97 protein-coding genes, 2 tRNA genes and 1 pseudogene (1 of these 100 running past the window's edge) are annotated in these 115,110 nt (G+C 69.3%); 69 read left to right on the top strand and 31 right to left on the bottom strand.

The annotated features are described in order from the left end of the window. The first annotated feature begins 57 nt into the window (after nt 1–57). From ACIHEJ_RS24100 to ACIHEJ_RS24110, 3 genes are all read left to right on the top strand, one after another. Nucleotides 58–1,023, top strand: coding sequence for a zinc-binding dehydrogenase (locus tag ACIHEJ_RS24100; protein WP_400138592.1), 966 nt, complete (start codon nt 58–60; stop codon nt 1,021–1,023). Nucleotides 1,024–1,138: 115 nt separating this feature from the next. Further along, a complete protein-coding gene (locus ACIHEJ_RS24105) occupies nt 1,139–1,348 on the top strand; it encodes a helix-turn-helix domain-containing protein (protein WP_003997975.1) in 210 nt (69 codons plus the stop codon). Beyond that, nucleotides 1,348–1,914 carry a Clp protease N-terminal domain-containing protein gene (locus tag ACIHEJ_RS24110; protein WP_400138594.1) on the top strand — a complete coding sequence of 189 codons (567 nt, stop codon included), beginning with the start codon at nt 1,348–1,350 and terminating at the stop codon, nt 1,912–1,914. Before ACIHEJ_RS24105 ends, ACIHEJ_RS24110 begins: the two co-directional genes overlap by 1 nt. Before the next feature lie 130 nt (nt 1,915–2,044). On the opposite strand, the gene ACIHEJ_RS24115 is transcribed toward ACIHEJ_RS24110, so the two are convergent. Further along, nucleotides 2,045–3,067 carry a PadR family transcriptional regulator gene (locus ACIHEJ_RS24115; protein ID WP_400138596.1) on the bottom strand — a complete coding sequence of 341 codons (1,023 nt, stop codon included), beginning with the start codon at nt 3,065–3,067 and terminating at the stop codon, nt 2,045–2,047. A gap of 1 nt (nt 3,068) precedes the next feature. Continuing rightward, a complete protein-coding gene (locus tag ACIHEJ_RS24120; RefSeq protein WP_400138598.1) occupies nt 3,069–3,995 on the bottom strand; it encodes a DUF4097 family beta strand repeat-containing protein in 927 nt (308 codons plus the stop codon). Between the two features lie 308 nt (nt 3,996–4,303). Here ACIHEJ_RS24120 and ACIHEJ_RS24125 point away from each other — a divergent pair, with 308 nt between their 5' ends. Beyond that, the gene (locus tag ACIHEJ_RS24125) at nt 4,304–4,483 is read left to right on the top strand and encodes a DUF6104 family protein (RefSeq protein ID WP_003992906.1); all 180 of its coding nucleotides are present in this window, start codon (nt 4,304–4,306) and stop codon (nt 4,481–4,483) included. A 75-nt stretch (nt 4,484–4,558) separates the two neighbouring features. On the opposite strand, the gene ACIHEJ_RS24130 is transcribed toward ACIHEJ_RS24125, so the two are convergent. The 4 genes from ACIHEJ_RS24130 to ACIHEJ_RS24145 all read right to left on the bottom strand — a co-directional run bounded on the left by ACIHEJ_RS24130 (nt 4,559) and on the right by ACIHEJ_RS24145 (nt 11,341). Further along, nucleotides 4,559–8,359 (bottom strand): multifunctional oxoglutarate decarboxylase/oxoglutarate dehydrogenase thiamine pyrophosphate-binding subunit/dihydrolipoyllysine-residue succinyltransferase subunit, encoded by a 3,801-nt coding sequence (locus ACIHEJ_RS24130; protein WP_400138600.1) that lies wholly within the window; start codon nt 8,357–8,359, stop codon nt 4,559–4,561. 302 nt (nt 8,360–8,661) lie between these two features. Beyond that, on the bottom strand, nt 8,662–9,813 hold the full coding sequence (locus ACIHEJ_RS24135) for a sensor histidine kinase (RefSeq protein ID WP_400138602.1): 1,152 nt from the start codon (nt 9,811–9,813) through the stop codon (nt 8,662–8,664). Then, complete coding sequence (locus ACIHEJ_RS24140) at nt 9,810–10,550, bottom strand: response regulator transcription factor (RefSeq protein WP_400138604.1); 741 nt, start codon at nt 10,548–10,550, stop codon at nt 9,810–9,812. Before ACIHEJ_RS24140 ends, ACIHEJ_RS24135 begins: the two co-directional genes overlap by 4 nt. 113 nt (nt 10,551–10,663) lie before the next feature. Continuing rightward, a complete protein-coding gene (locus ACIHEJ_RS24145; protein ID WP_400138606.1) occupies nt 10,664–11,341 on the bottom strand; it encodes a spermidine synthase in 678 nt (225 codons plus the stop codon). 241 nt (nt 11,342–11,582) lie between these two features. Between ACIHEJ_RS24145 and ACIHEJ_RS24150 the strand changes: the two genes are divergently transcribed. Continuing rightward, nucleotides 11,583–12,419, top strand: coding sequence for a rhomboid-like protein (locus ACIHEJ_RS24150; RefSeq protein WP_400138608.1), 837 nt, complete (start codon nt 11,583–11,585; stop codon nt 12,417–12,419). Here ACIHEJ_RS24150 and ACIHEJ_RS24155 read toward each other — a convergent pair. After that, nucleotides 12,406–12,831, bottom strand: a complete 426-nt coding sequence (locus tag ACIHEJ_RS24155; RefSeq protein WP_400138610.1) for a DUF4259 domain-containing protein — start codon at nt 12,829–12,831, stop codon at nt 12,406–12,408. The genes ACIHEJ_RS24150 and ACIHEJ_RS24155 overlap by 14 nt on opposite strands. A 197-nt stretch (nt 12,832–13,028) precedes the next feature. On the opposite strand from ACIHEJ_RS24155, the gene lon reads away from it, so the two are divergent. Continuing rightward, complete coding sequence (gene lon, locus ACIHEJ_RS24160; protein ID WP_400138612.1) at nt 13,029–15,449, top strand: endopeptidase La; 2,421 nt, start codon at nt 13,029–13,031, stop codon at nt 15,447–15,449. Between the two features lie 156 nt (nt 15,450–15,605). On the opposite strand, the gene ACIHEJ_RS24165 is transcribed toward lon, so the two are convergent. Both ACIHEJ_RS24165 and ACIHEJ_RS24170 read right to left on the bottom strand, forming a co-directional pair. Further along, nucleotides 15,606–17,969 (bottom strand): SpoIIE family protein phosphatase, encoded by a 2,364-nt coding sequence (locus ACIHEJ_RS24165; RefSeq protein WP_400138614.1) that lies wholly within the window; start codon nt 17,967–17,969, stop codon nt 15,606–15,608. 164 nt (nt 17,970–18,133) lie between these two features. Continuing rightward, nucleotides 18,134–18,958 carry a lysozyme gene (locus tag ACIHEJ_RS24170; protein WP_400138616.1) on the bottom strand — a complete coding sequence of 275 codons (825 nt, stop codon included), beginning with the start codon at nt 18,956–18,958 and terminating at the stop codon, nt 18,134–18,136. Nucleotides 18,959–19,209: 251 nt separating this feature from the next. On the opposite strand from ACIHEJ_RS24170, the gene ACIHEJ_RS24175 reads away from it, so the two are divergent. Next, nucleotides 19,210–19,701, top strand: a complete 492-nt coding sequence (locus tag ACIHEJ_RS24175; protein WP_400138618.1) for a MarR family winged helix-turn-helix transcriptional regulator — start codon at nt 19,210–19,212, stop codon at nt 19,699–19,701. 291 nt (nt 19,702–19,992) lie between these two features. Here the strand turns inward: ACIHEJ_RS24175 and ACIHEJ_RS24180 are convergent, their stop codons facing one another. Beyond that, nucleotides 19,993–20,781: a protein phosphatase 2C domain-containing protein gene (locus ACIHEJ_RS24180; protein ID WP_400138620.1), complete on the bottom strand. Its 789-nt coding sequence runs from the start codon at nt 20,779–20,781 to the stop codon at nt 19,993–19,995. Between the two features lie 385 nt (nt 20,782–21,166). On the opposite strand from ACIHEJ_RS24180, the gene ACIHEJ_RS24185 reads away from it, so the two are divergent. The 6 genes from ACIHEJ_RS24185 (at nt 21,167) to ACIHEJ_RS24210 (ending at nt 27,231) form a co-directional block, all read left to right on the top strand. Further along, nucleotides 21,167–24,061 (top strand): nitrate- and nitrite sensing domain-containing protein, encoded by a 2,895-nt coding sequence (locus tag ACIHEJ_RS24185; protein ID WP_400138622.1) that lies wholly within the window; start codon nt 21,167–21,169, stop codon nt 24,059–24,061. Beyond that, on the top strand, nt 24,058–24,561 hold the full coding sequence (locus tag ACIHEJ_RS24190; RefSeq protein ID WP_366013862.1) for a roadblock/LC7 domain-containing protein: 504 nt from the start codon (nt 24,058–24,060) through the stop codon (nt 24,559–24,561). Before ACIHEJ_RS24185 ends, ACIHEJ_RS24190 begins: the two co-directional genes overlap by 4 nt. Next, complete coding sequence (locus ACIHEJ_RS24195; RefSeq protein WP_400138625.1) at nt 24,558–24,965, top strand: DUF742 domain-containing protein; 408 nt, start codon at nt 24,558–24,560, stop codon at nt 24,963–24,965. The genes ACIHEJ_RS24190 and ACIHEJ_RS24195 overlap by 4 nt, the downstream gene beginning before the upstream one ends. Further along, nucleotides 24,946–25,557, top strand: coding sequence for a GTP-binding protein (locus ACIHEJ_RS24200; protein ID WP_400138627.1), 612 nt, complete (start codon nt 24,946–24,948; stop codon nt 25,555–25,557). Before ACIHEJ_RS24195 ends, ACIHEJ_RS24200 begins: the two co-directional genes overlap by 20 nt. A gap of 20 nt (nt 25,558–25,577) precedes the next feature. After that, a complete protein-coding gene (locus ACIHEJ_RS24205) occupies nt 25,578–26,831 on the top strand; it encodes a styrene monooxygenase/indole monooxygenase family protein (RefSeq protein ID WP_400138629.1) in 1,254 nt (417 codons plus the stop codon). 229 nt (nt 26,832–27,060) lie between these two features. Next, the gene (locus tag ACIHEJ_RS24210; protein WP_400138631.1) at nt 27,061–27,231 is read left to right on the top strand and encodes a hypothetical protein; all 171 of its coding nucleotides are present in this window, start codon (nt 27,061–27,063) and stop codon (nt 27,229–27,231) included. Nucleotides 27,232–27,325: 94 nt separating this feature from the next. Here ACIHEJ_RS24210 and ACIHEJ_RS24215 read toward each other — a convergent pair whose 3' ends face one another. The 4 genes from ACIHEJ_RS24215 to ACIHEJ_RS24230 form a co-directional block, all read right to left on the bottom strand. Then, nucleotides 27,326–28,363 carry an NlpC/P60 family protein gene (locus ACIHEJ_RS24215; RefSeq protein ID WP_400138633.1) on the bottom strand — a complete coding sequence of 346 codons (1,038 nt, stop codon included), beginning with the start codon at nt 28,361–28,363 and terminating at the stop codon, nt 27,326–27,328. Between the two features lie 112 nt (nt 28,364–28,475). Next, nucleotides 28,476–28,796: a hypothetical protein gene (locus ACIHEJ_RS24220; RefSeq protein WP_400138635.1), complete on the bottom strand. Its 321-nt coding sequence runs from the start codon at nt 28,794–28,796 to the stop codon at nt 28,476–28,478. Beyond that, nucleotides 28,789–29,439, bottom strand: a complete 651-nt coding sequence (locus ACIHEJ_RS24225) for a TetR/AcrR family transcriptional regulator (protein ID WP_400138637.1) — start codon at nt 29,437–29,439, stop codon at nt 28,789–28,791. Before ACIHEJ_RS24225 ends, ACIHEJ_RS24220 begins: the two co-directional genes overlap by 8 nt. A 111-nt stretch (nt 29,440–29,550) precedes the next feature. After that, entirely contained in the window at nt 29,551–30,489 is a 939-nt protein-coding gene (locus ACIHEJ_RS24230; protein WP_362118837.1) for a diiron oxygenase, read from the bottom strand. 123 nt (nt 30,490–30,612) lie between these two features. Between ACIHEJ_RS24230 and ACIHEJ_RS24235 the strand changes: the two genes are divergently transcribed. Continuing rightward, nucleotides 30,613–31,728 carry a ferritin-like domain-containing protein gene (locus ACIHEJ_RS24235; RefSeq protein WP_400138639.1) on the top strand — a complete coding sequence of 372 codons (1,116 nt, stop codon included), beginning with the start codon at nt 30,613–30,615 and terminating at the stop codon, nt 31,726–31,728. 86 nt (nt 31,729–31,814) lie between these two features. After that, nucleotides 31,815–32,654 (top strand): hypothetical protein, encoded by an 840-nt coding sequence (locus tag ACIHEJ_RS24240; protein ID WP_400138875.1) that lies wholly within the window; start codon nt 31,815–31,817, stop codon nt 32,652–32,654. Between the two features lie 71 nt (nt 32,655–32,725). Here the strand turns inward: ACIHEJ_RS24240 and ACIHEJ_RS24245 are convergent, their stop codons facing one another. The 5 genes from ACIHEJ_RS24245 to ACIHEJ_RS24265 form a co-directional block, all read right to left on the bottom strand. Continuing rightward, nucleotides 32,726–34,183 carry a penicillin-binding transpeptidase domain-containing protein gene (locus tag ACIHEJ_RS24245; protein ID WP_400138876.1) on the bottom strand — a complete coding sequence of 486 codons (1,458 nt, stop codon included), beginning with the start codon at nt 34,181–34,183 and terminating at the stop codon, nt 32,726–32,728. 35 nt (nt 34,184–34,218) lie between these two features. Then, nucleotides 34,219–35,580, bottom strand: a complete 1,362-nt coding sequence (locus ACIHEJ_RS24250) for an FtsW/RodA/SpoVE family cell cycle protein (RefSeq protein WP_400138641.1) — start codon at nt 35,578–35,580, stop codon at nt 34,219–34,221. A gap of 214 nt (nt 35,581–35,794) precedes the next feature. Next, on the bottom strand, nt 35,795–37,039 hold the full coding sequence (locus ACIHEJ_RS24255; RefSeq protein WP_400138642.1) for an ATP-binding protein: 1,245 nt from the start codon (nt 37,037–37,039) through the stop codon (nt 35,795–35,797). Beyond that, entirely contained in the window at nt 37,036–37,842 is an 807-nt protein-coding gene (locus tag ACIHEJ_RS24260; protein WP_400138644.1) for a hypothetical protein, read from the bottom strand. Before ACIHEJ_RS24260 ends, ACIHEJ_RS24255 begins: the two co-directional genes overlap by 4 nt. A gap of 65 nt (nt 37,843–37,907) precedes the next feature. Continuing rightward, the gene (locus ACIHEJ_RS24265; protein WP_400138646.1) at nt 37,908–38,417 is read right to left on the bottom strand and encodes a protein phosphatase; all 510 of its coding nucleotides are present in this window, start codon (nt 38,415–38,417) and stop codon (nt 37,908–37,910) included. Between the two features lie 100 nt (nt 38,418–38,517). On the opposite strand from ACIHEJ_RS24265, the gene ACIHEJ_RS24270 reads away from it, so the two are divergent. Then, entirely contained in the window at nt 38,518–39,321 is an 804-nt protein-coding gene (locus tag ACIHEJ_RS24270) for a nuclease-related domain-containing protein (protein ID WP_400138648.1), read from the top strand. A 23-nt stretch (nt 39,322–39,344) separates the two neighbouring features. Here the strand turns inward: ACIHEJ_RS24270 and ligD are convergent, their stop codons facing one another. After that, nucleotides 39,345–40,232: a non-homologous end-joining DNA ligase gene (gene ligD / locus ACIHEJ_RS24275; protein ID WP_400138650.1), complete on the bottom strand. Its 888-nt coding sequence runs from the start codon at nt 40,230–40,232 to the stop codon at nt 39,345–39,347. 72 nt (nt 40,233–40,304) lie between these two features. Here ligD and ACIHEJ_RS24280 point away from each other — a divergent pair, with 72 nt between their 5' ends. After that, complete coding sequence (locus ACIHEJ_RS24280) at nt 40,305–41,336, top strand: Ku protein (RefSeq protein ID WP_400138652.1); 1,032 nt, start codon at nt 40,305–40,307, stop codon at nt 41,334–41,336. 228 nt (nt 41,337–41,564) lie between these two features. On the opposite strand, the gene ACIHEJ_RS24285 is transcribed toward ACIHEJ_RS24280, so the two are convergent. The 3 genes from ACIHEJ_RS24285 to ACIHEJ_RS24295 all read right to left on the bottom strand — a co-directional run bounded on the left by ACIHEJ_RS24285 (nt 41,565) and on the right by ACIHEJ_RS24295 (nt 42,884). After that, nucleotides 41,565–41,861 (bottom strand): hypothetical protein, encoded by a 297-nt coding sequence (locus tag ACIHEJ_RS24285; RefSeq protein ID WP_400138654.1) that lies wholly within the window; start codon nt 41,859–41,861, stop codon nt 41,565–41,567. A gap of 4 nt (nt 41,862–41,865) precedes the next feature. Next, nucleotides 41,866–42,075 carry a hypothetical protein gene (locus ACIHEJ_RS24290; protein ID WP_400138656.1) on the bottom strand — a complete coding sequence of 70 codons (210 nt, stop codon included), beginning with the start codon at nt 42,073–42,075 and terminating at the stop codon, nt 41,866–41,868. 290 nt (nt 42,076–42,365) lie between these two features. Next, nucleotides 42,366–42,884 carry a hypothetical protein gene (locus tag ACIHEJ_RS24295; protein ID WP_400138658.1) on the bottom strand — a complete coding sequence of 173 codons (519 nt, stop codon included), beginning with the start codon at nt 42,882–42,884 and terminating at the stop codon, nt 42,366–42,368. Nucleotides 42,885–43,330: 446 nt separating this feature from the next. Here ACIHEJ_RS24295 and ACIHEJ_RS24300 point away from each other — a divergent pair. After that, a pseudogene (locus tag ACIHEJ_RS24300) lies at nt 43,331–43,477 on the top strand (site-specific integrase); the annotation flags it as partial. A gap of 154 nt (nt 43,478–43,631) precedes the next feature. Here ACIHEJ_RS24300 and ACIHEJ_RS24305 read toward each other — a convergent pair. Both ACIHEJ_RS24305 and ACIHEJ_RS24310 read right to left on the bottom strand, forming a co-directional pair. Further along, a complete protein-coding gene (locus tag ACIHEJ_RS24305; RefSeq protein ID WP_400138660.1) occupies nt 43,632–44,000 on the bottom strand; it encodes a GNAT family N-acetyltransferase in 369 nt (122 codons plus the stop codon). Nucleotides 44,001–44,402: 402 nt separating this feature from the next. Beyond that, nucleotides 44,403–44,480, bottom strand: a tRNA-Ser gene (locus tag ACIHEJ_RS24310). A 924-nt stretch (nt 44,481–45,404) separates the two neighbouring features. Here ACIHEJ_RS24310 and ACIHEJ_RS24315 point away from each other — a divergent pair. The 9 genes from ACIHEJ_RS24315 to ACIHEJ_RS24355 all read left to right on the top strand — a co-directional run bounded on the left by ACIHEJ_RS24315 (nt 45,405) and on the right by ACIHEJ_RS24355 (nt 67,026). Continuing rightward, on the top strand, nt 45,405–47,498 hold the full coding sequence (locus tag ACIHEJ_RS24315; protein ID WP_400138661.1) for a hypothetical protein: 2,094 nt from the start codon (nt 45,405–45,407) through the stop codon (nt 47,496–47,498). Then, entirely contained in the window at nt 47,498–48,448 is a 951-nt protein-coding gene (locus ACIHEJ_RS24320) for a hypothetical protein (protein WP_400138663.1), read from the top strand. The genes ACIHEJ_RS24315 and ACIHEJ_RS24320 overlap by 1 nt, the downstream gene beginning before the upstream one ends. Further along, entirely contained in the window at nt 48,441–54,023 is a 5,583-nt protein-coding gene (locus tag ACIHEJ_RS24325) for a DEAD/DEAH box helicase (RefSeq protein ID WP_400138665.1), read from the top strand. Before ACIHEJ_RS24320 ends, ACIHEJ_RS24325 begins: the two co-directional genes overlap by 8 nt. Nucleotides 54,024–54,088: 65 nt before the next feature. Beyond that, entirely contained in the window at nt 54,089–55,534 is a 1,446-nt protein-coding gene (locus ACIHEJ_RS24330; protein ID WP_400138667.1) for a PIN-like domain-containing protein, read from the top strand. Nucleotides 55,535–55,702: 168 nt separating this feature from the next. Further along, a complete protein-coding gene (locus ACIHEJ_RS24335) occupies nt 55,703–56,131 on the top strand; it encodes a hypothetical protein (RefSeq protein ID WP_400138669.1) in 429 nt (142 codons plus the stop codon). A 396-nt stretch (nt 56,132–56,527) separates the two neighbouring features. Continuing rightward, complete coding sequence (locus ACIHEJ_RS24340) at nt 56,528–59,818, top strand: helicase-related protein (protein WP_400138671.1); 3,291 nt, start codon at nt 56,528–56,530, stop codon at nt 59,816–59,818. Further along, nucleotides 59,815–62,517, top strand: coding sequence for a DUF1156 domain-containing protein (locus tag ACIHEJ_RS24345; RefSeq protein ID WP_400138673.1), 2,703 nt, complete (start codon nt 59,815–59,817; stop codon nt 62,515–62,517). Before ACIHEJ_RS24340 ends, ACIHEJ_RS24345 begins: the two co-directional genes overlap by 4 nt. Nucleotides 62,518–62,567: 50 nt before the next feature. Next, nucleotides 62,568–65,561 carry a DUF499 domain-containing protein gene (locus ACIHEJ_RS24350; protein ID WP_400138675.1) on the top strand — a complete coding sequence of 998 codons (2,994 nt, stop codon included), beginning with the start codon at nt 62,568–62,570 and terminating at the stop codon, nt 65,559–65,561. Nucleotides 65,562–66,246: 685 nt separating this feature from the next. Next, nucleotides 66,247–67,026, top strand: coding sequence for a hypothetical protein (locus ACIHEJ_RS24355; RefSeq protein ID WP_400138676.1), 780 nt, complete (start codon nt 66,247–66,249; stop codon nt 67,024–67,026). Between the two features lie 400 nt (nt 67,027–67,426). Here the strand turns inward: ACIHEJ_RS24355 and ACIHEJ_RS24360 are convergent, their stop codons facing one another. Beyond that, nucleotides 67,427–68,242 carry a hypothetical protein gene (locus tag ACIHEJ_RS24360; protein ID WP_400138678.1) on the bottom strand — a complete coding sequence of 272 codons (816 nt, stop codon included), beginning with the start codon at nt 68,240–68,242 and terminating at the stop codon, nt 67,427–67,429. A gap of 431 nt (nt 68,243–68,673) precedes the next feature. Next, nucleotides 68,674–69,729, bottom strand: a complete 1,056-nt coding sequence (locus ACIHEJ_RS24365; RefSeq protein WP_400138680.1) for a YaaC family protein — start codon at nt 69,727–69,729, stop codon at nt 68,674–68,676. Between the two features lie 236 nt (nt 69,730–69,965). Between ACIHEJ_RS24365 and ACIHEJ_RS24370 the strand changes: the two genes are divergently transcribed. Both ACIHEJ_RS24370 and ACIHEJ_RS24375 read left to right on the top strand, forming a co-directional pair. After that, nucleotides 69,966–70,526 carry a hypothetical protein gene (locus ACIHEJ_RS24370; RefSeq protein WP_400138682.1) on the top strand — a complete coding sequence of 187 codons (561 nt, stop codon included), beginning with the start codon at nt 69,966–69,968 and terminating at the stop codon, nt 70,524–70,526. A gap of 554 nt (nt 70,527–71,080) precedes the next feature. After that, complete coding sequence (locus ACIHEJ_RS24375; RefSeq protein WP_400138684.1) at nt 71,081–72,001, top strand: MBL fold metallo-hydrolase; 921 nt, start codon at nt 71,081–71,083, stop codon at nt 71,999–72,001. A gap of 107 nt (nt 72,002–72,108) precedes the next feature. On the opposite strand, the gene ACIHEJ_RS24380 is transcribed toward ACIHEJ_RS24375, so the two are convergent. Next, nucleotides 72,109–73,212 (bottom strand): DUF1152 domain-containing protein, encoded by a 1,104-nt coding sequence (locus ACIHEJ_RS24380; protein WP_400138686.1) that lies wholly within the window; start codon nt 73,210–73,212, stop codon nt 72,109–72,111. Nucleotides 73,213–73,292: 80 nt separating this feature from the next. On the opposite strand from ACIHEJ_RS24380, the gene ACIHEJ_RS24385 reads away from it, so the two are divergent. The 14 genes from ACIHEJ_RS24385 to ACIHEJ_RS24450 all read left to right on the top strand — a co-directional run bounded on the left by ACIHEJ_RS24385 (nt 73,293) and on the right by ACIHEJ_RS24450 (nt 83,087). Beyond that, nucleotides 73,293–74,033, top strand: a complete 741-nt coding sequence (locus tag ACIHEJ_RS24385; protein ID WP_400138688.1) for a GntR family transcriptional regulator — start codon at nt 73,293–73,295, stop codon at nt 74,031–74,033. Between the two features lie 277 nt (nt 74,034–74,310). Then, nucleotides 74,311–74,748 carry an ATP-binding protein gene (locus ACIHEJ_RS24390; RefSeq protein WP_400138690.1) on the top strand — a complete coding sequence of 146 codons (438 nt, stop codon included), beginning with the start codon at nt 74,311–74,313 and terminating at the stop codon, nt 74,746–74,748. 88 nt (nt 74,749–74,836) lie between these two features. Further along, nucleotides 74,837–75,565, top strand: coding sequence for a GntR family transcriptional regulator (locus ACIHEJ_RS24395; RefSeq protein ID WP_400138692.1), 729 nt, complete (start codon nt 74,837–74,839; stop codon nt 75,563–75,565). A 124-nt stretch (nt 75,566–75,689) separates the two neighbouring features. Next, a complete protein-coding gene (locus tag ACIHEJ_RS24400; protein WP_400138694.1) occupies nt 75,690–76,040 on the top strand; it encodes a hypothetical protein in 351 nt (116 codons plus the stop codon). A gap of 5 nt (nt 76,041–76,045) precedes the next feature. Then, nucleotides 76,046–77,356: an FtsK/SpoIIIE domain-containing protein gene (locus ACIHEJ_RS24405; RefSeq protein ID WP_400138696.1), complete on the top strand. Its 1,311-nt coding sequence runs from the start codon at nt 76,046–76,048 to the stop codon at nt 77,354–77,356. Between the two features lie 196 nt (nt 77,357–77,552). Further along, the gene (locus tag ACIHEJ_RS24410) at nt 77,553–78,170 is read left to right on the top strand and encodes a DUF2637 domain-containing protein (protein WP_400138698.1); all 618 of its coding nucleotides are present in this window, start codon (nt 77,553–77,555) and stop codon (nt 78,168–78,170) included. A 19-nt stretch (nt 78,171–78,189) separates the two neighbouring features. Further along, the gene (locus ACIHEJ_RS24415) at nt 78,190–78,381 is read left to right on the top strand and encodes a hypothetical protein (RefSeq protein WP_400138700.1); all 192 of its coding nucleotides are present in this window, start codon (nt 78,190–78,192) and stop codon (nt 78,379–78,381) included. Then, nucleotides 78,381–78,572 carry a mobile element transfer protein gene (locus ACIHEJ_RS24420; protein WP_366013900.1) on the top strand — a complete coding sequence of 64 codons (192 nt, stop codon included), beginning with the start codon at nt 78,381–78,383 and terminating at the stop codon, nt 78,570–78,572. The genes ACIHEJ_RS24415 and ACIHEJ_RS24420 overlap by 1 nt, the downstream gene beginning before the upstream one ends. A 9-nt stretch (nt 78,573–78,581) precedes the next feature. Continuing rightward, complete coding sequence (locus ACIHEJ_RS24425; protein WP_154823309.1) at nt 78,582–78,776, top strand: hypothetical protein; 195 nt, start codon at nt 78,582–78,584, stop codon at nt 78,774–78,776. A gap of 14 nt (nt 78,777–78,790) precedes the next feature. Continuing rightward, entirely contained in the window at nt 78,791–79,048 is a 258-nt protein-coding gene (locus tag ACIHEJ_RS24430) for a SpdD protein (RefSeq protein ID WP_398791996.1), read from the top strand. A gap of 133 nt (nt 79,049–79,181) precedes the next feature. Further along, nucleotides 79,182–80,501 carry a replication initiator gene (locus ACIHEJ_RS24435; RefSeq protein WP_400138702.1) on the top strand — a complete coding sequence of 440 codons (1,320 nt, stop codon included), beginning with the start codon at nt 79,182–79,184 and terminating at the stop codon, nt 80,499–80,501. Continuing rightward, nucleotides 80,477–80,671, top strand: a complete 195-nt coding sequence (locus ACIHEJ_RS24440; protein ID WP_398791992.1) for a helix-turn-helix transcriptional regulator — start codon at nt 80,477–80,479, stop codon at nt 80,669–80,671. The genes ACIHEJ_RS24435 and ACIHEJ_RS24440 overlap by 25 nt, the downstream gene beginning before the upstream one ends. Beyond that, nucleotides 80,668–82,041, top strand: coding sequence for a tyrosine-type recombinase/integrase (locus ACIHEJ_RS24445; protein WP_400138704.1), 1,374 nt, complete (start codon nt 80,668–80,670; stop codon nt 82,039–82,041). The genes ACIHEJ_RS24440 and ACIHEJ_RS24445 overlap by 4 nt, the downstream gene beginning before the upstream one ends. Nucleotides 82,042–82,232: 191 nt before the next feature. After that, nucleotides 82,233–83,087, top strand: coding sequence for a nuclease-related domain-containing protein (locus ACIHEJ_RS24450; RefSeq protein WP_400138706.1), 855 nt, complete (start codon nt 82,233–82,235; stop codon nt 83,085–83,087). A gap of 1,146 nt (nt 83,088–84,233) precedes the next feature. Here ACIHEJ_RS24450 and ACIHEJ_RS24455 read toward each other — a convergent pair. Beyond that, nucleotides 84,234–84,305, bottom strand: a tRNA-Arg gene (locus tag ACIHEJ_RS24455). A 118-nt stretch (nt 84,306–84,423) separates the two neighbouring features. Between ACIHEJ_RS24455 and ACIHEJ_RS24460 the strand changes: the two genes are divergently transcribed. From ACIHEJ_RS24460 to ACIHEJ_RS24585, 26 genes are all read left to right on the top strand, one after another. Beyond that, nucleotides 84,424–85,053, top strand: a complete 630-nt coding sequence (locus ACIHEJ_RS24460; protein WP_400138877.1) for a response regulator — start codon at nt 84,424–84,426, stop codon at nt 85,051–85,053. A 469-nt stretch (nt 85,054–85,522) separates the two neighbouring features. Beyond that, nucleotides 85,523–86,686: an ArgS-related anticodon-binding protein NrtL gene (gene nrtL / locus ACIHEJ_RS24465; RefSeq protein WP_400138708.1), complete on the top strand. Its 1,164-nt coding sequence runs from the start codon at nt 85,523–85,525 to the stop codon at nt 86,684–86,686. Nucleotides 86,687–86,739: 53 nt separating this feature from the next. After that, a complete protein-coding gene (gene lysA / locus ACIHEJ_RS24470; protein WP_400138710.1) occupies nt 86,740–88,131 on the top strand; it encodes a diaminopimelate decarboxylase in 1,392 nt (463 codons plus the stop codon). Nucleotides 88,132–88,285: 154 nt separating this feature from the next. Then, nucleotides 88,286–89,578 (top strand): homoserine dehydrogenase, encoded by a 1,293-nt coding sequence (locus ACIHEJ_RS24475; RefSeq protein WP_400138712.1) that lies wholly within the window; start codon nt 88,286–88,288, stop codon nt 89,576–89,578. A 6-nt stretch (nt 89,579–89,584) separates the two neighbouring features. After that, entirely contained in the window at nt 89,585–90,643 is a 1,059-nt protein-coding gene (thrC, locus tag ACIHEJ_RS24480) for a threonine synthase (protein WP_400138714.1), read from the top strand. A gap of 225 nt (nt 90,644–90,868) precedes the next feature. After that, nucleotides 90,869–91,786 carry a homoserine kinase gene (gene thrB / locus ACIHEJ_RS24485; protein WP_400138716.1) on the top strand — a complete coding sequence of 306 codons (918 nt, stop codon included), beginning with the start codon at nt 90,869–90,871 and terminating at the stop codon, nt 91,784–91,786. 404 nt (nt 91,787–92,190) lie between these two features. Next, nucleotides 92,191–94,206 (top strand): transcription termination factor Rho, encoded by a 2,016-nt coding sequence (rho, locus tag ACIHEJ_RS24490; protein WP_400138718.1) that lies wholly within the window; start codon nt 92,191–92,193, stop codon nt 94,204–94,206. 156 nt (nt 94,207–94,362) lie between these two features. Next, the gene (locus tag ACIHEJ_RS24495) at nt 94,363–96,123 is read left to right on the top strand and encodes a trypsin-like serine protease (RefSeq protein ID WP_400138878.1); all 1,761 of its coding nucleotides are present in this window, start codon (nt 94,363–94,365) and stop codon (nt 96,121–96,123) included. 199 nt (nt 96,124–96,322) lie between these two features. Continuing rightward, entirely contained in the window at nt 96,323–97,459 is a 1,137-nt protein-coding gene (locus ACIHEJ_RS24500; protein ID WP_400138720.1) for an LCP family protein, read from the top strand. Between the two features lie 138 nt (nt 97,460–97,597). Beyond that, entirely contained in the window at nt 97,598–97,819 is a 222-nt protein-coding gene (gene rpmE, locus ACIHEJ_RS24505) for a 50S ribosomal protein L31 (protein WP_030740744.1), read from the top strand. Nucleotides 97,820–97,927: 108 nt separating this feature from the next. Further along, the gene (prfA, locus tag ACIHEJ_RS24510; RefSeq protein ID WP_400138722.1) at nt 97,928–98,995 is read left to right on the top strand and encodes a peptide chain release factor 1; all 1,068 of its coding nucleotides are present in this window, start codon (nt 97,928–97,930) and stop codon (nt 98,993–98,995) included. 63 nt (nt 98,996–99,058) lie between these two features. Beyond that, on the top strand, nt 99,059–99,904 hold the full coding sequence (gene prmC / locus ACIHEJ_RS24515) for a peptide chain release factor N(5)-glutamine methyltransferase (protein WP_400138723.1): 846 nt from the start codon (nt 99,059–99,061) through the stop codon (nt 99,902–99,904). A 52-nt stretch (nt 99,905–99,956) separates the two neighbouring features. Further along, nucleotides 99,957–100,604 carry an L-threonylcarbamoyladenylate synthase gene (locus tag ACIHEJ_RS24520; RefSeq protein ID WP_366013921.1) on the top strand — a complete coding sequence of 216 codons (648 nt, stop codon included), beginning with the start codon at nt 99,957–99,959 and terminating at the stop codon, nt 100,602–100,604. Then, nucleotides 100,601–101,278, top strand: coding sequence for a protein-tyrosine-phosphatase (locus ACIHEJ_RS24525; RefSeq protein WP_400138726.1), 678 nt, complete (start codon nt 100,601–100,603; stop codon nt 101,276–101,278). The genes ACIHEJ_RS24520 and ACIHEJ_RS24525 overlap by 4 nt, the downstream gene beginning before the upstream one ends. A gap of 125 nt (nt 101,279–101,403) precedes the next feature. Then, complete coding sequence (gene glyA, locus ACIHEJ_RS24530; protein WP_400138728.1) at nt 101,404–102,642, top strand: serine hydroxymethyltransferase; 1,239 nt, start codon at nt 101,404–101,406, stop codon at nt 102,640–102,642. Between the two features lie 151 nt (nt 102,643–102,793). Continuing rightward, nucleotides 102,794–104,119 (top strand): MraY family glycosyltransferase, encoded by a 1,326-nt coding sequence (locus tag ACIHEJ_RS24535; protein ID WP_400138730.1) that lies wholly within the window; start codon nt 102,794–102,796, stop codon nt 104,117–104,119. A 301-nt stretch (nt 104,120–104,420) separates the two neighbouring features. Further along, nucleotides 104,421–104,858, top strand: coding sequence for a hypothetical protein (locus ACIHEJ_RS24540; protein ID WP_400138732.1), 438 nt, complete (start codon nt 104,421–104,423; stop codon nt 104,856–104,858). 273 nt (nt 104,859–105,131) lie between these two features. Then, a complete protein-coding gene (atpB, locus tag ACIHEJ_RS24545; RefSeq protein WP_400138734.1) occupies nt 105,132–105,902 on the top strand; it encodes a F0F1 ATP synthase subunit A in 771 nt (256 codons plus the stop codon). 76 nt (nt 105,903–105,978) lie between these two features. After that, on the top strand, nt 105,979–106,224 hold the full coding sequence (gene atpE / locus ACIHEJ_RS24550) for an ATP synthase F0 subunit C (RefSeq protein ID WP_400138736.1): 246 nt from the start codon (nt 105,979–105,981) through the stop codon (nt 106,222–106,224). Between the two features lie 39 nt (nt 106,225–106,263). Beyond that, complete coding sequence (locus ACIHEJ_RS24555) at nt 106,264–106,815, top strand: F0F1 ATP synthase subunit B (RefSeq protein ID WP_400138737.1); 552 nt, start codon at nt 106,264–106,266, stop codon at nt 106,813–106,815. Beyond that, nucleotides 106,812–107,627: a F0F1 ATP synthase subunit delta gene (locus ACIHEJ_RS24560; protein WP_400138739.1), complete on the top strand. Its 816-nt coding sequence runs from the start codon at nt 106,812–106,814 to the stop codon at nt 107,625–107,627. The genes ACIHEJ_RS24555 and ACIHEJ_RS24560 overlap by 4 nt, the downstream gene beginning before the upstream one ends. A gap of 133 nt (nt 107,628–107,760) precedes the next feature. Further along, nucleotides 107,761–109,353: a F0F1 ATP synthase subunit alpha gene (atpA, locus tag ACIHEJ_RS24565; protein WP_400138741.1), complete on the top strand. Its 1,593-nt coding sequence runs from the start codon at nt 107,761–107,763 to the stop codon at nt 109,351–109,353. A gap of 21 nt (nt 109,354–109,374) precedes the next feature. Then, nucleotides 109,375–110,292, top strand: coding sequence for a F0F1 ATP synthase subunit gamma (locus ACIHEJ_RS24570; RefSeq protein ID WP_400138743.1), 918 nt, complete (start codon nt 109,375–109,377; stop codon nt 110,290–110,292). After that, complete coding sequence (gene atpD / locus ACIHEJ_RS24575) at nt 110,292–111,728, top strand: F0F1 ATP synthase subunit beta (RefSeq protein WP_400138745.1); 1,437 nt, start codon at nt 110,292–110,294, stop codon at nt 111,726–111,728. The genes ACIHEJ_RS24570 and atpD overlap by 1 nt, the downstream gene beginning before the upstream one ends. 112 nt (nt 111,729–111,840) lie before the next feature. Next, nucleotides 111,841–112,215 (top strand): F0F1 ATP synthase subunit epsilon, encoded by a 375-nt coding sequence (locus tag ACIHEJ_RS24580; protein WP_361255905.1) that lies wholly within the window; start codon nt 111,841–111,843, stop codon nt 112,213–112,215. A 154-nt stretch (nt 112,216–112,369) separates the two neighbouring features. Further along, nucleotides 112,370–112,816 (top strand): DUF2550 domain-containing protein, encoded by a 447-nt coding sequence (locus tag ACIHEJ_RS24585; protein ID WP_400138748.1) that lies wholly within the window; start codon nt 112,370–112,372, stop codon nt 112,814–112,816. A 14-nt stretch (nt 112,817–112,830) separates the two neighbouring features. Here ACIHEJ_RS24585 and ACIHEJ_RS24590 read toward each other — a convergent pair whose 3' ends face one another. Both ACIHEJ_RS24590 and ACIHEJ_RS24595 read right to left on the bottom strand, forming a co-directional pair. Then, nucleotides 112,831–114,654, bottom strand: a complete 1,824-nt coding sequence (locus tag ACIHEJ_RS24590) for a glycosyl hydrolase family 18 protein (RefSeq protein WP_400138750.1) — start codon at nt 114,652–114,654, stop codon at nt 112,831–112,833. Between the two features lie 135 nt (nt 114,655–114,789). After that, nucleotides 114,790–115,110: the 3' end of a response regulator gene (locus ACIHEJ_RS24595; protein ID WP_400138752.1), read on the bottom strand. Its footprint extends 321 nt past the window's final position; the window shows 321 of its 642 coding nt (coding positions 322–642); its start codon lies beyond the right edge, outside the window; the stop codon is at nt 114,790–114,792.

Here is a 115,110-nt window from a genome sequence, read left to right on the forward strand (position 1 = left end):
ATGTGTCACAGACCCGCGCCGTTCCGTCGGCTGATCAGTGCACCTATCGTCGGCTGCATGTTCGCTGCCTACGCCGCCCGCATCGACCGTGACCAGCCGCTCAGCGGCCTCGAGTTGGGGGAGCGTCCGGCTCCCGAGGCCCGCCCCGGCTGGAGCACCGTCACCGTGCGCGCCGCCTCCCTCAACCATCACGACCTCTGGTCCCTGCGGGGCGTCGGCCTCCCGGAGGACCGGCTGCCGATGATCCTCGGCTGCGACGCCGCCGGGATCGACGAGGACGGCAACGAGGTCGTCCTGCACTCCGTCATCGGCCAGACCGGCCACGGTGTCGGACCGGACGAGCCGCGCTCCATCCTCACCGAGCGCTACCAGGGCACCTTCGCCGAGCAGGTCGCCGTGCCGACCTGGAACATCCTGCCCAAGCCCAAGGAGCTGTCCTTCGCCGAGGCCGCCTGCCTGCCCACGGCATGGCTGACGGCGTACCGGATGCTCTTCACCAACGCCGGGGTACGACCCGGGGACTCGGTCCTCGTGCAGGGCGCGGGCGGCGGGGTCGCCACGGCCGCGATCGTGCTCGGCAAGGCGGCAGGGCTCCGTGTCTTCGCCACCAGCCGGGACGAGGCCAAGCGCAAGCGGGCGCTGGAGCTGGGTGCCGTCGAGGCGGTGGAGCCGGGGGCCCGGCTGCCGCAGCGGGTGGACGCCGTGATCGAGACCGTCGGTGCCGCCACCTGGTCCCACTCGGTGAAGTCGCTGCGGCCCGGCGGGACCGTCGTCATCTCCGGCGCCACCAGCGGGGACCGGCCCTCGCACGCCGAGCTGACCCGGATCTTCTTCCTGGAGCTGAAGGTCGTCGGCTCGACCATGGGCACCAAGGACGAGCTGGAGGACCTGCTGTCCTTCTGCGCCGCGACCGGCGTACGGCCCGTCATCGACGAGGAGCTGCCGCTGGACCGGGCCCGCGAGGGCTTCGAACGGCTCGCGTCGGGCGAGCAGTTCGGGAAGATCGTGCTGACCAACTCCTGAGGTGATGTCAGGAATGGACCGCTGAGGGCGGGTCCGGTGACCGGACCCGCCTTTTTCCTGTCCGTGATGTCAATGAAGGTTGACACAAGAGAGTATGTCAACCTATGTTGACACCATGACGGAGGCAACCGATCTCGCCGAGCGTGCCGGCGATCGCGACCCGCGGGTGGGACTGCGGGCCGTCGCCGCACTGCGCAGGCTGCTGGAGCAGCTGGAGGCGGTACAGGTGCGCAGTGCGCGCAATCAGGGCTGGTCGTGGCAGGAGATCGCGGCGGAGCTCGGTGTCAGCAGGCAGGCCGTGCACAAGAAGTACGGGAGGCGTTGATGTTCGAGCGGTTCACGAAGGATGCCCGGGCCGTGGTCGAGGGGGCGTTCGCGCAGGCGGAAGGCGCGGGGGCGCAGGCCGTCGACGCCGAGCATCTGCTGCTCGCCCTCCTCGACCGCGAGGGCAGCCGCGCGTCCTTCGCGCTGGCGGCCCTGGGGCTCGGGGAGCGCCGGCAGGCGGTACGGCAGGCCCTGGGCGAGGCGCGCCGGCGTGCGGGGCTCACCCGGGCCGACGCGGACGCGCTGGCGGGGCTGGGGATCGACGTGTCCGAGATCGTGGCCCGGGTGGAGGAGGTGCACGGCGTCGGAGCGATGTCCGGCGACCGGAGCGACGGGCGGTGGTGGTCGGGGCGCCGGCCGCGCTTCAGCCGGGGTGCGAAGGACGTACTGGAGAGGTCCCTGCGCATCGCCCTGGCCCACCGCGACCGGCACATCGGCGACGAGCACCTGTTGCTGGCACTCACCGTCCTGCCCGGGGCCCCGGCCGAGACACTGGCCGACCACGGTGTGACACACGAGTCGCTGATCCGGGTGCTGTACGGCGGCGGCGAGGCGAAGGCGGGCTGAGGGCCGGCGCCTGCCCGCCGGCCTGTCGCCGTCCCGGCGTACGACGTCCTGGCGCCTTCCGCCCGGCCTTTCCGCCCGGCCTTTCCGCCCGGCCTTTCCGCCCGGCCTTTCCGCCCTGCCGCCTTCCGGCCTACCCCTGGTGCGTACGGAGCAGTGCGCCGATGCGGGCCGCCGCGGTCGACAGGTGGTGGCGGGCCTCCCGGAGCTGGTCCGGGGTGACTCCGCGGTCGCGGGCCGCGTCGCGGATGTCGTCGCGGAAGCGGTCCAGGAGGCGGTCCAGGTCGCGGGCCGGGTCGCCGGTGGGCTCCTCGTGGGACCAGGAGGGTTCGTACGCGGCCGGGAAGTCCTCCGGGGTGGAGGAGTACTGCGGTGCCGTCGGCTCCGCCGCGGGAGTGCGGCCGAAGGCCCAGTCCTTGCCGAACTCGCCGAACTCCTTGGCCATCTCGGTCAGACCCTCGCGGACGCCGGTCGGCCAGTCGCCGCGGGTGAAGTGGTCCTGGACGCGGTCCTGGACCCGCCGGGCGATGCGCTGCATCTCCTCCTGCGCCTGGGCCCGCGCCCGTGCCTGCGCCTCCTGGGCCTGCCGCCGGGCCCGCTGGGCCTCCTCGCGGGCCCGGCGGCTCTCGTCCTTGGCCCGCCGCGCCTGCTCCTTCCACTCCTGCTTGACCCGGCGCATCTCCTCCTTGGCGGCCTGCCAGGCCTCCTTGTCGCTCAGATCGCCGTACTCCCCAGCGCCCGGCGCACCCCGGCCGGTCTTCGCGCCCCGGCGGGCCTCGGAGGCGGCCGCACGCATCTCACGGCGCAGATCGCCGGCCGCGCCGCGCACGTCGGCCCTGATCTCGGCGGCCAGTTCCGCGACCGACTCCCGGATCTCCAGCTCCAGGTCGGCCAGCTCGCCGCTGCGGTCGGCCAGTTCGGCCCGGCCGGCCTCCGTGATGGCGTACACCTTGCGCCCGCCCTCGGTGGTGTGCGTCACCAGGCCCTCGGCCTCCAGCTTGGCCAGGCGGGGGTAGACCGTGCCCGCCGAGGGCGCGTACAGCCCCTGGAAGCGCTCCTCGAGGAGTCTGATCACCTCGTAGCCGTGACGCGGGGCCTCGTCGAGCAGCTTGAGCAGGTACAGGCGGAGGCGGCCGTGGGCGAAGACGGGAGGCATGTCAGAGCACCTTCTTGTCGGTCGTGCCGTCGGCCGGGGCGCTGGTGGCGTCGGAGCCCTTGCCGGAGACGGAATTGTCCCCCGAGGTGGTCTCCTGTCCGGTCGCCGGGTGCTCCTCGTCCTCCCGGGGCGGGCGGCGCAGCAGGGCGATCGAACCGGAGACCGTGGTGGCCCGGAGTCTGCCGGTGCCCGCGCCCAGACGGCCGGTGATCTTGTGGGCGCCCCACTGGCCGTGCACGCGCAGTCCGTCGAAGGCGTTGGAGATCGTGCCGCTCGCCGTGTTCGCCTCCACCTCGGCGTCCCCCGGGTGCGGCAGGCGGATGGCGATCTCGCCGGAGACGCTGGTGAGGCCGACCTCCGTGGGACCGTCCGGGTCCAGGTCGACGATCATGGAGCCGCTGACGGAGTCGGCGCGGACGGAGGGGCCGGAGCCGTCGACCACGGTCAGGTCGCCCGAGACCGAGTTGAACCGCAGGTCGCCCGTGACCGCCTGGGCCTCCACGTTTCCGGAGACTGTGTCCGCGCGGACCGGGCCCGAGATGCCGACCAGGGTGGTGTCGCCGGTCACTCCCTTGACCACGGCGGGGCCGCGGATGCCGGAGACGACCGCGGTGGCGCCGACCACGCCCACCTCCACGCGGGTGTCGGCGGGGACGGCCAGGGAGACGACGGCGCTGCGGCGCCAGCCCTTGCGGTCGAGCCACTTGAGGAAGCCCTTCCAGGGAAGGTCCTCGTAGGCGACGGTGAGGGTGCCGGACTCGTGGGTGATCACGAGGGGTGGACCCTCGATGTCGGAGATCTCCAGGCGGGGAGTGGGGTCGTCCGTACCCACCACGTTGACGGTGCCGTTGACGATGCGGACATGGAGGTCGTGCACGGGGGTGTCGAAGGTGAGCCTGCGGGGCTCGGTGACGGACCACTCGGACATCGGGGGCCTCCTCGGTGCGGGCGCGGCGGACACGCCATATCGCGTCCTGTCACAACACGATATATCGTGGCCGGGGTAAGTCAAGGTCCCTTGAGGGTGAAGGGCCGTTCTCGTCGACCTGTGCCGGCCCACCGTGCCGGTGCCTGGTGCCTGGTGCCTGGTGCCTGGGCTCTGGTGCCGGTGTCTGGAGCCGGTGCCGCGCGGGCAGGACGGAGCGCCCCGGTGCCGTGACCGCGGGGGCGGCGCGTTGCATAGGCTGGTGGGGAAGCCATCATCGGCCTGGATGCATACGCAGGAGACGCAACCCCATGTACTTCACCGACCGTGGTATCGAGGAGTTGGAGAAGCGGCGTGGCGAGGAAGAGGTCACCTTCGAGTGGCTTGCCGAGCAGCTGCGCACGTTCGTGGATCTGAATCCGGACTTCGAGGTGCCCGTCGAGCGGCTGGCCACCTGGCTCGCCCGCCTCGATGACGAGGACGACGAATGAGCAGGTAGGCGAAGGGCCCGGCACCGAGTGGGAACTCGGTGCCGGGCCCTTCGCGTCGGCGGGACCGCCGGAGGCCTACGCCTCGAACACCTCACGCACCAGCTGCTCCTGCTCGGCCTGGTGGCGCTTGGCCGAACCCACCGCCGGGGACGAGCCGTGCGGGCGCGAGATGCGCCGCAGCCGCTCGCCGGCCGGGATGTCCGCGCCGACCGCCAGGTCCAGGTGGTCGATCAGGTTGAGCGCGATGAACGGCCACGCACCCTGGTTCGCCGGCTCCTCCTGCGCCCACAGGTACTTCTCGGCGTTCGGGTACTTGTTGACCTCCGCCTGGACCTCCGCACCCGGCAGCGGGTACAGACGCTCGAGGCGGATGATCGCCGTGTCCGTGACACCGCGCTTCTGCCGCTCGGCCTCCAGGTCGTAGTAGACCTTGCCCGCGCAGAAGACGACCTTGCGGACGGCGGCCGGGTCGACCGTGCTGTCGCCGATGACCGGGCGGAACTCGCCCGTCGTGAACTCCTCCGCCTTCGAGGCCGCCGCCTTCAGGCGCAGCATCGACTTCGGGGTGAAGACGATCAGCGGCTTGTGGTGCGGGTTGTGCACCTGCCACCGCAGGAGGTGGAAGTAGTTCGACGGGAGCGTCGGCATCGCGACCGTCATGTTGTTCTGCGCGCACAGCTGGAGGAACCGCTCGGGACGCGCGGACGAGTGGTCCGGGCCCTGGCCCTCGTAGCCGTGCGGCAGCAGCAGGGTGACGCCGGAGGTCTGGCCCCACTTCTGCTCGGCCGAGGAGATGAACTCGTCGACGACCGTCTGCGCGCCGTTGACGAAGTCACCGAACTGCGCCTCCCACATCACGAGCGCGTCGGGGCGGGCCAGCGAGTAGCCGTACTCGAAGCCCATCGCCGCGTACTCGGAGAGCAGGGAGTTGTAGACGTTGAGCCGCGCCTGGTCCTCGGAGAGGTACTGCAGCGGGGTGTACTCCTCGCCGGTCTCCCGGTCGATCAGCACCGCGTGGCGCTGGCCGAAGGTGCCGCGCTGGGAGTCCTGGCCCGCGAGACGGACCGGGGTGCCCTCCAGCAGCAGCGAGCCGACGGCGAGGGTCTCGCCCATGCCCCAGTCGATCGTGCCGTCCTCGACCATCGCCGCACGGCGCTGCAGCTGCGGCTGCAGACGCGGGTGGACGGTGATGTGGTCCGGGACGTTGACCTGGGACTCGGCGATCCGCTTCACGACCTCGGCCGAGATCGCGGTCGGGACCGCGACCGGGAAGCCGTCCTGCGGGGCCTGGGCGTCACCGGCGGCCGGCTGCGAGGTGGCCTCGCGGACCTCGGTGAAGACCTTCTCCAGCTGGCCCTGGTAGTCCTGCAGGGCCTGCTCGGCCTCTTCCAGGGTGATGTCGCCGCGACCGATCAGGGACTCGGTGTAGAGCTTGCGCACCGAGCGCTTCTTGTCGATCAGGTCGTACATCAGCGGCTGGGTGAAGGCCGGGTTGTCCGACTCGTTGTGACCGCGGCGGCGGTAGCAGATGAGGTCGATCACCACGTCCTTGTTGAACGCCTGGCGGAACTCGAAGGCCAGTCGCGCGACGCGGACCACGGCCTCCGGGTCGTCGCCGTTCACGTGGAAGATCGGGGCCTCGATCATGCGGGCCACGTCCGTCGCGTACATCGACGAACGCGAGGACTCGGGGGCCGCCGTGAAGCCGACCTGGTTGTTGATGACGATGTGGACCGTGCCGCCGGTGCGGTAGCCGCGCAGCTGCGACATGTTCAGGGTCTCGGCCACCACGCCCTGGCCCGCGAAGGCCGCGTCGCCGTGGATCGCCACCGGCAGGACGGTGAAGTCCGTGCCGCCCTTGTTGATGATGTCCTGCTTGGCGCGCGAGACGCCCTCGAGGACCGGGTCGACGGCCTCCAGGTGGGAGGGGTTCGCGACCAGGGAGACCTTGATCTGCTCGCCGTCCAGGCCGGTGAAGGTGCCCTCGGCGCCCAGGTGGTACTTCACGTCGCCGGAGCCGTGCATCGACTTCGGGTCGAGGTTGCCCTCGAACTCGCGGAAGATCTGCGCGTACGACTTGCCGACGATGTTGGCGAGCACGTTCAGGCGGCCGCGGTGGGCCATGCCGATGACGACCTCGTCCAGGCGGGACTCGGCCGCGGAGTCGATCACCGCGTCGAGCAGCGGGATGACGGACTCGCCGCCCTCCAGCGAGAAGCGCTTCTGGCCGACGTACTTGGTCTGCAGGAAGGTCTCGAAGGCCTCCGCCGCGTTGAGGCGGCGCAGGATGCGCAGCTGCTCCTCGCGCTCCGGCTTGGAGTGGCCGCGCTCGACCCGGTCCTGGATCCACTTGCGCTGCTTGGGGTCCTGGATGTGCATGAACTCGATGCCGGTGGTGCGGCAGTACGAGTCGCGCAGCACGCCGAGGATGTCGCGCAGCTTCATCATCGACTTGCCGGCGAAGCCGCCGACGGCGAACTCGCGCTCCAGGTCCCACAGGGTGAGGCCGTGCTCGACGATGTCCAGGTCGGGGTGCTTGCGCTGGCGGTACTCCAGCGGGTCGGTGTCGGCCATGACGTGGCCGCGGACCCGGTAGGAGTGGATCAGCTCGAAGACGCGGGCGGCCTTGGTGACGTCGTCGTCGTGGCTGGCGTCGATGTCCTTGAGCCAGCGGACCGGCTCGTAGGGGATGCGCAGCGCCTCGAAGACGTCGTCGTAGAAGCCGCTCTCGCCCAGCAGCAGGTTCGCGACCTGGCGCAGGAACTCGCCGGAGGCGGCGCCCTGGATGACGCGGTGGTCGTAGGTCGACGTGAGCGTCATGACCTTCGAGACACCGAGCTTGTTCAGGGTGTCCTGGCTGGTGCCCTGGAACTCGGCCGGGTAGTCCATGGAGCCGACGCCCATGATCACGGACTGGCCGGGCATCAGACGCGGGACCGAGTGGACGGTGCCGAGGCCGCCGGGGTTGGTCAGGGAGACCGTGACACCGGTGAAGTCGTCCATCGTCAGCTTGCCCTCGCGGGCGCGGCGGACGATGTCCTCGTAGGCCTGCCAGAACTCGAAGAAGTTCAGCGTCTCGGCCTTCTTGATGGCGGCGACGACGAGCTGGCGGTCACCGTTCGGCTTGACCAGGTCGATGGCCAGGCCGAGGTTGACGTGCGCCGGCTTGATCAGGGTCGGCTTGCCGTCCTTCTCGCCGAAGGACCAGTTCATCGACGGCATGGCCTTGATGGCCTGCACCATCGCGTACCCGATGATGTGCGTGAAGGAGATCTTCCCGCCGCGGGCGCGCTTGAGGTGGTTGTTGATGACGATGCGGTTGTCGAACAGCAGCTTCACCGGGACGGCGCGGACCGAGGTGGCGGTCGGCAGCTCCAGCGAGGCGTTCATGTTCTTGGCGACGGCGGCGGCCGGGCCGCGCAGCGTGATCAGCTCGGGGCCCTCGGGGGCTTCCTTCGCGGGGGCGGCCTTCGCCGCCGGCTGAGCGGGCGCCTGTGCGGGTTGCGCCGGCTTGGCCGGGGTCGGGGCCGCGGCCTTCGCCGCGGGAGCGGGAGCCGGAGCGGGGGCCGCGGCGGGCTTCGGGGCCGCCGGGGCTGCGGGAGCCGGCGCGGGCGCGGCCTGGGCCTGAGGGGCCGGGGAGGTGGTCTCTGCGGCCCCCGCGGCCGCAGTACCCGCCGGAGCCGGGGTGGCAGGAGCTCCCGGCTTGTAATCGGCGAAGAAGTCCCACCAGGCACGGTCTACCGAATTCGGGTCCTGGAGGTACTGCTGATAGATCTCGTCGACGAGCCACTCGTTCGGACCGAACGCGGCAGCGGGGTTCTTCCCGGCTTGGTCGTCGGTCGAGATGCTCGAGTTACTGGGGGACTGTGGCGACACGGCGGCAACCGCCCTCTTCCGCTTCACAAGGTGATGGACAGCGGGAATAAAGGCTACGCCTCCAAGACCGGGAAGGTCAGGTCGGGCCCGTTCATCGTCGCGTAAGTCACATCAGAAATCTTGTTTCAGGGCTTGATATGGCGGGAAACAAGCGTGGTTCCGGATACGGGAGGGTGTGCCGACCGGGGCCCGTCGCACCCACGTGCGACGGGCGGCGCGGGCCTGCTGCTGATCACACGTGTCCAGCTGCGCGGAACGGCGCGGACGCTCGTGGATCTTGGGCTTCCGATTCGAACCCTACGTCAACCTGACGTGGAAGGCAGTCCCGGAAGAGTGACGATGATCCGGCAGCCCCGCTCGGATTCGGCCACACCGATCCGGCCGCCGTGCAGATCCACCGCCCACCGGGCGATCGCGAGCCCGAGCCCCGTACCGCCGTCGCTGCCCGGGCCGTGCGGCCGGGTCGCCGCGCCCCGGTTGAACCGCTCGAACACCCGGTGCCACTCCGAACGCGGGATGCCCGGGCCCTCGTCCAGGACCTCCAGCTCCAGCGACTCCGGCTGCGGCCCGCGGCGCGCCTTCACGGTCACCCGGCCGTGCGCCGGGCTGTGCTTGACCGCGTTGTCGATCAGGTTCGCGACGACCTGGTGGATCCGCTCCGGATCCGCGTGCGCGGTCAGCTCCGGCGGGGAGACGTCCAGGTGCAGATGGACGTCCGTACGGGTGTGGCTGCCGGAGCCGGAGGCGATGCCCGCGCGCGCGGAGGCGACCATGTTGGCCTCCTTCAGCACGCCCGACAGGTACGGCCACACCTCGAACCGGCGCATCTTCAGCGGTACGACGCCGTTGTCGAGCCGGGAGAGGTCCAGCAGGGTCTCCACCAGCCGGCCGAGCCGCTCGGTCTGCTTCAGGGCGGTCCGCATGGTCTCCGGGTCGGCCTCGGTGACCCCGTCGACGATGTTCTCCAGCACCGCGCGCAGCCCGGCGATGGGGGTGCGCAGCTCGTGCGAGACGTTCGCCACCAGCTCCTTGCGCTGGCTGTCCTGCGCCTCCAGCTCGTCCGCCATGACGTTGATCGTCTGGGCCAGATCGCCCAGCTCGTCCCGGCGGCTCTCACGGACCCGGCGCGTGTAGTCGCCCTGCGAGATGGACCGGGCCACCGTGTTCATCTCGTCCAGCGGCATGGTGAGCGAGTGCGCCACGAACTGCGTGATGAGCAGGGTGGCGATCATCGAGAAGACCGTGATGAAGCGCAGCTCCGTCTTGGTGTGCACCGCGACGATCGACAGTCCGGTGGTGATCAGCACCGCGATGACGACCAGCGCACCCAGCTTGGTCTTGATCGAGAACGGGCGTACGCCGCCCCAGGGGTCCCCCACGGAGGCCTTGAAGGCTCCGGAGTGTCCGGGGAGCCCGGGGCTCCTCCGTGCGGCCTGGCGCCCGTCACTGCTCATGGTGTCGGCGTCTCCAGCGCGTATCCGACGCCGTGCACCGTACGGATCCGCTCGGCGCCGATCTTCCGGCGCAGCGCCTTGATGTGGCTGTCGACCGTGCGGGTGCCGGAGGCGTCCGCCCAGTCCCACACCTCCGCCAGCAGCTGCTCCCGGGAGAGCACCGCGCGCGGGGTGTTCGCCAGGCACACCAGCAGGTCGAACTCGGTGGGCGTCAGGTGGACGTCCTCCGACTTCACCCGGACCCGGCGCTGTGCGTGGTCGATCTCCAGCTCGCCGAGCCGCAGGATGCCGGAGCGGGGCGTGGTCGCGGCGATGGCCGCCCGTTCCACCCGGCGCAGCAGCACGTGCACGCGTGCCGCCAGCTCCCGCATCGAGAACGGCTTGGTCATGTAGTCGTCCGCGCCGACCCCGAGTCCGACCAGCATGTCCGTCTCGTCGTCCCGTGCGGTCAGCATCAGCACCGGCACCGGCCGCTGGGCCTGCACGCGCCGGCAGACCTCCAGGCCGTCGAAGCCCGGCAGCATGATGTCGAGGATCAGCAGGTCGGGCTGCCAGGCCTCGGCCGTGTCGACGGCCGCCGGGCCGTCCGACGCGGTTTGCACGAGAAATCCCTCGGCGCGCAGCCGGGCCGCGATGGCGTCGACGATCGTGGGGTCGTCCTCGACGACCAGCACCCGGCGCTGTGCGCCCTGGGTGGTCGTCGCCGCGCCGCTCTGGGAGGTGTGTGTCTGCTCCATCGCCCGCCCCTGCTTGTTGCTTTCCGGAACCCGTGGGGTGATCCCATGTCTGCGATTGACGCTTGAATGATCCGCGTCAGAGGAGCACCCTACGGGGACTGACCGCGCTGTCGCTATCCAGGGCGGACGGCGAGGTGCACGGCGTCCGGAACGCCCCGGGCAACGGGCACCTCTTCGGTACGCACCTGCTGGAACCCGGCATTCCGCAAGCTTCCTTCAAATTCCGGAGACGGCGTCGCAGACCACACCGCCAGCACTCCGCCCGGTCTCAACACCCTTGCACAGGAGGCGAGTCCGGTGGGTGAGTAGAGGCTGTCGTTGTCCTCGGTGACGGTCCAGCCGGGACCGTTGTCGATGTCGAGACACAGGGCGTCGAACGTGTCCGATGTCTCATTGACGTACCGCACCAGGTCGGTCTGGACGATCTCGGTGCGGGCGTCGGCGAGGGCGTCCGCGGTCAGCTCCGCCAGCGGTCCGCGGCGGTGCCAGTCGACGACGGCGGGTTCCCGCTCCACGACGGTGATCCGGCCCCAGCGCGCGTCGGTCGCCGCGTGCGCCAGTGAGAACCCCACCCCCAGCCCGCCGATCAGCACCTTCGGATCCGGCCGCCCGTCCAGCGCGTCGTACGCGGCGTCGACCAGAAGCCGCTCGGAACGGCCGTCGGAGGTGTCCATCAGGAAGCAGCCGTTGGCGATGATCTGCAGCAGTGAACCGTGTCTGCGCAGCACCACTTCGCCGTACGGGCCGTCGCGCCGGTCCAGGACCACAGGAGAGTCGTACGCGGCAGTCATGCACCCATCCTGCTCGAACGGGGCTTGGCTTACACGGCAATTACCGCTGACGGGTCGCCGACGCGCCGATGGCCGGGGCGCGATGCACTCGTTCGTGGGACACCCGTGCGCCCGGCGGCGCCCACCCCTGACGCAGTCGCGACGTAGGAGGTTGCTGTGAAACCGCTCTCGCGTGGCGTCGGTCATAGACACGGGGCCCTCGAGGACGAAGGGTGGGGCGCGACGGAAGGAGCGCCTCACCGTGGAACGGACCGCGACGGGCCCCGCGACGGCCGCGTCCCCGCCCCTCGCGGGCACGCCCCTTCCCGACGGCGCCCCCGCCGTCCCGGCTCAGGAGCTCGCCGGCCTGCTGGACGGCATGCCGCGCCAGCGCGGCATCGAGGCCCCCGGGTCCGCACCGGTCCAGGCGCCTTCCGCCGCATCCCGCCCGTGGCTCCGACACCTCCTGCCGACACCCGCCGGCACCCCCTTCACCTTCGCCTACGCGGCCGTCCTGGCCGTCACCTCCCTGTTCGCGTCCCTGGCCGACCCCGGCCTGGTGCACAGCCTCCACCAGGCCTCCAGCACCGACGTGGCCCATCTGCTGCGCGCGCCGGCGCTGGTGCTGCCGGCGAGCGCGCTGTGGGTCGCGGGCGGGATCGTCTCGCCGTACGCCGTCGCGTTCGTGCTGGTGCTCACCGGACTGGAGCGGCGGACAGGCGGGGCACGGGCGGCTTGCGTGTTCCTGACCGGGCACGTCCTGGCCACGCTCGCCACCGAGGTCCCGGTGGGCCTCGCCGTCCTGTTCGGCCACCTCCCGGTCAGCTCGCTGCACCGCCTCGACTACGGCATCAGCTTCGGCGTGGCCGCCAGCACCGGCGCCCTGGCCGGACTCCTCGCCCCCTGGCTGCGCTGGCCCCTGCTCACGCTGGTCACCGGCATGCTCCTGGACGACCTGGCCGCCTTCCAGGACCCGATGACCAACTGGGGCCATCTGATCGCCCTGACGATCGGCGTCGCCTGCTGGCCCCTGGTCCGGCGCTGGCAGCGGACGGGTGCGGCGGCTCCCCGGGCGCGTGCGGCGGTCAGCGCAGGCTGAGCTGTTCCCCCGGCGGCCGGGGGAGAAGTGTCCGCCGCATCCGCTCCACGCCCGCGCGCCAGGAGGCGCCGTCGGACCCCGCCCACAGCTCCAGCAGCTCGGAGGGCTCGCTCATGACCCGGTCCAGTGCCTCCAGGGCCAGCGGGCGCAGGCCCGTGAGATCGGGCAGCGGCTGCTCGGGCCCGTAGGACGGCTCCGGCGGTTCGCCGCCCGGACACTGCGCGGCGACCAACGCGGCCGCCGCCACGGCCTCGTCGGCCTCCGGCGCCTCCAGATACCCCTCACCGGCGGCCACTCGGGCGAGCGTGCCGCGCACGATGCCCGCCCGCCCGGCCGGCGCGGCGTCGTCCAGGTCGTTGCACCAGTCCGCCGCCGTGTCGTTGTCGAAGGGGCCCGTCCCCCAGGTGCCCATGCGTCCTCCCCGTGCGGTCGGTCCACTCGCGTGCCCATCCACCGGCCATGCTGACAGCCCCCACTGACAACGCTCCTCACCTGCACGGACGTCAGTGCCGACCGATGATCGCTCACAGCGAACACGGCGCTGGGAACATTCGTCGATCGCCAAGCATTGAGTCGGCATAGCTCAAGTTGACTGCCTAAGGGGAGATCATGGCTGCTGAGTCCACGGCGTTCACGCTCGTCCTGCCCGTGCTGCCGCTCGACGACGAGGTCGTGCTGCCCGGCATGGTGGTCCCGCTGGACCTGAGCGACGCCGAGGTGCGGGCCGCGGTGGAGGCCGCCCAGGCCGCCGCCCGGTCGGCGCCCGGCAAGCCCAAGGTGCTGCTGGTGCCACGCGTCGACGGGACGTACGCCAAGACCGGCGTCCTGGGCACGGTCGAGCAGGTCGGCCGGCTGGCCGACGGCGACCCCGGGGCTCTGATCCGCGGCCGGAGCCGGGTCCGCATCGGCGCCGGCACCACCGGACCGGGCGCCGCGCTCTGGGTCGAGGGCGCCCGGATCGACGAGAGCGTGCCCGACCCGCTGCCGGGCCACGTCGCGGACCTCGTCAAGGAGTACAAGGCGCTCGCCACCACCTGGCTGAAGAAGCGGGGCGCCTGGCAGGTCGTGGACCGCGTCCAGGCCATCGACGGCGTCTCCGCGCTCGCCGACAACTCCGGCTACTCGCCGTTCCTCACCGTCGAGCAGAAGGTCGAACTGCTGGAGACCGCCGACCCGGTGGCCCGTCTGAAGCTCGCCACACAAGCGCTCCGCGACCACCTCGCCGAGCAGGAAGTGGCCGAGACCATCGCCAAGGACGTCCAGGAGGGCGTCGACAAGCAGCAGCGGGAGTTCCTGCTGCGGCGTCAGCTCGAAGCGGTCCGCAAGGAATTGCGCGAGCTGAACGGCGAGCAGGACGGCGAGGAGTCCGACGACTACCGCACCCGCGTGGAGGCCGCCGACCTGCCCGAGAAGGTCCGCGAGGCCGCGCTCAAGGAGGTCGACAAGCTGGAGCGGGCCTCCGACCAGTCGCCCGAGGGCTCCTGGATCCGCACCTGGCTGGACACGGTCCTGGAGATGCCGTGGAACGAGCGGACCGAGGACGCCTACGACATCCAGGGCGCCAAGGCCGTCCTCGACGCCGAGCACGCGGGCCTGGAGGACGTGAAGGAGCGCATCACCGAGTACCTGGCCGTGCGCAAGCGGCGCACCGACCGCGGCCTGGGCGTCATCGGCGGGCGGCGCGGCGGTGCCGTGCTCGCCCTGGTGGGCCCGCCCGGTGTCGGAAAGACCAGCCTGGGCGAGTCCGTCGCGCACGCCATGGGCCGTAGGTTCGTCCGGGTCGCCCTCGGCGGCGTCCGCGACGAGGCCGAGGTCCGCGGTCACCGCCGTACGTACGTCGGCGCGCTGCCCGGCCGGATCGTGCGCGCGATCAAGGAGGCCGGGTCCATGAACCCGGTCGTGCTCCTCGACGAGATCGACAAGGTGGGCTCCGACTTCCGCGGCGACCCGGCCGCGGCCCTGCTGGAGGTCCTCGACCCCGCCCAGAACCACACCTTCCGGGACCACTACCTGGAGGTCGAACTCGACCTCTCGGACGTGGTCTTCCTCGCCACCGCCAATGTCCTGGAAGCCATTCCGGAGGCGCTCGCCGACCGTATGGAGATCGTCCGCCTGGACGGCTACACCGAGGACGAGAAGGTCGTCATCGCCCGGGACCACCTGCTCCCGCGCCAGCTGGAGCGGGCCGGCCTGGACAAGGACGAGGTCACGATCGACGAGGGCGCGCTGCGCAGGCTCGCCGGCGAGTACACGCGCGAGGCGGGCGTGCGCACGCTGGAGCGGTCCCTCGCGCGGCTGCTGCGCAAGGTCGCGGCCCAGCACGAACTGGGCGAGCGGGAGCTGCCGTTCACCGTCACCGACGGCGACCTGCGCGGTCTGATCGGACGGCCGCACCACGTGCCCGAGTCCGCCCAGGACCCGGCCGAACGCCGTACGGCCGTACCCGGTGTCGCGACCGGCCTCGCGGTGACCGGGGCCGGCGGCGACGTCCTCTTCGTGGAGGCGTCCCTCGCCGACCCGGAGACCGGCGCGGCGGGCCTGAACCTGACCGGTCAGCTGGGCGACGTGATGAAGGAGTCGGCGCAGATCGCGCTGAGCTTCCTGCGCAGCCACGGCGCCGAACTGGAGCTGCCGGTCGCCGACCTGAAGGACCGGGGCGTGCACATCCACTTCCCGGCGGGCGCCGTCCCCAAGGACGGTCCGAGCGCGGGCATCACCATGACCACCGCGCTGGCCTCGCTGCTCTCCGGGCGGCTGGTCCGCACGGACGTGGCGATGACCGGAGAGGTCTCGCTGACCGGCCGGGTGCTGCCCATCGGCGGCGTGAAGCAGAAGCTGCTCGCCGCCCATCGCGCCGGGGTGACCACCGTGATCATCCCCAAGCGCAACGAGCCCGACCTGGACGACGTCCCGGCCGAGGTGCTGGACAAGCTCGACGTCCACACCGTGACCGACGTCCGCCAGGTCCTGGAGCTGGCGCTCGCGCCCGCCGCCGACGGCGTGACGCCGGAGGTTCCGGTCGCGGCGTGACGGACGCTGCCGGATGAGCGAGGGCCCGGGTTCCGTGAGGGAGACCCGGGCCCTCGCCATGGGTGGGCAACGGGACCGGTCGACGGGTCCGGGCGGCCGGGGAGGCCGTGGGGGAACCGGTGGCGGCCGGCTCCCCGCCGGTTTCCGGTGGCCGACTCACCCGCCGGTCCCGGCGACCGACTGCTCCGCCCACACCGTCTTGCCGATCCGGTCGTGCCGGGTGCCCCAGCGCTCGGCGAGCTGGGCCACCAGCAGCAGGCCCCGGCCGCCCTCGTCGAAGATCCGGGCGCGCCGCATGTGCGGGGTGCTGCCGCTGGCGTCGTAGACCTCGCAGATCAGGGTGCTGTCCTGGTGGATCAGCCGGAGCCGGATGGGCGGGCGGCCGTAGCGGATGGCGTTGGTGACCAGCTCGCTGACCATCAGCTCGGTGGTGAAGGCGGCCTCGTCCAGGCCCCAGGCGGTGAGCTGGTCGGCGGCGAGGTGGCGGGCGCGGGCGACCACGGTGGGCTCGTTCTCCAGCTCCCAGGCGGCGACCCGGTCCCGGTGCAGCACGCGGGTGCGGGCCACCAGCAGGGCGATGTCGTCGTCGGGGCGGTGGCTCAGCAGCTCGGTGAGCACGCGGTCGCACACGGAGTCGAGCGAGGTGGCGGGGTGGCCGAGCGCGGCGAACATCTTGTCCAGCGCCTCGTCGATGTCGTGCTCGCGGGCCTCGAACAGCCCGTCGGTGTACAGGGCGAGCAGACTGCCCTCGGGCAGTTCGGTCTCGACGGCCTCGAAGGGCAGTCCACCGAGGCCGAGCGGCGGGCCCGCGGGCACGTCGAGGAAGCGGACCGTCCCGTCCGGGGTGACCACGGCGGGCGGCGGATGCCCGGCCCGCGCCAGGGTGCAGTGCCGGGAGACCGGGTCGTAGACGGCGTAGAGGCAGGTGGTGCCGATGCCTCCGGCGGCCTCGGCGGACGGGTCGGCGCTGCCCTCGTCCGCGGCGAGCCGCAGGACCAGGTCGTCGAGGTGACTGAGGAGTTCGTCGGCCGGCAGGTCGACGTCGGCCAGGGTGCGCACCGCCGTGCGCAGCCGGCCCATGGTGGCCGAGGCGCGGAGGCCGTGCCCGACCACGTCCCCGACGACGAGGGCCACCCGGGCCCCGGACAGTGGGATCACGTCGAACCAGTCGCCGCCCACGCCGGCCCGGGTCGCGGCGGGCAGATAGCGGGTGGCCACCTCCAGGGCCGCCTGCTCGGGCAGCGTGTGCGGGAGCAGGCCCTGCTGCAGGGCCGTCGTGGTGGTGCGGGTACGGGTGGGGGCGCGGGCCTGGTCGATGCCGTCGGCGGCCTTGGCCGCGAACTCCTCGGCGAGCCGCAGGTCCTCCGGGCCGAACGGCTCCCGGCCGCGGTGCCGGCCGAAGAGGGCCACTCCGAGCGTGCCCCCCTGGGCGCGCAGCGGCACCGCGAGCAGCGAGCGTGTCTCGAAGGCGCGCAGCCAGGCGGCACACGGGTCGAGCTCCGTCCACGCGGAGATGCCCGGGTCCGCGGTGTCGTACAGCAGCGGGCGGCCCGCCGTCAGGCACAGGGCGGGCGGTGAGTCCGGCGGGCAGACGACCGCCTCGCCCACCGCGCTGCCGGGGACCGGTTCGGCGCTGTCCGGGACCGGGCGCAGGGCGGCCCGGCGCAGGACGAGCGGAGCCCGCTGCCGGCCGGACTCGGTGTCGGTCCGGGGCGAGTCGAGCAGGTCGACGGCCATGACGTCGGCGAGCCGGGGGACCGTGACCTCGCCGAGTTCCTGCGCGGCGCGTGCCTGGTCCGCGGCCGTGCCGACGGGCGAGCCGGCCTCGCCCGGCGGGCGAGGCCGGGCGGTGGTGTCCTGGGCGGGGCGCTGCGTGGACAGACAGACGGCCCGTACCCGGCCGTCGGCGTCCTTCAGCGGGGTGAGGACGGCGGTGCCGCCGAGGTCCGGGCCGAGGCGGGCCCGTACCTCCTGCGGCCGGCCGGCCTCCAGTGCCTGCCGCATCGACCGGTCGGTCTCCTCGCTCGCCGGTCCGGGCACGATGTGGACGACGCGCAGCCCGCGCATCGCCGCCTCGGGCAGGGCGAGGGCGTGTTCCATACGGCGGTTGGCGCGCACCAGACGCAGCTCGGCGTCGAAGATCGCCAGCGGGAAGGGGGACTGGAGGAAGGTCCACTCCTCCAGCGGCTCGCCGCGGGGCGGCTGGGCGCGGGCCGTCACGGCGCTCACCAGGAGCCAGTCCGCGGCCCCGGTCCGCGTGGTCCGGTGGTGGGCGATCACACCCAGCTCCAGGGACCGGCCGTCCCGGTGGCGCAGCGGGAGGGTGCCGTTCCAGCGCTGCCGGCCGGCCAGGATCCGGCGGACGGCCGCGGCGTCGGCGGCGAGCAGGGCGGCGGCGGGCCGTCCGACGACGGCGGAGGAGTCGTAGCCGAGCAGTCGCTGCGCGCCGTCGCTCCAGCCGGTGAGGATGCCCTGCTCATCGATGGTGGCCGTGGCCGTGTACGTGGACTGTCGCTCCATCGCCGCTCATCTCGCCCTTGCTCGGCAGGCTCTCCTGACCAGCATGATCCGGGGCGGCTATGAGCACCAGCGCAGGGCGGGGCCCGGCGGGAGCGCTGTGTCTGCGCCGGTGCGTGGGGCTGTGACCCCTGCCCGGCGGGGCAGGGGTCACAGGCGTGCGGCGGTCAGCCGTTGGCCAGCGCCTGTACGCGGTCCAGGGCGCCGTTGAACTTGTCGTGGTCCCCGACGGTCGGGCCGGAGGACGTGTACTGCCACATCGTGTAGTACGACCAGCCCGCCGGCAGGGTGCCCGGGTCGGAGGCGTACCGGGCGATCCACAGCGGGTTGTTCACGGCGAAGCCGCCGTAGTTGCCGGTGCACTGGGTCCACCAGCTGGTGGCCGTGTAGATCACGGGGTAGCGGCTGGTGAGCGACTTGTAGGTGGTGACGAAGTCGGCGATCCAGCTGACCATCTGGCTGGTGGTCTTGCCGTAGCAGGCGGCGCCGTAGGGGTTCCACTCGATGTCGAGCGCCCCCGGCAGGGTCTTGCCGTCCCTGGACCAGCCGCCGCCGTGGCTGACGAAGTAGCTCGCCTGGGTGGCGCCGCTGGTGGTGTCCGGGGTGGCGAAGTGGTACGCGCCGCGGATCATGCCCACGTTGTACGAGCCGTTGTACTGCTGGGCGAAGTACGGGTTCGTGTAGTACGTGCCTTCCGTGGCTTTGGTGTAGGCCCAGCGCACTCCGCTGGTCCACAGCGTCGACCAGGCGACGTTGCCCTGGTAGCCGGCGACGTCCACGCCCTCGGTCTGGGTGGCGTCACCGGTGCTGGGCGTGCCGTGCTGTCCGTCGTGGGCGAGGACGCCCATGCCCATGGAGGCGGAGCCGCGGCTGGGCGTGGTCGCGGCCTGGGCGGAGGTGAGCGGGAGCGTGAGGGAGAGCGCCGCGAGCAGGGCCGTGACGAGGACGGTGAGGGCGCGCGGGCGGATGGAACCGGGTCTGTGCACGGGCATGACGTGCCTCCGGAGAAGAGGTGGGGGGAACCGTGGGGGTGGCCGTGGGGTGACCGTGGGGCAGAACTGTCCCGACTGGCGTGGGCATGCCATTGATTGCCTGATAAAGAAGCTATGCACGTAGATGACGGCGTGGGAAGGGGGTCCGGACTCCGCCGTTGGTCTACGCCTGCGAAATACTGGCAGAGCTGCGGCAATGACGGACTTTGACGGAAACTTTCACGACCGCGAAACCGAGCAGGGGTGCTGACGTGCACGAGGACGGAAACGGCGACGCGCAGAGCGTCGTCGGGCAAGTGACGCCCAGTGGTGCAGACCAGGAATTCCTGGCGCTGGAGCGCGAGTTGACCGTGCTGCTGCGGCGTGCCCGCGCCAACCAGGGCGAGATGGCCCGCGAGGTCCATCCCGACCTGGAGTCCTCCGCGTACGGCCTGCTGATCAGGCTGGACGAGCTGGGCGGCCAGCGGGCCACGGAACTCGCCGCCTACATCGGCGTCGGCAAGGCCACCATGTCCCGCCAGCTGCGGGCCCTGGAGGAACTCGGCCTGATCACCCGCGAACCGGACCCGGCCGACGGCCGTGCCTGGCTCGTGACCCTCACCGACGAGGGCCGCCGGCGCGTCGGCACGGTCCGCGAGGCCCGCCGCGCCCGCTACGTCAGGCAACTCGCCCACTGGGACCGCACCGAGGTGGCGGAACTGGCCCGACTGCTCCATCAGCTCAACGGCGTCATGGAGAAGTGACCGGCCGCCGGCACGGCCACCCGGGGGCCGGCGGCTCGTCGGCGCGATCGTCACAGCTCGTCCGGGCCCGTGGGGCAGGGGCCCGCCGGTGTGACGGTCAGGGGTGCCGTGGGTCTCGTGGCGCAGTGGCCGTCGGCGGACCGTCACGGCTCGCGTGAGCCCGCCCGTGGGGGCACGGGCCCGCCGGCAGGACTGTCGCAGCTCCCGTGGGTCCCCTGGGCGCAGTGGCCCGTCGGCGCGATCGTCACGGCCCCCTCGGTCCCGAGACGCAGTGCCCCGCCCGCCCGACCCTCACAGCTCCACGTGGACCACCGTGGCGTCGTCGTGCGTCTTGCTCCGGCCCAGGAACGCCCGTGTCTCGCGGTCCGCCGTCTCCAGCTCCCGTACCCGGTCCACCAGCGACCGGGCGCCCTCCTTGGCGACGAGGTCGAACAGGGCCGTCCAGTCGCCCTCGCGGAACGTCTCCGTCCATCGGGCCGCCCCGTCCGTCAGCGCGGCCAGCGCGCGGACCTCCCGCCGGGGCAGGCTGCCGGTGACCGCGCGGGCCGCGACCGAGGGATCGGCGGCGGCGGTGAAGAAGCCGCCCTCCTTGTTGCGCAGGCGGGCGTCGATCAGAGCGTCGGTGGCCAGGGCGGAGCGGGGGAGCCGGGCGAGCCGGTCGTCGAGCACCGGGGTGACCGTGCCGTCCGGACCCCGCAGCAGCAGCGTCGAGTCGGAGAGCACCAGGTACTCGACCAGGTCGGCCGACCAGCGGGTCAGTGCCACGGTTGCCTGAGGGGTTCGCGGGTGAGAAAGGTCACAGGTCTCCGCGTGTGCCTCGGCAGTGCGCGCGAGGGCCCGCGAAAGAATCTCCGGGAGCGTCAGATCTCGGTAGGAAACGGTCAGTTCGGTCAGCGCGCCGCCGAGCCGGGCGGTGAACCAGGGGACGGAATGCAGACAGCCCGTCCCGTCGCGGGGTGGCGTCACCCCGTCCAGGACGATCACGCAACCTCCCTGTCCGGAGGCGGGTAGTCCGACACCGGCGAAGTCCTCGTTGGGGCGGGTCGCGTCGCCGGGTTCCGAAACGAGATCAGTTCGCATCCAGCCAGTCTGCACGAGGCCTTCACAGGCTCCGCCAAAGGCTGGCAACCGTCGGCGAACAACTACGACCTCGCAGGTCAGGCGCCTGGTTTGGGCGGGAATGGGGCGCTCCGGGAAGGCGTGGTGGCGAATACTGTCAAAGGCTGCCGCGCCGCGTCCAACCGGCCCGCCGCGGACGCGCCCCGCACACGCCACGGGAACTTGCCCGCCAACTCCCCTCCGATGTTCACTCCTTCGGGTGGCGGGTCAGGTGATGCACGACCCCTGCCCACCGGCGCTGGGAGGGTCGGGAACCGTACGAACCGGGTGCAGGCACCACTTGGCACCGAGATGACGGGGCGCCACCCGGGCCCTTGGGTAGACGAGTTCAGGAATGCGAGCACCGGTGCAGATGAAGCGGCCTCGGCGCACAGGCAGGCAGACGGCCCCCGCGGGGACCGACCCGCAGAACCCCGTGGGCACCGGCCGACCCACTCATGTGCGCACCCGGCTGATCGTGGCCGTCGCCGTGGTGGCCGCGGCCGTCGCCGGGGCCGGGGCGCCCTCCCTGCTCAGCGCCTCCCAGGACGTCAGTGACTCCCAGGATCTGGTGACGCTGGCCACCCGCACCGAGGACGCGCTTGCCCTCGCCCACTCGCTCGCCGACGAGCGTGACGAGGTCACCTCCTACATCGCGGCCGGCCGGGCCAAGTCCAAGGCGCCCGCCGAAGACCGCAGCGCCCGTGTCGACCGGCAGGTCGAGGACCTGCGCGCGAACACCGACACCCCGGCGAGCCTGCGTGCCGACCTCGACGGCATCGCCGCCGTCCGGCGCGCCGCCCTCACCGGCAAGTCCACGGCGCTCCAGGCCCACCAGGCCTACTCGGCCACCATCGCCGAGCTGCACCGGCTGGCCGAGCAGCTGGCCGACCGGATGCCGCCCAGGGCCGGTTCCGGCGCGCACGCGCTCGCCGAACTGGACTCCGCCGTGCAGCAGTCCGCCGCCGCCCGCGGCCTGCTGCTGGCCGCGCTGAACGTGCCGTCCACCACCCGGACGGTGATCAACCCCGTCACCGGCCTGCCCACCACGACCTCCACCACCGGCGAGGCGGACCGCAAACAGCGCGACGCGCTCACCGCGGCCGCCCAGCAGGCCCGGCTGCGCGCCGACTCGGCCCTCGCCGACTTCCGCGAGACGGCCCCGAAGGCGTCCGTGGACTCCTACGACTCGACGGTCACCGGTCCCGAGGTCAACTCGGCCGAGAAGTATCTGGCCACGCTCACCGACCAGCCGACGCTGGCCGACAGCGAGCTGACCACCAGCACCAAGAAGCTGGACGCGGCCCTGTCCGCCCGCGTCGACCTGATGCGCGGCGCGGAATCGGCCCTCTACGACCACCGCACCAAGGACCTCGCGGTGCTCCGGGACGACGACGTCACGGCCCTGGAGATCCGCATCGCCGTGCTCGGCGCGCTGATGCTGGTGGCCGTGGGCATCGCCACGGCCATGGCCCGCACCCTCACCCGCCCGCTGTCGGTGCTGCGCCGCGGCTCGGCCCGCCTGGCGCAGTCCGAGGACCCCGCGGGCCAGGAGCCGATCGCCTTCACCGGCCGCAACGACGAGTTCGCCCAGGTGGTCCGTTCGGTCAACGCCCTGCACGCGCACGCGGTGGGCCTGCACGAGCGCGTCGGCACCCTGGAGACCGACCGCAAGCACCTGGTCGGACAGCGGCAGAAGATGGCCGACGCCCGCGAGGCGCTGCGGGCCGAGCTGGCCGAGGCGGAAGCCCAGTTGGGTCGCCTGCGCACCAGCATCGGCGGCACGTTCGTCAACCTCGCCCTGCGCACGCTCGGCCTGGTCGAACGCCAGCTGGCGGTCATCGAGGGCCTGGAGGACCGCGAGCAGGACCCCGAGCGCCTCGCCACCCTCTTCAAGCTGGACCACTTCGCCACGGTCATGCGCCGGCACAGCGAGAACCTCCTGGTCCTCGCCGGCACCGAGCACGTCCAGCAGAGCCACGGCCCGGTCCCGCTGGTCGACGTGGTCCGCGCGGCGGTCAGCGAGATCGAGCGCTACGAGCGGGTCCGTATCGCCGCGCTCCCGCCGCACGCGCACGTCGCGGGCTTCGCCGCCGACGACCTCTCCCACCTGCTGGCCGAACTGATGGAGAACGCCACCGCGTTCTCCCCGCCGGACCTCCCGATCGAGGTCTCCGGCTGGCTCCTGGAGTCCGGCGAGGTCATGCTCTCGGTCCAGGACGAGGGCATCGGCATGGCGGCGGACCGCCTGGACCGGCTGAACTCCCGCCTGGCCGACTTCGACCCCGAGTCCCCCTACGAGCAGGAGGGCGAGGACGGCCTGGGACTCGGCCTGTACGTCGTCGCGCGCCTCGCCCAGCGGCACGGTGTCCGGGTGCAACTGCGCGAGCAGAAGCAGGGCGGCATCGCGGCGGTCGTGGTGCTGCCCGCGCCGCTCCTCGCCGAGGCTCCGCCGGCCGGGCTGCCTCCGCAGACCGCGTCCATGAGCGGCACCGGCACCTTCTCCCTCCCCGGCGCCGACGCCGAGGTCAACTCCAACGTCCTGTACGGCCGTGCCGCGGACCCCGACCCGCTGGTGGCGCTGGCGGAGAAGACGGCCCGGGCGGCGGAGGAGAAGACCGCCGGCGATCCGGCCGAACCGCAGCCGCTCGAGTCACAGCCGGCCGATCCGCAGCCGCTCGAGTCGCGGGCCGAGGACATGACGGATCACCGGCCGCACGGGCAGACCGACCCGAGCGCCGAACCCGCGGAGACGCACGCACGGGCGGAGCTCCCCGAACAGCGGACCGCCCAGGAGGAGCCGGCGCGCCCGAAGGCACCGGCGGAGACCCTCGCCGAGACCACGATGGAACTGCTGCTCCCCGACCTGTCCTCGGAGGGGGACCTCTCGTCGGAGGGGAATCCGGCGACGCACCCGGCGCAGCCGCACGTGCCCGTGGCCGCCGACCGCGCGGACGCCCCCCTGGGGCCACCCGCACCCGGCGACGAGAGCCGCACGGACGACCCGGCCGGGAACGGGACCGCCGCCGAGGACGAGGCCGAGGCGGTCACCAGCAAGGGCCTCCCCAAGCGCACACCGAAGATCACCGCACCTGCCCCGGCACCCCGCCGCCGCACCGCGAGCGTGGACGCCGACGCCCTGCGCCGCAGGCTCGGCGGCTTCCGCCAAGGAGCCCAGGCCGGCTACCGGGACGTAGAGGCGGAGATCGCCGCACACACCACTGAAGCCACGGGGGGCACAGCCGAGGAGGCAAGCAGTTGACCGCGCCCAGTACCTACGGACTGAGCAGTGAAGCCCGCAACCTGCACTGGCTGCTGACCAACCTGGTCGAGGAAGTGCCCGGCATCCAGTCCGTCGCCGTGGTCTCCTCCGACGGCCTGCTGCTGCTCTCGTCCGACCCGGGCCACACGGAGGAGGCCCGCCAGGCCCGGGGGGCCCAGCGCAGCGGGCCCCGCGGCTCCTCCGCCGACCTCGCCACCATCGTCTCCGGCATCGGCAGCCTCACCGTCGGCGCCGCCAAGCTGATGGACTCCGGCGGGGTCAAGCACACGATGGTCGCGATGGAGGAGGGCAGCCTGTTCGTGATGTCGATCAGCGACGGCTCGCTGCTCGGCGTGCATGGCTCCGCCGAGTGCGACATGAGCGTGGTGGCGTACCACATGGCCCTGTTCGTCGGCCGCGCCGGCCACGTCCTCACCCCCGAACTGCGCTCGGAGCTGAGGCAGTCACTGGAAGCCCAGTCGACCGGGAGCGCCCGATGAGCGGTACATCGAAACTTCCTGTGCGCGGCGGCGACCGCAAACCCGCGCGCGTCCGTCCCTACTCGCTCACCGGCGGCCGTACCCGCTTCGGACACGTCCTCCTCGTGGAGACGTTCGTCGCGGCTCTGGAAGCCCCCGAGGAGCGCAAGGAACTGACGAATGGTTCCCTCACCACCCGGGTCATGCCGGAAATGCGGGCCATCGTCGAACTGTGCCGCCGTATGCGCACGGTGGCCGAGATCGCCGCGCTGCTGAAGATGCCGCTCGGCGTGGTCCGCGTCCTCCTGAGCGACCTCGCGGACCAGGGAAAGATCCGTGTGTACGGCACCGGAACCGGTCACGGCACCGGCCGCCCGGACCGCGCTCTGCTGGAAAGGGTGCTGAGTGGACTCCGTCGTCTTTGAGGACACCGACGAGGACGTGAAGTCCTGGCAGACGGACCGCACCCGGGCCCCCATCGCCACGAAGATCGTGGTGGCCGGGGGCTTCGGCGTCGGCAAGACCACGCTGGTCACCTCCGTCTCGGAGATCACGCCCCTGCAGACCGAGGCGTTGATGACCGAGGCGAGCGAGGAGACCGACGACCTCACCGCCACGCCCGGCAAGCTCACCACGACCGTGGCCATGGACTTCGGCCGCATCACGCTCGACGACGACCTGGTGCTCTACCTGTTCGGCACGCCGGGCCAGCAGCGGTTCTGGTTCATGTGGGACGACCTGGTGCGCGGCGCGATCGGCGCCGTCGTGCTGGCCGACACCCGGCGGCTGAAGGACTGTTTCCCGGCGCTGGACTACTTCGAGAGCTGCGGACTGCCGTACGTGGTGGCCGTCAACCACTTCGACGGCAGTGAGCTGTTCGAGCCGGAGGACGTGCGGGAGGCGCTGACGATCCCCCCGCACGTGCCTGTCATGATCATGGACGCGCGGCGGCGGATCTCGGTGATCGAGACCCTCCTGGCCCTGGTGGGCCACGCGCTGGACGAAACCCCCGAGTAGTCCTGAGGAGCACCACCCGCATGCGGAAGATACTCGTCGTAGGAGCCGGCCAGTCCGGGCTCCAGCTCGCCCTCGGCCTGCAGTCGCACGGCTACGAGGTCACCCTCATGTCGAACCGGACCGCGGACGAGATCCGTTCCGGCCGGGTCATGTCGACGCAGTGCATGTTCGACACGGCACTGCAGTACGAACGCGATCTGCAGCTGAACTTCTGGGAGTCCCAGGCCCCGAAGATCGAGGGGCTCGGCGTGTCCGTGGCGGCCCCCGGCTCGCACGACCCGGGCCCCACCCAGCGGGCCATCGACTGGGTGGGCAAGCTCGACGGGTACGCCCAGTCCGTCGACCAGCGGGTGAAGATGGCCGGCTGGATGGAGACCTTCGCCCAGCGCGGCGGCCAGCTGGTCATCCACGGCGCGGCCGTCGGTGACCTCGACTACTTCTCCCGCGCCTACGACCTCGTCCTGGTCGCGGCCGGCAAGGGCGAGCTGGTGTCCATGTTCGCCCGCGACCCCGAGCGCTCCCCCTACAGCGAGCCGCAGCGCGCCCTCGCGGTGGCGTACGTGCACGGCCTCGGCCCGCGCCCGGAGCACCCGGAGTTCGATGCGGTCCGCTGCAACCTGGTCCCCGGCGTCGGCGAGCTGTTCATCATGCCGACGTTCACCACGTCCGGCCGCGCCGACATCCTGTTCTGGGAGGGCATACCCGGCGGCCCGCTCGACGTCTTCAACGGCGTCAAGGACCCGGCGGAGCACCTCTCCCTGACCCTGGAACTCATGGAGAAGTTCACTCCGTGGGAGTACGCGCGGGCCACCAAGGTCGAACTGACCGACGCCGGCGGCACGCTGGCCGGCCGGTACGCGCCGACCGTCCGCAACCCCATCGGCCGCCTCCCCTCCGGCGGCCTGGTGCTCGGCGTGGCCGATGTGGTCGTCGCCAACGACCCGATCACCGGCCAGGGCTCCAACTCCGCGTCCAAGTGCGCGGCCGCCTACCTCGCCTCGATCCTGGAACGCGGTGACAAGCCGTTCGACGAGGAGTGGATGCAGGCCACCTTCGACCGCTACTGGGCCACCGCCCAGCACGTCACCAAGTGGACGAACGCGATGCTGGCCCCGCCGCCGGAGCACATCCTGAACCTCATCGGCGCGGCGGGCCAGCTCCAGCCGGTGGCAAACCGTTTCGCCAACGCCTTCAACGACCCGGCGGACTTCGAGAACTTCTTCTACGAGCCGGAGAAGACATCCGCCTACCTGGCCTCGGTCGCCGGAGCCTGACGGGCTCCTGACGGCAATTCGACCATCGGTACCTGTCGTTGCCGGTGGTCACCCTCGGACGGCCCGGAGACGGCCCCGGAGACAGCCTCTCCGGGGCCGTCGGCGTTCCTGGTGTTCAGCCCCTCCACGCGACAGATGCACCCATGGATCCGTCGACGTCGCCTGAGAAAAACCCCCTGCCCTGCCCTTAACCGCCTTCGCATCGGAAGGTCCGAGAGGGGAGAGATCCATGAGTTTCGCCCAGCTTGCCTCCGGTGGCAACGGAACCATCTATGGCGTGCACCAGGACGGGCGTCTGCTCTTCTACCAGGACGAGCGCCATGACGGAAGCAATGCGCCTGACGGTTCCACCGGGTGGGCCGCCAATTCCGGGAAGCAGATCGGTCAGGGCTGGGCGTAGGCCTTGGCATGCAGCGTCCCGTCCGACGGCCCACGGCCCCGCACCGGTGTCCGGCTCGCAGGAACGGAGAAGGCGTCCGCCTGCCGTGCCTCGGTCACGGGGCCTGAGCGTCCGGGCGTACGGCTCCGAGGACCGGGAGGGACGCCAGCGGGGACACCGTGACGCGGCCTCCGGGGCGCGGTGCCTGGACGACCCTGCCCGCGCCCACGTACATCGCCACGTGCGTGGCCTCGGGGAAGTAGATCACCAGGTCGCCCGGGCGGAGCCCGTTCAGCGGGACCTTCTTCAGCCGGGCCCACTGCTCCTGGCTCGTCCGGGGGATCGGCGTGCCCGCGTGGGACCACGCCTGTGAGGTCAGGCCCGAGCAGTCGTAGGCGTTCGGGCCCTGGGCGCCCCACCGGTACGGCTTGCCGAGCTGGTCCAGGGCGTAGCGGACCGCCCGGGTGCCCGCGGGCGACGCGGGGCGGTTGTCGGAGAGGGGGCCGGCGGTGGTGAGCCTCTCCTGCGCCTCGGTGACGCCCTGCTGCTCCAGCCGGGCGATCGCGGCCAGCTGGTCCGGGGTGAGCGAGGCCAGCAGGCGCTCCACGTCGCCGAGTCTGCCCTGGACGTCGTCGCGCTGCCTGCGCTGCTGGTCGGCGAGGGTGAGCTGGGTGTCGAGGGCCTTGCGGGCCGCCCGGGCCAGGGTGTCCTGGCGCTTCTCCGCCGCGGTCAGCCGGTCCACCGTCCGGGCCCGCTCGCGCGCGAGTTCGCCGATGACGTGCCCCTCGTCCAGCGCGTGCTGCGGGTCGGGGGCGAGGAGCACACGGACGTAGGAGCCGAGTTCGGTGCTGCCCTGGTACTGCTGCCGGGCCAGCCGGCCGGCGTCGGTGCGGCCGGCCTGGAGGGCGAGGCGGGCGCGGGTCAGCTCGCCCTCCAGCCGGGACACCTCGGCGCGCTGCCGTTTGAGCTTCTCGGCCGTCGCGTTGTAGCTCTCGGCGGCCTGTTCGGTCTGCCGGTACAGCTGCTGAAGGTCAGTCAGCAGTTGGGAGACGGGCCGCTGGGGGTTCGGTGCGGCCACGCAGGGCACCGGTGCGAGGACGGTCTGGGCCGCCACCGCCGCCGTACAAGCCAGGCGCAGGAACGTTCCTGACACGACATCACCTCGGGTGCGGGGAGGACGGGCTGTTCGCCTCCTATCGCACCGCGATAATCGGATGTATCCGCGTGGGGCGCGCGCTCGGCGTGCGCGGTTCGGCGCAACGCTGTCACCCGTTCGCTTCGTCCGGCTTGCCGGACGGCGGGACGTCCGGCTTCGACCAGGGCCATCTGAGCCGTCCGCCGGACCGGTCGTCGGGGTCGTACCGGTACTTCCAGCCCCGGATCAGCCCGAGCCTCTTGCTGTACCCGCGGGGCACGCGGTGGTAGACGAGCACGGTGGGCGGCCCGCCGTCAGGGTCCGGCACGGGGATGCGGTACGTCTTCGGGGGGTGCCCGGTGGGGCCGCACAGGACGGGCAGTACACGGCCGTCCATGGGGCCGCCCTCGAAGGGGGTGTCCTGACTCTTCACGGCCTCAGTCTCAGCCATCCTCGGCGAGCGCGCCGACGAGCTCGGCCGTCTGCGGATCGCGGCCCGCGGTGACGGTGAGGACGGCCACGAACTGGTCCACCAGCCAGGCGCGCAGCTCCTCGACCGGGGGCTCCTTGCCCTCGTCGAGCCAGATCAGGGAGGCCGCCTCGACGGCCGTGATCCACATGCGGACGGTCATGCGCAGCCGGGGGCCGGGATCGGGGACACCGAGGTGGTGGTAGATGTGCTCCGCCGCCGCCCGGCGCACGCCGTCCACCGTCGCGGTCGTCCTGGACGTCTCGACCACGCTGCCGCCCTGCAGCAGCGCGCTGAAGCCGGTGTCGTGCTCGTCCACGAAGGTCAGATAGCGCTTCAGGGCGCGGGACAGGCGGGGCAGCAGCGGGCCCTCACGGGGCTCGTCGAAGCACTGCCGCAGCTCGTCGGCGGCCGACCTCAGCGCCGCCTCGTACAGCTGCTGCTTGCCGCCGGGGAAGTACCGGTACACCAGGGGCCGCGAGACTCCGGCGGCCTCCGCCACGTCGTCCAGGGACACGTCCTCCGGTGCGCGGTGGGCGAAAAGGGAGAGCGCGGCGTCGAGGAGCTGACGTCGTCGTTCCTCGACGCTCAGGCGACGGTAGGCGGGGGTGGCGGCCGGGGTCATGCCCGTCAGCCTAATCGCCGCGCTGCTTCGGGCAGGGCCGCGCGGCTCACTTCGAGGGGGCGCGACCGGCCACGACGAACGCGACCGGCCACGACGAACCCGCGGCCCGTCTCAGGCCAGCAGCCCCGACGACCTCCACAGCCGTCGGCCCACGCCCCGCAGGACGCCGATGTCGTCCAGGAAGTCCGTCAGCCGCCTCGCCCCCGTCTGCATGACCTCCCGCCGGTGTCCGCTCGCCTTCACCTGCGCCATGGCCTCCCGCTTGTCGAGCCCCACGTTCGTGTAGACCTCGGGGTTCACGAACGCGACCGAGAAGACCCGGGCGAACTCGCCGGAGGTGACCCGGGTGAACTCCTGGGACCACTTCGGCGCGGTGACCATCTGGCGGCGCAGTTCCTCGCGGGCGTACCGCACGTGCCGGGCCTCCTCGACCACGTGGATGCGCGTGACGCCCCGGATGAGGGGCTGCACCCGCTCGTCCGGGAAGGTCAGCCGCTGCATCCAGTCCAGCACCTCCTCGCCGAGAAGCGTGGCGGTGAAGGAGCCGGGGGTCGTGGAGATCGTCTTGAAGAGGCGGCCGAGGTTCTGGTGCGCCCTGCTCACCGGGTACCAGGGCGTCCCGCCGTGCGAGATCAGCCGCGCGAACATCTTCGAGTGCCGGCACTCGTCCTCGATCTCGGTGAGCGCGTAGCGGACGTGCGCGCTCGTCGCCGCCTTGTCGTAGATGTGCCGGACGAGCAGCTGCATCAGGATGATCTCGAACCAGATGCCGAGCGAGGCCAGCGCGGCCGCCTCGTGCTGGGAGAGCAGGATCCGCTGTTCCTCGCTCATCCGCTTCCACATCGGCGTGTCGTACAGCGACACCAGCTCCGGCGGCCAGAACCACTTGCCCTCCTCGAAGGGCGCGTCCCAGTCCAGCTCCTTGTCCGGGTCGAAGGAGTGCTTGGCGGAGGAGACCAGCAGCCGTTCGGCCACCTGCTCCCGGTCCTTGAGCAGGCCGAGCGCGTCGCGCAGACCGTCCAGCGCGTCCGCTTCCGTCAGGGTCGTCATGGCTCCCTCACCTCGTTACCCGGGGGTACGTCGTCCGCCTCTTATGAGACTGCTTGTCAGCAAGGTCGTCAATCCCTTGCGCATGACTTGTTGACTCCGCGTCTACGTGTGAGCCTGCGAGGTATGCCGACCCATGACCTGTACGCCACCACGCCGTCGAACTCCCCCTGGGAGGTGCCCGCGACCGGCGCCGCCCGGTTCAGCTGGGAGTACGACGACGGCCGCGACCGTCTCCTCGCCCTGTACCAGCGGGGCAAGGACAAGCAGTGGGACGGGCAGACCCGTATCGACTGGGACCTGGAGGTCGACCCGTACGACGCGCTCGGCACACCCGAGGAGGCGATGTCCCTGTACGGCACCAGGTACTGGGACAAGCTCACCGAGAAGGACAAGGGCGAGCTGCGCCGGCACTACGCCTCCTGGCAGTTCAGCCAGTTCCTGCACGGCGAGCAGGGCGCGATGATCTGCGCGGCGCGGATCGTGGAGTCGGTGCCCGACCTGGACGCCAAGTTCTACTCGGCGACCCAGACCATGGACGAGGCCCGCCACGCCGAGATCTACGGCCGCTTCCTGCACGAGAAGATCGGGCTCGTCTACCCGATCAACGACAACCTGCAGTCGCTCCTCGGGGACACCCTGCGCGACAGCCGCTGGGACATGCCGTACCTGGGCATGCAGGTGCTCATCGAAGGCCTGGCGCTGGCCGCCTTCGGGATGATCCGGGACACCACGAACAAGCCGCTGCCCAAGCAGATCCTCACCTACGTCATGCAGGACGAGGCCCGGCACGTGGCCTTCGGCCGGATGGCGCTGCGCGACTACTACAGGCAGCTCACCGATGCCGAACTGCGCGAGCGCGAGGAGTTCGTCATCGAGGGCTGCTATCTGATGCGCGACCGGCTGCGCGGGGTCGAGGTGCTGGAGAACTTCGGCATCCCCAAGGCCGAGGCGGAGGCGCTGAGCGAGCGGTCGGAGTTCCTCCAGCTGTTCCGCAAGCTGCTGTTCAGCCGGATCGTGCCCTGCGTCAAGGACATCGGTCTGTGGGGCAAGCGGCTGCAGCAGGCCTACGTCGACATGGGCGTCCTGGAGCTGGGCGACGCCAACCTGGACCTGCTGATGGCCCAGGACGAGGAACTGGCCGAGCAGTTGGACGCGGAGCGCTTCGCCACCGAGGAGCGGGAGCGGGTGGCCGAGGTGGAGGCGGCCATCGAGTCGGGGGCGGGGGAGGGGGAGAGCTGACGCGGGGCGGGCGCCGCCGGTACCGAACCGGTACCGGGTGCGGTGCCCTGCCTGTCACCCGCGTGCAGTAGCGTGCTGGCGTGTCCATGCCTCCGCCGCCGCAGCAGCCGCAGTCCCCCTACGGCCAGCAGCCCCCGCAGAACCCGTACGGCCAGCAGTCCCCGCAGCCGCAGGCCCCGTACGGCCAGCAGCCTCCGGGCCCCGGCCCCTACGGCTCCCCCTACCCGCAGCAGCAGCCGTACCCCCAGCAGCCGTACCCCGCCTGGGGTGCGCCGCCCATGGCCCCGCCGCCGAAGAAGCGGCGGGTCGGGCTGATCCTGGGGATCGTCGGCGGTGTCGTCGTGCTCCTCGTGGGCGGTCTGGTCGCGCTCGGCGCGATCGGGGCCGGCCTGGAGAGCGGCTTCCCCGAGGCGAAGAGCAAGCTCACCCTGCCCGAGACCCTGGTCGACGGGAAGTACCACCTCGCCAAGGACCTCTCCGACACCGAGGGCAAGAAGATCGAGAGCGAGGCCGACGGCGCCTGGGACGCCAAGGACACCCACGGCGTGGTCGGCAGCTACGACGTGGGCGGCGACGCGACCAAGGGCACCATGGTGGTGTCCGGCATGTACGGCCGGTTCAAGAACGCCGACGCGGCCCGCAGGAACATGATGAAGGGCGCCGCCGAGAGCGACGGCGCCAAGGTCGCCGTACCGGCGAAGGACTTCCACCTCGCTGTCACCGTCACCTGTGAGGTGGTCACCCAGGAGCAGATGGGCACGAAGATCACCCTGCCCATGTGCGCCTGGGCCGACGGCAACACGGGCGCCACCGTCGCCGTCGTGAACACGCCGCTGCTGTCGCAGAACCCGTCGGACGTCGACCTCGAGTCGCTCGCCCGGCAGACCGTCAAGGTGCGCTCCGAGGCGGTCAAGCCGATCGGCTGACCGCTGCCGTACCTCCGCGTACCGCTCGAACCTCCCCCGCCACCCCCAGGGCCGTGGGGGAGGCCCGTCCCTCACCGCTTGAGGACCGCCCGCATCACATCCCGGGCGATCGGTGCCGCGTCCCCGCCGCCGCTGATCTCGCCCCGGTTCGCCGCCGCGTCCTCCACCACCACCGCGACCGCCACCCCCGGCTCCAGCGCGTCCTCGGCCTGCCCCCAGGAGACGAACCAGGCGTACGGCACCCCGGTGTTGCCGATCCCGTGCTGGGCGGTGCCGGTCTTGCCGCCGACGATCGCGCCGGGGATGGCCGCCCGGGTGCCGGTGCCCCTGCGGACCACGTCGGTCATCAGCTCCCGCAACCGGTTCGCCGTCGCCGGGTTCATCACCTGCCGGACGGGATGCGTCCCGCTCCCGGCGACCGTCTCGCCGCCCCGCCGGGTGGTCTGCTCCACCAGGTACGGCGAGCGCAGCTGCCCGCCGTCGGCGACGGCCGCCGCGACCATCGCCATCTGCAGCGGGGTGGCCCGGGTGTTGTACTGACCGATCGAGGACAGCGCCAGCTGCGCCCGGTCCACGTGCGTGTCGAAGGTACTGGGCGCGACGGCGAACGGGACGCGCAGCCCGCTGTCGTTGAACCCGAACGCCCGGGCCGTGGCCCCCATGGCGTTCACCCCGACGTCCACACCCAGCTTGGCGAACACCGTGTTGCACGACCAGGTGAAGGCCGCCCGCAGCGAGGCGTCCGCGCAGCCGTCGCTCTCGTTGGTCAGCCGGGTGGTGGTGCCCGGCAGCCGGTAGGGGTCGGGGGAGTGCGTCCGCGCGTCCAGGTCCGTGATCACCCCCGAGTCCAGCGCCGCCGCCGCGGTGACCACCTTGAACGTCGACCCCGGCGGATAGGTCTGGCGCACCGCCCGGTTGAGCATCGGCTTCTCCGGGTCGTGGTTGAGCCGCGACCAGGCCGAGGCCACCGCCTCCCCGTTGCCGGACAGCACGGCCGGGTCGTACGACGGGCTCGACACCAGGGCCAGGATCCGGCCCGTGTCCGGCTCGATCGCCGCCACCGCGCCCTTGCGCCCGGCCAGCCCCCGGTACGCCGCCTCCTGCGCCCGCCGGTTCAGGGTGGTGACGACGTCCCCGCCCGGACTCGGCCGGCGTGTCACGTCGCTCCACAGCGCGAGCGGCGCCAGCAGCGGGTCGGTGCCGGAGAGCACCCCGTCCTCGGTGTGCTCCAGGAACGTGGTGCCGTACGTCTGCGAGGCGAAGCCGGTGACCGGGGCGTACAACGGGCCGTCGCGGTAGGCGCGTTCGTAGCGCAGCTGCTCTCCGGTGTCCACGGACCCGGTGACCGGCCGGCCGCCGACCAGGATGTTCCCGCGCGGCTGTGCGTAACGGGCGATCGTGGCACGCCGGTTGGCCGGGTTGTCGGAGTAGACGTGGGACTGCACGATCTGCACCCGGGTGGCGTTGACCAGCAGCGCCACGAGCAGCAGCACGCAGAACGCGCAGGCGTGCCGGATGTACCGGGTCATCGGCTGCCCGCCCTCGGGGAAACCGCCGTACTCGGTCACGGGGCCTCCTGCCCGTCGTAGTGCCGGCGCGCGGAGTGGCTCACCCGGATCAGCAGCGCCACGATCGCCCAGTTGGTGACCACCGAGGAGCCGCCCTGGGCGAGGAACGGCATCGCCATGCCGGTCAGCGGGATCAGCCCGGTGACCCCGCCCGCGATCACGAACACCTGCAGCGCCACGATCGAGGCGAGCCCCACCGCGAGCAGCCGCCCGAACGGCTCGCGCAGGGCGAGGCCCGCCCGGTAGCCGCGCTCCACCAGCAGCGCGTACAGCAGGAAGACCGCCCCGAGACCCGCCAGGCCCAGCTCCTCGCCGGCCGTGGCCAGGATGAAGTCGGACTTGGTGGCGAACCCGATCAGGGTGGAGTGCCCGAGCCCGAGCCCGGTGCCGAGGACCCCGCCGGCCGCGAAGGCGAACAGCGACTGGGACAGCTGGTTCGGCCCCAGCCCGGCCTCGATCGTGCCGAACGGATCCAGCCAGTCCTCGATCCGGCCGCCCACGTGCGGCTCGAACCGGCTGACGGCGAACGACCCCGCCACGGCCAGTAGCAGGCCCACCGCGATCCAGCCGGTGCGGCCGGTCGCCACGTACAGCAGCACCACGAACAGCCCGAAGAACAGCAGCGAGGTGCCGAGGTCGCGCTCCAGGACCAGCACGCCGACGCTCAGCAGCCAGATCGTCACGATCGGCCCGAGCACCCGCCCGGTCGGGAACCGCAGCCGCCACACCCGGCGGCCCGCGTACGCGAGCGCGTTGCGGTTGTCGGCGAGGTAGGCGGCGAAGAACACCGCGAGCAGCACCTTGGCGAACTCGCCCGGCTGGATGGAGAACCCGGAGACACGGACCCAGAGGCGCGCCCCGTTGACCGCCGGGAAGAGGATCGGCAGCGCGAGCAGTCCCAGCGCGGCGACCACGCAGACGTAGGAGTACCGCTGGAGCATCCGGTGGTCGCGCAGCAGCAGGACGACGACGATGAACAGGCCCACCCCGAGTGTGGACCACACCAGTTGGGCCGGGGCCGCCCGGTCGCCCGGGGTGTCCAGGTCCAGCCGGTAGATCAGCACCAGACCGAGCCCGTTGAGCAGTACCGCGATCGGCAGCGGCAGCGGGTCGGCGTACGGCGCCCGGATGCGGACCGCGAGATGCGCGCACAGGGCGAGCACCCCGAGCCCGGCGCCGTACACGGCGGCACCGGGCGGGACGGTGCCGGTCCGCGCCAGCCCCACCGCGCAGTACCCGTACACGGACAGCCCCACGGCCAGCACGATCAGGGAGAGTTCGATGCCACGGCGCCGGGGGAGTCGCACGGCGGGTGCGGGAGCCTTGGCCGCCGCCAGGGTGGTTCCGGGCTTCGTCATGCCCGGAACCTACCCAAATGGGGCGTCTTGTGCGCGATGCGCGGCGGTCGCGTCAGCACCGGCGCGGCGCCGGCCCGATGGTGGCGACAGGGGGCGCAGGGGCATGGGGGCCTCCGGGGACGGGCGGGCCTGGAAGGGGAGGGACCTGCCTGTTGGCCACACTAGGGGGCGTCGGTCGCGGGTGCGCTCTGTGCTGCTCCCTCGGGGGCGGGCACTACTCGGACACCGGCAACTGCAGCGTGGCCACCGCCCCGCCGTCCACCGCGTTCGCGAACGACAGCCGTGCGCCCAGCACCTCCGCCTGCCCGAGCGCGATGGTCAGCCCCAGCCCGTGCCCCTTGGCCCCGCCCTCGGTACGGAACCGCTGCGGGCCGTGCGCGACCAGGTACCCCGGATACCCCGCCCCGTGGTCCCGCACGGTCACCACGGGCCCGTCCACGGTCAGCACCACCGGCGGACCCCCGTGCTTGTGCGCATTGGCCACCAGATTCCCCAGCACCCGCTCCAGCCGCCGCCGGTCCGTCTCCACCCACGCGTCGGCGACGACCCGCACCTCCGTGTCCGTGCCCGACGCCCGCACCACCCGCCGGACCAGCGCCCCCAGCTCCTCGCTGTCCACCTCCAGCCGCTCCCGCCCGGTGTCCAGCCGGGAGATCTCCAGCAGGTCCTCGGTCAGCGTGCGCAGCGCCGCCACCCGGTCCCGCACCAGCTCCGTCGGCCGGCCCGCCGGCAGCAGCTCGGCCGCCGCGTGCAGCCCGGTCAGCGGGGTGCGCAGCTCGTGCGCCACGTCCGCGGTGAACCGCTGCTCGCTCAGCAGCTTGCTCTGCAGCGACGACGCCATGGTGTCCAGGGCGGCGGCCACCACGGCCACCTCGTCCTGCGGGCGCGTCGGATCCTTCGTACGGGGGTCGTCCACCCGCGCGTCCAGATCCCCGGCGGTGATCCGCCGGGCCACCCGCGCGGTGCCGTGCAGCCGCCGGGTCACCCGGGTCACGGCGAACACCCCGAGCAGCACCGTCACCCCGATGGCGACCCCCGAGGACCACAGGATCGAGTTGTCGAGCCCGGCGATCGTGCGGGACTGCTGCGAGTAGTCGACCTCCACGGCCAGCGCCCGGTGCCCGGCCGCCGGGCCGGCCGCCCACATGGTCGGGCGTCCCCGGTGCCTGGACACCATCGTGCCGCGCTGCCCGGCCGCCGCCAGCGACCGCAGCGGCGAGGGCAGCCCCTCGGGATCCACGCCGGCGCCCGGCAGCAGCGCGTCCCCGGCCTCGTACGCCTGCGTGGCGTCCGCCAGCCGGGACAGCGCGAGGTCGCGGGCCTGGCCGACGGTCTGGTTGGTCACCGAGACATGCACCAGGACACCGAGCAGCGCGGCCAGCGCACAGCACATCACCGTGATGAACGCGGCCGCCTTCACCGCGAGCGTCCCCGCCCACTGGGGCATCCCGAGCCTCATCCCACGCTCGCGGAGGGGGAGACGGAAGGAGACGGGGACCCGGACGGGCCCGGGGCCGGGGCGATGGAGGGGGAGGGCGACGCGGAGCCGGAGGGCTTCTTGCCGTGCCGGCCGCTTCCGGTGTGCAGGAACTCGTCGCGGGAGAACACCATCGCGCGCTGCTGCGGGTCCCACACCCAGGTCGTGCGGTACTCGTACCCCGAGATGTCCGCCGGCGAGCGCTCGATCAGCGCCCGGCCGGCCAGCTCGACCCCGATGATCGCGTCGTTGTCGGCCAGCACCTGCACCAGTTTGTGCTTCTCCACGGTGTAGACCCGCACCGCCGTCTGGTTGGTCGGATACAGCCGGAAGCCGAGCGTCATGTCGCTGCGGCCGTCGCCGGTGAGGTCCCGGTAGTACGGCTTCAGCAGCGGGCAGCGCGCACGGTCCCCGCCCGGCCGGCACTCCTTCAGCCGGTCCACCGTCGCGTGATAGGCACCCTTGGACCCGTAGTCGTCGGGATGCGCCGCGATCTCCGCCTCGACGACGTCCACCGGATCCACCCGCCGGATGTCGTCACCGGGGACCGGGATCCCCTTCACGGTCTCCCGCGCCGCCACGTCGTAGGGGAAGGCCGGGCTGGACGCCGGCCGGAGGTCGGGCCAGAGCTTGGCGGGGCTGACGGCGGTCGCGGTCGGACCGGCGCCCTGCAGCCCGCCCCGGTCCCCGCAGGCGGTCGCCGTCGCCGACAGCAGGGCGACGACCGCCACGGCGAGGGCGGCGCGCACGAGGCGGCGGGTGCGCACGGGGCGACGGGCTGGCACGGTGCTCCTGCGGAGGTCCGGAGAGGTCCTGTTCGTGCACCTGGCGGCGGGTGCTGGGAGAGAGGCTACTCGGCCAGCTCCTCCAGCAGCCGCACGGTGGACAGGCCCGCCCGCAGATACTCCACGAACAGCTCGTTGTGCAGCGCCCACGCCGATCGCCGGGCGCGAATCAGCCGGACCGCCTCCTCCACGCCGCGCCCCCGCTGCACGAGGGCCTGCGCGACGACCAGCCCCGCACGGTTGTACCCGCGGTCGCCGCGCACCAGCACCCGGCGGCCGGCGTCCAGCGCCTCGTTCACCGCGCGCGCCAGGCGCATCACCCCGGCGAGCTGCGTCCCGTCCAGCGGGCCGTCCGGGACCGGCCACACATGGTGCTCCACACCCGGATCGGGCCCGTGCCCGGGCCGCCGCACCAGTGACTGCACCAGATCGAACTCGTCGCGCACGACGACGAACCGCACCCGCCCCGAAGAACGCTCCCGGAACTCGTGCCCGCCCAGCCACAGACCGGACACGATCTCGCTCCACGGGCTCTCCGCAGCCGGTGCCTCGGGCTGCTCTGCGCGGTTCCGCAACGGCGCCTCCCCAACTCCCCCACACCCGGCCGTCATCCAAGGTAACCGGTCTTGCCCCAGGAGCACCCTGCCTGTTCCCATGGTCGAGGGGTGATGGCGCATGAGCGGACTGCGCGTGGTGCCGGCCTACCGGCACGGTCGGGAGCGGCTGTACGTCTGCCGACCGGACGGAAGCAATGTCGCCTGGTACGACCGAGAGACGGGCCGGGTCAACCTGCTCGGCGAGGACGTCAGGGACGAGATCCTCCAGGCCTTGAAACCCTTCCTGACCGGCCCCGTGACCGTGGGCCCACCCCCGGTCCCGACCCCCGCCGAACTGGCCCGGCTGACCCTCCACCCGGACGACGACCTCGCCCCCAACCGCCCCGGCGAGGCCCTGCTCGTCGCCCTCGACCGTGACCCCGGCCCCGCCCACCGGCTCCGTCCCGATCCGCGCCGGCGCGCCCTGACCGCCGAGCAGACCGTCGGCGCGGCCCTGGACGGCCTCGAGGGCGCGGGCTGGCACACCCTGCACTCGATCCCGCTCCCCGGCGGCGACCGCATCCACCACCTGCTGATCGGCCCCGGCGGCCTGTTCGCCGTACACGCCCTGTACGCCCGCAAGGCCAAGGTCGTGGTCGCCGACCCCATGGTCACCGTGGGCCGCCGCGACCCCGAGCGCCTGCTGCGCCGCCTGCGCGCCGACGCCGACCGCGCCTCCTACGCCCTCACCGCCGAGGTCCGTCCGGTCCTGGCCCTGGCCGGCCCGGCCGAGGTGACGGTGAGCCTCCAGCCCCGGGGGCTACGGATCCTGCGGGACACGGAGCTGGCGGGCCTGGCACGGCTGGGCGGGGTCCTGAAGCCGGCCGACGTGGAGGCGCTGCACGGGATGGCACGGGACCGGGGGACGTGGGGGAGGGTGTAGGCGGCCCCTTGCCAGGCGCTTCATCAGGGCAAGGGGGCGGCCGCCCCCGGATCCAGCAGCGGCGCCAGCAGATCACCGTGGTCCTGCAGCCGCGCCGCGATGTCCAGCGCCTCGAACGCCAGCTGCCCGGGGTCCCGGCAGTCCGCGACCTCCTCCCACGTCACCGGCGCGGACACCAGCGGTACCCGGCGGGCGCGCACCGTGTACGGCGTGGCCGTGGTCTTGCGGGCCGCGTTCTGGCTCCAGTCGACGAACACCTTCCCCGGCCGCAGGCTCTTCGTCATCCGGTGCACCACCAGCCGGGGCATGGCCCGCTCGGCCTCGACGGCGAGCGCCTTCGCGTACTCGCTCGTCCGCTCCGGGGAACTCCCGCGCACGGCCGCGAGCAGATGCAGCCCCTTCGACCCGGCCGTCTTCGGGTACGCCTCGATCCCGTCCGCCGCGAGCCGCTCGCGCAGCCACAGGGCGACCTGGCAGCAGTGGACGACGGTCGCGGGCGCGCCCGGGTCCAGGTCGAAGACCAGCCGGTCGGCCTCGTCCGGTGACTGCACCAGCCACTGATGGGTGTGGAACTCGGTGACGAGGTTCGCCGCCCAGACCAGACTCGGCAGATCCTGCACCACCACCATCCGGGCCGGGCTGTCCGCCGACGACCGCGGAACCCCGGCGGTCATGACCCACTCGGGCGTACCCGGCGGCACGTTCTTGGTGAAGAACAGCTGCCCGTCGGGGCCGTCCGGATAGCGCAGGAAGGACACGGCACGGTCGCGCAGATGCGGCAGCAGGGCGCCTGCGGTGGTCGCGTAGTAGTGCAGCAGCTCTCCCTTGGTGAAGCCGGTCTCCGGATACAGCACCTTCTCCAGGTTGCTGAGCGGGAGCCGCCGCCCCTCCACCTCTGTGATTGGCGTCATAGGATGACAATCCCAGAAAACCCGGCATATTCACTCGCCTAACACAGCAAACCGGAAGGAAGGGTGCGGCACGTGCGATCGATTTGGAACGGCGCCATCTCCTTCGGCCTCGTCAGCATCCCGATCAAGCTGGTGAACGCCACGGAGAGCCACGCGATCTCCTTCCGCCAGATCCACACCGAGGACAACGGGCGCATCCGCTACCGCAAGGTGTGCGAGCTGGAGGAACGCGAGGTCACCCAGGGAGAGATCGGCAAGGCGTACGAGGACGCGGACGGAACGATCATCCCGATCACCGACGAGGACCTCTCCCACCTGCCGATCCCGACGACCCGCACCATCGAGATCGTGGCCTTCGTACCGGCCGACCGCATCGACCCGCTCCAGATGGACGCGGCCTACTACCTGGCGGCGAGCGGAGCCCCCGCGGCCAAGCCGTACACCCTGCTCCGGGAGGCTCTCAAGCGCAGCAACAAGGTCGCCATCGCCAAGTACGCACTGCGCGGCCGGGAACGCCTCGGCATGCTGCGGGTGGTCGGCGACGCCATCGCCATGCACGGGCTGCTGTGGCCGGACGAGGTCCGAGCCCCCGAAGGTGTCGCCCCGGACACCTCCGTCACCATCCGCGACAAGGAACTCGACCTCGCGGACGCCCTGATGGACACCCTCGGCGAGGTGGACCTGGAGGACCTGCACGACGAGTACCGGGAGGCACTGGAGGAGGTCATCGCGGCCAAGGCCTCCGGCGAGGCACCACCGGCGGCCCCCGCCCCGGCGGCCGGCGGCAAGGTCCTGGACCTGATGGCGGCCCTGGAGAACAGCGTGCGGGCGGCGCGGGAATCCCGGGGGGAGCCGGCCGCTGAGGCCGAGGTGAGACCCCTCCCGCGCCGTGGAGCGGCCCCGAAGGAGACGGGCGCCAAGAAGTCGACGTCCACGGCGAAGAAGACGGCTGCCGCCAAGAAGACGACGACGGCCCGCAAGTCGACGTCCAAGACGGCGGAGGGCACGAAGAAGGCGACGGCTTCGGCCTCGACATCGACCTCGAAGCGCACGGCGAAGAAGACGGCGACGAAGAAGACGGCGTCACGCAAGCGGACGGCGTGAGGGCGAGCCGGGGGCAGGGGCAGGAGGTAGGGGGTAGGGGGTAGGGGGCAGGGCGGCAGAAAACGGTCGTCCAGACCACCACACAAAAGGGGTCTTCCCTTCTGGCCCCCTGCGGCGTAGGTTCCGTGTGCCCCGCGACGGCGCCTCCCGAGGCGCCGGCCCGCCCGTTCCGGAGCGGCGGGCCGCGCGGGGTCCAACCACCTGCTCGGCTGATCCCGGGCGATGCCGCTACGCCTGCGCAGCGGACGGAGAAGGCGGGGACTGCGGCTCGGCCTCACCCGCCCGGACAGGGTACAGACGGCGGACGGCTCCGACATCGGCTCGGTCCTTCGGCCTGCCGGCAGCGATCTTCCACCGCAGGATGTCGCCGAGCCGCATGAAAGGGACGCCCTCGATCACGTCGGCGTCATCGATCAACCGGTCCGTCGACCAGCCCTCGGTCCAACGATCCATGATCTCGATCGGGGCGGTGGGGTGGACGACGGTGACAGCCGCCGGCTCAGCCGACGGGCCGCTGCCGCACATGGGCTCAACTGGAGGAGGCGATGTCCTTCGTCCATCCGATCGAGAGTCCCCATTTTCCACTCGTCCTGGTCGTGACCGATACGGCGACGTTCTTGTGGATGTGCCTGAGGCCGACTTCGTTCAGCTGCCCGGGATCGCCGTTCGCGCAGACGACGGTGTAGCTCACGATCGAGCCGACGTTGACGTCGATGGTTCCGGAACCTGAACAGATCACCCCGACTTCCAGGGTGCCCTGGTGGATCTGGGGGATCGTGGGGAACGTGTGCGGTCCGGTCCTTCCACCTGCTCGGACGAACTCCTTCTCCGCCTCGGGGAGCTGAGGCGGAGTGCGAGGGTCCGCGGTCGCCGAAGGACTGGCCGTCGGTGTGCCGGGCGTAGCTGTCCTGGCCGGTGGTGTGCTGGGAGTTGCCCGGTGCCCGTCCGACGTCGTGTCGGTGCACCCGGTCAGCGCGAGTACGGCCACGGCGCTGACCATCCCCAGTCGTTTCACCGGGATGGCTGTGTTCAGCTGTCCCACGTGTACCACCCCACATGCAGGGGGCCGTAGCCGGTCACCTTGTTCTTCGTCAGGTAGCAGGTGTGATGCTGCCAGTAGGCAGTGCCGGTGAACTTCCTGCGCCACACGCCGTACTGGGCGTGCACGGTCCTGTGCGGAGGAACGTCCCTCACGTGCACCGTGTTGCCGAGCTTGGCCGTCATCGACATCGATATCGAGGCACCGAACTTCATATTCACTTCGGTCACCACGTCACTGATCTTCGTGGTGATTTCACCGGAGTAGGAGACGCCGACAGTCCCGGAGACCTCGGCGGTGAAGTCCATGTCCTCCTTCTCACGACTGCCGTTGTAGTTCGACTGACTCGGGCCGATTCCCTTGTGGTACTGGCCTCCCAGGGAAGCGGGCTTGAACCACTTGCTCTCGTCGCAGTCGCCTGCTGCGGGGCATTTCTGACCCGGCTTGCAGTCACCGCCAGGGAGGTCGGGTTCGACATCGAGCGCCGGGTCTGTCGGGGCGTCGGTCAAAGACTCCTCCGGAGTGGCCGGCGGAGCGGTGTGGAGCAGGCCGTCACTGGCGTCATCGCCGTCCTGAGGTGCCGCAACGGTAGTGGTCGGCGCGGGCGACGGGTCTGCTGCCAGGGCCGGGGTCGCAACCCCCAGAACCACCGCACTCGCGAAAACCACCGAACCTGCAAGTGGGCGCACTTATCCCCCAGTTGTGCAAAGAAACGTTCGGTTTGGTCGAGTACGGAGCTTAGGGATCAGTGGGTATGCCGTGGGCAAAGTTGAGCGGATGTTGAGGTGAGCATGCCGGGCGCGCAGTGCGGGTGCTCAGTGCGGTGGCTCAGTGGCTGCCGACTGGTAGTGCCGCCACCGGGGCCATCGGCAGGTGACTGCAGCCCTTGGTGGGGGAGTGCGTCGGATGTGTGCCGCGAGCACCGATGAGTAACGAGAGGGCGGGAGCCAATGTGCTCAACTCCGGGGTGGATCCGACCGAGGTAGCCGAACGCGCGGGCAACAGTGTTGAGGTGCTGCTGAGCCGCTACGCCAAGTGCATTGATGGACGGCAGGAAATCGCCAACCGCAAGATCGAAGAGCTGCTGCGCGAATACGAGTGACGAGGCACATAGCCATTAGCCCCTGGTCCGCGAGCTGGCCGGGGGCTTCGTCGTGTCCCGGTCGCAGGGCGTCGGTCACTGGCAGACTTCCGAAGCCCACCAAATTCCTAGTCAGGTGACCACCGGAAAACTGTCTGCGGTTTCCTGTATGAGTTCACTCGGCGGGGAAGACGAGACGCAGAACGATCTCGCCGTCGTCGATCTCCCCGGTGGGCTCGAATCCGAACTTCTGGTAGAAGGGCCACGGTTCGCCATCGCCGGGATCGTAGCTGGTCAGTAGCTCGGTGGCCCCGTCAGCACGAACCAGGGCGGCGATCTGCGTGAGAGTCTCTCGGCCGATCCCTCGCCTCTGGTGCCGCTTGTCGACGAGGAGGCGCCAGATGAAGTGCCGCCCTTCGTAAGGACCAGCCGGCGGCTTCCACGACAGCATCACGAAGCCGACTGGCTCGTCGCCGATGTACACCCCGCGGTACCAGGGATTGGCCTCCGGGTGCTGTGCCGCCTGCTTGAGCGACTTGGACACGGAGGCGACGAACCGCTTCTGGTCGCGTCGGACGCGGAGGGCACGAACGGCATCCCGGTTGTCGTCGGTGATCTCGCGCAGGTGTACGCCTGGAGACCTCATGCCACACCCCTTCCTGCATGCGTCGGCTGTACCGTCCGGACCGACGTGAAGAGTCGTCCCTGGGTGGCAGCCAGCCGCAGCGTATTCGGCGCCGCGGAGCTGGAGCGGGACCGGCACGCCGGGCGGCGTCCGTTCCAAAATAGCCCCTGTGACCTGGGCAGACGGGCTCAGTTCCTGTCCACGAATAGTCCACAGACCCCGGCATACGGCCGCTTCGAGTGGCATACGCCTGCACATGCGCGAAGGCCCCGTCCTCAGCGTTCTCACTGGTGGCGGGGTCTTTAGGCACCTTCTTCGAGGTGCCCCCGGCAGGATTCGAACCTGCGCACACGGCTCCGGAGGCCGTTGCAGGCTCCGGCGTTCACGCAGGTCACGGGCCTTTGGATGATGGATGGCGCAAGCTCCGTCCACAAGTAGTCCATGGGCAGTCTGTAAGTACCCAGCGGAGCGAGAAGGGTTGCCGGGGTCAGTAGCACGGAGCGCGCTTCCACTGCAGCTCTTGCCGACCTGCGGTGTCTGCTGGGTCTGAGCGTCCAGCAGGGCAGCGCACTCGCATCGGCGAGTACGTCCCGGCCGTGCTGGCTGCGCCAGCGGCTGTGTGCACCGGGCGGACTGGCAAGCAGAAGCACGCGTTCCCAGAGTTGGCACGCGGCCTGCAGGGAGCACGGAATGATGCGCGGCCGACTCTCTTGCCTGCCAGGCAATATCACGATTTCAGCACGCGTGTCATTTCGTGTAGGAACCATGGATATTCTGCGTCCGGAGCCGGTTCCTTAGCGCTCCGTGCCCGTTGGGGCTGAGGGGAGGCTGTTGTGGGGATCCTCTGGCGTCATGCCAGTCGGCTGATAGGCAGTCAGTCGACGTCGGAAGCCCTCTTTTCGCACCGCGCGGCGGGGGTGTTACTGCACCTCGACCGTAGTTGCCGGAACGTACGCGTCAGGAGCCTCTGGTCAGTGCTGCCTTCGGTGCGTACCACGCTTCTGACCTAGGCCAGCTAAGGCAGGCTGCTACGGAGATGAACGCCCATGCTCTGTCTGGCAGTTCGACTGCCGCATGGGGGTACCGCCTGGATGCGGGAAAGGGCCTCCGGCGGGGCAAGGCGGGCAGGGACCCACGAGGCAGGGGTGACGAACAGGCGCATATGCCTGTCACGTGGGGAGCTTCCTGAGTAGCGTGGTTGGGCTGGACGGATGGCAGGGGCATCCGCCGTGGCGGAGTGGGCCGGGGTATCGGGGTGTGAGCGCGCGTGTCCGCAGCCGTAGATGGGCACGCGGCTTTGGGTGGGGAAGCTGGAAAGGTTAGATGACGTCTGAGTACAAGCAGTGGCACGAGGTGCTCTCTGCAGAGTTCTTCGGTGCGGGCAATGCGCTGCGGAGCACCGTCCTGTACGTCGACGCCGAGGTCGAACGGGAGCTGGCCGAGCGCATAGGAACGGGCCTCGCCCAGGCTGTCGCCGGTGAACTCAACTGGAGCGAGCCGGACAGACCACTGTTCAGCCGCATTCAGCGCGAGTGCGAGATATGGGAGCAGCACGGGAGTGCCGTCCCGCCGCCGAGCCTGCCGGTGCTGGCCCTGTCCGTGCTGGCGGCTACCCGCATGGCGTCCTCTGACGGCATGCTGAAGTCCAACTTCTACGGGCGGTGGATCCAGCTGTTCGGCGAGCGGCCCTCCAGCTCCCGGGCGAACAAGCTCGAGCATGCCTTCCAGGACGTCGCAGTGATGTGGGAGGAGCTCGACACCTGGCTTGAGGAGACGGGTGGCCTTTACGGCACCAGCACGGTCAGCACCGACGAGCACTACTGGAAGATCGGCTTCCCCATCTCACAGGCGCTGGTGCGCGGCTCGGACCGGCAGGTCCTCACCCGGTTCTTCGCCGCCACCCGCTTGCGGCCACACAACCCTGACGAGGTCTCCGGCCGCGAGCTGCTGCGGCGCCTGCGCGTGTGGACGGCAGGCCGAGACCGGCGCCTGTCACCCCGCCTTATGGAGGAGCTCGCCAGCGCCCCGGACACGGGCGAAACCCTGATCGCCAGCCTGGTCAAGAGGCTCGCCGATGACTGGGACGGCACCCTCCACGAGCCGGAGCGCGAGCACCGGCGCCGCGCCATGGGGCTGAGGCTCGTAGTCGCGGACCGAGGCAGGCGCCTGGAATGGCTCGCCGAGGCCTGCGATGGGATCGAGGAGACCCGCGTCGCTGTGCCAGGCGGACGTACGTTCACGCTGCACAAGGCGTACGGGGACGTCTACGAGGGGCTGGAGTCGCTGCATCCCTCCTGGCAGCAACTGGGAGACGGCCTGCACCTCGAGGGCGACGACCTGGTCCTTGAGTGGGCGCCGCAGGAGGTGGTGCTACTGCGGTTGCACCCGCATCTGGGCGAGTGGGTGAGTACTGAGTACTTCGAGCCCGGCGAGCAGCACTGGATCCTGGCCGCTGACTCGGCGGTCCGCGCAGTGCGCTCCATGGTCGATGCCCTCGGCGGCCGCACCGTCCGCGAAGCGTCGGCGCCGGTGCCGGGGTGGAAGCTGATCAAGGGCGTGCGCGCCGTCAACGGACTGGCCTTCGCCCGCACCCTCGACCGGGGCGGAGACCATGCGCACGTCCTTGAGCCCCAGATCCGGCACCGCGCTGCGCTGTCGGGTGGCCTGCGCATCGCACCCGAGTACCGGGTGGGTGCCGGAGTAGCGGGCCATTTCCTCCGCGGCGGTGCTCCCGATCTTCTGCTGCCGGCCAGCGACTCTCCCGACGGCCGGGTAGAAGTCGTCCTCGACGGCCGCACCGAGAAGCTGCGCGCCGACCCGCGGGTGCCTTTCCCCCTCTGCATGATCCCCCTCGAAGAGGGAGAGCACCGTGTGGGTACGGCGCACAGCAGCCAGGTCTTCACACTGCACGACGGGCTGCACGAGGGACTGCCACCCGGCACCGGGACACTCGGGTACCTCTGCGACGGCACCGCCCGGCCCGAGCTGAGCGACGCAGCAGGCTCCGAAACCGCCATCTGCGGTGCAAAGGCGCCACGTAGTATCCGCCCCCCGCGGACTGAACTGCTGCGCTCCACCGTCCTGGAAGCCGTGCTGCTCGATCCTCACGGCGGAGTGCGCCGGGCCAAGCAGCAGTCGGTCCCCGCTTGGATGGCCTCCCGCCTGCCCCCACAGGCGCTCGGCCCCTGCCTTGAGATTGAAGTACCGGGCGGCTACGTCTGGCTGGTCTACCGGACAGCGTCCCGCTGGTCGGTCAGGGCGCTGGCAGAGGCAGAAGACATACCCGCGCCCGCTCCGGCGCCTGACGACTACGCCTGGGCGTACGCCGTCCTCAGCGCCGCCCAGCGCCTGCAGGACCCCGCCTGGCTCGACTACGTGGCAGCAGCGGCAGAAATCAGCGGAAGGCGGGAAGCCTGATGACCGATACAGGAGGCCTGCTGCTGCGATGGTTGAGCGAACAGGGCGCCGGCAGCCTGTCCGACCTCAAGCAGGGGATGTGGTGGCTGGCATCCAAGCACTGTCCGGACATCGAACCGGGAGCCCCGGGCCGCTGGCTGCGCGACGCCGTCTCCCTGGCCTACATGGACATTGACTGGCGCAACCGACGCTGGTGCGCAGCCCCGCCGGTCCTGACCCGCTTGCCCCAGGCGCGGGGGCTGGCGGTACTTACCGGGGGCCGGACGGCTGCGTTTGACGCGCGCGTAGCGCAGGCCGGGCAGGACGGCTTGCTGGAGCTGTTCCGGGTGCCCAGCGCCCGCCCGCCCAGGGACATCCCTTTGCCCCCCTCCCTCATCGTCCAGTTCGACGACGAAGCAGGGCTCGTAGGCTGGGCGGCCGAGCTCGGCGTGTCGTACACACCGTGCTTCGCGCTCCAAGGAGCTGCGCTGCTTCCGCCCTTGAGTCCTGGAGCGCCCACCTCCGCACCGGAGTTCGGCAAACCGCTGGAGCAGTACGACCTCGAACGCGGTGGATATCGGCTTGTCCCGCGGCCCCAGGGCGAAGGCCTGTACCGGCTCAAGCGGCGCGACAGCAAGCGCGTATGTCAGGTCCAGCGCGACGGCCAGTGGTACGAAACCGGCCACGAACAGGGCGTCTACCTGGCGCTGGAGAACCAGAGCCGGGCAGCGGACGTGCTGCGCTGGCTGCCCGAGAAGGACTGCGGGCGCGAGCGGTTCGGGACCCTCTTCGTCGACTGGGGATATCCCCTGCCCGACCTGCACCGGCGCGTCGCGGTGATGTGCTGCGGCCTCGCGCCCCGCATCAACACCCAAGCCGAGAACCTTGCCTACGACAACGTGCCCCACGCCATAGCCATCAAGATCGCACAATCGCTCGGACAGCACCTGGGGGAGAACGACGATGAGTGATACCGCTGCGCAGCAGCCCGGCCGCACCACCCGGGACGTGGACATCCTCGGTTCGTTCGAGCACTTGAAGGATGCGCTCTTCCGCTACTACAATACGCCGTTCGGGCTCGCTGACGAGCACCTCGTGCGCGAGCGCCAGGACCTTTTCGATGAAAACGGCGGAGCCTGGCGGCGCCCTCTGCTGGAGGTCCGCCCGCGCTACGTCCAGATGGATGCGGGCATTGCGGAGTCCGTGAAGGCAGCAGGAGCCCACCCCGACCTCGCGGAACTGGCGCAGCTCGGGCTGCTGCAGGACGTCCCCTCCCTGTACGAGCACCAGCACCGGGCCTTGGCCGCCGCTGTGAGGGACGGGCGCGACGTCGTGGTTACGGCCGGCACGGGCTCGGGCAAGACGGAGTCGTTCATGCTGCCCATCCTGGCCGACCTCGTCCGCGAGTCCGCCGCCTGGCCGACCGCCTCGCTGCCGTCGAACCGCTGGTGGGCCTCTCCCGACGGCGTCTACCAGCCGCAGCGGGCAAGCGAGGTCGGTCGCCACGCAGCGGTACGCGCCTTGGTCCTCTACCCCATGAACGCCCTCGTCGACGACCAGATGATGCGCCTGCGCAGGGCGCTGGACAGCGACGACGTTAGGGCGTGGCTTGCCCGGTCGCGCCCCGGCCACCGCTTCTACTTCGGCCGTTACACCGGGGCAACCCCCGTTCCAGGCGAGATCGGCTCGTCGGCCGGCGTCAAGACGCTGCGCAAGGAGTTCGCCGCCACCGAGGAGCGCTCCCGCCAGGCGCAGAAGGCACCCGGCGACGGTCGCTACTTCATTCCACGGCTGGACGGCGCGGAGATGCGCTGCCGTTGGGACATGATTCAGGCTCCGCCCGACATCATGATCACGAACTACAGCATGCTCAACGTCATGCTGATGCGCTCGCGCGAGTCGCAGATCTTTGACAAGACGCGCCGCTGGCTGCAGGAGGTGCCCGACGCCCGCTTTACCCTGGTTGTCGACGAGCTCCACATGTACCGCGGCACCGCAGGCACAGAGATCGCCTACCTCCTGCGCAACCTGCGCCACCGCCTCGGCCTGGACCGCAGGCCCGACAAGTTCCGCATCCTGGCCGCGTCCGCCTCCCTCGAAGCGCCGCGCGACCTGGACTTCCTGCAGGAGTTCTTCGGCGTCGACCGCAACCGGTTCGAGGTCCTCGGCGGCCAGCTCGTGCTGCCGACGCACACCCGCACCGACATCTCCCAGCACGCCGACGCCTACGCCGCCCTAGGCGATCCCGAACCCGCCCAGGCTGACCAGCTCCTGGCAGACACCGGTGCCGGTGACGCGCTGGTCAACGCACTTCGCGACGGCGACCGGCTCATCGCCGACTTCGATACAGCCGTCGCCGCCCGCCTCTTTCCTGCCTCCGGCACCCCCATACAGGAGAAGGCGCTGCGCGGAGTCCTCACCGCGCTGCGTCGCTCAGCCGACCCCCAGGCCCCCAAGCTGCGCGGACACCTCTTCTTCCGCAACATCCCTGGCGTCTGGGCCTGCTCAGACCCGCAGTGCCCCGACGCCCCGCGTCCGGAAGGCATGGAGAGGACCGTCGGCAAGCTGTATTCGCGACCCACGCCGCGCTGCAGCTGCGACGCACGCGTCCTTGAACTCCTCTACTGCCAGAACTGCGGAGATGTATTCCTCGGCGGCTACGCGCCGACATCGGCCTTCCGTAACGCCGCCAAGGGGCTCCCCTTCGAAGCCGGCCTGCTCGCGGACCTGCCTGACCTCGACTCACTGCCTGACGCTGCAGCCCTCGGGCCGAGCGCGGCCAACTACATCGTCTACTGGCCGCGCAAGGAAGACCCGGCGCTGGAGAAGCTGGAGTGGGACGCCAACTCGGACAAGGGCACGCTGAGCGCCGACTTCGAGTTCAAGCGCAGCCAGTACGACCCGCGCACCGGCATCCTCCGCAACCAGCGCGACCACACCGGCTGGTCCTTCCACACCAGCGTGCCGCAGCCGAAGAAGGGACGGCCCCGACTCAAGGCGGAAGACCTCCCCGCGGCTCCGACCCAGTGCCCCAACTGCGGCGACGACTGGGAACTCAAGCAGGTCGGCAGCGAGCGCCTCAGCCTGAGCGACCCGCGCCGCATGCGCACACCAGTCAGGTCTATGCGCACCGGTTTTGAGAAGGTCAACCAGGTGCTGACCACCGGGATCCTCTCTCTGCTGCCGAACCGGCAGGCGGTGGTCTTTTCCGACAGTAGGCAGGACGCGGCGAAGCTGTCCGCGGGCCTGGGGCTGCGCCACTACCAGGACCTTCTGCGCCTGCTGCTCGCTGAAGAGGTCGAAGGTCAGGGCGATCCGGTCACTGACCTCGCAGCCGTATCGGGCTTCTACCGCAAGTCCCCCGACCACCCTGTGGACAAGGAGACAGCCAAGGCCGCACGCTCCCGGCTGCGCGCCCGCGACCCGGAGACCTTCGACACCTGGGAAACGCTCCAGAAGCCCCAGGTATCCGACCTTGACAGTCTCGACGACGACCTCCCCGACCCGGAAGAAGAGGCCGCGCTCTACAGCCGCCTCAGCCGCGTGCCCAGCCTCGACAGTCACGGCGCCGCCGTCGCCGAACGCCTGGTCCAGTGCGGTATCAACCCCGGCGGCCCGAAGGCGTCCCTGCGGCAGACCAGCTACCAGAAAGGCGCCCAGCCGCAGCCCTGGACCTCGCTGTATCGGTGGCCCGAGCCCCCCGGCGGCAAGGTGCGCGATGAATCCAGCTTGGCCCTGAGCGAACGGCAGGAGCAGCTGCGCCAGGACATCCGCGAAGCCCTCACCAGCGAGCTGCTCAACGGGCTGTTCGGCAGCGCCGGACGTGACTTCGAGTCCCTGGGCCTGGGCTGGCTCACCCTCGCCACCGACCAAGCAGCACTCGAAGCCGAGCGGGTCTCCGACGCCGCACTGGCCCGGGCCAGCCTGCGGGTCCTCGGCCACATGCGCCGTTTCGCAGGTCTGCGCAGCCCGGCTGACGAACCGCCCAAGAAGCTGCGGGACTTCTGGGCCAGCGCAGCCGACCACCTGGGGCAGGACCCGGACGACCTCCGCAAGACCGTCGAGCGGATCTGGGGGGAGGCAGTCAAGAAGTACGTCATCCAGCCCGAGCACGTCGCCCTGCGCCACGGCCGAGCCGTGTCCTGGACCTGCTCCGTCTGCCGCCGCCGACACCTCCACCCCGGCATCGGAATCTGTACGAAGTGCCGGCGGCCCCTTCCCGCCGCGCCCAAGCCCTTCGACGGCACAGACGCCGACTACTACGCTTGGATGGCGCGCAGGCAGTTCGGCAATTTCCGCCTCAACGCCGCTGAACTCACCGGTCAGACCGACCGCCTGGACGCCCAGGCCCGCCAGGCCCGCTTCCAGGGGATCTTCCTCGACGGCAAGGAGCACGAGCTCCCTGACACCCTCGATGTCCTCTCCGTCACCACCACTATGGAAGCAGGAGTCGACATCGGCCCGCTGTCTGCGGTCCTAATGGCGAACATGCCGCCAACTCGGTTCAACTACCAGCAGCGCGTCGGACGGGCAGGACGGCGCACCTCGCCGGTCGCGCTCGCGCTCACTGTGTGCCGCGGCCGCAGCCACGATGAGCACTACTTCCAAGACCCCCAGCGCATCACCAACGACCCGACCCCGCCGCCGTACCTGTCCACCGACATGAAGGACATCTACCAGCGGGTCCTCACTGCCGAGGTGCTGCGCAGGGCCTTCGGCGCGGTGCAGGGCGCGGCTGGGGACGACGCAGGGCCGGACCCCACCCGCAACGTCCACGGCCAGTTCGGCCGCACCGCGGACTGGCCCGCCGTCAGCGAAGCGATCAGCGTATGGATCAAGTCCCACGACGCCGAGGTCCGCAGCCTCTCCGAAGCCCTTGCTGACCGCACTCGCAGCAATTGGCCCCCGGCGCAGGCGGCGGCCTGGGTAGCCCAGGAGCTCGTCACCCGCGTCACCCAGATCGCCGACCAGACCCACGGCCACCACGAACTCAGCCAGCGGCTGGCGGAGGCCGGCCTGCTGCCGATGTTCGGATTCCCCACCTCAGCCCGCTACCTGTACACCAAGCGCCCCTCCGACTCCTACCCCTGGCCGCCGAGCGGAGTGGTCGACCGGTCGCTGGACATCGCGATCTCGCAGTTCGCCCCCGGCGCCGAGACAGTCAAGGACGGACAGGTCCATACGGCGGTCGGAGCCGTCGCGTTCGAGCCGACCGGACGATTCCCCCGAGCCGTGGACGAGCCGCTGGGGCAGCCCGTCCTCATCGGAATCTGCCGCGCCTGCGGTCACCTCGCCAAGGACGTGCAGGAGCTGCCGGAACAGGAGGACGCCCCGCCGCAGCCTTGCCGCGCCTGCGGAACGGCCGACGGCTCCTACCGTGAGATCGGACTGCGCGAACCGGCCGGCTTCTACTCCGGCGGCAAGGCCCGCGACTTCGACGGCAACTTCGCATGGAGGGCTAGGTCCCTCGCGCCCCGCACCGCCGCAGACCTTGAGTACGGCGCACCGCAGAAGATCGCGGCGCCGGGCATGGTGGTCCACGCCGGCAAGGGCGAGCGGTACGCGGTCAACGACAACGGCGGCCGACTGTTCCACTTCGCGAAAGTAAGCCCGACCGCGCGTTGGTCCGGCGCCTACCTGGAGACCGGGGCGGCTGAGCTGTTCCCCTGGCTGGCGAAGGACATCGCTCCCGACGGGGAACCGCTTGCCACCGCCATCGGCGCTACCCAGCACACGGACCTGTTCCTGCTCGGTCCCCAGGCAGGCGAGATCCCGGCGCTTGGCCTGCGCCTGAATCTCACCTCCGTGCCGCAGAGTACCGGCTTCCCCGACGACCGCTCAGGCAGGCGGGCGGCCTGGTACTCGCTGGCGGCCCTGCTGCGCACGGCTGCGGGCTCGCTCCTGCAGGTGCAGCCCAACGAGATCGCATCTGGCATCCACGGTGCAGGCTCCGGGAGCAGCAAGGCGCGCACCTTTGCCTTCCTTTCCGACACCCTGGACAACGGCGCCGGCTACTGCACGCACCTTGCCGAACGGGAGGTCTTCGAGCAGCTCATGGCGACTGCCAACAGGATGCTGGCCGACTTCGCGGATGGCGCGCACGGCCGCGACTGCCGCGGCTCGTGCTACCAGTGTCTGCGTGACTACACGAACATGGCGTACCACAGCCTCCTGGACTGGCGGCTGGCCGGTGAGCTCCTAGGCATCCTCCAAGGCGCGGGCGCCGCCAGCAGCCAGCGGGGCCGCCGGGCTGTGGGACTGTTGCGGAACTGGGCGTCCGACTTCCCGCCCGGTGATGCCGTGTTCGTGGACGACCTGGGGGGCACCGGTCCTGCTGTCCTCTTCGAGGAGCGGGTCTGGGTTGCTGCCAAGGGCCCGTTTGAGGCGGCCGACGCCACGTTGTCATCCCCCCGCATCAGCACCGTACGCGACGCCGCCGCAGCCGACAGCGGAGGCGTTCCCGACGTGGTTTTCGTTGACGATTTCCTCCTCGACAAAGCCCCGGCGCGGGTGTCAGCCATGCTCGCCGACTTCGACGGCGTGTAGAGGCCTGCATACACGTCCGTCGACTGGCAGTTGCTTGTGTCAAGGTGATCGACTAAGGGAGGGGCATGACTGAGCCGGCGGGGAATATGGGCGAACCGGTGTTGTTGCAGCGGTTCGCGGCCTGGCTCCAGCCCGGGCCGTCGGCTGAGGACGCGGAGCGTAGCGTTTTCTTCAAAGACGGCGTCATTGTGCTGGACACGAATGTTCTGCTGAGCCTGTACGAGTACACCGAAACTTCTAGAGAAGAGGTCCTGTCGGCGCTGGAGCAGACCGCAGGACGGCTATGGATGCCCTACCAGGTCGGACTTGAGTTCGTCCGCGGTCGTCGCAGCACACTGGAGTCCCGCAAAAGGGCCCTCACCAGCGCGGCCACAGAGGTCAACAAGAAGCTCATGGCGGCCCGCAAAGCGATTGTCGAGGCTAAGGACGTCGTGTGCGCCCAGCTCGATAAGTACGCCCGAGCCCAGCAGGAGATAGCGGGGCTGGACGCCCTGGTCGCGGATGCCGACGTCGATGCCCACTTGGACGTGTACCGGCACGAGTTCAAATGCCACTTGGACATGCTCAAAGCCGATCATGGCTTAGCCCTGAACTCCTCCGACGCGGAAGACCCCATCCTTCCGCGGATTGCGAAGCTTTACGGGGAAGGCGTCGGCGAGCAGCCGGACGATGATGTGCTGCGTAAGCGTCTGGAGGAAGCGACGGCTTTCAGGTTCCCGAACAAGATTCCGCCCGGATTCTCCGACTCCGACAAGGATACGCCGCTGAAGTCCGCTGGCGACTTCCTCCTCTGGGAGGAGCTGATCGAGCATGTCCGACAACTGCCGCCCAGCGGGCGCTGCGTACTGTTCGTGTCGAATGACACTAAGGAGGACTGGTATGAGCAGCGCTCAGGCGCGAGCAGCTCCCGTCCGTGGCCAAGCCTTGTCGACGAGCTGAGGCGAAGGGCTCAGGCAGACCTGAGGATCGAGACGCCACCGCACTTCTTTGGCGGGATCAGGGAGTTTTTCGACGCAAAGCTCGCCGCGGACACGTACGCGGAGATCGAGCGTGTGTCAGAGGCATTCGAGGTTAAGGTGCCGGACACACCGCTGGTGATCACGGAGGAAACAGCGCAACTCCTGGACCCCCCGGAGGGGCTGGCTCTTGATGCGCTCAATTCAGTGGGACTCGCCTCGTCGACCCTGCGTGAGTCTGTGGAGTCGGCGTCGCCGGCCCGCCGGTTGTTCCAGTGGTGGCTGATCGGTGTGACAGCTCAGCTCGGGCGCCGGGCTGTGGGAGAAACGGAGCCGTCAGTAGCCATTGCTGCGGCCGCGAGAAGCAGCGAGCCGCCCTCCAGCGGCTGGGTCTCCGGTATCGCCCTTTCACCAGGCGAGTGGCTTCACCGGGACTCGTCGTGGATCGCACCATGGTTCATGGACCTGCTGGGATCCGTCCCTCCGACTGACCGCGCTGTCCTGCGCCGACTGGCAGCGCAGCAGGCGGAGAGCAACAGGCGCTCCAGCAGCTGACGTCCATCACTGCCACAACTAGCCTTGCCGAAGCATATGTTGGCCGGAAGGAACTGCATGCAGAAGGTTTTCCTAACCTCAGGCTCGGTGATCAGATGATCAATACGCTATGACAATCTCGGTAGCCAAGCTTCCGGCTATCGTCATCGATGGGTCGAAGGGGGAAAAGTGATTGATCACAAGGATTTCATGCATGGTGCGGCGCTTGTCGCGATCGCCGACTCGGAGATGTTCACAGCACTCAATCGCGCGAGCGTGAAGTACGGCCACTACGTGGTGAACCATGATCGTCACTTGTTCATAAAGTACAACGACGGCAAGGGGCCTGGAGACTACTTCTTCACGTTCTCAGGAGAAGACAAGAAGAGAATCATTTCCGAAGCGGCGCCCCTAGTTTTCGCGGTTCTTGTATGCGGGAACGAGGTGGTCACGGGAATCACCCGGGAGGAGCTGTCACAACTCATCACACTTACCGCTAGTGCCGCTTCTACCGTCAAGGTCTCGGCCCAGCAGGGCAGGCAACTCAGAATCTCGGGGCCCGACGGTTCGTTGCCGTTGATCTCTCGCCGTTCGTTCCCAACACGCATTCTCAAATAGTGCCAGACGACTCCGGAGGGCGCTTCGATCCCGGATTAAGTGTCTGGTCAGCGCTTCCTGCGAGATTGGACGAGCAGGGCTCGTCCACGGATGGTCCACGCTCGCTTGCTCGGCGCACCGCCACGACAGCGGGTTCCCTGGGGCGGGAACGCGCAATGGAGTCCCCACCCCCGTAGGGGTCGGGCACTAGGCGCGCCTCACCTCAAGCTTTGCTGCACACCATTATCCCGGGCAGCATCCCGCCGTGACGTGAGGACACCAGTCCCTCGGCGGGGCTGACATGTGGCGGTCGCGTGTAGTAGTTGTACTGCCACTTTGTCGATCAGTTAGATGGCGTCCGGTTGGGGGACCGTGAGCCTTGGGGGGGCTAGGGGTGTCACGTCCGCGCACGGTGGGATGGCTGATGGGCATGCCGTTCGGCTGGATGACAACCAGCTGTTGGAGGCGCGTATGAACATGCCGCCTCAGGAAGAGGGCGCTTTCGAACGCGGTCAGCGAGTGAGAGTCCACGCAGAAGGGGTTCCCGAGTTCGCCACGATTCGGTTCGCCCTGCCAGGAGACCGACCGGGTACGTGGGATCTCATCCTTGTCGATGATGAAGACCGTCGGCACGAAGTGAACCTGGTGGTTGGGGACACCGAGACCGTACGACCGCTGGTGAGCGATGGGCGAGCTAACTCCGCCCGAGTGCTGGCAGCCATGTGGACGCAGTGGATGCATGCCGCCGCCACCAACGCCGAGTCCAGCGCGATGGCAGCTACACCCCTGAAGCCGTACGCGCATCAGACCACGGCCGTTTACGGTGCGATGCTGCCGCAACCCTTGCTGCGGTTTCTGCTGGCTGACGAGCCCGGCACCGGCAAGACGATCATGGCGGGACTGTATGTCCGGGAGATGCAGCGTCTGGGTCTGGTCAAGCGTGCCATCATCGTGTGCCCGGCCAATCTGGCCACGAAGTGGGTGGACGACTTTGAGCGGCTGCTGGGCGGGGGGCTGCGGCAGCTGACTTCGGCCACGGTGCGCGAGAACGCGCTGAACTCCCACGATCTGTGGGTGGTGTCTTTGGAGTTAGCCGCGGTCAACCCGGCTGTGCAGGACGCCATACGCCCGGACAGGGCTGGCTGGGATCTGGTGGTCTTCGACGAAGCTCACCGGTTAACCCCGACGGCGGCCGGGTTCCATCAGGTCGGCCGACTGCTGGCCATGAACACTCCGCGGGCCCTACTGATGACAGCGACCCCGCACCGTGGCAAAGAGTGGCTTTTCCGGCACCTGCTGCATCTGGTCGACCCGGCGATCTACCCCGACCCGGGTGACGACCCCAGTGTGGAGCTCCGTGCGCTGCGCCCAGGACCGATCCACTTCCTCCGGCGCATGAAGGAAGACCTCGTCGACTTCGACGGCCGGACTCGCTTGTTCAAGGGCCGGACCGCCCACAACCACAGTGTCCCGCTGTCGCAGACCGAGTACGGCTTTTACCAGGCTGCCTTGGAGATGGTCGATCGGTACTTCCCGCCGACCGCGCAGCCGCTCGCCCGCATGGTGTACGGCAAGCGAGCCGCCTCGAGCCTGTACGCGCTCGCCGAGACGCTGCGCCGCCGCCATGAGCACATGGGTGCCATGAGTGAGGCCGAGGCCGCTCTGATCGCAGAGAGGGAAGGCCAGGGCGACGAGACGGAGGTTGACGAGGCCAGGGTCATCCATACGGGCTCGGCCTCCACCAGGGCCGAGCGCGCGGCGATCCGCAGCCTTGTGGACCAACTCGATGCCACAGTCGGCGACGCCTCCTGGAGGCCGTCGAAGTGGCAACGACTCATCGAGGACTGCCTTGCCCGGCACGGGATCCTGCCCGGCAATGGTGAGCAGGCCGTCGTGTTCACCGAGTACGCGGACTCCGCCGAGTGGATCGCCCGGCGGCTCGAGGCGGAGGGATTCACCGCCAGGCTCTACTCGGGGCGGCAGAGCAAGGCGGAACGCGACACGGTGCGCCGGGCGTTTATGCGCGGCGAGTTCCAGGTCATCATCACCACCGACGCCGGCAATGAAGGCATCGACCTGCAGGCCGCGCACGTGCTGGTCAACTACGACATTCCATGGTCCCTTGTGCGCCTGGAGCAGCGGATGGGGCGCATCCACCGCGTCGGTCAGCTGCGTGACGTTCACCTCTACAACCTGGTTGCCACGGATACGCGTGAGGGCGGGACACTGCTGCGGCTGCTGGACAACTTCGTCACGGCAGCGAATGAGTTGCGCGGCCAGATGTTCGACAGCCTGTCGGCCGTCGCAGAGCTCACGGGCGTGGATTACGACAAGTGGCTGTCCGATCTGTATGGCAACGATGAGGTGAGGAAGCAGCAGGCGCTCGACGCGGCCAGGGCCGTGAAGGCGCAGGAGCTCAGCCGGGCGGCCCGCCAGGTTCGGGACAACGAGCGCCGTCTGGCCAGCCAGGTGGACGCCGTGGCGGCGTTGACGCTGCTGCAGCGCGATTTGTTCGCGCGGATCAACCCGGCGATCGTCGAGGCGTACCTCGACCGGTTGGCGGATGCCCGTGTGCTGCAGTCGGCGCCGACCGCGGCCGGCGCCGGATTCCGGCGTCTGTCCCTTGAGGGCGGGGCTGTCTTCCCGGCCACGCTCAGCGCCTCCTGTGAGGTGCACATCGCCACTAGCGGGGACGCCCTGCGGGAGGCATCCGAGATCATCGATGTCGGCGACACGATCACGCTGGGTCCCGGCGAGCCGGGCTTCGCCGACCTGATCGCCATGGCGGAGCAGGCCCTGGCGGAGGACCTGTATCAGTCTGGCGCTGCGGCCGACCCCACCAGCCTGACTCCGTACGACCTTTACGCGTACAAGGCGACCATGACCGAGAGTGACGGGAAGCGTGCCAGCATATGGGCGACCCTGATCAAGGTTGACGACAGCGGCAGCGCCCGCCCGGTGCGGTGGGAGACCCTGGCCAACCTCGTCCCGACCGAGCAGCCAGGCACCGCACCCCATCCCGCTCGGGAGGGCCGCGCTCTTGACATGGCCCGTGAGGTGGCAGGCGTCACGGTCGGGGAGCACCGGAAGGTGCGTTCGGACTGGTTCGCCCAGGCTCGCCGGGATCTGACTAATCTGCCTCTCAGTCTGACGGAGGACATCGACGACCGGTCCACCCGCATCGAACTGCGGCGCCGGCTGCAGGCCCAGACCGCCCGGCGGTTGGATGAGCTGGAGAAGCTCGCCGATGTGCATCTGACCGCCCCGGCGCTGATCGGCCGGATCCGTGTGCTCGCCGCCGCGGACGCCGGCATCCAAGCAGAGATGGATGCCGAGGTGGTCTCCATGCGGCACGTCCAGCAGCTCCTCAAAGACGACGGATGGATTGTCGAGGACGTCCACACCGAGGGGCGGGGCTACGACCTGGAAGCCCGCCGCAACAGCCAAGTCCGCCACATCGAGGTCAAGGGCGTCCTCGGCAGCGCGGCCAGCGACGGCATCCAGATGACCGGCAATGAAGTGCTGATCGCGACCCAGCACCGCAAGGAGTACTGGCTCTACGTCATCGACCAGTGCGCCGATGGCACGGGCCGCTTCTTCGGCGCCTATGAGGACCCGGCCCTCCTCTTCGCCAACGACATGACGGGGCACGCGATATTCCGCGTTCCCGGCAGTAGCCTCAAGAACGCACCGGGGAGCAACGCATGAGCAGAATGATCGAACGATGGTTTCCCAGTGCCGAGGTGTCGGCTAACAGCGACAAGGGCTGGGGCTCGGGGAATAGCGAGATATCCCTGTTCATGTGGTTCGCCAAGCGGCCCACCGCTCAAGCTAAGGCGGCCACGATCTGCTCGCTGTTGCCGTGGCCCGAGGATGTCGCGGAGCAGAATCGGCTACAGGACCTCGTCCGCGACGCCATGACCGGGCGCTATGCGGCTTGGTCCGATCTGCACGACGAGATCGCCAAGGCCAATCCCGGCGGCGCGGCCACGCTCGACCCTTTCTCAGGGCGGGGCATGATCCCGCTGGAATCGGCGCGTCTGGGGGTTCAAGCGTCCGCTGTCGACTACAGCCCAGTGGCGGTGCTGGCCAGCCATCTGCTCACCTCGGCTCCGTTCGTGGACTGGAGCGAGGAGCCTGAGCTTCCGTTCGGGGAGACCGGCCAATTCCTGGCCTCCCGCACGGACCGGCTGCTCTGCGACCTCGAGGTCCTGTTCGCGGAGATCCAGGCGCGGCATGCGGCCGCGATGGGTGACTTCTACCCGCGGCACGGCGGCGAGCTGCCGTGGGGGTATCTCTGGGCGGTCGAGATCCCCTGCCAGGAGTGCGGTTCGCGGTTCCCGCTCATCGGCTCCTTCGAGTTGATGCCGGCGCGCGGCAGTAGGGAGGCGGTGTCGTTCCGCATCGACGCGGACCGGTCCTCGGGGGCGTGGGAGCCAATCGTGACGCCGGGGAAGGCGACCCGGGCGCCGACGCTGACCAACGCCGTGGTGAACGGCAAGAAGGTCGCGGGTAAGAGCGCGATCTGCGTGTTCTGCAGCCACGTCCATCCGCTGGCTGTGCACCGCAGGCTGCTGCAGGAGGGGCAGGGCCGCGACACCTTGGTCCTGGCCGCCGACATCGATTCCAAGAGCCGGAAGACGTTTCGTCAGCCCACGGCTGAGGAACGGCAAGCCGTGGTAGCCGCTGGCCGGACGCTGCAAGCCGAGCCGGCGTTCAGTCCCTTCCTGCCAGCGGTGCCGGACGAGGGCATCGCACCGGGCAACAACAACATCATCGGGCCGAGCATCTACGGGGCGAAGACCTACGGGGACTTCATGGTCGACCGCCAGACCCTCTCGTACGTGCGGCTGGCGCGTGTCATCAACGAGGTCGGTGATGAGCTCACCGCAGCGGGGCTGTCACGCGAGTATGTACGGACCCTGACCGGGTACGCGACCGCTGTCGTGGTGAAGAAGCTGCGGCGCTCGACGCGCGGTGCTCGGTTCCAGACTTCGGGCGGAGCCCGTGTTGGGGATCTGTTCGTCAACGAGGGGTCGATCACGTTCTCCCCCGACTTCTTCGAGGCCGGCATCGGTGACGGGCCCGGGACGTGGAGGTCGATCTCGGACAATGTGCTGGGCGCGTGTCGTAACCTGTTCTCCGATTTGCGTGGCGCGCCGGCGTCCGTGCAGCGGGGCACTGCCACGGATCTGCCTTACCCTCCCAAGGCATTCACCGCGGTCGTCACCGACCCGCCGTACGACCAGATGATCGCCTACGCGGACGCCTCCGATCTTTTCTACGCGTGGCTCAAGCGATGCCTGCACAACACCTGGCCCGAGCTGGTGATCACAGCAGACCCGCACGGCTGCCAGGACAAGAACAAGGAGATTATCGTCAAGCGGGTGCGCGGCGAAGCCCCGGACGAGCATCGCACTCGTGAGCACTACGACGCCCTCATCGCCGAGGCGTTTGCGCAGATGCGGCAGGCCGTCCGGGACGACGGCGTGGTCACCATCGTCTTTGGCCACGGCGAGCCGGAAGTATGGCAGCGGCTGCTGCAGGCGATCGAACGCGCCGGACTGGTCATGACCGGCTCGTGGCCGGCTAACACCGAGCCTGGCGGGCAGCAGGGCAAAGCCAACATCGAGACCACGCTCACCATGGCATGCCGACCCGCTCCCGCCGACAGGCCGTCGGGGCGCAAGGGCGCTGTCGAAGCTGAGATCAAGGCGGAGATCAAGCGTCGCTACCCCGATTGGGAGCGCTGGGGACTGGCACCAGCGGACATGCTGATGGCCGCAGCTGGGCCGGCCATGGAGGTCGTAGGCCGTTACAGCGAGGTCCTCGACGCCAAGGGCGAACCTGTTGACATTTACACGTTCCTTCCCCTGGCCCGAGCCGCCGTCCAGGAAGCCATGGCTGTCGAAATCAATCACCAGCCGCTGGAAACCTTCGACGCCCGCACCCGGTTCGCGCTGTGGTGGGCCCGGCTCTACAGCCGTCAAGTCCAGGCGAAGTCCGAACTGCGGTGGCAGGCCCTCGCCTCGTCGCTCGATCTGACCTCGGTACGCGACCTGGTGGGCGACGACGAGAAGGGTGTCCGCTTCATCACGTCACGCGAGTACACGAGCAAGATCGACGGGAACTCAGCTGTCATTGATGTCGCCCTGGCGCTCGCAGCTGTTTCGGATGGTGGCCTGGACGCCATGGGCCAAGTGCTTGCGGCCTCGGAACTGGTGGCCGACGACACCTACCTCTGGTCAGCAATCCAGTACCTCGCGGACCGGCTCCCCAGCAATGACCCGGACTCCATCGCGTTCGCTCGTGTCCTGCGCGCGCGGACCGGAATCGTCAGCGCCGCCGAAGCAGTCACCAACACCCGCCACCAGCAGGAGCAAGACAACCAACTGCGGCTGATCTGATGCCGAGCACCTCACCGGACCCCATAGCCCCACAGCCCAGGAGAGCAGTAGTGACAACGAGCGTGACGCCGTGGTGGAAGGCGCTGCGGATCCGCCAGGAAATCCTCAACGCCTCCGGCCAGATCGACGACGTGCAGATGTCGCTGTTTCGGACGGTCCACGGCACCGGCACGAACCGGCCGCCGTATGCCGACCCCACCTACTACGGAGACATCACCCACCCCACCGAGCGACTGACCGATCTCCTCACCGAGATAGCCATCCGTATCGGAGGCGGTGACGACTATCTCAAGGCCCGTGCTGTCACCCGGCTCTACCAGGGCATGGGCGGTGGCAAGTCACACGCCTGCATCGGCGCCTTCCACCTGGCAGCGCATCCCGAGGCCCTGCTGGCCACGGAACTCGGCCACAAGGTAGCCGAGCGGGCGCGCGCGAAAATGGGACGCGGCCTCCCCCACGACCTCAGCCGACCGCACGTGGTCGTCCTGCCGTGCGACAACATGACTGCTGGCGCCGGGGTGGAGGAGCTCGACGGCCCCGCGGTGAACCTCTACGAGCGGTTCCTGTGGCGCTTGTTCTCCAAGGACTACGCGCTCTACCAGCGCTATCGTCCGTACTGGAGCGACAAACACAAAATCGGTGAGGCCATCCGGGCGGTGAATCGGCCGGTCCTGATCATCATTGATGAAGTACTCGACTACATCGGCAACGGACTCGGCGGCACGAACAAACCGGAGCTGGCAGCCCAGGACATGGGCTTCCTGCGGGCGCTTCTCGACGTCGTCAACGATGTCCCCCACGTGGCCATGCTCGTCGTGATGATCGCCTCCGACGCGGACAAGACTGCCCTGTCGGCGGCAGCCAAGGAACGCCGCGACGACCTCAATAGCCAACTCGAGCGCAACGGACTGCCAGCCACGGTCAGCGAGGTCGGTGACTTTGCCGATATCCTCAGGCGACGGTTGTTCGATTCCGAGCCCGTCGCCGAGATCCTGGCCGCGACGGCCGCCCTCTATGAGCCTGTTCTTGACGACAGTGGCTGGAGCAAGCACGTCTGGGACCCCATCAGTGCCAGCTGGCGGCGTCGCTGGCAGGCCGAGGTCGCCACCTGCTATCCGTTCCACCCCATGCTCATGAGCCTGGCGAAGGAGGAGTGGAGCAAGGTCACCGGATTCCAGCGCGTCCGGTCGACCATACGGATCTTCGCCGCCACGGTGTACGCCCTGCAGCAGCGTGGCAAGGCAGGCGACTGGGTGCCGGCGCTCATCGGCCCCGGAGACCTTCCCCTCTCGGACAGTGCTGTCAGGGAAGCCCTCCTGGGCAGCGGCCTGGTAGAGGACGATCGCACCATCGCGAACTACCGGAGCCTGGCGGAAATGGAGGTCGTCAACCAGGACAGCTCGTCAGGGACGGCCCGCCAGCAGGACCTTGAGCGGCCGCCTGCCCCGTGGCTTCAGGCCAATCCGCGCGCGGCTGAACGCGCGGGCACCTTCATCTTCCTCGCCAGCATTGTCGGCACGCTGCGTCCCGGGCGCGGTCGCGGCGCCAGCGCGCCCGAGGTCAAGGCCGCCACCAGCGTCCCTGACACCAACTACACGATCACCGACGCCGACAGTGTCGTCGAGGAACTGGTCAACCCGGCAGGCGGCATGACCGCTCTGGATATCGTCCGCGGGCAGGGCAATAACAAGCCGGCCCGCTACTTCCTGTCCACCCGGCTCAGCCACCGGATGATCGTCAGCAGCCTTCGCCGGACCATCACCGAAGACGAGCGGGACCACGTCATCGCCGAGTTCGCACAGGAGCTGGCCAGGACTGGAGCCAGCGGCAGCCCGTTCCGCGAAGTGAAGTTCGTCCCAGCCGACCCCGAACGCATCGCGACCGACGTCCTGGCCACAAGTGGTCTCGATACCGCGTACACCAGCCGGCTCATCGTCCTCGACCCGGCGCAGTTCAGCCTGCGCAACGGCATGGAGAAACCCACGATCGACGCCCTGACCGTTGCGATGGGACTCGGGCAGGGAGCCCAGCAGCTTCCCGTGCAGTGGGCCAGCAGCGCGGTCTACGCCGTTGTCAACACCCAGCGCCGCAGCCTGGTCCGCGGGCTAGCGGTGGAGTACCTGGCCAGGCAGAAGGCGCTGGATGCCCCCGAGATAAAGAACGACAATGAGCTCAAATTGATCGGGACCAAGGAATTCACCACCGCGCGGGATCAGCTGGAGAAAGCTCTCAAGCGTGCCTACCAGCACGTCGTCTTCCTGGCGCAGCCCGACCCGGACGGCGATAGGTATCTCGACGAGTTCACCGGAGAAGACGACAACTTCACCGCCCTAAACGGCACCGCTGTCTGGAAGGCTCTTGCCGCCCGCGACAAGGTTTTCGACGTCGGAGAGTTCACTCAGAGGGCTTTGCTGTACAACCTTCGTGATCAAGACTACGGAAAGACGCTTTCCGACATCCGGGCCGCGTTCTACAGCGCACCGCGCCTCCCCTTGCTCTACGGCGGAGATCGAGACCTTCAGCAGGTCATATACGACGCCGTGAGCGAGGGCCTAGTGAGCGTCGTTGACGGCGCAGGCACGGAAGTCGCAATGACGGCCCCAGGCCAAGTAAACCTTGCCAGCGCTAGTCTGAGGTTGGCGAAACCCCAACCTCAGACCTGCGCCAAGTGCGGCGAGGGGAGTCACTCAGACGAGTGCGCGAACATCACATTCACCGACGACGCCTCCACGATGGAGAGGCCCGTCCCTGCCCCACGCAGCGACTCAAAGCCCAATGCAACGGGTCCGAGTTTTTCGGGTGACGAGACGTCTCCCGCAGCGGAGCAGCAGGTCGCTTTCTCGTTTACCGCCAACTTGTTGGCCAGCAGTCACGGTGCTGACGGCTTCGCCGCGCTATTCAAGGCCTTTTATATGGCCCTAGACGAAAGGCAGGTCACTTACCTGCAAGGCACATTCCAAGTTGTGATGCAACCTGAGGCAGCCGAAAACGTTCGAGTGCGACTCGAGGAGTTGGGGATCGCTGGATCATTTAAGAAGCTCTAACACCGGCTGACGGAACGCCACGACGTCACTTCGCCGCTTTCGCCTCGCACATACCTGCGCGGGTGTGCGGGGGCGGAACCCTTTACCACCGCAGCCGCACCAACGGAGGTTAGTCCTACCTTCAGTACGAGGACTGAGGTCTTCCGTCTACCTCGACGGCGGGGGACAGCAAGGTCATGACCAGCATCGATGGTGGCGGATTGGCAGCGCGGGCAGTTGTGCAGATCGGACTGCCAGGCCCGGTACACCAAGTGGCTCTTGTAGTACGGCAGCCCCTTAGCGCCGCATCCGCACAGCGGACGGGCCACGGTCCGCTGGTAACACCGCTTTAGGAGAGAGGCGGGGGAGCGGGGCCGCTGACCTGCAGCTTGATACATGGTCAGCTTGCCGAGAACTCGACCGTGAGACACGCTCGTTCACCGTGGCTGCCCCCTGCATCTGGCACGGCAGTGGCACGAACCTCAGCCGACGACAGTCAGCCACGATGGCGGGTGCGCCGACCGATCACGCACAGGTGTGCCTCGGGGCACTCCCACTGGTCTCAGCCACGCTACGGGCTTGTACCGTCGACCAGAGCAACCCGCGTTGGCGAGCCCGTGACGATGGCCGGCCTCGCACGGCTCAAGGGTGGTCCTGTCGCAGCCGGACATTTTTCCCGAAGCTACTTCCTCGACAGGAAGATCTGATGGAGGATAGTCGTATGATTGAAATTATTAAAACCCTGATCGATGCCTTAGTTAACGGCTTTCCTGGCATTAGGGGAATGCGTGAGGACAAGCGCCGACGGCAGTTGGGCGTCGAGTTATTTCTGCTCTGCGCGCAGATAAACCAACTGATGGTCACTGCCGAGGACATCATTCAACACCTGGAGAATTATGCGGCTTCCATAGACCGCTACGCGAATGATGGAACTGAAGGCGGAGGTCCAGAATATCCCAGGCGAGTAAGGCATCTGGTTGAGCGGCAACGGGACGATCTCCTCTATGTCCGTCTCCTCCTGGACAGTAGATCTGCCGTGGTGCAGATCATTGAACCCGAGGCGTACAACCGACTAGTTCCCTTGCTTGGAGTTAAGCAAGGTGCTCTCGACACGTTGTTCACAATCATGTATGTGGGTGATCTACCACTCGGCCCTTCCCAAGCGGAGATTGATGCATGGGCATCCAGAATCCCGCCTCTCCGAGAGGGGCAGGCGCGGAGAGTATCGCAAAACCTCTGGGCTGTGGATAGGCTCCTACGGGAAGCTGAACACCGGTGGCGGGAGAATGCGCTACCTCATGATTCCTGGGGGCGAGATGTGCATGCAATCGTGGTGCGGTACCTTGATGAGCGGCAACCGCGTAGGCAACTGGAAGAAATCCGATCCTCCTTGTCTGTTTTGCGTTCAACCCTTCTAGAAAACTTCACTATTGCTGATGTGCTTGTCGAAGTTGGGGAAAGGAGGCGCGGAATTAGCAGGCTGTGACCTGTCGCAGTGGTCCACTGAACTTGCGGTTGGCGGAGTCTCGATGGGCGAGTCAAGACTTGTCTTCTTGCCCTGGGTCTTGTCGGGGATCTTGGGGAGCTGGGTCTTTGCTGGTGAGGGGCGGTGGGCCCGTGCGCTTAGTGGCCGTCGTTGGTCGTCTTTGGCCACTGTCGATCGGCCTCAGACGGCCCAGGGACGGCCCAGCTCCGCCGCGCACGGCTGACGGCCGGCACCTTAGATGAGACGCCTCTGGACCTTAGCCAACGAAAGTCAGCCACGACGGTCGGTGCGCTGATCGATCAGGCAAGCGTGTGCCTCGCTGCGCCCCGACCAGCCTCAGTCATGCTGACTTTGCACACGACAGACCACGGGATATTCGCCGCCCGTGGCCTGGTGCTGCTCAACGGGCGGAGTCGCCAGGCTCGATCTCCTTGGCCTGCTCGGGAAGCAACCGGTTGACCATAATCTCGGGCTGAGCCTCCATGCCCAGCGCCTTCAAAGCGGCTGCTGAGTTGAGGCGATCCTTTGCCTCCGAGTCTCTGACACGGTCGATGAACGTCGTGGCCACTTCAAGCTTGTGATCAATGTCGATCTTGCTTTCGTTGTCCTCGGCCGCCTTGGTGAGATTAGCCATCGTGCGCTTCGAGTGCAGCGCCAGCGCGCCGCCGCCGACCGTGATCAGCGCGCCGGTCAGGCTCGTGACGAGCGGCAGGTAGCTGATATCCGGGTTCCCGGCATGGACCAGTGCCAAGACCGCACCGGCCAGGATCACCAGCGCGCCGCCCGTCATGAACCACACGCTCAACCGGAACGTCCACTCGGCCTGCTTCAGCGTGTGGTTCAGGAAGTCGAAGTGGAACTTCTGCCGCTGCGCCGCAAGACTGGATTCCTTTTTAAGGCCCTCAGGATTGAGGCGATTCATGGTGATATGGCCGACGTCACCCGTGATCACTACTGATCCAGATGCGGCAGCAGATGCGTTTACGGCCACTGACCGTGCCTCGCCCTCCCTCGCTCGGCGCCAGGCAACCGCGTCAGGGTTGGTGTCGTGCCATCTCCGGCAAACGTTCCACCTGTTTCCCGTAGACCTCGCGTCGTCGTACGTCACGATCGCGTAGACCCAATCGCTGCAGTTCTCGCTGCCTTCGGTGTGCACACTGCACTTGAGGCTCGTGTCCAAGGGCACAGTCTGGATGTCCGTGATGGTGGACGTCATGTGTTGAGGTTACGCCGCAACGAGGTTCAGGCTGAACAGGATTGGAACCAGAGCGGTGCGTCCGGAAAGAGGTGCGGGCGCCCCCATCGTGTGCTGGCCCATTGTCTACGCCGCCCGAGCAGTGACCAGCGAATCGCTGCGCTAGGTAGGGCGGCCTACACCACCGTGCTTGGGTAAGCGCGGCGTTCACCCGGCGCCCGAGCTCGGCCTTGAGTTCCTCCACCCCACCGCAGCGCCCATCTGCCGCGCATCCAGGGCTTTAGGCGATGACCTCTTTGTCCCGAAGTAACTGGGGTGGGGGTGCTGCCTTGGGCTGCTGCGTCTCTCACCTGCGCCGATGGTCCGCAGGCGTCCGCACTTGTCCGTCGCCGTCCGTCGGCGTTGTCACGCAGTTGGACACTCAGCGTGGGCCACTATCCGGGGGCTCGGAACTAGGCCGTCACCTCGTCGATCGCGGCGAGGATCAACTCAGGCACCGCGGCAAGGGCGCTGTCCAAGAGGTACTCGATCGCTACAGCATCCTTGCTGCGGTTCACGTCGATCTGTGCAGTCCATTGGCCTGGTTGGTAACGAGCAAGCATCGATAGCGCGTAGAGCACCGCCCACCAGGCCAACAGAGGGTGGAGCACGCGGTCGTCACCGCCGAATCGCGCGTGGATCACTCGGGTGGAGTCTGAGAGGCTGCGCCCCTTCCATGGCGCGATGTCCTCGAACCTACGCTTGGCGATCTCCTCTCCGCCTACCACGTCCCACACCAGGCGGCAGCCGATAGTGCCTTGCATCGGATCCCAGCTATCCGGCCTGCTGTCAGGGATGGCGCCAATCGACCGGAAGCGGTACCCCGCCAACGACGGATAGTCGGCGAGCCACTCACGTACGGCCTGCTCACGGTCCTGCGGGCTCGCGTGGTCTTGAAGGTTTCCAGGCAAGCCGGACACCATCGCCTGCAAGGTGTTCGCATCTACCTGATGCGTCTCTCTAATGACTGAGAGTTGCGGACGCGTTGTCGATTGCAACGGCCAGAGACTCACTTCCAAGATCGACGCCCACACGTCCGCCAGACGGGCTTCTTCAGGCAGTGATCGTGATCCGAGCATCGCGGCAATTTGAGTGAACGACTGCGTTCCCGCTGCGCCTTTGTCTTTGACGGTGACCGAGCCTAGGTCTGACTGGTCCATCTGGGCGGCGACGATTCCGTGGCCGTTCAGACGGCATTTGTCGGCGGGGACGGGTGCACACGCTGCGATGGCCCTTCCGGCCTGGCTCAGACCGTAGAAGAGTACGAGGGGCCTGGAAGCCGGCCCAACCGAGGCAGCTGCGGTGAAGAGTTGCTCCGACTGCTCCAGTGCTGCGCTGAACAGCTTCTGGCGCGGGCCTTTACCCGCATACCCTGGCGGCTCTGGACGGAGCTCTCGTAGGGCCCTCCATACTGCTGCTGTCGCGGGATACGTCTGATCACGGTACGTGGGGTACGGCCTGCGAACCATTGCCCCATCTTGCCAGCGCAGAGCGCACCACCGTGGCGTTTCTTCCAGCGAGCGACGGATGTAAGAACGTAGCCCAAAGCCGATCCCCGCTTTAGGAGCGAGGTTGGGCGATCATGGGTGTGACCTGCGGATTTCCTAGCTCGGGCAGAGCCCGTCGGAACTCACCACTGTGTACCGCGGTTCCCCGTGAGTCCCCGTCCGTTCTGGCACGAGAGTGGCACGGCACACTGACGACCGTGAATGACACGGTAGCTGTCGCTTTGATCACGGCCGTATCCACGCTGTCGGCTGGCGCGGTGACGGGCGGGTTCGCCTTCTGGGGCACTGGACGGCAAGCAAGGGAACAGGCACAGCAAGCTCGCGAAGAACGCGCCGAGCAGCGCGCCACCCGGCAGCGAGAGGTTCGCCGGGACGTGTACGTCCGCTTCCTCGATCTGGCAGTGCAGGTCGATCAGCACATGGACTTCATCTGGATCGAACCCGGGCCTTCGATCACCGCCGAAAAGATCGAGCAGATGGTCGAGCTGACGCGTCAACTGTGGAAGGCTCTTCCAGCCGTGTTGCTAGAGGGTCCCCCCGCTGTTGCCGAAGCGGCTCGCGCATTCGCCGCTGCGGTTGCTGAGGAGTGCGACACCCTTGAAGAGATCGCCGGGAACACTGGCGAGCATCCGCTCTATGTCACCAGCGGCGGTTTCACAACCTTCACTGACCAGCGGGTCAATACTCAACGCCGCTTCATTGAGACTGCCAGAGAGACCCTTGGCGGCCATCTGGCGCCCCTTGATCCACAGGCTTAGCGAGCGCGCACTTCCTGCACCCACCACTCTCCCCAGCTCCCATCCCGTACGCCGTCGACCCACACACCGTGGAGCGGGCGTGGTTCATGGCGTCCAGGTGGAGCGCGCCACTGTACGAACGACCTGGACGCCATGGGCCGCGTCTGCTCGGCTCTGCCTGGGTCGACGGTGTGCGGGATGGGAGCCCCCAACAGCCGCCACGACAGACCTGCAGTCGGCGCCGGCGCCCCCTCCATCCCGGTGCCGGCCGATCCCCCGCCGGAGGCACTGTTCTGACCGCGGCTTGCCGTCCAGGTCTCGACTCGGGGCCGTAGCATGCTGCGGCCCCAGGGTCCGGCCCCCTGCGCCGTAGGCGTGTGGGGGGCCGGACCCTGGGGCCAGCCCGCGCCTCGCGCGGGCACTTGAACCCGTAGAGAAAGTTGTTACTCAGGCTTCGTCGTGATGCTGTCCGATCCCGGTAGATGCTTGACGGGGCTTCACAGAATGGACCGTTGTGAGAGGGCACACGAGGTCCTGCGCTGGCTCTCCTGCCCCTGCGGGCCGAGGATGCTCGTATGAAGGTGCCGATCGGTCGCCCGAGTCTGCGGCCCTACCTGGCTTACCAGCAGCGCGCTGCAACCCACCGTGAGGGGCTGATCGCTCACTTCTTGGGCACCAGCTCGGTGCTGCTGTCGGACGGACAGACCTCGGTGCTCAGCGACGGGTTCATCACCCGCCCGAGGATGCTGAGAGTGGGAGTGGGCAAGATCGCCCCGGACCGCTCGCTGGTCCGTGCCGCCATCGAGCGGCTGCAGGCCGACACCCTCGCCGCCGTGATGTGCGCGCATTCCCACTACGATCACGCCCTCGACGCACCGGTGTGGGCGCTGGAGACTGGCGCCGAACTGGTCGGGTCAGAGTCCACCGCCAACATCGGACGCGGCCTGGGGGTCCCCGAGTCGTCCTTGCGGGTGGTCGGCGATGGCGACACCGTCACCTATGGCAGCTTCACGCTGACCTTCCTGGACTCCGTGCACAGCCCGGGCGACCACTACCCAGGCACCGTTGACCGGCCCTTGGTGCCGCCGGCCCGCGCCGGTGCCTGGAAGACCGGCACCGCCTACTCCGTGCTCGTCACTCACCCCCGCGGCCGCGTGCTACTGCAAGCCAGTGCCAACTACCAGCCCGGCGCGCTTCGTGGTCACCATGTCGACGTCATCTATCTGGGCGTCGGCATGCTGGGCAAACAGTCCGCCGAGTTCCTCCACACCTACTGGGACGAGGTCGTGGTCGCGACCGGGGCCAAGCGGGTCATCTTGGTGCACTGGGACGACTTTTTCTTCGGCCTGGATCGGCCACTGCGTCCCATGTCCTATCTGTTCGACGACTTTGGCACCACCATGCGCAGGCTGCTGCCCCTGGCCCGCCGTGACGGCGTCGACGTCGTCCTGCCTGTCTCCTGGCAACCCAGCGCGCCCCTCACCGGTCTCGCGTGAGCTCGGCTCAACGCTGGAATCGGCGCGGTACGTCGATTATCCGGCCAACGATGCGATACGAGGCACTGTGAACCGAGAAGGATCAACCGACATGAATCCATCAAGACTCAACTGAGCCTGGGCACTTCCGTGATGCGCCATAGGGGCGCGTCGTACTGCTCCGGCCGGCTGCCGATGAGCAGCTGGCGCAGAGCATGGCGCTGAGAGCCGTTGAGGTTCAGGGCCTCGGTGATGTGGCGGAACGTCGTGTGGGTGACTCCGCGGCGGCGGGCCTCCTCCTCGAACTGGTCGAGCCGCGGGAGCACGGCTTCGCTGTCGAGCTTCAAGGGCGGCTGGTCCTTCAGCCACGCGGCCTTGTTGCGCTCGTAGTCGATCTCAGAGAAGCCGCAGATCTCACGGCTGTATGCCTCGACCTCGTCCAGGAGGGCGGTTGTCATGATGGCTCGGGCCAAGCTGTTGCGGTTCACCGCTTCGTCCAGGTCGACCTCGTGGACCCTGGGGCCCTCGTCGGTGAGTGCCACGGGGAGGCCGGCATCGCGGACCTCGCAGGTGCCCCGTACTCCTCGGGCCGTGGCGGCGAGCATCGCGGTTGCCTCGGACGGGTGCCACTCCAGGACCGTGCTGATCCGCTCCACGTCGTCGGCGGTGAGAGTGTGAGCGACAGGGCCGAGCAACGGGCGGAGGTCGTCCGGGGAGAGTTCGCCGTCCAGGCCGGGACCGGCGACGAGCAGGCGAATCGACGCGTTCACCTGGCAGGCGGCGGCCAAGGTGACGGCATCGGCGAGAGGGCTCTTCAGCGTGGGCTCGTCGCCTCGCGCAAGGATGTCGCCGCCGACGTCCAGGAGATCAATCGACTCCGGCTCGAAGTGGGTGATCAGCTCTTCCAGTTGGCGTGTGACGCCTTCCACGCCTTGGTGCGGGTCGAGCAGAGCGAAGGTGTGCGGGAGTTCCGCCGCGAGTTGCGGGAGGGTGGATCCTGCGGGAGCGATCGCGCGGGCGTCGGCCGGCACTGCCGAGACTGCTGGGGTGATCCGCGCGAGGCCGGTGAAGTCGCGGGCTCCCCGTGGACCCGGCACTGGGTCGATGAGGAGGCGATCCCATGCGTAGGTCAGGATCACCGCCTGGTCCTCGTCGCCGTACAGGGCGGCGCTGAGCATTGCGGCGGCGACTGCGTCGCCACCTCCTCCTGCTGCGACGATCAACCGCGTCATGTCATCAGCGTACGGGTTTCAATGTTGGCCACTCACCTTATAGTGGCTAGAGGCCATAGCCAGTTGAATAGGGAGGGAGCATGCCTCAGATCGAGGAGGCTCAGCCGAAGTATCTCCAGATTGCACACTTCATCCGTGACCAGATCCTTCGAGGGGACCTGCGACCGGGGGACGAAGTCCCCTCGGAACGGCAACTCGCGGCGGACTGGAAGGTGTCCAGGCCGACCGCTGCCCGCTCGTTGGAGGCGCTGAGTCATCAGGGCCTGGTCGAGAAGAGGCAGGGATCGGGTACGTACGTCCGGAGCCTGGAGGTCAACCGGAGGGCACGGGAGCTGTACGGGCGCGCTCGTCAGACCGGGAAGATCTACACCTCTGGTGAGTACGCGGTCATCACGTCAGCCGGCTGGCTTGAGGCGCCGGACCACGTCGCTGAGGCCCTGGGGCTGACCAAGGACCGGCGGGCCGTGCACCGGCGGCGCGTCACGAACAACCAGGATGGCCCCATCACGCTGTCCACCTCGTGGTTCGCTCCCGAGGTCGGCCAGAAGGCGCCCAAGCTCATGGATCCTGAGCGGATCCAGGAGGGCACCCTCATGTACGTCGAGAACATGACGGGACGTCAAGGTAGCTACGCCGAAGACCGCATGTGCGCTCGCACCGCGACTGACGATGAAGCGGCCGATCTCCAGCTGGAGCATGGATCCGCCGTTCTGATCGTCCATCACGTCGTCTTCGACCTGCAGGATCGTCCCCTGGAGTTCGCCGAAGCGACGTACCCGCCTCACCGCTGGGCGTTCGAACAGGGCTACCCGCTCACCTGAGGCTTGGTCTGATTGCGTCGAACCGCTTGCACGGCGCGAGTGGCTAATGCCACTATCCAGTAAGTGGCCAAGGCCACTTACTGGAAGGGGGCACGGCGTGACGAGTCGGCGGCCTGAACAGGACGCGCACTTAGCTTGCCGGAGTTGCCGGGGGCGGGGTTGGAAGCGCGTCAGCTCGCGTACGACGCTGGCGCTCTCCACCGTCAACGACCGTGCTCGTGCCACATCGAAGCGACGGTGCCTCGACTGCGACGGCACCGGCAAGGAGTGAGCACGGATGGCCTACACGCTGGACCGTGACCCATGCCCGGATTCGCCCCGTCTCGGAGCGATGACCTTGCACCCGACCCCCGAGTCGGTGCCCCGGGCGCGACGCTGGTTCAAGAAATTCATCGCCCCGTACGACCCGGCCTGTTCGGTTGACGACTGTCTGCTGATGATCTCGGAGTTGGTGACCAACGCCATCTTCTACGGCCGGTCGGATGAACCCTGGCTCGTCCGGGTGGAGTGGTTCCGGGATGGGACCTCGCTTCGGGTCGAAGTCCACAACCCGGGTTTCCCGGCGCACGTGCGGCTGCGCCGGCCGGACGCCACCGAAGCCCACGGACGTGGTCTGCTTCTGGTCGACTCCATCGCCGACTCATGGCGGTCCGGTCCGAGTGGCTTCGGCGGGACGGTCGTGTCGTTCACGATGGCCGATGCCTGGCCGTCGTGAGAGATGCCCGACCCTGTCTGTCCTGGCACGGGGAGTGTCGCTAGTCTGGTTGACCAGTTGACTTGGCCAATCTCGATGGGCGGCGTTCATGGCGTATGAGGTGGAGGCACCCAAGTACGTACGCCTCGCGCAGACCATCCAGCGTCGCATCGAGGACGGTACGTATCCGCCCGGCACCCGGGTCCCCAGTGAGAACCAGCTGGTGCAGGCCTTCGGGATGTCCCGCCCGACCGTCGTTCGGGCGCTGGAGCTGCTGAAGCGGGACGGTTGGCTGGAGTCTCGCCAGGGCTACGGCACGATCGTGCGCGGCCGCCCGGCCGCCGCCGAACGGAAGGACCGCAGAGGGCGGGACGTGCTGGAGCGCGACGAGTCGCGCGCTCCGGGTCGCCTCGTGGAGGTCGGCGAAGTCCCTGTTCCTGCCCGCGTCGCTTCCGTGCTCGGCCTGCCGAAGCGCGCCAAGGTGCTCATGCGTCGCTTCCTCATCGAAGAGGACGGCGAAGCTGTCGAGTTGGTCTCGTCCTACTTCCCCGCCGATCTGGTCGACGGCACCGAGCTGGCGGGCAGTGACGTCCTGGGCGGCAGTCTCCGTGAGTACGTGGAGGCGCGGAAGAAGGTCCGCTTCGACCACGTGACGGAACGGGTCTCGGCCCGACTTCCCGAAGAGGGGGAGGCCGGCCTTCTCGACCTCCCCGAGGGCGTACCCGTCCTCAGCGTCCTGGTCATCGCCCGTGATGCCTCGGGGCAGGCGTTGCAGGTCTCTGACGTGCTGCTTCCTGCGGACCGGCAGGAACTCGAAGACACCTATCGCTTGAACTGAGCCCGGATGGGGGCTACTTGGCCCCCGTTCTCACTTGACAAGTCAACCTGGCATCCCTAGCTTCGAACTTGCTAAGTCAACTTGTCAGGTGGCAGGTTGATCGACTTCGAAGGAGAGATTCTCTGTGCGTGTGATCCGCATCGACGCTTCGTCCGCCACGATCCTGCTGACCGAATCCCCCGCGCCGAAGGTGCGCGACCGGCAGACAGGTGAGGTCGCCAAGGACGCCCTGACGGGGGAGGCGCTGATGACCGTCGGCGTCGTCTACATCGACGAGGGCGAGTCGTCGCTGATCCAGGTCACCATCCCCGAGAGCGGCGTGACGGATGGCCTGACCGTCGGCGCTCCCGTCGCACTCCCGGGGCTGGTGGCCCGGCCCTGGGAAAGTGTGTTCAACGGCCAGCAGCGGCACGGCATCGCCTACCGGGCCACCGCCGTCACGTCGGGCGCCTTCCCGATGGCTCAGGCGGGCTGATCGGCGTGACCACGCTGGTGACGGTGTCCGAGCTGGGCGGGTCGCTCGCCGCGATAGGCGGTGCGGCCTACGTCCGGCACGCTCATCCGGCGGCGTACTGGTCCACAGTCAGGTTGCCGGTCTCGGTAGCCCGGCTGGTGGCTTCGTACTCCTCGACCATGGACGCGTGCGGTCTGACGGTTGAGCCACCCCGGTGGCGGGCGCTTGCCCTCAAGGCGACCACTCGACGTGAGATCCGGCCCGTCCCGCCCCGCCGGGGCCTGATCCGGCCCACTGCGACCGGTTTGCGGATTCGGCTGCGGCTGGCTCCGGGGCAGGAGCCGGCGGACGTCGCGGCCTCGGCTGAACGGCTCCGGCACGCCTGGGGCGTCCACGCCGTGTACGTCCGCGACATCAAGCCCGGCGTCGTCGAACTCCGGCTCGTGGGCTTTGACGTCCTGCGGAAGGTGCGGATGCCTCGCCGGATCGAAGGCGGGTTTCTGCGGGTGCCGGTGGCTCTGCGGGAGGACGCGACAGCCTTCTTTCGCGACTACCGAGCTGTACCGCATGAGCTCGTCCTCGGGGCCACGCTGTCGGGCAAGTCCATGTTCCTGCGTAACTTGCTCACCGGGTTGGCGGCTCAGCCCGTGGTCCTGGTCGGCATCGACTGTAAGCGCGGGGTCGAGCTGGCGCCGTTCGCCTCTCGGCTCTCCGCTCTGGCAACCGACCCGGAGCAGGCGGCCGATCTGCTGCCTGTGCTCGTGAAGGAAATGGAGGACCGTTACGACCTGATCAAAGCGCGGCAGGGCATCGCGCCCGGCACTCCGGATGAGCTGATCACTTCGGACGTCTGGGGTCTGCCCGAGAGCGAACGTCCCGCTCCCATAGTCCTGTTCATCGATGAGGTGGCCGAACTCTTCCTCGTCGCCACGCGGAAGGAGGAGGAACGACGGGACGAGATGGTCACTCAGCTCATCCGCCTCGCCCAGCTCGGCCGTGCTGCCGGAATCTATCTGGAGGTGTGCGGACAGCGTTTCGGCGCCGAGTTGGGCAAGGGCGCGACCATGCTCCGCGCGCAGCTCTCCGGGCGCGTCTGCCACCGAGTCAATGACGAAGCCTCCGCCAAGATGGCGTTGGGCGACATCGCCCCTGAGGCACCCATCGCCGCCTGCGCCATCGCCGCAGAAAGCCCCGGCCTTGCTGTCGCCGGAGACACCTCGGGCGGCTGGTCCCGCATCCGTACCCCGTACCTGTCTCTCGCCGATGCTGCGGCCGCATGCCGCAAGTCGGCGCGACTCGTCCCTGACGTACCTGCGCTGACGTCCTTCCGGCCGTAGGTCCCGCTCACACCCGTAGCGGCCTCTGGCCGACCACCGCCCCTCATTCGGTCCCGAGAAGCCCACGCCACTCCACGGCCGGCGCGGCCGTCCCGCGCCAGGTCCCTACCCCCGCCATGCCTGAAGAAGGGAGAGCAACCGACATGCGCCCCCTCTGCGAGGACGACGACCGCGACTACTCCGGAAAGGCGCCCTGATGGCCCGGTCCGCTCTACGCGCTGACGCGGTCTTGGTCCAGGCCGTCATTGCCGGTGCCCTGTCCTTCGCCCATCTCCATGACCTCGCTGCCGCTGCCGGACAGGCCGGGTGGAAGGCCTGGGCCTACCCGATCAGCGTTGACCTGCTCCTGGTCGCCGCCTGGCGACGGCTCCGGTCCGGCGGGACGAAAGCGGCGGCCTGGTGCTGGTTCGTCGTCGCGCTGACCGCGTCGCTCGGCGCCAACGTCGCCACGGCCGGACTCCTCGACCTGGCCGTCGTACCGGCATGGTTGCGCATCCTCGTCGCCGGATGGCCGGCCGTCGCCTTCCTCGGCGGCACCCTGCTCGTCCACGGCTCCCCGAAGCCCGAAGAGACACCGGGCCAGGGCGAGAGCACGGTCCCGGCTGCTTCCTCGGCCCCCGAACTGCCCGCTGCGGAACCCGTACCGGCTCCGCCCTCGACAGCTGCCGTCCCGCCCGCCCTCGTCGCCCTGGCCCGCAAGGTCGCCGACGAACACCGCGCACGGACCGGTACCGCCATCGACACCTCGACTCTTCGCGCCCGGCTCGGCGTCCCGCTGCCACTGGCCGAAGCCATCGCATCTCAACTCACCTGACCCGGAGGAACTCCCCTTCATGCGTCCGTCCACGCTCCGCGCGCTGCAACGCGCCGCCGAGCTGACCCGCCAGAACCGCCTCACCGAAGCCGTCCTGATCGCCGAGCCGGTGATCCTCACCGCCGACAGCTACGAGGGCGACGAGATCTTGCACTGGCTTGCCGAGCACGTCACCGACTTCACCGGCGGTACCGACAAGGAGGTCCGCTAATGCCGCCCAACCGCCGTTTCCGCAAGGTCGTCCGCATCGGCCCCGTCCAAGTCGCCACGTACTACGACGGCCGCGGTCGCGAGAAACACACCGCCGCCTGCACTGCTCCGCGCTGCGGCTTCTCAACCGACTACGACAGCCGCGCCGCCGCCGAGCTGGCCGCCCGCACGCACCGCTGCGCCGTCCGCTGAGGAGAGCCCGTGACCGTCTCACTGCCGCTCGTCTTCGTCCTCGGCGTCATCGCCTGGGCCGCGATCAAGTTCCTCGGCGTCCGCCTCTGGGTCGCCGTCGTGATCGCCCTGTTCGGCTTCTGGCTCTCCCACACCTTCCTCGCCCCTGCCATCGAGTCCGGCACCCGTTCCGGGGTCGGCGTCGTCAACGGCACCCACAAGTGACATGGAGGTCCGCCATGCTCCGCCCCAAGCTGCCCGACATTCCGACACTGCCGACCACGACGGTCACGTCTCAGCAGGTACAGGCTCCGGCTCCCTCCGCCGGCCGTCCCGTGGCCCCGTACGTGGGCATCGGTGTCGGCGCGGTCGCCGCCGTGGTCGTCGTCGGCATCGTGCTGACCGCGCTCCTGGCCGCGGTCGCGATCTCCGCCGTGTCCGTGGCCATCGCCGCCGTGGTCCTGCGCTCTCTCGTCGCCAACGCGCACAAGCACTGACCGGCCTCCGGGGCGGCAGCAACGCCGCCAAGCATCCCGTCGCCCCGGGGCCGTCCCTTCCCGACCGCAGAAACAGCCGAAAGGAACTCCCATCATCACCCGGCAGACTCCGCCACCGCTGGCGGAACTCTCCATGCTGGCCTCGCTCGGCACCATGCCCGAGCTGGGCCGCCAACTCTCCGGACTGGGTGGCTGCACCAACCCCGTACGCCTCGACGGCCACCGCACCGAATACGAGGTCAATCCGACCACTGGCGAGATCGGCCGAGTCCTGCATCACCTCGACTCCGGCTCGCTCCCCGCCGGCCAGCTCCTCGTCCGCTGCAACAACCGCCGCATGACCCGCTGCGCGGCCTGTGCCGAAACCTACCGCCGCGACACCTATCACCTGATCACTGCCGGACTCCGCGGCGGCAAGGGCACGCCGGAACAGGTCGGAACTCACCCACGGGTCTTCGCCACCTTCACCGCCCCCAGCTTCGGCCCGGTCCACAACCGCCCCTCCGGTGGGCGGGACTGCCGCTGCGGCATCCGGCATGCCGAGACGGACCCGGCCCTGGGTTCGCCGCTCGACCACGACACCTACGACTACGAAGCGGCCGTGCTCTGGAACGCGCACGCCGGGGCCCTGTGGCAGCGCTTCTCGATCTACCTCCGCCGCGAGGTCGCCAGGCGGGCCGGGCTCACTCAACGCGCCTTCCGTCATCATGCGCGCATCTCGTTCGCCAAGGTCGCGGAGTACCAGAAGCGGGGAGCCGTCCATTTCCATGCGGTCATCCGCCTCGACGGTCCGGAGGGCGGCGACACGGCCCCGCCGGCCTGGGCTACCAGCGAGCTGCTGACTGACGCCATCCGTGCGGCGGCCTCTGCTGCACACATCGACGGACCGAGGATCGACGGCCGGTCGCACGCGTTCGTCTTCGGCCGTCAGCTCGACGTCCGCCCCATCCGTTCCGCCGACTTCGACGACGGCCAGGAGCTGACGGAGCGGGCCGTAGCGGCGTACATCGCGAAGTACGCCACCAAGGGCGCCGAGACGGCGACCGGCACCCTGGACCGGCCGCTCAGGTTCCTCGCCGAGCTGGCCCAAGCCCGAATCACGGACCACGCCCGACGCCTCATCCGTACGGCCTGGACCCTCGGCGCGCGGCCCGATCTGGCCGACCTCCGCCTGCGGGCCTGGGCACACATGCTCGGCTTCCGCGGCCATTTCTCCACCAAGTCCCGGCGCTACTCCACCACCCTCGGTGCACTCCGTGACGCGCGCGCCGACTGGCGCCGGGCGCAAGCGGCTCCACCAGTCCCGCAGGACGGCGAGACCACGCTCGTCCTCGCTCACTGGGTCTTCGCCGGTACCGGCCTGTCCCGCGCCGAAGCCTGGCTCGCCGCATCCCTCGAACCTGCTCCCGGAACGGAAGGAGAGCCGACATGGAAGCCCGTCGCGACGAGCTGATGACTGTGCGCCAGGTCTTGGACGAGCTGGGCGGCGTTTCTCGCCGGACGTTCTATCGCTGGCGCGAGTTGGGGGAGGGGCCGGCCGCGTTCAAGCTCCCCAACGGTGAGCTTCGTATCTGGCGCAGCGATTTCGCCTCGTGGCTCCGGGAATTGGAGGCGGCTGCGTGAAGTCTCTCGACGTCAAGGTCTGGGGCGTGCGCAAGCGGGACACCAAGACACCCTCGTACGGCGTCCGCTGGTCTGTCGCGGGGAACGTCTTCTCGGACTCATTCCGTACCAAGGCGCTAGCTGATCACTACCGAGCGAAGCTCATGAGTGCCATGCGGGGCGGCGAAGAGTTCGATACGGAGACCGGTCTCCCGGCCTCGATGGAGCAGAAGAAGTCCCCTCTGTCGTGGTACGCCTTTGCGCTCAAGTACCTGGTGATGAAGTGGCCCCATGCTGCACCGAATACGCGATATGGGATCAACGAATCTCTGACGAGCGTGACTATGGAACTACTTATGGAGCGCGCTGGACGGCCGTCCGACGAGGAGATCCGCAGGGCGTTACGCAATTGGGCCTTCGTGCTGCCGGGTCCGAACGATCGAGAAGTCCCGGATGACGTCCAGGACGTTCTTCACTGGGTGGGGAAGGCGTCCCGGCCGCTGGCGGATCTCGCTGAACCTGCAACGGCCCGTGCGGTGCTCGACGGGCTGAAGCTCAAGCTCGACGGGACCGCGGCAGCTGCTGAGACCGTACGGCGAAAGCGGCGGGCCCTCGTCAACGCTGCCAACTACGCGGTCGATCTGGGGGAGCTGCGTGAGAACCCGATCACGGCTGTCCGCTGGCAGAAGCCCAAGGTCTCGAACCAGGTCGATCCGCGCGTTGTCGCGAACCCCGAGCAGGCTCGGAATCTCCTGGCGGCAGTGAGCTACGTGGGCGGCTACCGGCGTGCTCGCGGCCGGCGCCTCGTCGGGTTGTTCGCGGCGATGTACTTCGGTGGTCTGCGCCCTGCTGAGGCGGTCGGCCTGGTGGAGACGGATCTCGTTCTCCCCGGGCAAGGCTGGGGAACGGCGCTGCTCCACCGGACTCGTCCGTCGGTCGGCAAGCGGTGGACCGACTCGGGGGAGACCCATGACGACCGAGGGCTCAAGAACCGGCCTGCCGAGGATGTTCGGCGTGTGCCTATTCCGCCCCAGCTCGTCGCTGTCCTGCGCGATCACCTGGCCACGTTCGGCACGGCGGAAGACGGGCGGCTCTTCTTCAGCGAGAAGGGCTCGGTCGTCCCGTCCTCGACGTACTACAGGGTGTGGCAAGAGGCCCGGGTTCTGGCGCTTCCGCCGGCCGTCGCGGCCTCGCCGCTCGCGAGTAGGCCGTACGACCTCCGGCACTCGGCGCTGTCGACGTGGCTGAATGCCGGAGTGGATCCCACCGAAGTCGCCGAGCGCGCCGGCAACAGCGTTGAGGTCCTGCTGACCCGCTATGCGAAGTGCCTTGACGGACGGCAGGACGTCGCCAACCGGCGCATCGAGGATCTGCTCCGCGAGTACGAGTGAGACAACCTGTACCCAACACCGAGGCCCTAGGCATGCTGCCTGGGGCCTCCCTCGTTGCATGCCCTAGCTGCGGCGATGCTCCCACCAGAAAGGGCGAGCTGCCCCGCGTCGCTCGCCCTGCGGTCTTGTGGCCTCGCCTCTCTTGCTGCTGCCATGGCGCCAACGTCGCTGCGAGAGCACAGGGGGGTCTTGTGGAGCTGCACGTCACCCGCTGGAAGCGGTATGGACATGATCGCCTGTACGCCAACCTCACGGATGGCACCGCGGTCGGTTGGGCGGACGTCAGGACGGGGGACATCACGGTCTTGCGGGCCGAGTATCGCGACGACGTGATCGCCCAGCTGACACAGCACTTACAGAACCTCAGCGAGACAGTCCCGCCAGACAGGACGCCCGACACTGAAGCGCGTCCGGTGCTGCCGCCTCTGACGCCGGGCGACGACCTGGCCTCCAACTCTCCGGGGGCGGCGCTGCACAAGAAGCTAGATGAGTCTGGCATGGGGCTGATGGAGCGAGTCGTCTCGCGGCTCCTTCGGCGACCCACGGAGTGGGACTCCTGGCGACTGGGGTTGGCGGGGGAGCGGCGAGTGGGGGCCGAGCTGAACCGCTTAGGGCGCCACGGCTGGCGTGTCCTGCACTCCATCCCCTTGACCAACAACGTGGACATCGATCACTTGCTGATAGGGCCTGGTGGGGTGTTCAGCATCAATACGAAGCACCACCACAAGCGCGCCGTGTGGGTCGGAGACGATTCCGTGAAAGTCGATCATGGGAAGCCGGCGCCCTACGCACGGAAGAGTCGAGCAGAAGCGAAGCGAGTAGTCCGAGTGCTTGAGCACTATTGCGACTTTCCTGTACCGGTGGAGCCGGTGCTCGTCTTTGTTGGCGTCACCGAGCTGAAGGTGGCCGCCACGCAGCTCAGCGTGCGGGTGTACCAGGAGCGCCAAGTAGCGGCCCTGGCGCCGCTTTCAGGCGTGCTGACGGCCGAGCAGGTTGAGCAGGTGTACAGCGTCGCCCGCCATCGCCAGGCCTGGACTCGGGCCTGAGTTGGTGGCCTCAGCGGGATGCTGGTGGCCTTCATGGGCGCCCGTGGGCAACCCCGTAGTGCACGCGGCTGAGCGTACAAGCCCCGACAGACGGCTGCTCTAGGAGTGCTCAGTTCGACGGTCAGAAAGGCCTGTTCGCAGCCGGTGGGTCTGTCTCCAGTAGTGCTGCCAGCGCAAGGGATCGCGGCCTTCAGGCCGGCGGCGAGCAGTCGGCTCTCGAGTCCTAGAGCGTGAGACCTCGGATCAACCCTCACTAGCCGTCAGCTGCCTCGTCCGCCGAGTAACTTCCCAGTGAACAAGATGTGTTGGTACGGTGTAGACGGCATCGAGTTGGCGAGCGGGTCCCAATGGGGCACTATCGCTGTTCGCTCATCTAGAGAGGTGGAGTTTATGGAAATCAACATTTCCGGATGAGTCGGGTCAATAGCCAATTGGGTCGACGCATCCAAGCTTCAGGCTCGGAAACATCTGGGCCGCTTCGAAGAGAGGTTGCGCTCCGCCTTGGACCCTATGTGGCAACTCGTGTCGTTGTTCTTCAGTATGTTCAGTGGCCCCTCCCTTGTGAGGTTCGTCGGCCAGGTTGCCCTGGTGCTCGTCATCGTTGCCATGACGCCAACGTGGGTTTGTTGGCCGTTTCTGGGCGCCGGTCGTCGAGCAGACGTACTTCGCATGATTGAGAGGCTCCGAGACTGGGCGTGTAGCAGCAAGAAGTAAGCAGCGCCCCTGGAGAACGATTTGAGCCCCCGGGTCCTCCGAGATCCGGGGGCTCGACTTGTCATGTCCCAATACGCCGGACGCTACGGCCGACGATGTCTTCTGGAGCCCCTTCGCGGTCGGCGTGTTTTGCACTGCTGGCCACATTGAGCCGGCGGCCGCGTTTTGCGGCGAGCAGGCGCTCAAGGGCTCCGCGGCGGTGTCGAGCTCCGTGATCCTTGCGGGACGATGGCTGAGGTCCGGCCCGTCGCCGATCCTCCGCTCGACCCGAGCGAGCCTCGTCACCTGCGACGATGCCCCAAGATCCCGTCCACGCCTCGTCCACAGACCCCGGCATACGGCCGCTCCGGGCCGCATACGGCTGCACATACGCGAAGACCCCGTCCTCAGCGTTCTCGCTGGTGGCGGGGTCTTTGGGCACCTTCTTCGAGGTGCCCCCGGCAGGATTCGAACCTGCGCACACGGCTCCGGAGGCCGTTGCTCTATCCCCTGAGCTACGGGGGCGTGTCGGTTGGGGGCTCTGCGCTCCCTGGCGACGGGTAGAACACTAGCAGGTCCGGCGGGGTGATCAGGAATCCGTTTCCCCGGGTCGGGTGGGGTGGGTCCCCTGTAGGGGGTGGAAGTGGGGAAAACCCGGACGCGGTGGCCGGTCCGGACCTACTCTCGACTTGTGCCAGGCGCTTCGGGCCGGGTGCTTGTTGTGGACGACAACAAGGTCATCCGGCAGTTGATCAGGGTCAACCTCGAGCTGGAAGGGCTAGAGGTCGTGACCGCGGCCGATGGTGCCGAGTGTCTGGATGTCGTGCATCAGGTGCGGCCCGACGTCGTGACGCTCGACGTGGTCATGCCGCGGCTCGACGGGCTGCGTACCGCCGCGCGGCTCCGCGCCGACCCCCGTACGCACCATCTGCCCCTCGCCATCATCAGCGCGTGCACGCAGTTCGAGGTCGAGACCGGCCTCGACGTCGGCGTCGACGCCTTCCTCGCCAAGCCCTTCGAACCCGCCGAACTCGTCCAGCTCGTCAAGCACTTGATCGAGCGCGGGAACGGGTCGGGGCAGCATGGGGGAGAAGGCCGCGAGGTGGAGGCGCGAGGCGGGGAGGCGCGCGGGGGAGAGGGAAGAGAGCCCGGGCAGAGCGCGCGTGGCGAGTCCGGGGGTGAGCCGGGCGGTGAGGGTGACGGGGATGACGATCCCGTCGCTGATGAGGTCGCCGACGGTGTCTCGGGTGGGATCATCTCCTTCGGTGGGTAGGTCCGTCCGTCCTGTGACGGCGGCACGTCGTCGTGCCGTCACCGCGTGAGGCGCCGGCCCCCGTCCGTGGAGGCGCCGTCTCCGGTCCGTGGAGGCGTCGGCCCCCGTCCGTGGAGGCGCCGTCTCCGGTCCGTGGAGGCGCCGTCTCCGGTCCGTGGAGGTGCCGGCCCCGGTCCGTGGAGGTGCCGGCCCCGGTCCGTGGAGGTGCCGGCCCCGGTCCGTGGAGGTGCCGGCCCCGGTCCGTGGAGGCGCCGGCCCCGGTCCGTGGAGGTGCCGGTCCCGGTCCGTGGAGGTGCCGGTCCCGGTCCGTGGAGGCGCCGGCCCCGGTCCGTGGAGGCGCCGGCCCCGGTCCGTGGAGGGGTCCGTCTCCGCGTCGGCGGTCCCGGCTCGGACCACAGCCCGGCCCCGCCCGTCCCACAAGCCGAAACCACCTCGCCTGCCCACCCCCCTCCTCCCCTACGCTTGTCCCGTGACCCCCGTCGAGCTCTCCCGCACCGTGCTGCGCGCGGTGCGTCGTGCTGTCGATGAAGGGGAGCTGAGTGTGAGCGTGCCCGAGCGGGTCGTGGTGAAGGAGCCGGGGCCCGGGGGGTGCGGCGACTACGCCACCACCGTCGCCCTGCAGCTCGCCCGGCCGGCCGGGGTGCCGCCGCTCAAGGTCGCCGAGATTCTGCGGAGCCGTCTCGCCGAAGCCGAGGGCATCGGAGACGTCGTCGTCACCGGGCCCGGGTTCCTCAACATCAGTCTCGACGCGCAGGCCGACCCCGTCACCGGGCTCGTCCGGGAGATCCGCGCCCGCGGCGCCGAGTACGGGCACGGTGACGCCCTCGCCGGGCAGGTCGTCGCGCTCCGGGTGCCGTACGAGGTCCGGGCCGAGGTCGTCGCGGACGCCGTCGTACGGATCGTCGCCACGCAGGGCGGGCGCGCCACCGTCGAGCACGGTGAGCCGGTCAATCTGCGGCCGGTGCCCGCGGCCGAGGACCCCGCCCCGCTCGGGCCCGACGCCGCCCGGTGGGCCCTGCTCCATCCCGCGCCGCACGACCGGCCCCGGATCACCGCCGACCATCTGGTGCAGCGGGAGGGCAATCCGCTGTTCCGGGTCCGGTACGCCCACGCCCGCATCCGGTCCGTCAGTCGCAACGCCGCCCGGCTGGGTTTCGCCGCCGAGCCCGGTCCGCTGGGTTTCGCCGTCGAGTCCGTCGAGTCCGTCGAGTCCGTCGGGTCCGTCGGGTCCGTCGGGTCCGTCGGGTCCGCCGAGTCCGCTGACCCCGGCCCACCGAGCGTCACCGCCGACCCCGTCGACCCCGGCCCGCAGCCCGACCCCGTCGAGGCCCGGCGGCTCGCTCCCCTGGCGGCGCACCCCGCCCCCAGCCGGCCCCGCGCCCTCCTCGCCCCCCTGGCCGACCACCCCCGTATCCTCGCCGCGGCCGCCACCCACCGTGCCCCGGACCGGCTTGCCCGGCATCTCGTCACCGTTGCCGATGCCGTGCTGCCCCTGCTGCCTTCCGTGCTGCCCCGCGGCGAGGAGAAACCCTCGGCCGCCCACCGTGCCCGGCTGGCTCTTGCCGAAGCCGCCGGGACGGTGCTGGCCGGTGGCCTGTCCCTGCTCGGCATCGACGCACCCGAACATCTCTGAGGGCACCCAGAGCAGATGCGCCCCGGAGAGACAGAGAGTCTGAGAGTCACGTCATGAGCCGTTCCGCCCATCCCGCCGGGCCCCGTCACGCCGACGTCCTGCCCGAGGGGCACTACTCCGCGCCGCCCACCGACCTCAACGCCCTCGACGCCAGGGTGTGGGCCCAGACCGTCAGCCGGAACGACGACGGGGTCGTGACCGTCGGCGGCCTCGACGTGAAGGCGATCGCCGAGGAGTACGGGACCCCGGCCTACGTCCTCGACGAGGCCGACTTCCGCGCCCGCGCGCGGGCCTGGCGCACCGCCTTCGGCGCCGACGCGGACGTCTTCTACGCGGGGAAGGCGTTCCTCTCGCGTGCCGTCGTGAGGTGGCTCGACGAAGAGGGGCTGAATCTGGACGTGTGCTCCGGGGGCGAGCTGGCCACCGCTCTGTCCGCCGGGATGCCCGCCGAGCGCATCGCCTTCCACGGCAACAACAAGTCGGTGGCGGAGATCACCCGGGCCGTCGAGAGCGGTGTCGGGCGGATCGTGCTCGACTCGTTCCAGGAGATCGTGCGGGTCGCCCATGTCGCGCAGTCGCTCGGCAAGCGGCAGAAGGTGCAGATCCGGATCACCGTCGGCGTCGAGGCGCACACGCACGAGTTCATCGCCACCGCCCATGAGGACCAGAAGTTCGGGATTCCGCTGGCCGGCGGGCAGGCCGCCGAGGCCGTGCGGCGGGCGCTGCAGCTCGACGGGCTGGAGCTGATCGGGATCCATTCGCACATCGGGTCGCAGATCTTCGACATGTCGGGGTTCGAGGTCGCCGCCCACCGCGTCGTCGGGCTGCTCAAGGACATCCGGGACGAGCACGGGGTCGAGCTGCCCGAGATCGACCTCGGGGGCGGGCTCGGGATCGCGTACACGAGTGACGACGATCCGCGGGAGCCGCACGAGATCGCCAAGGCGCTCCACGAGATCGTCACGCGGGAGTGCGAGTCCGCGCGGCTGCGGACGCCGCGGATCTCCGTCGAGCCGGGGCGCGCGATCGTCGGGCCGACCGCCTTCACCCTGTACGAGGTCGGCACCGTCAAGCCGCTGGACGGGCTGCGGACGTACGTCTCCGTCGACGGCGGCATGTCCGACAACATCCGGACGGCCCTGTACGACGCCGAGTACAGCGTCTCCCTGGTCTCCCGGACGAGTGACGCCGAGGCCATGCTCGTCCGCGTCGTCGGCAAGCACTGCGAGAGCGGGGACATCGTGGTCAAGGACGCGTTCCTGCCGGCCGACCTGGCGCCGGGCGACCTGATCGCCGTCCCGGCCACGGGGGCGTACTGCCGGTCCATGGCCAGCAACTACAACCATGTGCTCCGGCCGCCCGTCGTCGCCGTGAAGGACGGCGAGGCCCGGGTCATCGTTCGGCGCGAGACGGAGGAGGACCTCCTGCGTCTCGACGTCGGATGACCTCCACGGCGGGAACAAAAGGGACGGGAAGATCTTCGGTCTTCCGGTCCCGGCAAAATGAAATAGACGTCTCACGATCCGGACGAAGGGTAGAAACTCCCGTCCGGTGAGTGAGACTGGTTCAACCGTAGACGGTATGAGGAAACGAGGTCGGATGATGCGTACGCGTCCGCTGAAGGTGGCGCTGCTGGGCTGTGGAGTGGTCGGCTCAGAGGTGGCGCGCATCATGACGACGCACGCCGACGACCTCGCCGCCCGGATCGGGGCGCCCGTGGAGCTCGCGGGGGTCGCGGTCCGGCGGCCGGGCAAGGTGCGTGAGGGCATCGACCCGAGCCTCGTCACCACCGACGCCACCGCCCTCGTCAAACGCGGCGACATCGACGTCGTGGTCGAGGTCATCGGGGGCATCGAGCCCGCCCGGACCCTCATCACCACCGCCTTCGAGCACGGGGCGTCGGTCGTGTCCGCCAACAAGGCGCTGCTCGCGCAGGACGGCGCCGCGCTGCACGCCGCGGCCGGGGAGCACGGCAAGGACCTCTACTACGAGGCCGCCGTCGCCGGTGCCATCCCGCTGATCCGGCCGCTGCGCGAGTCCCTCGCCGGGGACAAGGTCAACCGGGTGCTGGGCATCGTCAACGGGACGACCAACTTCATCCTCGACAAGATGGACTCCACGGGCGCCGGCTACCAGGAGGCGCTCGACGAGGCCACCGCGCTCGGGTACGCGGAAGCCGACCCGACCGCTGACGTCGAGGGGTTCGACGCCGCCGCCAAGGCCGCCATCCTCGCCGGGATCGCCTTCCACACGCGCGTGCGCCTCGACGACGTCTACCGCGAGGGCATGACCGAGGTCACCTCCGCCGACTTCCGCTCGGCGAAGGAGATGGGCTGCACCATCAAGCTGCTCGCCATCTGCGAGCGCGCCAAGGACGGTGCGTCCGTCACCGCGCGCGTGCACCCCGCGATGATTCCGCTGACCCACCCGCTCGCCTCCGTGCGCGGCGCGTACAACGCCGTCTTCGTGGAGTCCGACGCGGCCGGGCAGCTGATGTTCTACGGCCCCGGCGCCGGCGGCTCCCCGACCGCCTCCGCCGTCCTCGGCGACATCGTGGCCGTCTGTCGCAACCGTCTGGGCGGCTCGACCGGACCCGGCGAGTCCGCCTACGCCGCGCTGACCGTCTCCCCGATGGGCGACGTCGTCACGCGGTACCACATCAGCCTCGACGTCGCGGACAAGCCGGGTGTGCTCGCCCAGGTGGCGACCGTGTTCGCCGAGCACGGGGTGTCCATCGACACCGTCCGTCAGCAGGGCAAGGACGGCGAGGCCTCCCTCGTCGTCGTCACCCACCGGGCCTCCGACGCCTCCCTCACCGGGACCGTCGAGGCACTGCGCAAGCTCGACACCGTGCGGGGTGTCGCCAGCATCATGCGGGTTGAAGGAGAGTAACCAGCAATGACTCACCAGTGGCGCGGAATCATCGAGGAGTACCGGGACAGGCTGCCGGTTTCCGACACCACGCCGGTCGTGACGCTCCGTGAGGGCGGCACGCCCCTCGTGCCCGCGCAGGTGCTCTCCGAGCGCACCGGCTGCGAGGTCCACCTCAAGGTCGAGGGCGCGAACCCGACGGGGTCCTTCAAGGACCGCGGCATGACCATGGCCATCAGCAAGGCGAAGGAGGAGGGGGCGAAGGCCGTCATCTGCGCCTCCACCGGCAACACCTCTGCCAGCGCCGCGGCGTACGGCGTCCGGGCCGGCATGGTCTCCGCCGTGCTCGTGCCGCAGGGCAAGATCGCTCTCGGCAAGATGGGCCAGGCCCTCGTGCACGGCGCGAAGATCCTCCAGGTCGACGGCAACTTCGACGACTGCCTCACGCTCGCCCGGGCGCTGAGCGAGAACTACCCGGTGGCGCTGGTCAATTCGGTGAACCCGGTGCGGATCGAGGGCCAGAAGACGGCCGCCTTCGAGATCGTGGACATGCTCGGCGACGCGCCCGACATCCACGTCCTCCCGGTCGGCAACGCGGGCAACATCACCGCCTACTGGAAGGGCTACAAGGAGTACGCCGCCGACGGCATCTCCACGAGGACCCCGCGCATGTGGGGCTTCCAGGCCTCGGGCAGCGCCCCGATCGTGCGCGGCGAGATCGTCAAGGACCCCTCGACCATCGCCACCGCGATCCGCATCGGCAACCCCGCCTCCTGGCAGTACGCCCTCGCCGCGCGCGACGAATCGGGCGGCGCCATCGACGAGGTGACGGACCGTGAGATCCTGCGCGCGTACCGGCTGTTGGCCGCGCAGGAGGGTGTCTTCGTGGAGCCCGCCTCCGCGGCGTCCGTGGCCGGTCTGCTCAAGGCCGCCGAGCAGGGCAAGGTCGACCCGGGCCAGCGCATCGTGTGCACCGTCACCGGCAACGGCCTGAAGGACCCCGACTGGGCCGTCGCCGGCGCCCCGCAGCCGGTCACCGTCCCGGTCGACGCGGCCACCGCGGCCGAGCGCCTCGGGCTGGCCTGACCGGGTAATCCCCGCAAGGGGTGCACAGGGGGCTTACGACACGCATCGTGCGCCTCCTGTGCGCCCTATGTCGCCACAGAACCTTCCTTCGATAGGCTGTACCCAACCCGCCCTGCATATGCCCGCGCATCAAGGGCGACGCCGCGCCGTCTGCGCGGCCGAGGGTCTCCCCGTACGTATCGAATGTCTTCGACAATCACGCAGCTCAAGGAGAGTCAACGAGCGATGGCCGGTCCAGCGTTCCGCGCCGCCGCCGTCCGGGTGCGCGTTCCCGCCACCAGCGCCAATCTCGGCCCGGGCTTCGACGCCCTGGGTCTCGCGCTGGGGCTGTACGACGACGTCGTCGTCCGGGTGGCCGACTCCGGGCTGCACATCGACATCGCGGGCGAGGGCAGCGAGACCCTGCCGCGTGACGAGAGCCACCTTCTGGTCCGCTCCCTGCGCACCGCCTTCGACCTGCTGGGCGGGCAGCCCCGCGGCCTGGAGATCGTCTGCGCCAACCGCATCCCGCACGGCCGCGGCCTCGGCTCCTCCTCCGCCGCCATCTGCGCCGGCATCGTCGCCGCCCGCGCCGTGACCATAGGCGGCGAGGCCCGCCTCGACGACGCCGCGCTGCTGGAGCTGGCCACCGAGATCGAGGGCCACCCGGACAACGTGGCCGCCTGTCTGCTCGGCGGCTTCACCCTCTCCTGGATGGAGGCCGGCGCCGCCCGGGCCATCAGGATGGAGCCGGACGATTCCATCGTTCCGGTGGTTTTCGTGCCCGGGAAGCCGGTCCTGACCGAGACCGCCCGCGGCCTGCTGCCGCGCACCGTGCCGCACGTCGACGCCGCCACCAACGCGGGCCGTGCAGCCCTGCTCGTCGAGGCCCTCACCCGGCGCCCCGAGTTGCTGCTGCCCGCCACCGAGGACCGCCTGCACCAGGAGTACCGCGCCCCGGCCATGCCGGAGAGCGCCGCACTGGTGGAGCGGCTGCGCGCCGACGGGATCCCGGCCGTGATCTCCGGTGCCGGGCCCACCGTCATGGCCCTGGCCGACGCCGACAGCGCCGACAAGGTCTCTCACCTCGCAGGTGAGGGCTGGGCCGCCAACCGGCTGGACCTCGACGTGCAGGGAGCGAGCGTGCTGCCGCTTGCGACCTGACACACGGTTGCCGGATTTGGAGAGGGGGAATGTTTGTTGGATCCGGTAGTGTTAACCTCAAGTCTGCACCCGACCCCACCATGGCGAGGTGCCTCGTGTCCCAGTCCGGGACAGACATTCTTCCGGGAGCCTCCCGCGCCACTCCGTGTCCCTTGCGCCGTACCTGGGCAGTACGTCGTACGCGGGCATTGAGCGGGCCGCCGGGCACGCTTCGGAACAGGTGCTACCACGCCAAGTGACACTGGGTGCCACGGCTCGCGGAAGCGCCATCACCGCACATCTCTTCCGCCGCTTTGGCGGACCACCGCCCCGGCACGGTTCACCGAAGACAAGAACCGTAGCCGGACAGCACAACCGGTCGCCGAGCCAGACAGGCCGACGTCCGCTCCAGGGAAGGACCCTTCGTGAGCGACACCACCGATCTGATGGGCGCACGTGTCGAGGAGACCGCTGCCGCGCCCGCCACGGACGCCTCCGCGCCTGCCACCGGTGCCGGCTCCCGGCGGCGCCGCGGTACCGGCCTCGAGGGCATGGTGCTGGCCGAGCTGCAGCAGGTCGCCTCGGGCCTCGGCATCAGGGGCACCGCGCGGATGCGCAAGAGCCAGCTGATCGAGGTCATCAAGGAGGCGCAGGCCACAGGGGGCGCCGCCCCCAAGGCAGCGTCGTCCCCCGCCGGGGACGCCACCGAGACCAAGCCGAAGCGCCGGGCCACCTCCAAGGCCCGCACCGGCGATGACGCCGCAGAGAAGAAGACGGCGGCGAAGTCCGAGGCTCCCGCCGAGAAGGCCGTGGCCCAGCAGCAGATCGAGATCCCCGGCCAGCCGGCCTCCGACGACGCCCCGACCGAGCGCCGTCGCCGCCGTGCCACCGCCGAGGCCGGCAGCCCCTCCGCGGGCGGCGCCGAGACCGTCGCCGCCGAGGCGAAGAGCGAGCCGAAGGCCGAGACCCCGGCCCAGTCCGCCCAGCAGCCGCAGCAGCAGGGCGACGCCCGGGGCGACGCCGGTGACGGCGAGGGCCGTGGCCGCCGCGACCGCCGCGAGCGCGGCCGTGACCGTGACCGTGACCGCCGCGGCAAGGGCGACGACCAGCAGGGCGGCGGCCGTCAGGACCGCCAGCAGCAGGGCCAGCAGCAGGGCGGCGGCCGTCAGGACCGCAACGCCGGCCCGCAGGACGACGACGACTTCGAGGGCGGCCGTCGTGGCCGTCGCGGCCGCTACCGCGACCGCCGTGGCCGCCGTGGCCGTGACGACATCGCCGCCGAGCCGCAGCTGGCCGAGGACGACGTCCTGATCCCCGTCGCGGGCATCCTGGACATCCTCGACAACTACGCCTTCATCCGGACCTCCGGCTACCTGCCGGGCCCGAACGACGTGTACGTCTCCCTCGCCCAGGTCCGCAAGAACGGCCTGCGCAAGGGTGACCACATCACCGGTGCCGTCCGTCAGCCGAAGGAGGGCGAGCGCCGCGAGAAGTTCAACGCGCTGGTCCGCCTCGACTCCGTCAACGGCATGGCGCCCGAACACGGCCGTGGCCGCCCGGAGTTCAACAAGCTGACCCCGCTCTACCCGCAGGACCGCCTCCGCCTGGAGACGGACCCGGGCGTGCTCACCACCCGCATCATCGACCTGGTCTCGCCGATCGGCAAGGGCCAGCGTGGTCTGATCGTGGCCCCGCCGAAGACCGGCAAGACCATGATCATGCAGGCGATCGCCAACGCGATCACGCACAACAACCCCGAGTGCCACCTGATGGTCGTCCTCGTCGACGAGCGTCCGGAAGAGGTCACCGACATGCAGCGGTCGGTCAAGGGCGAGGTCATCTCCTCGACCTTCGACCGCCCGGCCGAGGACCACACCACGGTCGCCGAGCTGGCCATCGAGCGCGCCAAGCGGCTCGTCGAGCTGGGCCACGACGTGGTCGTCCTGCTGGACTCCATCACGCGTCTGGGCCGCGCCTACAACCTGGCGGCGCCGGCCTCCGGCCGCATCCTGTCCGGTGGTGTCGACTCGACCGCGCTGTACCCGCCGAAGCGGTTCTTCGGTGCGGCGCGCAACATCGAGGACGGCGGTTCGCTGACCATCCTGGCCACGGCTCTCGTGGACACCGGGTCCCGCATGGACGAGGTGATCTTCGAGGAGTTCAAGGGCACGGGCAACATGGAGCTCAAGCTCGACCGCAAGCTCGCCGACAAGCGCATCTTCCCGGCGGTGGACGTGGACGCGTCCGGTACCCGTAAGGAAGAGATCCTGCTCGGCAACGAGGAGCTGGCCGTCGTCTGGAAGCTCCGCCGGGTGCTGCACGCACTGGACCAGCAGCAGGCGATCGAGCTGCTGCTGGACAAGATGAAGCAGACCAAGTCGAACGTCGAGTTCCTGATGCAGATTCAGAAGACGACGCCGACTCCGGGCAACGGAGACTGAGGTCAAGGAAGCCAGGGCCGCCCCCCGTCACGAAAGTGACGGGGGGCGGCCTTTTGGCGCTGAGGGGAGTGGGACGCACCACGCGTCCCCTCCTTCTCATCTCTCCCAGGGGGACCACCCTTGCCCAAGCCCCTGCCCGGGCGGCACAGACGCCGGATACGCGTCGGCCTGCCCCTCGCCGCCGCCGGTGTCGCCGCGGCCGTCGCCGCCGCGCTCGTGACGACGTCCGCCGGTGCGGCCACCGCGCAGCCGAAGCCCACCGCGCAGCCCGTCGTCAGCCAGCCTTCCCAGGCCACGCTGGAGAAGCGCATCGCGGACGCCGCCGGAGACTCCGCGCCGACGAAGTCCAGCAGCCCCTCCGCCGTCTCGCCGAAGATCATCGGTGGCAACGAGACCACCATCTCCTCGGCGCCCTGGATGGCCCAGCTCTGGTACGACAACGGCAGCGACAGCTTCTTCTGCGGCGGCTCGGTCATCTCGCCGACGAAGATCCTCACCGCGGCGCACTGCGTGAAGGGCGAGGACGGCACGAGCTACAACTGGAAGGCCTACGGCGCCGTCGTCACCGGCACCGACCAGCTGCCCACCACCGACTCGACCGGCGCCACGGACCTGCACGGCGGCCAGGCCACCGCCGTCTCGCGCCAGTGGAACAACCCGTCGTACAACCCGAGGACGATCGACAACGACATCGCCGTGCTCACCCTGGCCGCCCCGGTCAAGGCCACGCCGATCCGCATGGTCACCTCCGGCGACACCGCCTCCTACGCCTCCGGCACCAGCGCCAAGCTCTACGGCTGGGGCCGCACCAGCTCCACCAACGACAACATCTCGCAGACGCTGAAGACGGCCACGCTGCCCCTGCAGTCGGACAGCACCTGCGCGGGCTACTACGGCAGCGACTACGTCAAGGGCCACATGGTGTGCGCGGGCAACCCCGCCACCGGCAGCGACAGCGGCACCACCTCCGCCTGCAACGGCGACTCCGGCGGCCCGCTCGTGGTGAACGGCCGTATCGCCGGCGTGGTCTCCTGGGGCGTGCAGGACTGCGTGGAGAAGGGTGCCTACAGCGTCTTCAGCAAGGTCACCACGTACGTCGGCGCGGTCTACCCGCAGCTCGACGACACCAACCTGAGCCTGTTCAACAGCAAGGCCGACAACAAGGCCGACCTGTTCGTGCGGGCCTCCTCCACGAAGACCGGCTACGAGAAGGACTCCGGCGGCAGCTCCTTCGGCTCCCGGGTCTCCTGGGGCGACTGGGGCGGCGTCAACGTCGTCCTGCAGACCGACCTGAACCGGGACGGCTTCCAGGACCTGGTCTACCGGGTCAGCTCCACCGGTGACGTGTACTGGGAGCACTTCGTGCTGAACAGCACGCGGACCGGCGGCTCCTGGACCGACACGAAGATCTTCACCGGCTGGAAGACGCGCACCCGGATCGTCGCCCCGGGCGATGTCACCGGTGACTACGTGCCCGACATCCTGTCCGTCGACTCCGGCGGCACCTTGTGGATCTACCCGGGCAAGGGCAACGGCACCTTCGGCTCGCGGACGCAGGTCGGCACAGGGTGGAACCAGTACAACAGCCTGCGCGCACACGGCGACTTCACCGGGGACGGCAAGGCCGACCTGCTCGCCCGCAGGTCCGGCAGCGACGACCTGTACCTGTACAAGGGCACCGGGAAGTCCGGCACCGGCGCCTTCTCCGCGCGGATCAAGGTGCGCAGCGGCTGGACCGGCTACAACGCCTTCGATGCGGTCGGTGACGTGAGCGGCGACGGCAAGGCCGACTTCCTGGCCCGCACCCCCGGCGGCACCCTGTACCTGTACAAGGGCACCGGAAAGGCCACAAGCGAGATCTTTGCCACAAGGGTCTCGGTCGGCACCGGTTTCCAGGCGTACGACATCTGGGGCTGAAAACGCAGGTGAGCAGCGGTCATTTCTGCGTGACCGACTACTCGCAGTGCCCACCGCAGCACGCGGTGGGCACGTTGCGTTGTGCAACCCTGTGCCGAGTTTCTCCGTCTGACCCGATGGAGTGACGATGGAGCGGTGAGGACCGCGCCTGACCCTGAAAGCAGGGGGTAACCGACCGACGACGAGACCTAGGAGCGTTGTGTCCGCCCAGAGCACGCCGGAGCCCGCGATATCCGAGCCGCACGCGACCGGTACCGGCCGCGGCGGCAGGGGGCGCCGCCGCAAGGCCCGCAGTACGAGCCGCAAGGCGCTGCTCGCCACGGCCTGGACGGCGGCGGGCGTGGTGGTGCTGGGAGGCGTCGGCGCCGGGTACGTCTACTTCAAGCTCAACGGCAACCTCAAGAGCATCGACATCAACCAGGCCCTCGGCAACGACCGGCCCTCGAAGGTCGACAACGGCTCCGAGAACATCCTGGTCCTCGGCTCGGACACCCGCTCCGGCGGCAACAGGAAGCTCGGCGGCGGCACCGACGACGGCAGCGCCCGCTCCGACACCGCGATGATCGTCCACGTCTACGAGGGCCACAAGAAGGCCAGTGTGGTCTCCATCCCGCGGGACACCCTGATCGACCGCCCCGCCTGCACCGACACCAAGGGCACCGCGCACCCGGCGCAGACCGGCGTGATGTTCAACGAGGCCTACTCCACGGGCGGCGCGGCCTGCGCGGTCAAGACCGTCGAGTCCCTCACCGGCATCCGCATGGACCACTACCTCGAGGTCGACTTCGCGGGCTTCCAGAAGCTCATCGACGACCTCGGCGGCGTCCCGGTCACCACGTCCAAGAACATCGACGACCCGCAGAGCCATCTCACCCTCGAGGCCGGCACCCACACGCTGAACGGGCAGCAGGCCCTCGGCCTGGTCCGCACCCGGCACGGTGTCGGCGACGGCTCCGACCTGGGCCGCATCCAGCTCCAGCAGGCCTTCGTCAAGGCGCTGATCGATCAGGTCAAGCACGTCGGCGTGCTCAGCAGCCCGAAGAAGCTGTACAACCTCGCCGACGCCGCCACCAAGGCCGTCACCACCGATTCCGACATCGGTTCGGTGAACTCCCTGATCGACTTCGCGGACGGTCTCAAGGGCATCAGCGCGAAGCACATGAGCATGGTCACCATGCCGGTGCGGTACGACCCGTCGAATCCCAACCGCGTCCTGATGGAGAAGTCCAAGGCGCAGCAGGTCTGGGACGCCCTGAAGAACGACCGTCCGGTCCCGGCGTCGGCCACGAAGGGCACGGCGACCGGTGAGGCCAAGGGCGTGGTGAGCGCTCCCTGAGGGACCGCGGAATAGAACGACCGCACCCCCGGTTTGGGTGGATGGCCCCAGTCCTGGCAGACTGGTACGTCGGCTCCGGTTCACGTTCCCGCACCCCGCGGCAGCGACCCGGCGCCCTCCCGAAACCTAGGAGACACCTTGAAGCGCGACATCCACCCCGCGTACGTCGAGACGCAGGTCAGCTGCACCTGCGGCGCGTCGTTCACCACCCGCAGCACCATCGAGTCCGGCACCATCCGGGCCGAGGTCTGCTCCGAGTGCCACCCGTTCTACACGGGCAAGCAGAAGATCCTCGACACCGGTGGCCGTGTGGCCCGCTTCGAGGCCCGCTTCGGCAAGGCTGCCGGCTCCAAGAAGTAGCGAGCCCCATTTCGCCGGTCCACGGCCGTACGCCCACCGCGGGCGTGCGCCGGGACCGGCGTTTTTGGTCGCCCGCCCTTCCCTTCATCGCAGTACAGGAGCCGAATGATGTTCGAGGCCGTCGAGGAACTCGTCGCCGAGCACGCCGATCTGGAGCAGAAGCTCGCCGACCCGTCGGTCCACGCCGACCAGGCGAACGCGCGCAAGCTGAACAAGCGCTACGCCGAGCTGACCCCGATCGTCGCCACGTTCCGCTCCTGGAAGCAGACCGGCGACGACATCGACACCGCGCGCGAGCTGGCCGCCGACGACCCCGACTTCGCCGCCGAGGTCAAGGACCTGGAGAAGCAGCGCGAGGAGCTGACCGAGAAGCTGCGCCTGCTGCTGGTCCCGCGCGATCCGAGTGACGACAAGGACGTCATTCTGGAGATCAAGGCGGGCGCGGGCGGCGACGAGTCCGCGCTGTTCGCCGGCGACCTGCTGCGCATGTACCTGCGCTACGCCGAGCGCGTCGGCTGGAAGACCGAGATCATCGACTCCACCGAGTCCGAGCTGGGCGGCTACAAGGACGTGCAGGTCGCGGTGAAGGCCCGCGGGCAGCTCGAGCCGGGCCAGGGCGTGTGGGCGCGCCTGAAGTACGAGGGCGGTGTGCACCGCGTGCAGCGCGTGCCGGCCACCGAGTCGCAGGGCCGTATCCACACCTCCGCCGCCGGTGTGCTCGTCACCCCGGAGGCCGAGGAGGTGGACGTCGAGATCAACGCGAACGACCTGCGGATCGACGTCTACCGGTCCTCCGGCCCGGGCGGCCAGTCCGTGAACACCACCGACTCCGCCGTGCGCATCACGCACCTTCCCACCGGAGTCGTCGCCTCCTGCCAGAACGAGAAGAGCCAGCTCCAGAACAAGGAGCAGGCGATGCGTATCCTGCGCTCCAGGCTGCTCGCGGCGGCTCAGGAGGAGGCGGAGCGGGAGGCCGCGGACGCCCGCCGCAGCCAGGTCCGCACCGTCGACCGCTCCGAGAAGATCCGCACCTACAACTTCCCGGAGAACCGCATCTCCGACCACCGCGTCGGCTTCAAGGCGTACAACCTGGACCAGGTCCTGGACGGCGACCTCGACGCGGTGATCCAGGCCTGCGTCGACGCCGACTCGGCGGCGAAGCTGGCGGCCGCCTGAGAGCCGCGTACGACACGTACGCACTCACGAGCACGAAGTACGAGCACGACACGGAGGACTCGCGTGAACCTGCTGCTCGCGGAGGTGGCCCAGGCCACCCAGCGGCTGGCCGACGCCGGCGTGCCCTCGCCGCGCACCGACGCGGAGGAGCTGGCCGCCTTCGTGCACGGGGTGAAGCGCGGCGCCCTGCACTCCGTGAAGGATGCGGACTTCGACGCCCGGTACTGGGAGGTCATCGCCCGGCGTGAGCAGCGTGAGCCGCTGCAGCACATCACCGGGCGGGCCTACTTCCGCTACCTGGAGCTCCAGGTCGGGCCGGGCGTCTTCGTGCCCCGGCCGGAGACCGAGTCCGTGGTCGGCTGGGCCATAGACGCCGTGCGCGCCATGGACGTGGTCGAGCCGTGCATCGTCGACCTGTGTACCGGCTCCGGCGCGATCGCGCTCGCCCTCGCCCAGGAGGTCCCGCGCTCGCGCGTGCACGCCGTGGAGCTGTCCGAGGAGGCCCTGGTGTGGACCCGCAAGAACATGGCCGGGTCCAGGGTCGACCTGCGTCAGGGCGACGCCCTGACCGCCTTCCCGGACCTCGACGGGCAGGTCGACCTGGTCATCTCCAACCCGCCGTACATCCCGCTGACCGAGTGGGAGTACGTCGCCCCCGAGGCCCGCGACTACGACCCCGAACTGGCGCTGTTCTCCGGTGAGGACGGCCTCGACCTGATCCGGGGCATCGAGCGCACCGCACACCGTCTGCTGCGCCCCGGCGGGGTCGTCGTGATCGAGCACGCCGACACCCAGGGCGGCCAGGTGCCGTGGATCTTCACCGAGGAGCGGGGCTGGGCCGACGCGGCCGACCACCCCGACCTCAACAACCGCCCCCGGTTCGCGACCGCCCGCAAGGCGCTGCCGTGACCACCCCCGAGACTTCATCCCCGCAGTACGTGTACGAGGAGGCCCGTTAGACATGGCACGGCGATACGACACCAATGACGCGACCGACCGTGTGACGGGTCTGCGCGAGGCCGCGTCCGCCGTCCGCCGGGGCGAGCTGGTGGTGCTGCCGACCGACACGGTGTACGGCATCGGCGCCGACGCGTTCTCCTCCGAGGCCGTCGCCGACCTGCTCGCCGCCAAGGGCCGGGGCCGCAACATGCCCACCCCTGTCCTCATCGGCTCCCCGAACACGCTGCACGGCCTGGTCACGGACTTCTCCGAGCTGGCCTGGGAGCTCGTCGACGCCTTCTGGCCGGGCGCCCTGACGATCGTCGCCAAGCACCAGCCGTCGCTGCAGTGGGACCTCGGCGACACCCGGGGCACGGTGGCCGTCCGGATGCCGCTGCACCCGGTCGCGATCGAGCTGCTCACCGAGGTCGGCCCGATGGCCGTGTCCTCCGCCAACCTCACCGGCCACCCGGCGCCGGAGAACTGCGACGCCGCCCAGGAGATGCTCGCCGACTCCGTCTCCGTCTACCTCGACGGCGGCCCCACCCCGGGCAACGTGCCGTCGTCCATCGTCGACGTCAGCCGTGAGGTGCCGGTTCTGCTGCGCGAGGGCGCGATCTCCCCGGAGGAGCTGCGCAAGGTCGTACCCGACCTCGAGGTGGCGAATTGACGGCCCCTGAGGCGGGGCGTGGCATAGGCATCGGGGAGCGTGTCACGGAGGAGACGACCACCTTCGGATTTCCGCGCGACACCTTCCGCATCCTCCACGTCAGCACCGGCAACGTGTGCCGCTCACCCATCACCGAGCGGCTGACCCGGCATTTCGTCGCGGAGCGCCTCGGCGTGCTCGGCGGCGGGCTGATCGTGGAGAGCGCGGGCACCTGGGGTCACGAGGGCGCGCCCATGGAGGCCAACGCGGAGACCGTGCTGGGCGAGTTCGGCGCGGACGCCTCCGGCTTCTTCGGCCGGGAACTGCTCGACGAGCACGTGATCCGGGCCGACCTCGTGCTGACGGCGACGCGGGACCATCGGGCGCAGGTGATCTCGATGGGGCACTCGGCGGGCCTGCGCACCTTCACACTGAAGGAGTTCACCCGCCTGGTCCGTGCCATAGACCCCGCCACGCTGCCGCCCCTGGAGGACGGTGTGGTCACGCGGGCCCGTGCGCTGGTGCGCGCCGCGGCGGCTCTCCGCGGGTGGCTGCTCGCGCCCACGGCGGAGGCGGACGAGGTGTACGACCCGTACGGGGCGCCGCTGACGTTCTTCCGGTCGATCGGGGACGAGATACATCAGGCGCTGGACCCGGTGGTGACGGCGCTGACCGGTGTGAACACCCGGGCGTAAGGCGCAGAGGGCCGGTAAAGAACAGAAGGCCCATATGGTGCACAAGTGGGCGCAGCGGTCGCGCGTCCGGTGCGGCCCCGGCCTACATTGGACCTACGTCACCACCGACCGTCCGGGAGCCCGCCATGTCGGTCACCCACACCCTCGAGACCGACGTCCTGCGGCGGCAGGACCCGGCGATGGCCGAGATCCTGCTCGGGGAGCTGGACCGGCAGTCCACGACGCTGCAGCTGATCGCCGCCGAGAACTTCTGCTCGCCGGCCGTGCTGGCCGCCCTCGGCTCGCCGCTCGCGAACAAGTACGCCGAGGGCTATCCGGGCGCCCGGCACCACGGCGGCTGCGAGATCGTCGACGTCGCCGAACGCGCGGCGATCGACCGCGCCAAGGAGCTGTTCGGCGCCGCACACGCCAACGTGCAGTCCCACTCGGGTTCCTCGGCCGTCCTGGCCGCCTACGCCGCCCTGCTGCGCCCCGGCGACACCGTCCTCGCCCTCGGCCTGCCCTACGGCGGCCACCTCACCCACGGCTCGCCCGCGAACTTCTCCGGCCGCTGGTTCGACTTCGTGGGGTACGGGGTGGACGCGGAGACCGGGCTCATCGATCACGACCAGGTGCGGCACCTGGCCCGCAACCACCGGCCGAAGGCGATCGTGTGCGGTTCGATCGCCTATCCACGGCACATCGACTACGCCTTCTTCCGTGAGGTCGCCGACGAGGTCGGGGCGTATCTGATCGCCGACGCCGCGCACCCCATCGGGCTGGTCGCCGGGGGAGCGGCGCCGAACCCGGTGCCGTGGGCGGACATCGTGTGCGCGACCACCCACAAGGTGCTGCGCGGCCCGCGCGGCGGGATGATCCTGTGCGGTGACGAGCTGGCCGAGCGCGTCGACCGGGCGGTGTTCCCCTTCACGCAGGGCGGCGCCCAGATGCACACCATCGCCGCCAAGGCCGTCGCGTTCGGCGAGGCGGCGACACCGGCGTTCGCCGCGTACGCCCATCAGGTGGTCGCCAACGCGCGGGTGCTCGCCGGTCACCTGGCCGCCGAGGGCCTCGCCGTCACCACCGGCGGCACCGACACCCACCTGATCACCGCCGACCCGGCCCCGCTCGGCGTGGAGGGCCGCACCGCGCGCGGCCGGCTCCTCGCGGCGGGCCTGGTGCTGGACTGCTGCGCGCTGCCGCACGGGGACGGCCGCGGGCTGCGCCTGGGGACGGCCGCGGTGACCACGCAGGGCATGGGCGAGCCGGAGATGGTGCGGATCGCGGCACTGCTGGCGGGCGTGCTGCGCGGCGTGCGGGAGCCGGCCGCGGCACGGGAGGAGGTGCGCGCACTGGTCGGTGATTTTCCGCCGTATCCAGGCTGAACCGGGGTAGGCGGTGGACCGTACACCCCGATGTGCGCCATGGCCCACAGCCACGCGTGCAACCATCGTCGCTACCCGGAAGTCCCCATCCATATGCGTGCATCGCTAGGGTGTGGGGCTGTGATGGCCAGCGAGACCTGTGGGGAAGCCCGTGCGTGAATACCTGCTGACGCTCTGCATCACGGCCGCGGTGACGTACCTGCTGACGGGGCCGGTGCGGAAGTTCGCGATCGTGGCCGGGGCGATGCCGGAGATCCGGGCACGTGACGTGCACCGGGAACCGACTCCGCGCCTCGGCGGTATCGCCATGTTCTTCGGGCTGTGCGCGGGCCTGCTGGTCGCGGACCACCTGACCAACCTCAACGAGGTCTTCGAGAAGTCGAACGAGCCGCGGGCGCTGCTCTCCGGCGCCGCCCTGATCTGGCTGATCGGCGTCCTGGACGACAAGTTCGAGATCGACGCGCTGATCAAGCTGGGCGGCCAGATGATCGCCGCGGGCGTCATGGTCATGCAGGGGCTGACGATCCTGTGGCTGCCCATCCCCGGCGTCGGCAACGTGGCGCTGACGCAGTGGCAGGGCACGCTGCTGACGGTGGCGCTCGTCGTCATCACGATCAACGCGGTGAACTTCGTCGACGGCCTGGACGGCCTCGCGGCCGGCATGGTGTGCATCGCGGCCGGCGCGTTCTTCCTCTACGCCTACCGGATCTGGTACTCGTACGGCATCGAGGCCGCCGCGCCCGGCACCCTGTTCGCGGCGATCCTGATGGGCATGTGCCTGGGCTTCCTGCCGCACAACATGCATCCCGCGCGGATCTTCATGGGCGACTCGGGCTCGATGCTGATCGGCCTGGTCCTCGCCGCGGGCGCGATCTCGATCACCGGCCAGCTCGACCCGGACGCGCTCGCGCTGTTCACGGGCTCGGAGAAGGCGGCCGTGCACCAGACGGTGCCGGTCTACATCCCGCTGCTGCTGCCCCTGACGATCATCGCGGTGCCGGCCGCCGACCTGGTGCTGGCGATCGTCCGCCGTACCTGGCGCGGCCAGTCCCCGTTCGCCGCCGACCGCGGGCACCTGCACCACCGCCTGCTGGAGATCGGCCACTCGCACAGCCGGGCCGTGCTGATCATGTACTTCTGGTCGGCCCTGATCGCGTTCGGTGCGCTGGCCTACTCGGTCAACTCGGCGTCCATGTGGATCGTGCTGGGCGTCGTCTTCCTCAGCGCGGTCGGCCTGGTCCTGCTGCTGCTCCCGCGCTTCACGCCGCGCGTACCGGTCTGGGCGCAGCACTTCGTGCCGCCCCGGTACCGCAGGCGGCGCGGTGCGGCGGTCGAACCGGAGACCGCGGACGCCGGCGTGCGGGAGTGCCCGGCCGCCGAGGCACTTGAGGAGCGGGCCCCCGTCCCGGCCGGTGCCCCGGGCGTCAACGGGGCGACGGCGCTCGGCGCTCGTTCGCGTTTCCTTGACCGGGGCTGACCCCCACAAGGTAAGAATCTGACTAGAGCATTGCCAACTCGTGGGGGAAGAAAGCACCCCAATATCAGACAAGTGGGCGCGGTTTTTGCACAGACGCGCACTGTCACTCTCATGTGTGACAGCAAGCACACCTACCAGGTAAAGACCTCATCAAATAGTTTGTGATACGGTTCACGAGAACCCGGATAGAGCCGAAGGACCGCAGTACGACGGTCCAACGGTGTGAGGTCTCGATCACTCAGCCCGGGACTACGCTCGTCCATGACGACACCCTGCCCCCTGTGAAAGCGGAGTTGCCGCCATGCCGTCCAATGACGCCCGGAACCTTCTGCAGACAGCTGTACCCACAGCGGCTGCAGGCGTGATCGCCGTCGCCGTGAGCGCCGCGGTCGCGGGGGGTCGGGGTGCGCTCGGCGCGGCTGTCGGCACGGTGCTGGCCATCCTGTTCATGGGAATCGGCCTCTACGTGCTGCAGTGGACGGCAAAAACGCTCCCGCAGCTGTTTCAGGCGATGGGGCTGATGCTGTACGTCGCCCAGTTGCTGCTCCTCCTGATCTTCCTCGCTGTTTTCAAGGACACCTCTCTCTTCAACCCGAAGACGTTCGCCGTGTCGCTCGTCGTCGCGACCGTGGTGTGGATGGCCGCGCAGGCTCGCGCGCACATGAAGGCCAAGATCTTCTACATCGATCCGGACTCCGAGAAGAGCGAGAAGCCCGAGAAGACAGGGCGGAAGTCGTGAGGGGTAGGGGCGGGATAAAGGCTTGTGAGATCTCCTGCTATCGTCCGGTGCCAACTGCGGCATCGCGGGCGCGGGCATCTGAGCTGACGCCTGCTCAATCGCGAGGCTCGATGCCCCTCAGCCGCCCCCACATCCGTAACACCAGTCCGGTGCCGATCCGCGGCCGTGCGCCGCGCCGACACAACGAGGTTGCCGTACCCATGCGTCACGCCGAAGGAGCCCGTGGTGAGTGCTGACCAGACCCAGCTCGCCTTTGACTGGAGTTGTCGGGTCATGTCCGACAACGGGTGCGGCTTCCCGGCCCCGGGCCTGAACTCCTTCCTGTTCAAGCCGCTCGCCACGGTCGGGGGCTTCGAGTTCAACAAGGTGATGCTGCTCGCGCTCGTCACCACCGTGCTGATCGTCGCCTTCTTCTGGGCCGCCTTCGGCAAGGCCAAGGTCGTCCCCGGCAAGCTGCAGATGGTCGGCGAGGCCGGCTACGACTTCGTGCGCCGCGGCATCGTGTACGAGACCCTCGGCAAGCGCGAGGGCGAGAAGTACGTCCCGCTCATGGTCTCGCTGTTCTTCTTCGTCTGGATCATGAACGTCTGGTCCGTGATCCCGCTGGCCCAGTTCCCGGTGTCCTCGGTCATCGCCTTCCCGGCCGTGCTCGCCGCGATCGTCTACATCACCTGGGTCGTGCTGACCTTCAAGAAGCACGGTTTCATCGGCTTCTTCAAGAACGTCACGGGCTACGACAAGTCGCTCGGCGCCGTTCTGCCGCTGGTCATGGTCATCGAGTTCTTCTCGAACCTGCTGGTCCGCCCGTTCACGCACGCGGTGCGACTCTTCGCCAACATGTTCGCCGGCCACCTGATGCTGGTCATGTTCACCGTCGCCTCCTGGTACCTGCTGAACAGCTGGCTGATCGTCGGCGCTGGCGTCTCCTTCGTGATGACGATCGCCATGATCCTCTTCGAGCTCTTCGTCCAGGCCGTCCAGGCGTACGTCTTCGTCCTGCTGGCCTGCTCCTACGTTCAGGGCGCTCTCGCCGAGCACCACTGAGTCGTACCACCCCCGCCAATCCCAGACGTCCGGTGGCCAACCCCCACCGGTCCAGTAAAGAGAAGGAAGAACCGGCATGTCCGCTCTTGAGACCCTCGCCGCTACCGCTGGTGTCCACGGCTCCGTCGGCTCGATCGGCTACGGCCTCGCTGCGATCGGCCCCGGCATCGGCGTCGGCTACATCTTCGGTAACGGCACCCAGGCCCTGGCCCGCCAGCCCGAGGCCGCCGGTCTGATCCGCGCCAACCAGATCCTGGGCTTCGCCTTCTGTGAGGCGCTCGCCCTCATCGGCATCGTTATGCCGTTCGTGTTCGGTAAGTAATCAGCCCTTACCTGACACGAATCGACGAAAGGCACTGATGTGATCGCCAACCTGGCACAGCTGGCGGCCACGGAGACGGAGCAGAACCCGCTCGTCCCCGCTGGTCCCGAGCTGCTCATCGGCTTCATCGCCTTCGCCATCGTGTTCTTCTTCTTCTGGAAGAAGCTGCTTCCGAACATCAACAAGGTTCTGGAGGAGCGCCGCGGGGCGATCGAAGGCGGTATCGAAGAGGCCGAGGCCATGAAGGTCGAGGCCCAGAGCGTCCTTGAGCAGTACAAGGCTCAGCTCGCCGAGGCCCGGCACGAGGCCGCGCGCCTGCGCCAGGAGGCGCAGGAGCAGGGTGCCGCGCTCATCGCCGAGATGCGGGCCGAGGGCCAGCGGCAGCGCGAGGAGATCGTCGCCGCCGGTCACTCGCAGATCGACGCCGACCGCAAGGCCGCCGCGTCCTCGCTGCGTCAGGACGTCGGCAAGCTCGCCACCGACCTGGCCGGCAAGCTCGTCGGCGAGTCCCTCGAGGACCACGCCCGCCAGAGCCGTGTGATCGACCGCTTCCTCGACGAGCTCGAGGAGAAGGCCGAGGCCACGCGATGAACGGAGCGAGCCGCGAGGCCCTGGCAGCCGCACGGGAGCGTCTCGACGCGCTGACGGACACCACGTCCGCCGACGCCGCATCGCTCGCCGACGAGCTGGCGGCCGTCACCGCGCTGCTCGACCGCGAGGCCGGCCTGCGCCGGGTTCTCACCGACCCGGCGCAGCCCGGGGAGGCCAAGGCGCAGCTGGTCCAGCGTCTGATCGGTGGCCAGGTCAACGGCCCGACCGCCGACCTGGTGTCCGGGATGGCCCGCGCCCGCTGGTCCCAGCCGCGCGACCTGGTCGACGCGCTGGAGCAGCTGGCCGACATCGCCGACCTCACCGCCGCCGAGAAGCGGGGCACCCTCGACGAGGTCGAGGACGAGCTGTTCCGGTTCGGCCGGATCGTCTCCTCGAGCACCGAGCTGCGCGCCGCGCTGACCGACCGCACCGCCGGCGGCCAGGCCAAGACCGAGCTGCTGCACCGGCTGCTGGGCGGCCGCGCCAAGCCCGCCACCGAGCGTCTGGTCGCGCGCCTCGTGACCGCGCCGCGGGGACGTAGCCTGGAAGCGGGACTGGAGTCCCTGTCCAAGCTCGCCGCCGAGCGCCGGGACCGGCTGGTGGCGATCGTCACCTCCGCGGTGCCGCTGAGCGACCCGCAGAAGCAGCGCCTGGGCGACGCCCTGGCGAAGCTCTACGGCCGCCGGATGCACCTCAACCTGGACGTGGACCCCGACGTGATCGGCGGGATCCGGGTGCAGGTCGGTGACGAGGTCATCAACGGCTCCCTCGCGGACCGGCTGGACGAGGCCGCCCGCCGCATGGCGAGCTGAGCGACGCTCGGTATTCGAGAACAGCAGTAGTACTCACGACGGCCCTGGTTGGGCCGTGCAGAAGAATCCTGGGGGTCGCCCCCAGACCCCCAAAGTGAAACTTCGGGCCCAACAAGGAGAGCAGGGAACCCAGATGGCGGAGCTCACGATCCGGCCGGAGGAGATCCGGGACGCGCTGGAGAACTTCGTCCAGTCGTACAAGCCGGACGCGGCCTCGCGCGAGGAGGTCGGTACGGTCACCCTTGCCGGCGACGGCATCGCGAAGGTCGAGGGTCTTCCCTCGGCCATGGCCAACGAACTGCTGAAGTTCGAGGACGGCACCCTCGGCCTCGCCCTCAACCTCGAGGAGCGCGAGATCGGTGCCATCGTCCTCGGTGAGTTCAGCGGCATCGAGGAGGGTCAGCCGGTCACCCGTACCGGCGAGGTCCTCTCCGTCGCGGTCGGCGAGGGCTACCTCGGCCGTGTCGTCGACCCGCTCGGCAACCCGATCGACGGCCTCGGCGAGATCGAGACGTCCGGCCGCCGTGCGCTGGAGCTGCAGGCACCCACGGTCATGCAGCGCAAGTCGGTGCACGAGCCGATGGAGACCGGCTACAAGGCCGTCGACGCGATGACGCCGATCGGCCGTGGTCAGCGTCAGCTGATCATCGGTGACCGTCAGACCGGCAAGACCGCCCTGGCCGTCGACACGATCATCAACCAGCGTGACAACTGGCGCTCGGGCGACCCGAAGAAGCAGGTCCGCTGCATCTACGTCGCCATCGGCCAGAAGGGCTCCACCATCGCCGGCGTGCGCCGTGCGCTGGAGGAGAACGGCGCGCTGGAGTACACGACCATCGTCGCCGCCCCGGCGTCCGACCCGGCCGGCTTCAAGTACCTGGCGCCGTACACCGGTTCGGCCATCGGTCAGCAGTGGATGTACGAGGGCAAGCACGTCCTCATCATCTTCGACGACCTGTCGAAGCAGGCCGACGCCTACCGCGCCGTGTCGCTGCTGCTGCGCCGTCCGCCGGGCCGTGAGGCCTACCCGGGTGACGTCTTCTACCTGCACTCCCGCCTGCTGGAGCGCTGCGCCAAGCTCTCCGACGACATGGGTGCCGGTTCGATGACCGGTCTGCCGATCGTCGAGACCAAGGCCAACGACGTCTCGGCGTTCATCCCGACCAACGTCATCTCCATCACCGACGGCCAGTGCTTCCTGGAGTCGGACCTGTTCAACGCCGGTCAGCGCCCCGCGCTGAACGTCGGCATCTCCGTCTCCCGAGTCGGTGGTTCCGCGCAGCACAAGGCGATGCGCCAGGTCTCCGGCCGCCTCCGTGTCGACCTCGCCCAGTTCCGTGAGCTGGAGGCGTTCGCCGCCTTCGGTTCCGACCTGGACGCGGCCTCGAAGGCCCAGCTGGAGCGCGGTTCGCGCATGGTCGAGCTGCTGAAGCAGAACCAGTACCAGCCGATGGCCACCGAGGACCAGGTCGTCTCCGTCTGGGCCGGCACCAACGGCCGTATGGACGACGTCCCGGTCGCCGACATCCGCCGCTTCGAGAAGGAACTGATCGACTTCCTGCACCGGAAGCACCAGGGCCTGATGACCTCCATCAAGGAGGGCGCGAAGATGTCGAACGACACGATCCAGGCGATCGACGACGCCGTGGCGGAGTTCAAGAAGCAGTTCGAGACGAGCGACGGCAAGCTGCTCGGCGAGGACGTTCCTGCCGCTGCCGCCAAGTGACGTAAGGAAGGGACCTGACTCATGGGAGCCCAGCTCCGGGTCTACAAGCGTCGCATCCGATCCGTCAGCGCGACCAAGAAGATCACCAAGGCGATGGAGATGATCGCCGCCTCGCGCGTCGTCAAGGCGCAGCGCAAGGTGGCGGCCTCCACGCCGTACGCGCAGGAGCTCACCCGCGCGGTCACGGCGGTCGGTACGGGTTCGAACACCAAGCACCCGCTCACCACGGAGGCGGAGAACCCGACCCGTGCCGCGGTCCTGCTCCTCACGAGCGACCGCGGTCTGGCCGGCGCCTTCAACTCCAACGCCATCAAGGCGGCGGAGCAGCTGACCGAGCGCCTGGAGCGCGAGGGCAAGCAGGTCGACACGTACATCGTCGGCCGGCGTGGTGTCGCCCACTACAACTTCCGTGAGCGCGTGATCGCGGAGTCGTGGACGGGCTTCACCGACGAGCCGTCGTACGCGGACGCCAAGAAGGTCGCGGCGCCCCTGATCGAGGCGATCGAGAAGGACACGGCCGAGGGTGGTGTGGACGAACTCCACATCGTCTTCACCGAGTTCGTCTCGATGATGACGCAGACGGCGCTGGACGCCCGGCTGCTGCCGCTGCGCCTCGAAGAGGTCGCCGAGGAGGCTCACCCCAAGGGCGAGATCCTCCCGCTGTACGACTTCGAGCCCTCGGCGGAGGACGTCCTCGACGCCCTGCTGCCGCGGTACGTGGAGAGCCGGATCTACAACGCGCTGCTCCAGTCGGCCGCTTCGAAGCACGCCGCCACGCGGCGCGCGATGAAGTCGGCCACCGACAACGCGGGCGAGCTGATCAACACGCTCTCCCGTCTTGCCAACGCGGCCCGCCAGGCCGAAATCACCCAGGAAATCAGCGAGATCGTCGGTGGCGCGAGCGCCCTGGCCGACGCGACCGCGGGGAGTGACCGATAATGACCACCACTGTTGAGACCGCGACGGCTACGGGCCGCGTCGCCCGGGTCATCGGCCCGGTCGTCGACGTGGAGTTCCCCGTCGACGCGATGCCGGAGATCTACAACGCCCTGCACGTCGAGGTCTCCGACCCGGCGAACGAGGGCGAGAAGAAGACGCTGACCCTGGAGGTCGCCCAGCACCTGGGTGACGGCCTGGTCCGCACCATCTCCATGCAGCCCACCGACGGCCTGGTCCGCCAGGCCCCGGTGACGGACACCGGCAACTCCATCACGGTGCCCGTCGGCGACTTCACCAAGGGCAAGGTGTTCAACACCCTCGGTGAGGTGCTGAACGTCGACGAGCAGTACGAGGGCGAGCGCTGGGGCATCCACCGCAAGGCGCCGAACTTCGACGAGCTCGAGTCGAAGACCGAGATGTTCGAGACCGGTGTCAAGGTCATCGACCTGCTGACCCCGTACGTCAAGGGCGGCAAGATCGGTCTGTTCGGTGGTGCCGGCGTCGGCAAGACGGTGCTCATCCAGGAGATGATCTACCGCGTCGCCAACAACCACGACGGTGTCTCCGTGTTCGCCGGTGTCGGTGAGCGCACCCGTGAGGGCAACGACCTCATCGAGGAGATGTCCGACTCGGGCGTCATCGACAAGACCGCGCTGGTCTTCGGCCAGATGGACGAGCCCCCGGGCACCCGTCTGCGCGTCGCGCTGGCCGGCCTGACCATGGCCGAGTACTTCCGTGACGTCCAGAAGCAGGACGTGCTGTTCTTCATCGACAACATCTTCCGCTTCACGCAGGCCGGTTCCGAGGTGTCGACCCTGCTCGGCCGTATGCCCTCCGCGGTGGGCTACCAGCCGAACCTGGCCGACGAGATGGGTCTCCTCCAGGAGCGCATCACCTCGACCCGTGGTCACTCGATCACCTCGATGCAGGCGATCTACGTCCCCGCGGACGACCTGACCGACCCGGCCCCGGCCACCACCTTCGCCCACCTCGACGCGACGACGGTTCTGTCCCGTCCGATCTCGGAGAAGGGCATCTACCCGGCCGTGGACCCGCTGGACTCGACGTCCCGCATCCTGGACCCGCGGTACATCGCCGCGGACCACTACAACGCGGCCATGCGCGTGAAGAACATCCTGCAGAAGTACAAGGACCTGCAGGACATCATCGCGATCCTCGGTATCGACGAGCTGGGCGAGGAGGACAAGCTCGTCGTCCACCGTGCCCGTCGCGTGGAGCGCTTCCTGTCCCAGAACACCCACGTCGCCAAGCAGTTCACCGGCGTGGACGGCTCGGACGTGCCGCTGGACGAGTCGATCGCCGCGTTCAACGCGATCTGCGACGGTGAGTACGACCACTTCCCCGAGCAGGCGTTCTTCATGTGCGGTGGCATTGAGGACCTCAAGGCCAACGCCAAGGAGCTCGGCGTCTCCTGAACTCCCTGAGTTCGTCTGAGGGGGCGGGCGCGTCCCGCCCCCTCACTCACGCCCCTTAGAATTGACCCCAACACCCGGCACCCCTGCCGGGTGGTGACCCGAGGAGCCACCCTTGGCTGCTGAGCTGCACGTCGAGCTGGTCGCCGCCGACCGCCAGGTCTGGTCCGGTGAGGCCACCCTGGTCGTCGCGCGCACCACGTCCGGCGACATCGGCGTCATGCCCGGTCACCAGCCGCTGCTCGGTGTGCTGGAGTCGGGCCCGGTGACCATCCGTACGAGTGAAGGTGGAACGGTCGTCGCCGCGGTGCACGGCGGTTTCATCTCGTTCGCGGACGACAAGCTGTCCCTGCTGGCCGAGATCGCCGAGCTGTCGGACGAGATCGATGTCCAGCGCACGGAGCGGGAGCTGGAGCGCGCGAAGGCGGAGGGCGATGCCGCCGCCGAGCGTCGCGCGGATGTCCGCCTGCGTGCTGCGACGGCCCGCTGACCCAGTCGCGCGGTACGTTGACGTCACTCAGCCGCGGCCGGCCCGGAGCAATCCGGTGCCGGTCGCGGCTGAGGCAGATGTGGGTGTTTTTCCAGTTTCATTACTCAACGACAGAAGCAGTTCCCCTACCTAGGAGACGAGGAGGTCGGTGCCGATGGTCCTCGCTCTGACTGTGTGCGGGATCGTGGTCGCGCTCGTGGTGGTGGGACTGTTCCTGTTCGGGCTGCGCCGCAGACTGATCCAGCGTTCCGGCGGCACCTTCGACTGTTCGCTGCGCTGGGACCTGCCCGAGAAACCGGACACCGGCGGCAAGGGCTGGTCCTACGGGGTCGCCCGCTACAACGGCGACCGCATCGAGTGGTACCGGGTCTTCTCCTACGCCTTCCGTCCGCGCCGCACGCTGGAGCGTGCCGCCATCGAGGTGGCCGGACGCCGGCTGCCCGAGGGCGAGGAGGAGCTGGCGCTGCTCTCCGACGCGGTGGTCCTCGCCTGTACCCATCGGGGCACCCGCCTCGAACTCGCGATGAGCGAAGACGCGCTGACCGGATTCCTCGCGTGGCTGGAGGCAGCCCCGCCCGGTCAGCGCGTCAACGTCGCTTAGGACACGTACAGGTACTACAGGTTGCTGCTGATGGCGTTCACCAGCTCACCGTTGCCGGTGTCGCCGCTGAACTCCCAGAAGAACGCACCGCCCAGTCCCTGCGACTTCGCCCAGCTCATCTTGGAGGCGATGGTGGCGGGGGTGTCGTACGACCACCAGTTGCTGCCGCAGTGGGCGTACGCCGTGCCGGCGACGGTGCCGGTGGCCGGGCAGGACGACTTGAGCACCTTGTAGTCCTCGATGCCCTGCTCGTAGGTGCCGGCCGCCGGACCCGTGGCCGTGCCGCCCGGGGCGTCCTGGGTGACGCCGGTCCAGCCGCGGCCGTAGAAGCCGATGCCGATGAGCAGCTTGCTCGCGGGGACGCCGATCGCCTTGTACTTGGCCATCGCGTCGGCGGTGGTGAAGCCCGCCTTCGGGATGCCGGAGTACGAGGTGAGCGGGGAGTGCGGGGCGGTCGGGCCCTGCGCGTCCCAGGCGCCGAAGAAGTCGTACGTCATCACGTTGTACCAGTCGACGTACTGGGAGGCGCCGGCGTAGTCCGCGGACTCGATCTTGCCGCCGGAGGAGCCGTCGGCCGTGACCGCCGCGGTGACCAGGGCGGAGGAGCCGAACTTGGCGCGCAGCGCGGCCATCACGTTCTTGAAGGCGGCGGCCCCGCTGGTGTCGCAGGACAGGCCGCAGGCGTTCGGGTACTCCCAGTCGATGTCGATGCCGTCGAAGACATCGGCCCAGCGCGGGTCCTTCACCAGGTTGTAGCAGGACTGGGCGAAGGCGGTCGGGTTGGCCGCCGCCTGCGCGAAGCCGCCGGACCAGGTCCATCCGCCGAAGGACCACAGCACCTTCAGGTTCGGGTACTTGGCCTTCAGCTCGCGCAGCTGGTTGAAGTTGCCGCGCAGCGGCTGGTCCCAGGTGTCGGCCACGCCGCTCACCGACTGGTCGGCGGTGAAGGCCTTGTCGTAGTCGGCGTAGGAGTCACCGATGGCGCACTGGCCGTTGGTCACGTTGCCGAAGGCGTAGTTGATGTGCGTGATCTTGGCCGCGCTGCCCGACGTCACCAGGTTCTTGACGTTGTAGTTGCGGCCGTAGATGCCCCACTCGGTGAAGTAGCCGAGCTTGACCTTGTCGCCGGTCGGCGGGGGAGTGGTGCCTCCGCCGCCGGTGGTGTGCACCTTGGCCGCGCCGCTGACCGGCCCGGTCTGGTCGGCGGTGTCGCGGGCCTGCACGGTGTAGGAGTAGTCGGTGCCGGCGGTGAGGCCGGTGTCGGTGTACGACGTCGTCGTGACGGTGCCGACGACCTTGCCGTCGCGGAGCACGTCGTAGTTCTTGACGCCCTTGTCGTCGGTGGCCGCGCTCCAGGAGAGCTTCGCCGAGGTGTCGGTGATGCCGGAGGCGGTCGGGGTGCCGGGGGCGGAGGGGGCCGCGTCACCGGGGACGGTCGTGCCGTCGCAGCTGTCGCCGTTCAGCTTGCAGTTGGACGGGGAGCCGGGGCCCGCGCCGTTGAAGCCGAAGGAGACGGAGGCGCCGGGGGCGATGGTGCCGTTGTAGGACTTGTTCTTGGCGGTCCAGTGGGTGCCGGAGTTCGTGACGTCCGCGTCCCAGGCGGAGGTGACGGACGTACCGGAGGGGAAGTCCCACTCGACGGTCCAGGAACTGATGCTGCTGGTACCGGTGTTCTTGACGGTCCACTGACCGCCGAATCCGGTACCCCAGTCGCTGGTCTTGGTGAAGCTCGCGGTCGCGTTGGTCGCGGCCTGGGCGGGGCTCGCGAGACCGACGAGGCCGGCCAGGGGGAGCAACAGGGTCGCGAACCCTGCCGCGGCTCTGTGTCTGAAGCGCATGCTGCGCCTCCCTCGGTAGGGGTGGGTGACAGGGGCATGACTGAGCCTTCACGCCCACGGTGCTGCGAGAGTAGAAAGGTCTGGACCACGGGTCAATAGGTCTGGACCAATTTCCCTGCTCGCCTGTCGCTCCCTCTAGATCCCCAACTCCTGCGCCAGAACGGCCGCTTGGACGCGACTGCGCAGCTCCAGCTTGCCCAGCAGGCGGCTGACGTGCGACTTGACCGTGCCCTCCGCCATCTCCAGCCGCTCGGCGATCTCCGCGTTGGACAGTCCTTCCCCGACGCAGGACAGGACCTCGCGCTCCCGCCGGGTGAGGCTGTCGAGGACGGCCGGGTCGGCTCTCTCCTCCCGCCGTGGCGTCGCGGCGAACTCGGCGAGCAGCCGCCGGGTCACGGCCGGCGCGACGATTCCCTCCCCGCCCGCCACCGTCCGCACGGCCTCCAGCAGCCCCCG

Source organism: Streptomyces sp. NPDC052301, from assembly GCF_044593395.1.
GTDB lineage: Bacteria > Actinomycetota > Actinomycetes > Streptomycetales > Streptomycetaceae > Streptomyces.

What these genes read in the sequence shown, in the direction of transcription:
- ACIHEJ_RS24560 (WP_400138739.1), top strand. Translation starts at nt 106,812, where the DNA reads ATGAACGGAGCGAGCCGCGAGGCCCTGGCAGCCGCACGGGAGCGTCTC.
- ACIHEJ_RS24590 (WP_400138750.1), bottom strand. Translation starts at nt 114,654, where the DNA reads ATGCGCTTCAGACACAGAGCCGCGGCAGGGTTCGCGACCCTGTTGCTC.
- ACIHEJ_RS24240 (WP_400138875.1), top strand. Translation starts at nt 31,815, where the DNA reads ATGCCTCCGCCGCCGCAGCAGCCGCAGTCCCCCTACGGCCAGCAGCCC.
- ACIHEJ_RS24415 (WP_400138700.1), top strand. Translation starts at nt 78,190, where the DNA reads ATGCGTCCGTCCACGCTCCGCGCGCTGCAACGCGCCGCCGAGCTGACC.
- ACIHEJ_RS24340 (WP_400138671.1), top strand. Translation starts at nt 56,528, where the DNA reads ATGGCTGATGGGCATGCCGTTCGGCTGGATGACAACCAGCTGTTGGAG.
- ACIHEJ_RS24165 (WP_400138614.1), bottom strand. Translation starts at nt 17,969, where the DNA reads ATGGAGCGACAGTCCACGTACACGGCCACGGCCACCATCGATGAGCAG.
- ACIHEJ_RS24105 (WP_003997975.1), top strand. Translation starts at nt 1,139, where the DNA reads ATGACGGAGGCAACCGATCTCGCCGAGCGTGCCGGCGATCGCGACCCG.
- atpD (WP_400138745.1), top strand. Translation starts at nt 110,292, where the DNA reads ATGACCACCACTGTTGAGACCGCGACGGCTACGGGCCGCGTCGCCCGG.
- ACIHEJ_RS24390 (WP_400138690.1), top strand. Translation starts at nt 74,311, where the DNA reads ATGGCCTACACGCTGGACCGTGACCCATGCCCGGATTCGCCCCGTCTC.
- ACIHEJ_RS24570 (WP_400138743.1), top strand. Translation starts at nt 109,375, where the DNA reads ATGGGAGCCCAGCTCCGGGTCTACAAGCGTCGCATCCGATCCGTCAGC.
- ACIHEJ_RS24170 (WP_400138616.1), bottom strand. Translation starts at nt 18,958, where the DNA reads ATGCCCGTGCACAGACCCGGTTCCATCCGCCCGCGCGCCCTCACCGTC.
- ACIHEJ_RS24325 (WP_400138665.1), top strand. Translation starts at nt 48,441, where the DNA reads ATGAGTGATACCGCTGCGCAGCAGCCCGGCCGCACCACCCGGGACGTG.
- ACIHEJ_RS24195 (WP_400138625.1), top strand. Translation starts at nt 24,558, where the DNA reads ATGAGCGGTACATCGAAACTTCCTGTGCGCGGCGGCGACCGCAAACCC.
- ACIHEJ_RS24355 (WP_400138676.1), top strand. Translation starts at nt 66,247, where the DNA reads ATGGAGGATAGTCGTATGATTGAAATTATTAAAACCCTGATCGATGCC.
- ACIHEJ_RS24410 (WP_400138698.1), top strand. Translation starts at nt 77,553, where the DNA reads ATGGCCCGGTCCGCTCTACGCGCTGACGCGGTCTTGGTCCAGGCCGTC.
- ACIHEJ_RS24135 (WP_400138602.1), bottom strand. Translation starts at nt 9,813, where the DNA reads ATGAGCAGTGACGGGCGCCAGGCCGCACGGAGGAGCCCCGGGCTCCCC.
- ACIHEJ_RS24585 (WP_400138748.1), top strand. Translation starts at nt 112,370, where the DNA reads ATGGTCCTCGCTCTGACTGTGTGCGGGATCGTGGTCGCGCTCGTGGTG.
- ACIHEJ_RS24345 (WP_400138673.1), top strand. Translation starts at nt 59,815, where the DNA reads ATGAGCAGAATGATCGAACGATGGTTTCCCAGTGCCGAGGTGTCGGCT.
- ACIHEJ_RS24120 (WP_400138598.1), bottom strand. Translation starts at nt 3,995, where the DNA reads ATGTCCGAGTGGTCCGTCACCGAGCCCCGCAGGCTCACCTTCGACACC.
- atpB (WP_400138734.1), top strand. Translation starts at nt 105,132, where the DNA reads ATGTCCGACAACGGGTGCGGCTTCCCGGCCCCGGGCCTGAACTCCTTC.
- ACIHEJ_RS24155 (WP_400138610.1), bottom strand. Translation starts at nt 12,831, where the DNA reads ATGGGCACCTGGGGGACGGGCCCCTTCGACAACGACACGGCGGCGGAC.
- ACIHEJ_RS24270 (WP_400138648.1), top strand. Translation starts at nt 38,518, where the DNA reads ATGAGCGGACTGCGCGTGGTGCCGGCCTACCGGCACGGTCGGGAGCGG.
- ACIHEJ_RS24365 (WP_400138680.1), bottom strand. Translation starts at nt 69,729, where the DNA reads ATGGTTCGCAGGCCGTACCCCACGTACCGTGATCAGACGTATCCCGCG.
- atpA (WP_400138741.1), top strand. Translation starts at nt 107,761, where the DNA reads ATGGCGGAGCTCACGATCCGGCCGGAGGAGATCCGGGACGCGCTGGAG.
- ACIHEJ_RS24250 (WP_400138641.1), bottom strand. Translation starts at nt 35,580, where the DNA reads ATGACGAAGCCCGGAACCACCCTGGCGGCGGCCAAGGCTCCCGCACCC.
- thrC (WP_400138714.1), top strand. Translation starts at nt 89,585, where the DNA reads ATGACTCACCAGTGGCGCGGAATCATCGAGGAGTACCGGGACAGGCTG.
- ACIHEJ_RS24220 (WP_400138635.1), bottom strand. Translation starts at nt 28,796, where the DNA reads ATGGCTGAGACTGAGGCCGTGAAGAGTCAGGACACCCCCTTCGAGGGC.
- ACIHEJ_RS24395 (WP_400138692.1), top strand. Translation starts at nt 74,837, where the DNA reads ATGGCGTATGAGGTGGAGGCACCCAAGTACGTACGCCTCGCGCAGACC.
- ACIHEJ_RS24255 (WP_400138642.1), bottom strand. Translation starts at nt 37,039, where the DNA reads ATGAGGCTCGGGATGCCCCAGTGGGCGGGGACGCTCGCGGTGAAGGCG.
- ACIHEJ_RS24440 (WP_398791992.1), top strand. Translation starts at nt 80,477, where the DNA reads ATGGAAGCCCGTCGCGACGAGCTGATGACTGTGCGCCAGGTCTTGGAC.
- ACIHEJ_RS24375 (WP_400138684.1), top strand. Translation starts at nt 71,081, where the DNA reads ATGAAGGTGCCGATCGGTCGCCCGAGTCTGCGGCCCTACCTGGCTTAC.
- glyA (WP_400138728.1), top strand. Translation starts at nt 101,404, where the DNA reads ATGTCGGTCACCCACACCCTCGAGACCGACGTCCTGCGGCGGCAGGAC.
- ACIHEJ_RS24205 (WP_400138629.1), top strand. Translation starts at nt 25,578, where the DNA reads ATGCGGAAGATACTCGTCGTAGGAGCCGGCCAGTCCGGGCTCCAGCTC.
- prfA (WP_400138722.1), top strand. Translation starts at nt 97,928, where the DNA reads ATGTTCGAGGCCGTCGAGGAACTCGTCGCCGAGCACGCCGATCTGGAG.
- ACIHEJ_RS24315 (WP_400138661.1), top strand. Translation starts at nt 45,405, where the DNA reads ATGACGTCTGAGTACAAGCAGTGGCACGAGGTGCTCTCTGCAGAGTTC.
- ACIHEJ_RS24420 (WP_366013900.1), top strand. Translation starts at nt 78,381, where the DNA reads ATGCCGCCCAACCGCCGTTTCCGCAAGGTCGTCCGCATCGGCCCCGTC.
- ACIHEJ_RS24540 (WP_400138732.1), top strand. Translation starts at nt 104,421, where the DNA reads ATGCCGTCCAATGACGCCCGGAACCTTCTGCAGACAGCTGTACCCACA.
- ACIHEJ_RS24230 (WP_362118837.1), bottom strand. Translation starts at nt 30,489, where the DNA reads ATGACGACCCTGACGGAAGCGGACGCGCTGGACGGTCTGCGCGACGCG.
- ACIHEJ_RS24285 (WP_400138654.1), bottom strand. Translation starts at nt 41,861, where the DNA reads ATGTGCGGCAGCGGCCCGTCGGCTGAGCCGGCGGCTGTCACCGTCGTC.
- ACIHEJ_RS24100 (WP_400138592.1), top strand. Translation starts at nt 58, where the DNA reads ATGTTCGCTGCCTACGCCGCCCGCATCGACCGTGACCAGCCGCTCAGC.
- lon (WP_400138612.1), top strand. Translation starts at nt 13,029, where the DNA reads ATGGCTGCTGAGTCCACGGCGTTCACGCTCGTCCTGCCCGTGCTGCCG.
- ACIHEJ_RS24245 (WP_400138876.1), bottom strand. Translation starts at nt 34,183, where the DNA reads ATGACCCGGTACATCCGGCACGCCTGCGCGTTCTGCGTGCTGCTGCTC.
- ACIHEJ_RS24125 (WP_003992906.1), top strand. Translation starts at nt 4,304, where the DNA reads ATGTACTTCACCGACCGTGGTATCGAGGAGTTGGAGAAGCGGCGTGGC.
- ACIHEJ_RS24115 (WP_400138596.1), bottom strand. Translation starts at nt 3,067, where the DNA reads ATGCCTCCCGTCTTCGCCCACGGCCGCCTCCGCCTGTACCTGCTCAAG.
- ACIHEJ_RS24520 (WP_366013921.1), top strand. Translation starts at nt 99,957, where the DNA reads ATGGCACGGCGATACGACACCAATGACGCGACCGACCGTGTGACGGGT.
- ACIHEJ_RS24430 (WP_398791996.1), top strand. Translation starts at nt 78,791, where the DNA reads ATGCTCCGCCCCAAGCTGCCCGACATTCCGACACTGCCGACCACGACG.
- thrB (WP_400138716.1), top strand. Translation starts at nt 90,869, where the DNA reads ATGGCCGGTCCAGCGTTCCGCGCCGCCGCCGTCCGGGTGCGCGTTCCC.
- ACIHEJ_RS24180 (WP_400138620.1), bottom strand. Translation starts at nt 20,781, where the DNA reads ATGCGAACTGATCTCGTTTCGGAACCCGGCGACGCGACCCGCCCCAAC.
- ACIHEJ_RS24225 (WP_400138637.1), bottom strand. Translation starts at nt 29,439, where the DNA reads ATGACCCCGGCCGCCACCCCCGCCTACCGTCGCCTGAGCGTCGAGGAA.
- ACIHEJ_RS24330 (WP_400138667.1), top strand. Translation starts at nt 54,089, where the DNA reads ATGACTGAGCCGGCGGGGAATATGGGCGAACCGGTGTTGTTGCAGCGG.
- ACIHEJ_RS24235 (WP_400138639.1), top strand. Translation starts at nt 30,613, where the DNA reads ATGCCGACCCATGACCTGTACGCCACCACGCCGTCGAACTCCCCCTGG.
- atpE (WP_400138736.1), top strand. Translation starts at nt 105,979, where the DNA reads ATGTCCGCTCTTGAGACCCTCGCCGCTACCGCTGGTGTCCACGGCTCC.
- ACIHEJ_RS24110 (WP_400138594.1), top strand. Translation starts at nt 1,348, where the DNA reads ATGTTCGAGCGGTTCACGAAGGATGCCCGGGCCGTGGTCGAGGGGGCG.
- ACIHEJ_RS24210 (WP_400138631.1), top strand. Translation starts at nt 27,061, where the DNA reads ATGAGTTTCGCCCAGCTTGCCTCCGGTGGCAACGGAACCATCTATGGC.
- ACIHEJ_RS24360 (WP_400138678.1), bottom strand. Translation starts at nt 68,242, where the DNA reads ATGACGTCCACCATCACGGACATCCAGACTGTGCCCTTGGACACGAGC.
- ACIHEJ_RS24435 (WP_400138702.1), top strand. Translation starts at nt 79,182, where the DNA reads ATGCTGGCCTCGCTCGGCACCATGCCCGAGCTGGGCCGCCAACTCTCC.
- ligD (WP_400138650.1), bottom strand. Translation starts at nt 40,232, where the DNA reads ATGACGCCAATCACAGAGGTGGAGGGGCGGCGGCTCCCGCTCAGCAAC.
- ACIHEJ_RS24475 (WP_400138712.1), top strand. Translation starts at nt 88,286, where the DNA reads ATGATGCGTACGCGTCCGCTGAAGGTGGCGCTGCTGGGCTGTGGAGTG.
- ACIHEJ_RS24140 (WP_400138604.1), bottom strand. Translation starts at nt 10,550, where the DNA reads ATGGAGCAGACACACACCTCCCAGAGCGGCGCGGCGACGACCACCCAG.
- ACIHEJ_RS24385 (WP_400138688.1), top strand. Translation starts at nt 73,293, where the DNA reads ATGCCTCAGATCGAGGAGGCTCAGCCGAAGTATCTCCAGATTGCACAC.
- ACIHEJ_RS24380 (WP_400138686.1), bottom strand. Translation starts at nt 73,212, where the DNA reads ATGACGCGGTTGATCGTCGCAGCAGGAGGAGGTGGCGACGCAGTCGCC.
- ACIHEJ_RS24145 (WP_400138606.1), bottom strand. Translation starts at nt 11,341, where the DNA reads ATGACTGCCGCGTACGACTCTCCTGTGGTCCTGGACCGGCGCGACGGC.
- lysA (WP_400138710.1), top strand. Translation starts at nt 86,740, where the DNA reads ATGAGCCGTTCCGCCCATCCCGCCGGGCCCCGTCACGCCGACGTCCTG.
- ACIHEJ_RS24320 (WP_400138663.1), top strand. Translation starts at nt 47,498, where the DNA reads ATGACCGATACAGGAGGCCTGCTGCTGCGATGGTTGAGCGAACAGGGC.